95 protein-coding genes, 5 pseudogenes and 1 riboswitch are annotated in these 111,818 nt (G+C 56.2%); of the genes and pseudogenes, 40 read left to right on the top strand and 60 right to left on the bottom strand.

Annotated features, from left to right (window positions below):
* Together AAIL67_RS21715 and AAIL67_RS21710 are read left to right on the top strand one after the other, a co-directional pair.
* The coding region (locus tag AAIL67_RS21715; protein WP_003067088.1) for an efflux RND transporter permease subunit at positions 1-223 on the top strand (223 nt) is incomplete at its 5' end.
* Between the two features lie 23 nt (positions 224-246).
* Positions 247-585, top strand: a complete 339-nt coding sequence (locus tag AAIL67_RS21710; protein WP_003067087.1) for a copper-binding protein — start codon at positions 247-249, stop codon at positions 583-585.
* Between the two features lie 309 nt (positions 586-894).
* Here the strand turns inward: AAIL67_RS21710 and AAIL67_RS21705 are convergent.
* Positions 895-1,955: pseudogene (locus AAIL67_RS21705) on the bottom strand (IS110 family transposase).
* Between the two features lie 130 nt (positions 1,956-2,085).
* Between AAIL67_RS21705 and AAIL67_RS21700 the strand changes: the two are divergent.
* Positions 2,086-2,525, top strand: a pseudogene (locus AAIL67_RS21700) (transposase); the annotation flags it as partial.
* Between the two features lie 22 nt (positions 2,526-2,547).
* On the opposite strand, the gene AAIL67_RS21695 reads toward AAIL67_RS21700, so the two are convergent.
* Complete coding sequence (locus AAIL67_RS21695; RefSeq protein WP_224648099.1) at positions 2,548-4,308, bottom strand: phosphoethanolamine transferase; 1,761 nt, start codon at positions 4,306-4,308, stop codon at positions 2,548-2,550.
* Between the two features lie 251 nt (positions 4,309-4,559).
* Here AAIL67_RS21695 and AAIL67_RS21690 point away from each other — a divergent pair, with 251 nt between their 5' ends.
* Positions 4,560-4,961: a CzcE family metal-binding protein gene (locus tag AAIL67_RS21690; RefSeq protein ID WP_003075109.1), complete on the top strand. Its 402-nt coding sequence runs from the start codon at positions 4,560-4,562 to the stop codon at positions 4,959-4,961.
* Between the two features lie 66 nt (positions 4,962-5,027).
* On the opposite strand, the gene AAIL67_RS21685 is transcribed toward AAIL67_RS21690, so the two are convergent.
* Positions 5,028-5,474: a Cd(II)/Pb(II)-responsive transcriptional regulator gene (locus tag AAIL67_RS21685; protein ID WP_003075108.1), complete on the bottom strand. Its 447-nt coding sequence runs from the start codon at positions 5,472-5,474 to the stop codon at positions 5,028-5,030.
* 77 nt (positions 5,475-5,551) lie between these two features.
* Between AAIL67_RS21685 and AAIL67_RS21680 the strand changes: the two genes are divergently transcribed.
* The 5 genes from AAIL67_RS21680 (at position 5,552) to AAIL67_RS21660 (ending at position 9,924) form a co-directional block, all read left to right on the top strand.
* On the top strand, positions 5,552-7,783 hold the full coding sequence (locus AAIL67_RS21680; protein WP_054075883.1) for a heavy metal translocating P-type ATPase: 2,232 nt from the start codon (positions 5,552-5,554) through the stop codon (positions 7,781-7,783).
* 58 nt (positions 7,784-7,841) lie between these two features.
* Complete coding sequence (locus tag AAIL67_RS21675) at positions 7,842-8,024, top strand: hypothetical protein (protein ID WP_054075879.1); 183 nt, start codon at positions 7,842-7,844, stop codon at positions 8,022-8,024.
* A gap of 263 nt (positions 8,025-8,287) precedes the next feature.
* Complete coding sequence (gene flgB, locus AAIL67_RS21670; RefSeq protein WP_003069800.1) at positions 8,288-8,671, top strand: flagellar basal body rod protein FlgB; 384 nt, start codon at positions 8,288-8,290, stop codon at positions 8,669-8,671.
* Positions 8,672-8,819: 148 nt separating this feature from the next.
* A complete protein-coding gene (locus AAIL67_RS21665; protein ID WP_054075880.1) occupies positions 8,820-9,554 on the top strand; it encodes a phosphatase PAP2 family protein in 735 nt (244 codons plus the stop codon).
* Positions 9,523-9,924 carry a diacylglycerol kinase gene (locus AAIL67_RS21660; protein ID WP_081007843.1) on the top strand — a complete coding sequence of 134 codons (402 nt, stop codon included), beginning with the start codon at positions 9,523-9,525 and terminating at the stop codon, positions 9,922-9,924. Before AAIL67_RS21665 ends, AAIL67_RS21660 begins: the two co-directional genes overlap by 32 nt.
* 696 nt (positions 9,925-10,620) lie before the next feature.
* On the opposite strand, the pseudogene mntP reads toward AAIL67_RS21660, so the two are convergent.
* Positions 10,621-11,189: pseudogene (gene mntP, locus AAIL67_RS21655) on the bottom strand (manganese efflux pump MntP).
* A 20-nt stretch (positions 11,190-11,209) separates the two neighbouring features.
* Positions 11,210-11,372: riboswitch (yybP-ykoY riboswitch) on the bottom strand.
* A gap of 216 nt (positions 11,373-11,588) precedes the next feature.
* Here mntP and AAIL67_RS21650 point away from each other — a divergent pair.
* Positions 11,589-13,109, top strand: coding sequence for an IS3 family transposase (locus tag AAIL67_RS21650; protein WP_343484871.1), 1,521 nt, complete (start codon positions 11,589-11,591; stop codon positions 13,107-13,109).
* Between the two features lie 200 nt (positions 13,110-13,309).
* Here AAIL67_RS21650 and AAIL67_RS21645 read toward each other — a convergent pair whose 3' ends face one another.
* Together AAIL67_RS21645 and AAIL67_RS21640 are read right to left on the bottom strand one after the other, a co-directional pair.
* Positions 13,310-14,704, bottom strand: coding sequence for a heavy metal sensor histidine kinase (locus AAIL67_RS21645; protein ID WP_343484870.1), 1,395 nt, complete (start codon positions 14,702-14,704; stop codon positions 13,310-13,312).
* Positions 14,701-15,393, bottom strand: coding sequence for a heavy metal response regulator transcription factor (locus AAIL67_RS21640; protein ID WP_003055031.1), 693 nt, complete (start codon positions 15,391-15,393; stop codon positions 14,701-14,703). Before AAIL67_RS21640 ends, AAIL67_RS21645 begins: the two co-directional genes overlap by 4 nt.
* A gap of 175 nt (positions 15,394-15,568) precedes the next feature.
* On the opposite strand from AAIL67_RS21640, the gene AAIL67_RS21635 reads away from it, so the two are divergent.
* The 7 genes and pseudogenes from AAIL67_RS21635 (at position 15,569) to AAIL67_RS21605 (ending at position 24,321) form a co-directional block, all read left to right on the top strand.
* Positions 15,569-16,846 carry a TolC family protein gene (locus AAIL67_RS21635; RefSeq protein ID WP_343484869.1) on the top strand — a complete coding sequence of 426 codons (1,278 nt, stop codon included), beginning with the start codon at positions 15,569-15,571 and terminating at the stop codon, positions 16,844-16,846.
* Positions 16,847-16,868: 22 nt separating this feature from the next.
* Complete coding sequence (locus AAIL67_RS21630; protein WP_343484868.1) at positions 16,869-18,218, top strand: efflux RND transporter periplasmic adaptor subunit; 1,350 nt, start codon at positions 16,869-16,871, stop codon at positions 18,216-18,218.
* Positions 18,219-18,231: 13 nt separating this feature from the next.
* Positions 18,232-21,405, top strand: coding sequence for a CusA/CzcA family heavy metal efflux RND transporter (locus tag AAIL67_RS21625; RefSeq protein ID WP_343484867.1), 3,174 nt, complete (start codon positions 18,232-18,234; stop codon positions 21,403-21,405).
* 200 nt (positions 21,406-21,605) lie between these two features.
* Positions 21,606-21,953, top strand: coding sequence for a DUF4148 domain-containing protein (locus tag AAIL67_RS21620; RefSeq protein WP_003079124.1), 348 nt, complete (start codon positions 21,606-21,608; stop codon positions 21,951-21,953).
* 190 nt (positions 21,954-22,143) lie between these two features.
* A complete protein-coding gene (locus AAIL67_RS21615) occupies positions 22,144-23,787 on the top strand; it encodes a phosphoethanolamine--lipid A transferase (RefSeq protein WP_003062506.1) in 1,644 nt (547 codons plus the stop codon).
* Positions 23,788-23,929: 142 nt separating this feature from the next.
* A pseudogene (locus AAIL67_RS21610) lies at positions 23,930-24,223 on the top strand (transposase); the annotation flags it as partial.
* 32 nt (positions 24,224-24,255) lie between these two features.
* Positions 24,256-24,321, top strand: a complete 66-nt coding sequence (locus AAIL67_RS21605) for a hypothetical protein (protein WP_224651146.1) — start codon at positions 24,256-24,258, stop codon at positions 24,319-24,321.
* Positions 24,322-24,670: 349 nt separating this feature from the next.
* On the opposite strand, the gene AAIL67_RS21600 is transcribed toward AAIL67_RS21605, so the two are convergent.
* The 4 genes from AAIL67_RS21600 to AAIL67_RS21585 form a co-directional block, all read right to left on the bottom strand.
* Positions 24,671-26,620: a cytochrome c/FTR1 family iron permease gene (locus AAIL67_RS21600; protein WP_003062510.1), complete on the bottom strand. Its 1,950-nt coding sequence runs from the start codon at positions 26,618-26,620 to the stop codon at positions 24,671-24,673.
* 230 nt (positions 26,621-26,850) lie between these two features.
* Positions 26,851-27,654, bottom strand: coding sequence for an undecaprenyl-diphosphate phosphatase (locus AAIL67_RS21595; RefSeq protein WP_003055168.1), 804 nt, complete (start codon positions 27,652-27,654; stop codon positions 26,851-26,853).
* A gap of 87 nt (positions 27,655-27,741) precedes the next feature.
* Positions 27,742-28,248: a signal peptidase II gene (gene lspA, locus AAIL67_RS21590; RefSeq protein ID WP_003062512.1), complete on the bottom strand. Its 507-nt coding sequence runs from the start codon at positions 28,246-28,248 to the stop codon at positions 27,742-27,744.
* Positions 28,238-31,165, bottom strand: a complete 2,928-nt coding sequence (locus AAIL67_RS21585) for a heavy metal translocating P-type ATPase (RefSeq protein ID WP_343484875.1) — start codon at positions 31,163-31,165, stop codon at positions 28,238-28,240. The genes lspA and AAIL67_RS21585 overlap by 11 nt, the downstream gene beginning before the upstream one ends.
* A gap of 186 nt (positions 31,166-31,351) precedes the next feature.
* Between AAIL67_RS21585 and cadR the strand changes: the two genes are divergently transcribed.
* Both cadR and AAIL67_RS21575 read left to right on the top strand, forming a co-directional pair.
* Complete coding sequence (cadR, locus tag AAIL67_RS21580; protein ID WP_003079129.1) at positions 31,352-31,771, top strand: Cd(II)/Pb(II)-responsive transcriptional regulator; 420 nt, start codon at positions 31,352-31,354, stop codon at positions 31,769-31,771.
* A gap of 253 nt (positions 31,772-32,024) precedes the next feature.
* A complete protein-coding gene (locus AAIL67_RS21575) occupies positions 32,025-32,294 on the top strand; it encodes a hypothetical protein (protein ID WP_224648078.1) in 270 nt (89 codons plus the stop codon).
* Between the two features lie 7 nt (positions 32,295-32,301).
* Here AAIL67_RS21575 and AAIL67_RS21570 read toward each other — a convergent pair whose 3' ends face one another.
* The 22 genes from AAIL67_RS21570 to AAIL67_RS21465 all read right to left on the bottom strand — a co-directional run bounded on the left by AAIL67_RS21570 (position 32,302) and on the right by AAIL67_RS21465 (position 55,832).
* Entirely contained in the window at positions 32,302-33,918 is a 1,617-nt protein-coding gene (locus AAIL67_RS21570; protein WP_003055179.1) for a conjugal transfer protein TraG N-terminal domain-containing protein, read from the bottom strand.
* A 5-nt stretch (positions 33,919-33,923) separates the two neighbouring features.
* Positions 33,924-34,337: a hypothetical protein gene (locus tag AAIL67_RS21565; RefSeq protein WP_003055181.1), complete on the bottom strand. Its 414-nt coding sequence runs from the start codon at positions 34,335-34,337 to the stop codon at positions 33,924-33,926.
* Positions 34,334-35,716: an integrating conjugative element protein gene (locus tag AAIL67_RS21560; RefSeq protein ID WP_003055183.1), complete on the bottom strand. Its 1,383-nt coding sequence runs from the start codon at positions 35,714-35,716 to the stop codon at positions 34,334-34,336. The genes AAIL67_RS21565 and AAIL67_RS21560 overlap by 4 nt, the downstream gene beginning before the upstream one ends.
* Positions 35,717-35,736: 20 nt before the next feature.
* Positions 35,737-36,966 (bottom strand): TraU family protein, encoded by a 1,230-nt coding sequence (locus tag AAIL67_RS21555; protein ID WP_003062520.1) that lies wholly within the window; start codon positions 36,964-36,966, stop codon positions 35,737-35,739.
* 62 nt (positions 36,967-37,028) lie between these two features.
* Positions 37,029-37,475 carry a TIGR03757 family integrating conjugative element protein gene (locus AAIL67_RS21550; RefSeq protein ID WP_003055187.1) on the bottom strand — a complete coding sequence of 149 codons (447 nt, stop codon included), beginning with the start codon at positions 37,473-37,475 and terminating at the stop codon, positions 37,029-37,031.
* A complete protein-coding gene (locus AAIL67_RS21545) occupies positions 37,472-40,321 on the bottom strand; it encodes a conjugative transfer ATPase (RefSeq protein ID WP_003055189.1) in 2,850 nt (949 codons plus the stop codon). Before AAIL67_RS21545 ends, AAIL67_RS21550 begins: the two co-directional genes overlap by 4 nt.
* Positions 40,318-40,803 carry a TIGR03751 family conjugal transfer lipoprotein gene (locus AAIL67_RS21540; protein WP_003055191.1) on the bottom strand — a complete coding sequence of 162 codons (486 nt, stop codon included), beginning with the start codon at positions 40,801-40,803 and terminating at the stop codon, positions 40,318-40,320. The genes AAIL67_RS21545 and AAIL67_RS21540 overlap by 4 nt, the downstream gene beginning before the upstream one ends.
* Positions 40,790-42,208 carry a TIGR03752 family integrating conjugative element protein gene (locus tag AAIL67_RS21535; protein ID WP_343484866.1) on the bottom strand — a complete coding sequence of 473 codons (1,419 nt, stop codon included), beginning with the start codon at positions 42,206-42,208 and terminating at the stop codon, positions 40,790-40,792. The genes AAIL67_RS21540 and AAIL67_RS21535 overlap by 14 nt, the downstream gene beginning before the upstream one ends.
* Before the next feature lie 7 nt (positions 42,209-42,215).
* Positions 42,216-43,304 (bottom strand): TIGR03749 family integrating conjugative element protein, encoded by a 1,089-nt coding sequence (locus tag AAIL67_RS21530; RefSeq protein WP_059441474.1) that lies wholly within the window; start codon positions 43,302-43,304, stop codon positions 42,216-42,218.
* Between the two features lie 5 nt (positions 43,305-43,309).
* Positions 43,310-44,050, bottom strand: a complete 741-nt coding sequence (locus AAIL67_RS21525) for a PFL_4703 family integrating conjugative element protein (protein ID WP_019042349.1) — start codon at positions 44,048-44,050, stop codon at positions 43,310-43,312.
* The gene (locus AAIL67_RS21520) at positions 44,050-44,436 is read right to left on the bottom strand and encodes a TIGR03750 family conjugal transfer protein (RefSeq protein ID WP_343484865.1); all 387 of its coding nucleotides are present in this window, start codon (positions 44,434-44,436) and stop codon (positions 44,050-44,052) included. The genes AAIL67_RS21525 and AAIL67_RS21520 overlap by 1 nt, the downstream gene beginning before the upstream one ends.
* A 43-nt stretch (positions 44,437-44,479) precedes the next feature.
* The gene (locus AAIL67_RS21515) at positions 44,480-44,863 is read right to left on the bottom strand and encodes a TIGR03745 family integrating conjugative element membrane protein (RefSeq protein ID WP_302090723.1); all 384 of its coding nucleotides are present in this window, start codon (positions 44,861-44,863) and stop codon (positions 44,480-44,482) included.
* 29 nt (positions 44,864-44,892) lie between these two features.
* Entirely contained in the window at positions 44,893-45,135 is a 243-nt protein-coding gene (locus tag AAIL67_RS21510; RefSeq protein WP_029158356.1) for a DUF3262 family protein, read from the bottom strand.
* A gap of 18 nt (positions 45,136-45,153) precedes the next feature.
* The gene (locus tag AAIL67_RS21505; protein ID WP_231879656.1) at positions 45,154-45,495 is read right to left on the bottom strand and encodes an RAQPRD family integrative conjugative element protein; all 342 of its coding nucleotides are present in this window, start codon (positions 45,493-45,495) and stop codon (positions 45,154-45,156) included.
* Positions 45,492-46,268: a TIGR03747 family integrating conjugative element membrane protein gene (locus AAIL67_RS21500; protein ID WP_034396550.1), complete on the bottom strand. Its 777-nt coding sequence runs from the start codon at positions 46,266-46,268 to the stop codon at positions 45,492-45,494. The genes AAIL67_RS21505 and AAIL67_RS21500 overlap by 4 nt, the downstream gene beginning before the upstream one ends.
* Entirely contained in the window at positions 46,265-48,496 is a 2,232-nt protein-coding gene (gene traD / locus AAIL67_RS21495; protein WP_019042355.1) for a type IV conjugative transfer system coupling protein TraD, read from the bottom strand. The genes AAIL67_RS21500 and traD overlap by 4 nt, the downstream gene beginning before the upstream one ends.
* Positions 48,497-48,507: 11 nt before the next feature.
* A complete protein-coding gene (locus AAIL67_RS21490; RefSeq protein WP_019042356.1) occupies positions 48,508-48,678 on the bottom strand; it encodes a hypothetical protein in 171 nt (56 codons plus the stop codon).
* Positions 48,675-49,214 (bottom strand): PFL_4695 family integrating conjugative element protein, encoded by a 540-nt coding sequence (locus tag AAIL67_RS21485; protein ID WP_302090726.1) that lies wholly within the window; start codon positions 49,212-49,214, stop codon positions 48,675-48,677. Before AAIL67_RS21485 ends, AAIL67_RS21490 begins: the two co-directional genes overlap by 4 nt.
* Before the next feature lies 1 nt (position 49,215).
* On the bottom strand, positions 49,216-49,746 hold the full coding sequence (locus tag AAIL67_RS21480) for an integrating conjugative element protein (RefSeq protein ID WP_343484864.1): 531 nt from the start codon (positions 49,744-49,746) through the stop codon (positions 49,216-49,218).
* A 3-nt stretch (positions 49,747-49,749) separates the two neighbouring features.
* Entirely contained in the window at positions 49,750-50,451 is a 702-nt protein-coding gene (locus AAIL67_RS21475; RefSeq protein ID WP_343484862.1) for a hypothetical protein, read from the bottom strand.
* Positions 50,452-51,134: 683 nt separating this feature from the next.
* Positions 51,135-51,638 carry a hypothetical protein gene (locus AAIL67_RS21470; protein WP_343484860.1) on the bottom strand — a complete coding sequence of 168 codons (504 nt, stop codon included), beginning with the start codon at positions 51,636-51,638 and terminating at the stop codon, positions 51,135-51,137.
* 582 nt (positions 51,639-52,220) lie between these two features.
* Positions 52,221-55,832: an SIR2 family protein gene (locus AAIL67_RS21465; RefSeq protein ID WP_343484859.1), complete on the bottom strand. Its 3,612-nt coding sequence runs from the start codon at positions 55,830-55,832 to the stop codon at positions 52,221-52,223.
* Positions 55,833-56,092: 260 nt separating this feature from the next.
* Here AAIL67_RS21465 and AAIL67_RS21460 point away from each other — a divergent pair, with 260 nt between their 5' ends.
* From AAIL67_RS21460 to AAIL67_RS21450, 3 genes are read left to right on the top strand one after another with little or no spacing between them, the layout of a single operon-like run.
* The gene (locus AAIL67_RS21460; protein ID WP_059441482.1) at positions 56,093-56,641 is read left to right on the top strand and encodes a hypothetical protein; all 549 of its coding nucleotides are present in this window, start codon (positions 56,093-56,095) and stop codon (positions 56,639-56,641) included.
* Positions 56,638-59,328, top strand: coding sequence for a MobH family relaxase (gene mobH / locus AAIL67_RS21455; RefSeq protein ID WP_343484858.1), 2,691 nt, complete (start codon positions 56,638-56,640; stop codon positions 59,326-59,328). The genes AAIL67_RS21460 and mobH overlap by 4 nt, the downstream gene beginning before the upstream one ends.
* A gap of 1 nt (position 59,329) precedes the next feature.
* Positions 59,330-60,460, top strand: a complete 1,131-nt coding sequence (locus tag AAIL67_RS21450; protein WP_343484857.1) for a hypothetical protein — start codon at positions 59,330-59,332, stop codon at positions 60,458-60,460.
* Positions 60,461-60,965: 505 nt separating this feature from the next.
* Here AAIL67_RS21450 and AAIL67_RS21445 read toward each other — a convergent pair.
* Positions 60,966-61,250 (bottom strand): helix-turn-helix transcriptional regulator, encoded by a 285-nt coding sequence (locus AAIL67_RS21445; protein WP_302093282.1) that lies wholly within the window; start codon positions 61,248-61,250, stop codon positions 60,966-60,968.
* A gap of 99 nt (positions 61,251-61,349) precedes the next feature.
* On the opposite strand from AAIL67_RS21445, the gene AAIL67_RS21440 reads away from it, so the two are divergent.
* The 3 genes from AAIL67_RS21440 (at position 61,350) to AAIL67_RS21430 (ending at position 64,283) form a co-directional block, all read left to right on the top strand.
* Positions 61,350-61,829 carry a hypothetical protein gene (locus AAIL67_RS21440; RefSeq protein ID WP_343484856.1) on the top strand — a complete coding sequence of 160 codons (480 nt, stop codon included), beginning with the start codon at positions 61,350-61,352 and terminating at the stop codon, positions 61,827-61,829.
* 162 nt (positions 61,830-61,991) lie between these two features.
* Positions 61,992-62,894: a hypothetical protein gene (locus AAIL67_RS21435; protein WP_343484855.1), complete on the top strand. Its 903-nt coding sequence runs from the start codon at positions 61,992-61,994 to the stop codon at positions 62,892-62,894.
* 399 nt (positions 62,895-63,293) lie between these two features.
* On the top strand, positions 63,294-64,283 hold the full coding sequence (locus tag AAIL67_RS21430; RefSeq protein WP_343484874.1) for a site-specific integrase: 990 nt from the start codon (positions 63,294-63,296) through the stop codon (positions 64,281-64,283).
* A 183-nt stretch (positions 64,284-64,466) separates the two neighbouring features.
* On the opposite strand, the gene AAIL67_RS21425 is transcribed toward AAIL67_RS21430, so the two are convergent.
* The 3 genes from AAIL67_RS21425 to AAIL67_RS21415 form a co-directional block, all read right to left on the bottom strand.
* Complete coding sequence (locus tag AAIL67_RS21425) at positions 64,467-64,814, bottom strand: H-NS histone family protein (RefSeq protein ID WP_343484854.1); 348 nt, start codon at positions 64,812-64,814, stop codon at positions 64,467-64,469.
* A 751-nt stretch (positions 64,815-65,565) separates the two neighbouring features.
* Entirely contained in the window at positions 65,566-67,272 is a 1,707-nt protein-coding gene (locus AAIL67_RS21420; protein WP_343484853.1) for a hypothetical protein, read from the bottom strand.
* 33 nt (positions 67,273-67,305) lie between these two features.
* On the bottom strand, positions 67,306-68,490 hold the full coding sequence (locus AAIL67_RS21415; RefSeq protein ID WP_343484852.1) for a dsDNA nuclease domain-containing protein: 1,185 nt from the start codon (positions 68,488-68,490) through the stop codon (positions 67,306-67,308).
* A gap of 711 nt (positions 68,491-69,201) precedes the next feature.
* On the opposite strand from AAIL67_RS21415, the gene AAIL67_RS21410 reads away from it, so the two are divergent.
* The gene (locus AAIL67_RS21410; RefSeq protein ID WP_343484851.1) at positions 69,202-71,607 is read left to right on the top strand and encodes an AAA family ATPase; all 2,406 of its coding nucleotides are present in this window, start codon (positions 69,202-69,204) and stop codon (positions 71,605-71,607) included.
* An 861-nt stretch (positions 71,608-72,468) separates the two neighbouring features.
* On the opposite strand, the gene AAIL67_RS21405 is transcribed toward AAIL67_RS21410, so the two are convergent.
* From AAIL67_RS21405 to AAIL67_RS21365, 9 genes are all read right to left on the bottom strand, one after another.
* Positions 72,469-74,415, bottom strand: a complete 1,947-nt coding sequence (locus tag AAIL67_RS21405) for a methyl-accepting chemotaxis protein (protein WP_343484850.1) — start codon at positions 74,413-74,415, stop codon at positions 72,469-72,471.
* A 305-nt stretch (positions 74,416-74,720) separates the two neighbouring features.
* Positions 74,721-75,752 carry an Ldh family oxidoreductase gene (locus AAIL67_RS21400; protein ID WP_343484849.1) on the bottom strand — a complete coding sequence of 344 codons (1,032 nt, stop codon included), beginning with the start codon at positions 75,750-75,752 and terminating at the stop codon, positions 74,721-74,723.
* Positions 75,749-77,047 carry a fumarylacetoacetase gene (fahA, locus tag AAIL67_RS21395; protein WP_343484848.1) on the bottom strand — a complete coding sequence of 433 codons (1,299 nt, stop codon included), beginning with the start codon at positions 77,045-77,047 and terminating at the stop codon, positions 75,749-75,751. The genes AAIL67_RS21400 and fahA overlap by 4 nt, the downstream gene beginning before the upstream one ends.
* Positions 77,044-77,583 (bottom strand): VOC family protein, encoded by a 540-nt coding sequence (locus AAIL67_RS21390; protein ID WP_343484846.1) that lies wholly within the window; start codon positions 77,581-77,583, stop codon positions 77,044-77,046. The genes fahA and AAIL67_RS21390 overlap by 4 nt, the downstream gene beginning before the upstream one ends.
* Positions 77,580-78,686 carry a 4-hydroxyphenylpyruvate dioxygenase gene (hppD, locus tag AAIL67_RS21385; RefSeq protein WP_343484845.1) on the bottom strand — a complete coding sequence of 369 codons (1,107 nt, stop codon included), beginning with the start codon at positions 78,684-78,686 and terminating at the stop codon, positions 77,580-77,582. Before hppD ends, AAIL67_RS21390 begins: the two co-directional genes overlap by 4 nt.
* Before the next feature lie 24 nt (positions 78,687-78,710).
* Positions 78,711-79,235, bottom strand: a complete 525-nt coding sequence (locus AAIL67_RS21380; RefSeq protein WP_343484844.1) for a gamma carbonic anhydrase family protein — start codon at positions 79,233-79,235, stop codon at positions 78,711-78,713.
* A gap of 36 nt (positions 79,236-79,271) precedes the next feature.
* Positions 79,272-80,273 carry a tripartite tricarboxylate transporter substrate-binding protein gene (locus AAIL67_RS21375; protein ID WP_343484843.1) on the bottom strand — a complete coding sequence of 334 codons (1,002 nt, stop codon included), beginning with the start codon at positions 80,271-80,273 and terminating at the stop codon, positions 79,272-79,274.
* Positions 80,274-80,314: 41 nt separating this feature from the next.
* A complete protein-coding gene (locus AAIL67_RS21370) occupies positions 80,315-81,460 on the bottom strand; it encodes a CaiB/BaiF CoA-transferase family protein (RefSeq protein ID WP_343484842.1) in 1,146 nt (381 codons plus the stop codon).
* 62 nt (positions 81,461-81,522) lie between these two features.
* Positions 81,523-82,470: a hydroxymethylglutaryl-CoA lyase gene (locus AAIL67_RS21365; RefSeq protein ID WP_343484841.1), complete on the bottom strand. Its 948-nt coding sequence runs from the start codon at positions 82,468-82,470 to the stop codon at positions 81,523-81,525.
* A 94-nt stretch (positions 82,471-82,564) separates the two neighbouring features.
* Between AAIL67_RS21365 and AAIL67_RS21360 the strand changes: the two genes are divergently transcribed.
* The gene (locus AAIL67_RS21360; protein ID WP_343484840.1) at positions 82,565-83,461 is read left to right on the top strand and encodes a LysR family transcriptional regulator; all 897 of its coding nucleotides are present in this window, start codon (positions 82,565-82,567) and stop codon (positions 83,459-83,461) included.
* Between the two features lie 22 nt (positions 83,462-83,483).
* Here the strand turns inward: AAIL67_RS21360 and AAIL67_RS21355 are convergent, their stop codons facing one another.
* Positions 83,484-84,086, bottom strand: coding sequence for an alpha-hydroxy acid oxidase (locus tag AAIL67_RS21355; protein WP_343484839.1), 603 nt, complete (start codon positions 84,084-84,086; stop codon positions 83,484-83,486).
* Here AAIL67_RS21355 and AAIL67_RS21350 point away from each other — a divergent pair.
* Entirely contained in the window at positions 83,968-84,597 is a 630-nt protein-coding gene (locus AAIL67_RS21350) for a LysR substrate-binding domain-containing protein (RefSeq protein ID WP_343484837.1), read from the top strand. The two genes, AAIL67_RS21355 and AAIL67_RS21350, sit on opposite strands and share 119 nt — an antisense overlap.
* Positions 84,598-85,029: 432 nt before the next feature.
* Here AAIL67_RS21350 and AAIL67_RS21345 read toward each other — a convergent pair whose 3' ends face one another.
* From AAIL67_RS21345 to AAIL67_RS21335, 3 genes are all read right to left on the bottom strand, one after another.
* Positions 85,030-86,229: a site-specific integrase gene (locus tag AAIL67_RS21345; protein ID WP_343484836.1), complete on the bottom strand. Its 1,200-nt coding sequence runs from the start codon at positions 86,227-86,229 to the stop codon at positions 85,030-85,032.
* A gap of 905 nt (positions 86,230-87,134) precedes the next feature.
* Positions 87,135-87,521, bottom strand: coding sequence for a PIN domain-containing protein (locus AAIL67_RS21340; RefSeq protein WP_343484835.1), 387 nt, complete (start codon positions 87,519-87,521; stop codon positions 87,135-87,137).
* The gene (locus tag AAIL67_RS21335) at positions 87,521-87,736 is read right to left on the bottom strand and encodes a type II toxin-antitoxin system VapB family antitoxin (RefSeq protein WP_343484834.1); all 216 of its coding nucleotides are present in this window, start codon (positions 87,734-87,736) and stop codon (positions 87,521-87,523) included. Before AAIL67_RS21335 ends, AAIL67_RS21340 begins: the two co-directional genes overlap by 1 nt.
* Positions 87,737-87,822: 86 nt before the next feature.
* Between AAIL67_RS21335 and AAIL67_RS21330 the strand changes: the two genes are divergently transcribed.
* On the top strand, positions 87,823-88,650 hold the full coding sequence (locus tag AAIL67_RS21330) for a SprT-like domain-containing protein (protein ID WP_343484872.1): 828 nt from the start codon (positions 87,823-87,825) through the stop codon (positions 88,648-88,650).
* A gap of 42 nt (positions 88,651-88,692) precedes the next feature.
* Here the strand turns inward: AAIL67_RS21330 and AAIL67_RS21325 are convergent.
* The 10 genes and pseudogenes from AAIL67_RS21325 to AAIL67_RS21280 form a co-directional block, all read right to left on the bottom strand.
* Positions 88,693-88,938 (bottom strand): annotated as a pseudogene (locus AAIL67_RS21325) (DDE-type integrase/transposase/recombinase); the annotation flags it as partial.
* 235 nt (positions 88,939-89,173) lie between these two features.
* On the bottom strand, positions 89,174-90,517 hold the full coding sequence (locus AAIL67_RS21320) for an MmgE/PrpD family protein (RefSeq protein ID WP_343484833.1): 1,344 nt from the start codon (positions 90,515-90,517) through the stop codon (positions 89,174-89,176).
* A 14-nt stretch (positions 90,518-90,531) separates the two neighbouring features.
* Positions 90,532-91,323 carry an alpha/beta hydrolase gene (locus AAIL67_RS21315; protein WP_343484831.1) on the bottom strand — a complete coding sequence of 264 codons (792 nt, stop codon included), beginning with the start codon at positions 91,321-91,323 and terminating at the stop codon, positions 90,532-90,534.
* A gap of 32 nt (positions 91,324-91,355) precedes the next feature.
* Positions 91,356-92,357, bottom strand: coding sequence for a tripartite tricarboxylate transporter substrate binding protein (locus AAIL67_RS21310; RefSeq protein WP_343484830.1), 1,002 nt, complete (start codon positions 92,355-92,357; stop codon positions 91,356-91,358).
* Between the two features lie 212 nt (positions 92,358-92,569).
* Positions 92,570-93,385, bottom strand: coding sequence for a 3-oxoadipate enol-lactonase (gene pcaD / locus AAIL67_RS21305; protein ID WP_343484829.1), 816 nt, complete (start codon positions 93,383-93,385; stop codon positions 92,570-92,572).
* An 11-nt stretch (positions 93,386-93,396) separates the two neighbouring features.
* Positions 93,397-94,413: a tripartite tricarboxylate transporter substrate binding protein gene (locus AAIL67_RS21300; protein ID WP_343484828.1), complete on the bottom strand. Its 1,017-nt coding sequence runs from the start codon at positions 94,411-94,413 to the stop codon at positions 93,397-93,399.
* A 72-nt stretch (positions 94,414-94,485) separates the two neighbouring features.
* Positions 94,486-96,540, bottom strand: a complete 2,055-nt coding sequence (locus AAIL67_RS21295) for a 3-hydroxyacyl-CoA dehydrogenase NAD-binding domain-containing protein (protein ID WP_343484827.1) — start codon at positions 96,538-96,540, stop codon at positions 94,486-94,488.
* The gene (locus tag AAIL67_RS21290; RefSeq protein WP_343484826.1) at positions 96,540-98,633 is read right to left on the bottom strand and encodes an acetate--CoA ligase family protein; all 2,094 of its coding nucleotides are present in this window, start codon (positions 98,631-98,633) and stop codon (positions 96,540-96,542) included. The genes AAIL67_RS21295 and AAIL67_RS21290 overlap by 1 nt, the downstream gene beginning before the upstream one ends.
* Before the next feature lie 4 nt (positions 98,634-98,637).
* Positions 98,638-99,429, bottom strand: coding sequence for an enoyl-CoA hydratase/isomerase family protein (locus tag AAIL67_RS21285; RefSeq protein WP_343484825.1), 792 nt, complete (start codon positions 99,427-99,429; stop codon positions 98,638-98,640).
* Positions 99,430-99,463: 34 nt separating this feature from the next.
* A complete protein-coding gene (locus AAIL67_RS21280) occupies positions 99,464-100,441 on the bottom strand; it encodes a tripartite tricarboxylate transporter substrate binding protein (protein WP_343484824.1) in 978 nt (325 codons plus the stop codon).
* Between the two features lie 286 nt (positions 100,442-100,727).
* On the opposite strand from AAIL67_RS21280, the gene AAIL67_RS21275 reads away from it, so the two are divergent.
* The 6 genes from AAIL67_RS21275 to AAIL67_RS21250 all read left to right on the top strand — a co-directional run bounded on the left by AAIL67_RS21275 (position 100,728) and on the right by AAIL67_RS21250 (position 106,501).
* A complete protein-coding gene (locus tag AAIL67_RS21275; protein WP_343484823.1) occupies positions 100,728-101,525 on the top strand; it encodes a helix-turn-helix domain-containing protein in 798 nt (265 codons plus the stop codon).
* Between the two features lie 235 nt (positions 101,526-101,760).
* Complete coding sequence (locus AAIL67_RS21270; protein WP_343484822.1) at positions 101,761-102,594, top strand: alpha/beta fold hydrolase; 834 nt, start codon at positions 101,761-101,763, stop codon at positions 102,592-102,594.
* Positions 102,595-102,893: 299 nt separating this feature from the next.
* A complete protein-coding gene (locus AAIL67_RS21265; protein WP_343484821.1) occupies positions 102,894-103,832 on the top strand; it encodes a tripartite tricarboxylate transporter substrate binding protein in 939 nt (312 codons plus the stop codon).
* 22 nt (positions 103,833-103,854) lie between these two features.
* On the top strand, positions 103,855-104,838 hold the full coding sequence (locus AAIL67_RS21260; protein WP_343484820.1) for a tripartite tricarboxylate transporter substrate binding protein: 984 nt from the start codon (positions 103,855-103,857) through the stop codon (positions 104,836-104,838).
* A gap of 21 nt (positions 104,839-104,859) precedes the next feature.
* On the top strand, positions 104,860-105,852 hold the full coding sequence (locus AAIL67_RS21255) for a tripartite tricarboxylate transporter substrate binding protein (RefSeq protein ID WP_343484819.1): 993 nt from the start codon (positions 104,860-104,862) through the stop codon (positions 105,850-105,852).
* A 70-nt stretch (positions 105,853-105,922) separates the two neighbouring features.
* Positions 105,923-106,501: a hypothetical protein gene (locus AAIL67_RS21250; RefSeq protein ID WP_343484818.1), complete on the top strand. Its 579-nt coding sequence runs from the start codon at positions 105,923-105,925 to the stop codon at positions 106,499-106,501.
* Positions 106,502-106,522: 21 nt separating this feature from the next.
* On the opposite strand, the gene AAIL67_RS21245 is transcribed toward AAIL67_RS21250, so the two are convergent.
* Positions 106,523-107,422, bottom strand: coding sequence for a LysR family transcriptional regulator (locus AAIL67_RS21245; RefSeq protein WP_343484817.1), 900 nt, complete (start codon positions 107,420-107,422; stop codon positions 106,523-106,525).
* A gap of 123 nt (positions 107,423-107,545) precedes the next feature.
* On the opposite strand from AAIL67_RS21245, the gene AAIL67_RS21240 reads away from it, so the two are divergent.
* The 5 genes from AAIL67_RS21240 to AAIL67_RS21220 all read left to right on the top strand — a co-directional run.
* On the top strand, positions 107,546-108,343 hold the full coding sequence (locus tag AAIL67_RS21240) for an SDR family NAD(P)-dependent oxidoreductase (protein WP_343484816.1): 798 nt from the start codon (positions 107,546-107,548) through the stop codon (positions 108,341-108,343).
* A 27-nt stretch (positions 108,344-108,370) separates the two neighbouring features.
* Positions 108,371-109,336, top strand: coding sequence for a tripartite tricarboxylate transporter substrate binding protein (locus AAIL67_RS21235; protein ID WP_343484815.1), 966 nt, complete (start codon positions 108,371-108,373; stop codon positions 109,334-109,336).
* A complete protein-coding gene (locus tag AAIL67_RS21230) occupies positions 109,333-109,860 on the top strand; it encodes a carboxymuconolactone decarboxylase family protein (RefSeq protein ID WP_343484814.1) in 528 nt (175 codons plus the stop codon). Before AAIL67_RS21235 ends, AAIL67_RS21230 begins: the two co-directional genes overlap by 4 nt.
* A 198-nt stretch (positions 109,861-110,058) precedes the next feature.
* Positions 110,059-110,961 (top strand): amidohydrolase family protein, encoded by a 903-nt coding sequence (locus AAIL67_RS21225; protein WP_343484813.1) that lies wholly within the window; start codon positions 110,059-110,061, stop codon positions 110,959-110,961.
* 569 nt (positions 110,962-111,530) lie between these two features.
* Positions 111,531-111,818, top strand: a 288-nt coding sequence (locus AAIL67_RS21220; protein ID WP_343484811.1) for a phosphoethanolamine transferase domain-containing protein, incomplete at its 3' end; no start/stop codon positions are given.

The following is a 111,818-nucleotide window of genomic DNA, read 5'->3' as shown; positions in this document are numbered from 1 at the left end:
TGTTGCCGTGGTTATGGCGGGCTTATTGCCCATCCTGATCGGACATGGCACCGGCTCTGAAGTCATGACCCGCATCGCTGCTCCCATGGTCGGCGGGATGGTCACGGCCCCGCTATTGAGCATGCTTGTCATCCCCGCTGCCTGGTACTTGATCCATCGGAAGCGCCCCATCACTAAACACCACTCTCCGAACCTTAAAGCGTCCTCAGTCGAGGCTTCATAACCATTTTTTTGAAAGAAAGACCCATGAAAACAACTCACTTACTTGCCGCAGCCCTCACATGTGCAGCGTTCACAACAGTCCATGCTCAGGACGTGAAAATGCCAAAGAAGCCAGCTGCAAGTGCATCAGCTTCCACCATGCCCTTAGTTGATGGTGAAGTCCGCAAGGTTGACATCCAAAAGAACCTTGTCGTCCTGCGTCACGGAGATATTCCGAACCTGGCGATGCCGGCCATGACCATGGGCTTCGAGGTATCCGATAAGAAGATGCTCGACGGCTTAAAGGTTGGCGATAAGGTGAAGTTCCAAGCAGAGTCGATCAATGGCAAAGCTATGGTCACGGAATTGAAACCGAACCATTGATAGAAGAAGGGACTGTCATTGGCGTTGTTGCACTACAGGGACTTCCCGTCAACGCAAGCGCTGATCAGTAACTTTTGACTAACCTGACTGCCAAGACGATCAAGGTGCTTGAAACGAGAAACAGACTGCACATCTACAGACGGTGTTAGGCACGAGGTGTGCGCCCCCTGAAACAAACCGCGCAGCAGGGTGCTATTCAAATCTCGTGACGTATTGCGACTCACAATGCAACAACCGAGCTTGCCTGCTGCTGATCTAACCTGTTCATTGCATCTTTGATTTCACGTCTGGCATGTTGAAGTGCTTGCCTCAGGCAACGGCAGAAATGGGTGGTCTAGGGCGTTCGCTGGCATGGCCTGCGTTACAGGTGCGCTCCTGTGTCATGAGCGCCCACAGGATGCGTGCATTTTTGTTGGCTAAAGCCACGGCGGCCTTTTGCCAGCCACTGCGCGGCCTCAAGGCCATTACCGATTGGGAGATAGGGTCGAGGTTGTGTTTGCCGGTCAGCACTACGGCCTTGGCTCCTTACACCAGCAAAGTGCGCAGGTAACTATCGCCTCGCTTGGTGATGGCTCCGAGGTTGGATTTGCCTCCGCTGGAATTCTGTCTGGGCGTCAACCCAAGCCAGGCGGCAAACTGTGCACCCTTCCTAAACTGCTTGAAGTCGCCGACCATCGCTAATGCAGTGAGTGATCCCAAGCCCTTGATGGCGGCAGCTCGCTGCACCTGGGCATCTTCTTCACAGTGAGCTGTAATACGCTGCTCACACCAGTGAAGATGTTCATCGAGCTCTTGTCAATGCATGAGTGCACGCTGTAGCGCAATGCGGGCTGCGCCTGCGAGGTCATTGCTCGCATCTTCCAAGATATCGTGCAAATAGGTGCGCAAGCCTCTGGGGCTTTGCGGCAGGACGATGCCAAACTCGGCGAGCATTTCTCGAATACGTTTGATGCATGCTGTGCGTTCCTCATTGACCCTTCGCGCGGCTGATGCACACATAGTATGCCCTGCTGCTCTGAAGTCTTAACGGGAACAAGGCGCATCTGAGGACGGCTGGCTGCCTCGCAAATGGCAGCGGCATAATTGGCATTTTGTTTCCGCTCTTGCCCTGCAAGCGATAGGGTGCAACCAATGCTGCTGCCATCATGCGTGCATCCAAGTCCATGCGCAGCAACTGCCGAACACCAGTGGTGCGCACCACCGCAAGCCTCCATGACCATCAGGCACCCTGCAGGTAATTGCGCACACCATGCCAAGAACTTGCTGCGCTGGATGGCCCGGTTAGTGACCATCCTCCCTTGAGCATTGACTGCATGGGCCTGCAGCACATTCTTTGCGAGATCTACCCCAACACGGACGATGTTTTGCATGGCACGACTCCTGATGAATGACGAAGAAATTGGCTTGCCGATCCAACGTGACACTGCGTATCCAGCAGACCAAGATGGCGGGAAGTCCTTCGTATTCAAATTGCCGGCTAAGGTTAGGTAGCCTCGTGCGATGTGTCAGTCCCCGTCGTCCAAACCCCGCTATCGCACCACCAACTGGAAGCAATACAACGCAGCGCTCAAAGCGCGGGGCTCACCGACCATCTGGCTGGACAAGGGCATGGCTGGTTTGCAGCTGCCAGCGGCAAACGCGGGCACAGCCCGAAGTTCTCCGATGCGGCCATCCAGTACGGCCTGACCATCAAACCTCTTTGGATTGACCTTGCGGCAGACCACATGCTTTGTTCTGACACTACTGGCGTTGTCTGGACTGCTGTGACCAGTTCCCGACTTCAGCACGTTGTGCAACCGCCAACGCAGTCTTACCGGTCCAGCTCCGCCGGCCTGCGCCTACTGGTCGACTCCACGGACATCAAGTTCCTGGACGAAGCCGAGTGGAAGTGCAAAAAGCATGGGCCAGAGTGTCGCCGCCAAGTTGCCGAACTGCACATTCGAGCCGTCATCCCCAATCGGTTTACTGAACTGGGCTGCCCGCAGACGGTGGCTGTGGCCTAGCCACGCCTGGGGTTGGGGAAATCTGGCCTGGGGCTGATATGTGCAACAACGCCCCAGTTATTGGGTCTTTTATAGGTAAGCTTGGGCTAACCCAGCTATAGCTTGGGTTGATAATACTTCGAGATGGCTCGTAACTATTCCATCTTAATGCCATTAGATCCGACATGGTCCAAGCGAGCCAGTCAGCTCTAAATGGTCTATCAGATATAATTTTAGAAGCAACATCAGTTCCAGTCGATGTCCAAATTATTGTGGGTATTTTATAACCGGATGCTGTACTTGGACTGTGACCAACTTTATTTGTTTGATGTCCAACTTCTTGTCCGTGATCTGATACGTAAATAATGGACTTATAGTCATCTGCACTGGATGGGGAACCTCTTAATTTTTCAAAGACAGATGCAACTACCCTGTCTTGATAAACAACAGCTGAATCGTAGTCATTTCTAAATTTCTGAACCCACATTGAACGTTCAGCCGCAGACATTATTTTTGATACTTCATCATCGGAAAATATAGGCTGCTTTTCCGGGTATCGCAGACGATAATGAGGATGAGCCCCCAGCATATGTAAAACAATCAATTTCCGAGGGTGTGAATCTTTAAGGGAATTCTCATATGATGGCAATAAAATCTCATCAAGTGAATTACTAGATCTACCTGGTTTATTATTTTCCATGGAAACCACATCGGCCATTGCTGCATGCTTTTGCGTAATTGCAATATCATCATGATTGCTTATCCACCAAGTTTTATATCCTGCTTCTTTTGCGAGAGCAATTATGTTTAGCCTCTTATCTGTTTCAGCAGTTGTGAAGTTCATCATGCTATCAATGGCAGGAATAGTAGTTGCTTCCGTGGACCATGAGTTACGGATAACGAGAAATCTATCGCCCATATCTTTTTGAAGCTTTTCGAGCATCGGCGTCGTATTTCTTTCGTAGCCATAAATGCGCATGTTATCTCGATTTATGCTTTCAGAAATAATAAGAACCACGGTGGATTTATCTTTCCTGGAAATTGTAGGAGTCTCATTTTTCGCCAACCTTTGAGCTAAGGTACGCTCCTTCCCATATGCTGCCCAGCTTTCTTTCGTAATCTCTACGGATTCAGCTAAACTAGACCAAAAAATCAGAGGGTTTATTCTTCTCCATGGTTTGCTGATGTATGAAACGGTAGATATTAGAATGATGATGGATAAAGCAATCAGCTCAATCTTCGAGACCTTCGTTCTTTTTCTTGCCCCTTTTAAAGATAACCAGAAAGCAACACCCGCTGAAATAAATAAAATAATGCTAGATCCACTGAAATCACGGATGTGTGTGGAGATATAGCCTCCAATTTCCGATGTATTTGTGTTAGCAAGTGCACTTACCACCATCGTACTATCTGGCGCAGCAGCATACATTGAGATGAGATGCGCTCGGACGGCTGAGTCTAATAAAAATACAAGAACAAAACTCCAAACAAGAAATGCTCTAATTAGATTTAATCTAGAGTTATTGATTGGAATCAGTAATAATAATAGAGTCGGTAGAAGTAGGACGCTTATCTGTAATATTTTTCTGCCTTCATATCCTAGAGATGCAAAAACAACTTGCATCGCAAGCAGAGCAATAATAGTTACCCATAGCTTATGGCGATCGGTAGATTTTTGAAAAAATAATGCTATTCTTGACCGGTGAGATTTAAGATTATCTTCGGATGCTGGTGCGCTCATAGAAATCCTATTAACCCTAATGGAAATATCGAAATTCGATTTGGAATAGGGGCACAGAACTCTATGTGTGCAATACCGACAGAAATCTGACATTCAGATTACATTTTAGTAATCAGGTTAATTTTAGCTGTGGATTACAAAAATATAATTTTGCAGACAATATTGCGTAAAGTGCCTATCTATATATTTGATGTGTCTGGGTAGAAAAGCACTCAGACGTTCTTCAAGTAATTGATCAAGGAATCTTTATCATGAAAACTAATCTCGTATTTCTGGCTTCAATCGTGCTGTCCTGCGCCACCGTTTCAATGTCTGCATCTGCAAATGAAAGTGGCGTCTTGGGTCCATCGGAAAGCGCGACTACAAAGTCCTTCGAAAGTACCAGCTCGACCACACGTACTGCAGACAGAACTTTTGGACGAGCAGGTGCTGAGTCTCAGGTCTCACGCGTTGTAGACACAACACGAAGCACTCAATATCTCAATCTTGTATGTGGAGAGACGGTCGAGTTCACCAACGGCAAGGAACAGTTCATCTGGAAATTTGATGTGATGGGTCATAGGCCCGTCGACCTGTCGAAGATCGCACCTGCAGCGTTTGCAGGTAGCACGCTAAAGATCTACGTTGCGAAAAATGAGCTCGAGCGCCATTGATTGCTACCCGTGTGCACAACAATAGAAAGCCATGAGCGTCTGGTCAATTTGTCAGCGCATGGCTTCCTAGTGCGCGCCGTAGATATGGCGCTGGGGACGAGGAGACCCGCAGCTTGTCGTGGAACCTGACATCAGCCTAGAAAGAACTCCGCATTCAGAAAGTGCCTGTGAAGCTCTGTAGCTTGCACGAATCGTCTGAAGTTCAGCAACGAGAACACTCAGATCCTGGATGCGATGATTGACATGTTCTATGTGTGTGTGCAAGAGCGCATTGACCTCTGCACAGTCCTTCGCAGATGACTCCCGTAGCGAGAGCAAAGAACGTACTTCATCAAGTGTCATATTCAGCGATCGGCAGCATCGAATGAAGGCAAGTTGGTCTATGTGGTCCGTCGAGTAAACACGGTAGTTGTTTTCAGCTGTAGCAGCCGAAGGCAGCAGTTTCTCGCGTTCATAAAAGTGAATGGTCTCAACCGCCGTACCAGCGACCTCAGCCAGTTCACCAATCTTCATAGACCCAGTTCGAAATGAGTTGACTCTATACCAACTAAAAGGTTTTTAATTGCCACATGGTCAACAGGAGATCGAGTATGAAGCCCCCAAACATTGATGACAACATGCTTAGTACCGCCACCACGGATTGCTGTAGCTCACACACCATCCCGAGCGTGGAGGCAACTCCGTTGGATCGAGGGCTAACGTACCGCATTCCAACGATGGATTGCGCTGGCGAGGAAGCTGAGATACGTCGTGCACTTGAACCAATTGCAGGTATCCGGGGACTCAGATTCCAGCTCTCGCAGAGAACTCTCAAAATTGATGCGGACACTGATGCCCTTGCTGCCGCATTGTTGGCAATCACTGAAGCTGGCTTTGAGCCAAAGCTGATCTCATCGAACACTGCGGACTCAAGCCATGCGGCCGGCGACAGCCACGACAATGAGCTTGTGCGTGGCACAACTCCAAAGTTGGTCGCGGCGCTTGCTCTTGCTATCGCTGCGGAAGGTGTCGGCTACTTCGCGCCAGAAACCATGGCTTGGAAAGTCGCCGGCTTTGCAGTCGCCGCGATTGCGATTTGGCTTGCGGGCTTTGACGTCTATAAAAAAGGGTTTGGAGCACTGCGTCGTGGCAAGCTGAACATCAATGCATTGATGACTGTTGCTGTGACTGGTGCGTTTGTCATCGGTCAATGGCCTGAAGCGGCGATGGTGATGGCGTTGTATGCCATCGCCGAGGCAATCGAGGCGAGGGCAGTCGATCGGGCCCGCAATGCCATTCAGGGGTTGCTTGCGATGGCTCCGGACCAAGCATCGGTTCGCCAAAGTGACGGTAGTTGGCTAACCGTCGCAGTTGCACAAATCGCAGTGGGCTCGACGCTGCGAGTCAAGCCAGGTGAGCGCGTTCCTATGGATGGAGTCGTTCAGGCAGGACAAACGAGCATCAACCAGGCCCCCGTAACTGGTGAAAGTATCCCCGTTGACAAGGCGGTGGGTGACCCGGTGTTTGCGGGCACCATCAACGAGTCTGGAACTTTTGAGTTTGAAGTTACTGCATTGGCCTCCAACTCGACGTTGGCGAGGATTATTCATGCCGTTGAGCAAGCACAAGCGACTCGAGCACCTACTCAGGGGTTCGTTGATCGATTTGCTGCAATTTACACACCTGCAATTTTCGTTATCGCCGTCGTCGTAGCATTGGTAGGCCCCTGGCTACTTGGCTGGACGTGGATGCAGGCCGTCTATAAGGCACTGGTTCTGCTAGTTATTGCTTGCCCCTGCGCACTCGTCATTTCCACACCAGTGACGATTGTGAGCGGCTTAGCGGCAGCAGCCCGCCGTGGTATTTTGATCAAAGGCGGTATCTATCTGGAAGAGGCGCGCAAGCTTAAGGCAATCGCGCTGGACAAGACCGGAACAATTACTGAGGGCAAGCCGCGCCTTGTGGACTGGTCGTTGGTTGATGCCGCGAGCAGCCTTGATACCGCGGAGTCGGTGGCAGCAGCTCTCGCTGGTCACTCAGATCATCCTGTGTCTCGCGCCATCGCAGCGGGCCTGAAGCCTAACAGCGCAGACATTCAGAACTTCACGGCACTTGCTGGACGAGGTGTGCAGGCCGAACTGAGTGGAACAGTCTATGTACTAGGGAATCATCGCTTGATTGAGGAACGTGGCCAATGCTCCTCAGAGCTTGAAGCCACGCTCAAGCGGCATGAAGAATCCGGCCGTACTGTCACATTGCTTGCCGACCCAGAACGAGTCATCGCGCTGTTTGCAGTTGCCGACACGATTAAGGACTCCTCTCGTGAAGCAATAACTGAATTGAAAGCGCTTGGTATCACCCCAGTCATGTTGACTGGAGACAACCAAGCCACGGCCTCGTCAGTTGCCGGTGAAGCTGGTATCGACCAAGCGCGCGGAAACCTGTTACCGGAGGACAAGCTAGCTGCCATCAAAACGCTCCAGAGCCAATACGGGCTCACCGCTATGACGGGCGATGGCATCAATGATGCCCCAGCGCTGGCTCAAGCCGACGTCGGGGTCGCCATGGGTGCTGCCGGTACAGATACAGCGATGGAGGCAGCTGACGTCGTCGTGATGAATGATGACTTGCGAAGGATTGCAGAGACAGTGAAGCTGTCTCGGTCCACCCATGCGATCCTTTGGCAAAACATCACTCTCGCTCTTGGTATCAAGGCCGTATTTCTAGTTTTGGCAGTGTTCGGGAATGCGTCCATGTGGATGGCGGTATTCGCAGACATGGGGGCAAGTCTCTTGGTTGTCGTCAATGGACTAAGGCTGCTTGGAAAAGTGCCAAAGTCCTGAATTCAATAGAGATTTTCGTGTGCACCAACTTGGAATGTGAGGATAGTCATGAGCTTTTTTGAACGCCTACTCGGAGGCCATCACCGATCTGGTGGCGATCATCATGGGAATGGTCATCATCAAAAACGGACACCTGCCGCCTGCAATGACCCAGCAGTGCCCGGTGCCACCATTTGTCCCAACTGCCGAGCTCAAAGCTCTCCCCAAGCACGGTTCTGTCAACAGTGCGGAAGCGGGCTAGCCCCCCAGGCCTGCAATGCATGCGGCGTGCAGATGGCGCTTGGATCGCGTTTTTGCGCAAACTGCGGAAAGTCTGCTTAGAACTTAGGGGGGAGCAGATGATTGGCTGGGTGATCTCTGTTCTCCTAAAAGTTCAGATTACAAAAAGGTGTCAAAAATGTAATCTTCAGACCATGTAAATGGCTGAATAGTGTCAAAAATGTAATCTTGCTCAGGAGGCAAATTCGCTACCATTGAATCTTCGAAATTTACTAGAAAAATCCTATGGATTCTCTTAGATTCGAGGATGCCGCTCTATATCTTAGAGTTAAGAGGATGGAAGTATTAGCAAGCAATATTGCGAATGCTGACACTCCTGGATATCAAGCGAAAGATATAGACTTCAAGGCTGCGCTTGAAGAGACGCAAAGGCAAATGCTGACAGTGCAGTCTACGAATAAGTCCCACCTCGGGAACATAGCTCCAACATCAATTGATCCCCAAATTGCATTTCGCCCAGTTTCTCAGAATGCCATGGATAGAAATACGGTTGATCTCGATCAAGAGAGGGCATCATTTACAGCTAATGCTATTCGTACGCAATTCGCTATGAATCAAGCTGTCGATGAATATGTAGAGATGGGGCAAATGCTGTCGAAATTAGTTTAATTTTATTAAGTTGGTCATTCACAGAGCGCATTTATTTGCGCTCTTTTTTTAATTCAGGTAGTAGAAAAATAAAATTCGCGACAAAGTAGTTACAAACTATTTCTTTGTTTGAAAAAATGAATATTTTCAAAAAGTGACAAGATGGAAGATGTCAAATAATATAAATAGAGAATTCTTTGTAAATCACTTACTGATTCCGATTACCTTCCTGGCGCTAATTTTTTATTATTTCATGTATCTTGGAGGGGACTTCTTCTTTGCCGAGAAAATATATGCCCTGCAGGGTTATGAATGGTCTTTGAATGATCACTGGGTTACAAACAAATTGCTTCATAAGGGGGGGAAGCATCTGAGCACCCTAGCAATCGTTGTGATCATTGCACTATATATATTTGTACTTGTCTCCAAATCTGAGCAGCGGAAAAAATGGCGGTCCCCGCTGCTTTACCTGATTTTATCCAGTTTGGTCAGTGTAATTTTGGTGAGCCTTCTTAAGGTATTGACAAATATGGATTGCCCGTGGAACTTAAATCAATTTGGTGGCGATCGCCCTTTTATTGGTCTTTTTGAGCACAGGCCTCAAGAGATGGGGTGCGGAAAATGCTTTCCGGCAGGTCATGCGAGCGCTGGCTATGCCTGGGTTAGTTTATATTTCTTCTTTAAGATGATCATTCCTAAGTATCGATGGTTAGGATTGCTGTGCGGCATTATGGTTGGGTTGACATTTGGTATCTCTCAACAATTGAGAGGAGCCCATTTCATTTCTCATGACATTGCCACGATTCTCATTTGTTGGTTGATCGCCACTCTTTTGTTTATATTCTTTGGTATCAAGAAATATACTGTTAAAAATGGAACACAACTCGAAATCCAACATCTTTAATAATATTCAAAAGAATCGAAAAGGATTTTCTAGAGTCTGGCATGCATCAAAATACTCATGGTCAGGCATAAAATATGCGTGGCTAGAGCCTGCATTCCGCCTTGAGGTAATATTATTTGTGATTTCGCTTCCATTGGCTCAATTGATTGGGAGATCCATGATGGAAAAATTGCTCCTGATCTCTTGTATCTGGTTTTTGATGATAGTTGAGGTAATTAATTCTGCGATAGAGTCCGCAATAGATAGAGTAGGACTTCAACATCACGAACTTTCCAGGAAAGCCAAAGATTTGGGAAGTGCCTCCGTATTAATGACAATTATTTTTTGTCTGATAATCTGGTCTTCTTTAATTTATAAAAACTTTATTTAATTTTCTGCCTAACAGCTGGAATGCATTACAGGGATGCAGCTCATGCATCGCTTAACATGCGTCTTCACGCTTACAGGGTGATGCCAACTCTTGTTCGTCGGGCAAAGCATCCAATATGTCCGCTCATGCCTCGCGAAGATTTCACGGATTTCTGCGCGCGGTGAGGCCGGCTGCTTTTTGCAGTGGCATCGTGTTGCCCGTGACGGAAAGACCGATGAAGGTGATCCTGCACTGAGCAGCAGAGCTTTAACTCGATGCAAAGTTTGCAATGCCTGCGATGAGCTTCGCCATATGTATCGCTCCTCCCGGTGGTTTTGAACTGACTGACCAGAGGCACCCTTGAGTGTTTAAAGCATGTGCCGCGCCTGAGAAACTTGGGCTTGGCGTGATCGCACCTGTGGGCGCAGTGGATGATCGCCGGTGTAGGCTCGGTGCCGGTCACGCTGGCCGAAGCGGCTTTACTGAACCTTTCTACTTGTGGCTGTACTCCTCAGTGCCACAAAGGGTCCGAGCCTTCATATCTGTGCTGAATTTGCTCTGCTCCAAACAGAAGCGGAGCCAGTTGTAGGCAAGGAAGATACTACTGGCTAGGGCAAAAGTGGACCGCTCCTGCCCTAGCTCACTGCCTACTCTGACTGTACTGAGTGGCCGACCCCACTCGAACTGAAGCTGGCATCTAAATCTCAATCAATTGAATTAGATAGCGACTAAATGTTCGTACAAAATGATCGAGCCAATACCGATCAGCAGGACACCGCCGATGGCTTCGGCCCAGCGCCCAGCAATATTCCCCAGTACACGCCCGACCATCACGCCCAACGTCACCATTGCGAATGTTGCGAAGCCGATAGCGAGAGCAACGGTGGCGATGCTTACGTCCAGAAAAGCAAGTCCTACGCCCACGGCCATGGCATCAATGCTTGTTGCAAATCCAGTTGCAACTAATAGCCGAAGCCATGTCGTGCAGGTTTGCTGGGCTCTTCACCATCAGGCACTTTGATTGCCCCGATCAGCATTCTTCCACCTAGCACCAGAAGCAGCACAAAGGCGATCCAGTTGTCCCAGGCCTTGACGTAATCTGAAGCCGCATAGCCGAGCGCCCAGCCTACCAAGGGCGTGATGGCTTCGATGACACCGAAGATGGCACCAGTCCTCAATGCTTCAGACCAGCGCGGTTTGAGTAGCGCAGAACCTTTGCCGACGGCTGCGGCAAAGGCATCGGTGGACATGGCAAAGGCCAGGAGCAAGATAGAAGCGGCATTCATGGGGAATTCATTCTTAACGGTCGGGCATGAGCACAACGGCATCTCACCGCGGCCCGAGCTCGTCGCGATGAAATGCCGATGATCTCGCCGACCGAAGAACGGATGCATACGCCACAGCAAATTGAATGCCGAGTATGTTGACGCATGCGCTTCCAGGGTGGAAGCAGGCTACTCCCCAAGGGGTACTAAAGTTTACAAGCGATCAAAATGCTTGAGGAATATGGCCTTTTTTGAGTTCTGGGCTTTAGAAATGGCTCGCATTTTCAAAGCGCTGGCCTCTAGCAAGAAAGCTGCGTCGATACCGCCATTAGGGCTGTCCATGCACTCCCCTGTTGATTTCCACTCAAAACTGACCCGCCGGGGATGCGGATGAAATTTTGGACTACTGAGAGGTAGTTCATGTATTCATACGAAGATCGAATCCGCGCGGTGACGCTCTACATCCAGCTAGGCAAACGAGTCGCGGCAACCATTCAGCAGTTGGGTTATCCCACCAAGAATTCGCTCAAGGGGTGGTGCCGCGAGTACGAGCAGGACCGGGACTTGAAGACCGCGGTTGTTCGCCCGCCGAAGTTCACCACTGAGCAAAAGGCTCGGGCCGTCGAACACTATCTGACGCACGGGCGCTGCGTGGCTTTCACAATCAAGGCTCTTGGCTATCCCGGGAGGGCCTCACTTCACGCTTGGGTTCAAGAGCTCAATCCCCGGGCTCGGCCACGCCTGCTTGGAGCATCGTCGAACGAGCAGAAGCACGCTGCGGTGCTTGCACTGTGCACACGTCAAGGACGCGTCCAAGCCATTGCTGACGACATTGGCGTGTGTCGAGAGACGCTGTACAACTGGCGCAATCAACTATTGGGGCCAGAGGCTCTCGCATCGATGAAGCGCTTCAATGATTCTTCAACGGGTTCGGAGCTGTCCCAGTTGGAGCAGCAACTCCAGACGCTACGTCGTCAAGTGAGGCGGTTGCAGTTGGAACAGGAGTTATTGAAGAAGGCGAACGAGCTCCTAAAAAAGGAACAGGGCATCATCCTTCATCTCCTGAGCAATCGGGAGAAGACACTCCTGGTTGATGCCCTGCGCCATGCGTACTCGCTTGCCGAGTTGCTTGCCTCGCTAGTCCTGGCTCGCAGCTCGTACTTTTACCATCGAGCTCGGCTCAACGTTGGCGAGAAGTATGTCTCGGTGCGCCGAACGATCACCGACATCTTCGAGCGCAACCATAGCTGCTATGGCTACCGTCGCATCCAGGCCTCACTGGTCAGGCAATGTGTGTGGATCTCGGAGAAGGTGGTCCGGCGCCTGATGAAGCAGGAAGGGCTAGTAGCTGCTGTACCCAAACGACGCCGCTACGGTTCCTACTTGGGAGAGATCAGCCCGGCCCCTGAGAACTTGCTGAACCGTAACTTCAATGCCACTGCGCCTAACCAGAAGTGGCTGACCGACATCTCGGAGTTCCAACTGCCCGCCGGCAAAGTCTACCTCTCGCCCATGATCGATTGCTTCGATGGAATGGTGGTGAGCTGGTCTATCGGAACACGCCCCGACGCTGAACTGGTCAACACGATGCTGGATGCCGCGATCGCCAAGCTCAATGACAGCGAAGTGCAACCTATGGTTCACTCCGACCGTGGTGCTCACTATCGCTGGCCAGGATGGTTGTCACGCATCGCTGATGCCAAGTTAGTGCGTTCGATGTCACGCAAGGGCTACTCACCGGACAATGCGGCCTGTGAAGGTTTCTTCGGGCGGCTCAAAAACGAACTGTTCTATGCCCGCGACTGGCAAAACACGAGCATTGAGCAGTTCACACAAGTTCTGGACGCATACATCCGTTGGTACAACGAGCAACGGATCAAGATCTCGTTGGGGGCACGAAGCCCTGTCGAGTACCGCAGGGCCCTCGGGATCGCTGCATAACCCGTCCAAGATTTATGCCGCATCCCCGCCGGGGGCTAGTGGGTCACTGCTGGGTGGAAATCAACAGTCGTGCTCCAGGATTTGCCTGGCTGCTTCATTCCCGAGTTCTTCGAGGTAACGTTGACAGCTCATAAGGACTCCTGATGGAACGAGGAGGCTCTGAACTAGCTTTGAAACTCAGGTCGATCCAAATTGGAATCTCACGACTGAGATTCAAAGATGTGTGGCGTTGCCTTAGGTGAGGCAGGTAATGAAATCCCAATTTTTGTGATCCCACTTGAGGATGTTGCAAAGGTGGTACCGCCGTGCATCCGTGCAATAGCTGCAACGATGGCTAATCCTAAGCCGTGATTGAGATTCGCATGTGCGCGGGACGCATCGGCACGATAGAACCGATCAAACAGGCGTGGCAAATGGATAGGATCAATCTCCGCTCCTCGGTTGATCACCGCGATACCGACGTTCTCACGATTGCCATCTGAAGTCTCCACTACGCTTTGGGAAATCTCGATAGTGATCGTCGATCCGGGTTCTGCATAGCGTGAAGCGTTGCCTAAAAGATTGGATAGTGCACGACGAACCAAACGTGCATCCACAGCAACACTTGCATCTCCATCGATTTGAACTTGAAGGTGCGCTTCTTGAAGCACTGCCTCATGGAATTCGGCTACTTCTGAGGCAAGTTCTGCAAGACTCACTTTGGCGGATCGCCGCGCTTCAGTACCGCGATCTGCTTGTGACAGAAACAGCATGTCTGCCACGATTCCCGCCATGCGCTGAAGATCTTCTAGGTTTGAGGCCAAGATATCCTGTAGTTCAACGGCACTACGCGGTTTACGAAGCGCTAACTCACAACTACTGATCAAGGTGGTCAACGGTGTGTTTAGCTCGTGCGCCACATCAGCATTGAACGCCTCCATTTGTTGATAGGCGATGGCCAGTCGGTCAAGCAATGCATTGAACTGTGCGATCAATGGTCTTAATTCTTGAGGTTGATGGCTATCATCTAAACGGCGATGTAAGTCTTGCGCAGAGAGGCTTCGCGTTTGATCCACCAGTAGGCGTAAAGGCTTGAGCCCTATACGAACAAGCCATGTGCTCGCGAATGAGACCAGCAATGCACCCGCCACGGCGGCAATGCCCAGGGTCCAGGCCAGACGATTAAGCAGTCGGTCATCTGGTCTACGGTCTAGCAACAGGACCGCTTGCATTGGCTGCAGGCCGTCGTTAACTGTCGGAACTTCCACTGAAAATTTGCGAACTGCAACCCGGTCGTCATCTTCAGGTTGGCGCAAAAGTTCAAATGCACTTTTGCCAGTAGTTGGAACTAAGCGTAGGGAGAGTTCGTCATGCCCCGTGAGAAAGTCATTGAGCATGTGATTCAAGGCTTCCGGGGAGTGCACACCTCGGCTCTCACTCAGCAGGTGTTCGATGGCTGTTTTTTTGTGATCTAGCGTGTCTTGTTGGCGTTCCGACAGCGTGACAGAGATCACAAAATAGACTGCGACGCACACCAAGCCGAGTCCAACGATGGTTTGCAATGCTAAGGCGCGAGCTAGACGTCGAGCTAAATGTGGTGCAGGAGTCTTGCTCATGTTGTGCGAGATTCAAGCACATAACCCATGCCACGAACGGTGTGGAGGAGGGGTTTCTCAAAAGGCTGATCAAGCTTTAGCCTCAGGCGTCGGACAGCGACCTCTACCACGTTGGTTTCACTGTCGAAATTCATGTCCCAGACCTGAGATGCCAATTCTGTTCGTGATAGCACTTCCCCTTGACGGCGTAGTAGAAGGCTTAGCAAATTGAACTCTTTGGCCGTGAGCTCGATTCTTTGGCCCGCCCGCGTAGCCCTACGACGAATGAGGTCTAACTCTAAGTCAGATAAGCGCAGAGTTGTCGCTTCTGGGGCGGTTTGGGCCACGCTGGGGCCGCTGCGCCGCAATAGAACATGAAGGCGCGCGACCAGTTCAGAAAACGCAAATGGCTTCACGAGATAGTCATCGGCTCCACACTGGAGTCCCTTGACGCGATCCTCCACCTGGCCACGGGCCGTAAGCATCAGTACCGGTGTTTGCTTCGTTTGCCTCAGCGCAGCTAGCACGGCTAGGCCATCGATGCCTGGAAGCATGCCGTCAAGCACGATCAAGTCATAGTCCATTTCACTGGCCAGGTGCAGGCCGTCAATGCCGTTATGGGCTACATCCACAGTGAAGCCTTCCTCCGCCAGACCCTTGTTTAGGTAATCGGCGAGCTTGATCTCATCTTCTACAACCAGGATTTTCATGCTGAGTATTCTGAGATAGGCGCACGCATTTTGAAAATGACAAATTTGTCATCCAGCTGTCAGGATGGTGAGGGGTGCACTTCATTAGAGTGGCAGCGCCCATCCGCTCTCTATTCCTCACTTGGGCAATGTAACGCCCGGCAGACTTTTGATTGCTCGGGTAGGAGTTTTAACAATGATTTCTTCGTCGTCTCATCGCGCTGGTCGAACAGCTAGTGCGTTGCGTCATGCGTTGTTGTTCACCAGTTTGGCTTTAACTGGCGTAGCAGGCATAGCGCAGGACAATCCTGCCAATAAGGCGTCTCTGGCACCACTGACTCTGGACACTGCAGTAGCTCGAGCTATCGACCAACACCCGCGTTTACGAGCTGCCCAGCGCGGTCTTGAGGCCAGCGACGGAGCTGTTCTGCAGAGTAAGGCAAGGCCCAATCCAGCGCTCTCGTATTCACAGGAAGATACGAGCAGAGATAAACGCACCACGACGGTTCAATGGACCCAAATGCTGGAAATCGGTGGCAAGCGCGATGCGCGCATGCGTGCTGCAGCACGTGGCCGAGATGTGGCTGAGGCGGAGCTGGATGCCGCCAAAGCTAATCTTGTCGCAGATGTCCGACTCGCATTCTTCGGGTTGTTAGTCGCACAGCAGCGTGAAGTCCTCGCAGGACAAACTCTTGACATCGCTCGAAGCGCGCGTGAGGCTGCATCGAAGCGTGTAGCAGCGGGCAAGGCAGCGCCCCTAGAGGCCAACCGGGCCAGTGTCGCTGAGTCCAGTGCAGAGCTGGAGCAAGCCCAAGTTCAGGCCGCAAAACGAGTGGCTCGTCAACAATTACAGGCCCTTATAGGAGAGGGAGGCCCTGTATTTGGTGATGCGCAAGGCAAACTTGACGCGTTGCCTACTGTTCCGGAAATTGGGGTTCTTCAAAGCCGCTTGGAGCAGTCGCCTTCCATTCAGCAAGCTCGCTTCACTGTTGAACAGAGCCGGGCGACCGCAGATCTGGAGCGCGCAAAGCGAATTCCTGACCCAACGGTGAGTCTAGGTATGAAGCGCGCTCAAGAGACCGGCAATCAACTCGTAGTCGGCGTCTCCATTCCTTTGCCTGTGCTCGATACCAATCGAGGAAATCAGTTGCAAGCCCTCCGCCTGGCTGACCAAGCTGAAGAGCGCTTGCTAGCTACCCGGTTGGAACTTCAGTCTCAACTTTATGCGGCGCGAGAGACGCTAGAGGCAAGTCGTAAACAAGCTATCCAACTGTCTGAACGCGTGCTGCCGACTGCACAAGTCGCCTATGAGGCGGCAAGCAAAGGATTTGCGCTAGGGAAATTCGGCTATCTGGACGTACTTGACGCGCAACGCTCTTTGTTTGATGTACGTAGTCAATACCTGGACCAGTTAATGGCCACACATCGTGCTTCGGCCGATATCGAACGCTTGTTGGGCACAACAGACGAGTAAGTTTTTTGCACAGATCATCAACATGAACGATACAAAACCATCTCCATTTGGGACTCGGCGTACTCAGATTGCAATTGCTGCAATCCTAGTAGTTGGCGCTCTTTCTGCTGCACTAATTCTTCGCAGTGGTCCAGACAGCAGCAGTGCTAAAGGTGCCGGAGGTCAGGGGCACTCAGAAGCCGCTAGCCACGCAGACACAGAACATCACGGCGAGAAGCAAAGCGGTGATCACAAAGATGAAAAAGGACACGCAGATGGTGAGCACCATGATGAAAAAGAGCAAAAGGACGGAGCCAAGTCTGCAGAGAAGAAAAGCGCCGAAGGTGCTCATGATGACGATGAGGGCCTAATCCCAATGGATTCGCAGCGTATGCAGGCTGCAGGCATCCGCATCGCAGAGGTCGGCTCTGCAACTGTTCGCTCAGTACTGCAGCTTCCGGGGGAAATTCGCTTTAACGAAGACAAAACGGCTCACGTTGTCCCTCGAGTCCCTGGCGTCGTCGACTCGGTACCCGCCAACCTCGGCCAGGTCGTTAAGAAGGGGCAGTTGCTAGCTGTGTTGAGCAGCGCGGCTATTTCTGAGCAGCGAAGCGAACTTCATGCTGCTAGCCAACGCTTAGCACTAGCGCGCACCAGCTATGCCAGAGAGCAAAAACTGTGGGAGGAGAAGGTATCTGCTGAACAGGACTATTTGCAGGCTAGGCAGGCCCTGCGCGAGGCTGAAATTGCAGTTTCGAATGCTCAACAGAAATTGGCTGCTAACGGCGCAGGAGGTGGCAGTGGTGCGCTAAACCGATTTGAGTTACGAGCACCCTTTGATGGAGTGATCGTCGAGAAACATATTGCTGCCGGCGAAGCCGTTCAGGACACTACTCAAGTTTTCACAATCTCAGACTTGCGCTCCGTTTGGGCGGAAATGAGGGTTGCAGCTTCTGACTTGCCCGCCGTGAAGGTTGGGGAAAAAGCAACTGTCAAGGCGACAGCATTCTCGTCGTCTGCGACTGGGGTGGTTGCTTATGTGGGTGCTCTGATTGGCCAGGAAACACGTACAGCTCCTGCTCGAATTACGCTGGATAACCCTGAAGGTACGTGGCGTCCCGGTTTATTTGTCAAAGTGGAGTTGACTGCATCAACGCACCAAGTACCTGTAGCGGTAGCATCCAGTGCTATCCAGCGTCTGGACGGCCAAAACAGTGTTGTGTTTGTGCCTGTCAAGGGGGGCTTTCGGGCTCAGCCCGTACGCGTTGGTCGCTCGGACCCCCAGACAACAGAAATTCTTGAAGGGCTGAAGTCCGGCCAGTCCTATGTGACTGAAGGCAGCTTCATGCTTAAGGCCGAACTGGGCAAGGCTACAGCCGAGCACGCACACTAAGCAAGGGCTGCAAATGTTCGAACGAATTATCCGATTTGCCATTGAGCAGCGCTGGCTGGTCATGGTTGCCGTTCTGGCCCTAGCGGCTCTTGGCGTATACAACTATCAACGCCTCGCTATTGATGCTGTACCTGACATCACCAATGTTCAGGTACAGATCAATACGCAGGCCAGCGGCTACTCGCCGCTTGAGACTGAGCAGCGAGTCACTTACCCAATAGAAACGGTGATGGCCGGCCTGCCCAATCTGGAACAGACTCGCTCGCTTTCGCGGTACGGCCTGTCGCAAGTGACAGTAGTGTTTAAAGATGGCACTGACATCTACTTTGCGCGCCAGCTAGTCAACGAACGCATCCAGCAGGCCCGCGACAATCTTCCCGCTGGTGTCACTCCCACGCTTGGACCTATCTCTACAGGTTTGGGTGAGATCTATCTTTGGACCGTTGAGGCCGAGGATGGTGCAAAGAAGGCAGATGGCACGCCTTACACACCTATGGATCTGCGCGAGATACAGGACTGGGTGATCAAACCGCAACTGCGAAACGTTCCTGGTGTCACTGAAATCAACTCTATTGGCGGCTTCGCGAAAGAGTATCTGGTTTCGCCGCGCCCAGAACAGCTGTCTTCCTATGGTTTCACTCTTGCAGACCTGGTTGCTGCGTTGGAACGCAACAATACCAATGTGGGAGCCGGATACATTGAGCGTCAAGGTGAACAATATTTGATCCGTGCCCCGGGTCAAGTCTCTGGTATTGCTGACATTCGAGAAGTGATCGTGGGTTCGGCTCAAGGCCAGCCCATACGTATTCGTGATTTGGCAGAGGTTGGCTTGGGTCGTGAGCTTCGCACCGGCGCTGCCACGGATAACGGCCGAGAGGTCGTGCTTGGCACGGTCTTCATGCTGATCGGGGAGAACAGCCGCGTGGTCTCGCAGGCTGTGGCTGCACGTATGGAGCAGATTAACCGCAGTCTTCCTGAAGGCGTGAAAGCGATCACGGTCTACGATCGCACAAACCTCGTCGACAAAGCCATCGCAACGGTCAAGAAGAATTTGGTGGAAGGTGCGGCTTTAGTAGTTGTCATCCTCTTCCTTTTCCTGGGCAACCTCCGCGCGGCCCTGATTACAGCGCTGATCATTCCGTTGTCCATGCTGTTCACCTTCACTGGCATGGTGCAATACAAAGTCAGTGCCAACCTGATGAGTTTGGGCGCTCTTGACTTCGGCATCATCATTGATGGCGCGGTGGTCATTGTAGAGAACTGCGTGCGTCGTCTTGCCCACGCGCAAGAAGCACGCGGACGCTCTTTGACGCGCAGTGAACGCTTCCACGAAGTATTTGCTGCAGCCAAGGAAGCGCGTCGGCCTTTGTTGTTTGGACAATTGATCATCATGGTTGTCTATTTGCCAATCTTTGCGCTCACGGGTGTAGAGGGCAAGATGTTCCATCCCATGGCGCTGACTGTGGTGATCGCGCTTGCTGGCGCAATGTTGCTGTCCATTACCTTCATTCCTGCGGCGATTGCTCTTTTCATGGGTAACAAGGTTGCGGAGAAGGAAAATCGCCTCATGGTTTGGGCACGTCGCGTTTATGCACCAGCCCTTCATCGCGTCATGAGAGCTCCTGCAGTTGTTCTGACTGCAGCTGGTGTGGCGGTGGTGCTAAGCCTGCTGCTGGCAACGCGTCTTGGTAGTGAATTTGCACCAAACCTCAACGAGGGCGATTTCGCCATTCAGGCTCTGCGGATTCCAGGAACCAGCCTGACCCAGTCCCTTGAGATGCAAATGCAGATCGAGAAAACCTTGAAGAAAGAGTTTCCTGAGATCGACAGGGTATTTGCTCGTACAGGTACCGCGGAGATTGCCTCTGACCCGATGCCTCCGAACATTTCGGACGGCTACATCATGCTTAAGCCGCAGTCCGAATGGCCGGATCCGGCACGTACACGAGACGATTTGCTGGCAGCAATTCAGGCCGCCGCAGATCGAGTTCCAGGCAACAATTTCGAGTTCTCTCAACCCATTCAGCTGCGCTTCAATGAGTTGATATCGGGTGTGCGTAGTGATGTCGCTGTAAAGATTTTTGGCGACGACATGACCGTGCTGGAGAAGAACGCACAAGCTGTCGCAGGCATGTTGCAGCAAATTTCTGGAGCCTCTGAAGTCAAGGTCGAACAGACCACAGGCTTGCCAATGCTCACCGTGAAAATCGACCGTGAGAAGGCCTCGCGCTATGGTTTGAACATGGGTGACGTGCAAGACACCATCAGTACGGCACTGGGCGGTCGTGAAGCCGGCACAGTTTTCGAAGGCGACAAGCGATTCGACATTCAGGTTCGCTTGCCGGACGAAGTGCGCAATGACATGGAAGCGATAGGACGCCTACCTATCGCGCTTCCACGCGGTACGGATGGCCGACTTGGTTTTGTTCCGCTTTCGGCCGTGGCTAGTTTTGATATCGCACCAGGCCCTAACCAGGTGAGCCGAGAGGATGGTAAGCGCCGCATCGTGGTGAGTGCCAACGTGCGCGGACGTGATATTGGATCTTTCGTCACAGAAGCACAACAACGCCTCGAATCGCTGCAACTGCCTGCCGGCTACTGGACCCGATGGGGCGGAACCTTCGAGAACCTCGAGTCGGCTAGAAAACGCTTGACGATTGTTGTGCCGGCAGCATTGCTGATGGTCTTTGTCTTGCTGTTTGCAATGTTCGGCAATGTTCGTGATGGTCTCATCGTGTTCACGGGCATTCCGTTTGCGCTGACAGGTGGCATCTTGGCGCTCTGGATGCGCGGTATTCCTTTATCCATCTCGGCAGCGATCGGGTTTATCGCGCTGTCAGGCGTGGCAGTGCTCAATGGCTTGGTGATGATTGCCTACATCCGATCGCTGCGCGAAGAAGGAAAGCGCCTATATGAAGCAGTCACTGAAGGTGCTTTGACCCGACTGCGGCCAGTTCTGATGACCGCGTTGGTTGCATCGCTAGGCTTTGTTCCGATGGCCATCGCAACGGGCACAGGCGCGGAAGTTCAGCGCCCCTTGGCCACAGTGGTGATCGGCGGGATCTTGTCGTCGACTTTGCTGACCCTTCTCGTGTTGCCATTGCTTTATAGCTTGATACACCGCAAGGATCTCTCCGAGACGGAGGATGAGCAGGTGTTGGCGTCTACTGAGGAAAAGCCAGCCTGATACAAGTAGTTCAATTCACCTCATAAAAGCCATGGCCTCTAAGGCCATGGCTTTTTTCTTGTAACAATACTTAATATGACAACATTGTCACATTCCTGTTGGCAATCTGTCGGTGGGTATTTTCTACACTTAAGCCATCTTCTCTGAATAGACGACTTTCTTAGATGGAGAAGAAAATCAATTCACTTAAGGAGTATTAAATGGCTCACCGTAAAATTTTTGCATCTCTCACCGCCGCAGCCGCAATGGCAACCGTTATGGCAATGCCTGGCGTCGCAGTCGCAGATACGTACTGGCACCCCACAAATAATGAGGCTGGTGTAAAAGTATACCCCGAGCATTTCAAGAGCTCTCGAACCCGTGACCAAGTTCGTGAAGAAGCAGCGAATGCCGTACGAGAGGGCGGGGACAATCGACTGCGCAGCGGAAACTACCCAGCTGAGGCGAAAGGTACGGAGCCCGAAAAGACACGTCAGCAAGTTATCGACGAACTGATTAAAGAAACCCCTTCGCAGCGAGATGCTCGTAACCAAGCTATAGCTGGGTAATCAGTAATATTTTCTTGGCGTGGATTCGTGGTAACACGATCCACGTTTTTTTCGCTCAAAAAATGACAAAAATGTAATCGGAATGTCATCGTGCAGATCAGATTTTATCTCTAGGATTGTGGGTTTATATAAATTCAAAAATAGTTTCATTGAGAAGCTGAATAGTTCTTGATTAAATTCTTTTCGTAAAATGAAGACTTTAAATAAAATAAGTGAATTCCTGCGCTCTAGTGGCATGCAATCAACACGCATGATCATTGGAGTTAGTATATGGATTGCTATTTTTTCTAATTATTATCTTTGGCTGAAGATATCTAAACTAGGTGAAGAATCGAATATAAGTTTAATAATATCTTTTGTTTTTATATTGATTGGTGTGAATATTTTTTCGATTTCTGTTTTGGGATGGGGGTGGCTTTTAAGGCCAATTGCCAGCATCTTTGTAGTCGGTGCGGCTTCAGGTGCCTATTTCATGCAAGCATACGGGATTGTTATTGATTCCAATATGATAACTAATGTGCTTCAAACAGACTTCAATGAAGCCTCGGATCTGATTAACTTGCAGATGATTTTCGTGATCTTGCTGCTGTCGTTGCCTCCATTGTGGTTTATATGGCGCAGAAATTTCTCAAAATCTACTTTTGGCAAACTGATATTGCAACGTTTGATGCTTGCTCTCCTGGGGATTTCAATAGCAGTGGTAAGCCTAATTGTTTCTTTTCAGGCGTTCTCCTCAACCATGAGGAACCATAAGGAGATTCGCTATTTGATTAATCCATACAACGGACTATATGCGGTTTTCAAGAAAATTGACGATTCCCAGAAGAGGAAATCTAAAGATTTGGTAAAAATAGGAGAAGGAGCATACATTGAAGGGACTATAGACCCTATAGTATTTCTTGTAGTCGGAGAAACCGCTCGTTCAGATCATTTGGGGTTGAATGGCTATTTAAGAGATACCACACCTTTGCTATCAAGTCGAAAAGACATTTTGTCATTTAAAAATGCCTGGGCTTGTGGAACGAGCACCGCAGAGTCATTGCCGTGCATGTTTTCTCATTTATCAAGAGAGGAATTTTTTGATCGAAGCGAAAATTACGAAAATTTATTAGATGTTCTAAAAAGGGCAGGATTGGATGTCCTTTGGGTTGACAATCAATCAGGGTGTAAGGGGGTATGTGCGAGAATACCTGCTAGTAATCAAGAGATTATCGAAGGTAATATCAATTGCAGAGATGATGGCTGTTTTGATGCAGCAGTGTTGAACAATCTCCAAAAGAAAATTGAAGACTTGCCAAAACCTGGCAAAGCTAAAGGAACCGTTATTCTAGTTCACCAAATGGGAAGCCATGGTCCAGCCTATTACAAGCGCTCTTCATCAGATAGAAAAGCCTACTTCCCAGAGTGTGACTCTTCAGCTCTGCAAACCTGCAGTCGAGACCAAGTAGTTAATGCATATGACAATAGCATAAGAGAGACTGATTATTTCATTTCGAATGCAATTGATTGGATTAAGGAAACATATCCAGATCGACCAACTGCAATGATGTATGTCTCAGATCATGGCGAGTCTTTAGGAGAAAATAATATATACCTCCATGGCCTACCTTATAGTTTGGCACCCGATGCTCAGAAACGGATTCCTTGGATCGCTTGGTTCTCTGAATCATTTAAGCGCGAGAAATTCGACGAAAATGGATGTGCTGCTCTATTAGACGTTGATGCCAAGATAAGTCATGATAATTATTTCCATTCGGTTTTGGGAATGATGAATGTAAAGTCTGAGATCTACAATCCTGATCTTGATATTTTTAAAAAATGCAGGAAGTATTGATTTTTGAAGCGATGTTGAGCAAATGGGTTTCTGACTATCTGGTTGGATAAAGGCATAGCATGGTTTGTCGCTATCAGTGGCAAACAGGGGCGTAGCCCGAAGGGGGATGCGAACAAATGCTAGGACTACCAGGATTTAGTTCATATTCTCATACGAAGACAGGATTCGTGCAGTTGAACGTTACTTCAAGCTTGGCTTGCGTATCAGGGCCACAATTCGCCAGTTGGGATACCCAATCAAGAACGCATTGAAAGGCTGGTATCAGCACTTCCTGAAGTATCAGGATTTGTCAGTAAGCCAAGCGCCAAGAGCACCGAAATATTCGCTGCAGCAAAGACAGGCAGCGGTTGCTCATTACCTCGTCCACTATCACTGTATTGCTGCCACGATAAGGGTTTTAGGTTACACGGGTCGAGGAACCTTGTCGTCTTGCGTCACGGCGATATTCCGAACCAGGCTAAGCCGACCATGACCATGGGCTTCGCGGCATCCGAAAAGAAGATGCTAAAGGTTGGAGATAAGGTGAAGTCCTAAGCAGAGGTGATCAATGGCAAGGCATGGTGACGGAGCTGAAACCAAGTCGCTGATAGAAAAGAGCCTGCCGTCCACGGCAGGCTCTTTGTTCAAGACATTCGTTTAGGCAGCAGACCGTACTAGCAGAGCTCCAAACTCGCAAGTCATCGTGGGCTTTCGTTTACTTTCTGCCAACAGCCGAAGATTGGCCTAAAGCAGGCATCCATTAGTGGCAGCACAGGTGTGTGCTTCAGGCTATTGCTGTTTGAAACTCCCCTATGGATCATGTTTTTGCCGGTGCCTGAAGATCTTTGAGAGTCAGGGTGCTCGGAGCATAGTCGGAGCACCCTACCAAGGGGGCCTATTAATCTCAAACGATTCGGGGGTTCCGAGCCTTCACGGCGTTCATGGCAAAGCCCGCTAAGGCAATGGCAAGCACCAAAGCTTGCGCAATCGCGGTTTCCGCTGACGGATAGATGCCAAGCACTTCAATGCGCGGCCAATGGATCGGGCTCGCGCTCAACCAGCCAGCCTCCTGGAGGCCAGCAACCCCCTTGCCAGCGAGCACTACCGCGAGCACCGCAACCAGGATCGAACTGAGGCTGAAGAACTTACCAATCGGCATGCGCGCACTGCTCCGCAGCATAAGCCATGCAATGACGGCCAGGATGGCCACTCCGCATACCAATCCGCCTAGCAAGGCACTGTTGTTGCCGTCACTGGTCAGTGCAGAGTAAAACAACACGGTCTCAAACACCTCGCGGTAGACGGCGATGAACGACAAGGCGAACAATGCCCACGCTGAACGCCGCGTCATGGCTGCCGAAAGTTTGTCCTTTAGGTAGGCCTGCCACTTGCCCGCTGCGCTTTTCTGGTGCATCCAGAGCCCTACGCTCAGCAGCACAACGGCCGCGAACAGTGATGAAACCCCCTCGGTTACCTCACGGCTTGCGCCGCTGATGCTCATGAAGTAGGTGGCCACCGCCCAGGTCAGACCACCGCAAGCCAGTGCGGCCACCCAACCACCATGCACATAGCCCAGCACATCGCGTCGCTCTGCCTTCTTCAGGAAAGCCAGCATTCCCACGACGATCAACAGCGCTTCAACACCTTCACGTAGCAGGATCGTGAGGGAGGCAACGAAGGTGGTTAATGGATCTGCCTTATTAGCGCCGAGTTCGGCGTCCACCTGGGCAAACAGATCGTCCAGCTTCTGTGCTGTGGCATCGGCTTGTTCCAACCGCCCACCGGCGAGCGCACCGCGATAGGCCAGCATGGCGTTTTCGACTTCTGTGAGAAGTGCCTGGTTGCGTGCGCGCAATGCAGGCTCAAGCGGCTCAAAACCATCCAAGTAAGCCGACAGGCCCAGTCGTGTTGCGCTGGCCCGGTCGCCCGCGCGCGCCGCGGCAAGGCTCTTCTGAAGGAGTGAGCGGGCCAGGGTTAGTCCGCCAGAGCCGCTCGCAACAGCGGTGACTTCTGGGTGGCTACGAACATATGCGGTGAGGTCGCGAGCTGCGTCTGGTGCTATCAGTTCGGATAAAGCGGCTTCGGTCAAGGTCGCTGCAGCAGCTAGATCGGGAAAGACAGTCTTGGCGGCGGTGTCTCGAACCCAGGATTGTTCGCCGCGAGCACGCATGGCATCGTCATGCGACAGTGTTCCTGTGAAGAAGGCCAGCGCCCAACGATCCTCGTCAGCGAGCGTGCCGAAGCCCTGCATCGATGTGCCGGTCACGCCTTGAGAAATGACCTGGTACAGCGCGAGCACACTTCGCGAACGGGCACGATCATGATCGGTGAAGGCGATCGGGGGCGGGTCTAGCTTGGTGCTGAGTGGGCCGTCGCCAGCACCAGTTGCCCCGTGGCATGACGCGCACTTGGCTTCAAACAGCACCTTAGCGCGTGCGAGATCCGGTGGCTGAGTCGGAGATAGCGGAAACGGATAGGCTTTGACCAACGCCGCTGCCAGCGAATTGGCGCTGTCGGCCACTGCTTTGGCATCCGCCTTTGCGGCAATGAGGTCTACTAGCACTTTGGCCTGCCGCTGCAACTCGGGCAGCACCGCAGTGCTCGGCAATGCGGCTAGCTGCAGCACAGCGGTTGCCGCGAATTCCTTCATTTCTTCGTATTCACTCGCACTTTGAATCTGGCCGTTGCTTACTGCGCCACCGTAGTCAACCGCCAGGTAGTCCAGCAACTGCCAGGTCTGCTTAGCCTGATCGCTGGCAGCAGGGTCGGCAGCCCAGGCGGGAGAAGCAGACCAGAGCACAAACAATGCGGCTATTGCCAGGAATCTTCTGGCGTAAAGAGAAAGCATTTTCATGATATGGAAGTGTTATTGATTCTCATTTTATTCAGGATATGGCCCACTGGGCGTTGCTCAAGGCCGTTCGGCATAAGTTTCTAAAAAGGAGGTTTGCTTGTTGTAGGCAAAAAATGACTCAACCAAAAACGCCGCATAACTTAGGTTGCATTTATCGATCGAGTCACAGCCAACTGTGCTGAATGCCTATAAGAGGCAACATATTCATCTTCGTCATGGTTGCTGAACGATTACGTGACGAGCACTGCCAAGATTAGTGTTCCCAGTGCAATGCGATACCACGCGAAAACTCCAAATCCATGTCCGGTCAGATAGCGCATCAGAAGGCGTATGGCAAGCAGCGCAAATACGAAAGAGGCAAGGAGACCCATTACAAAAACGCCGATGTCGTCGCTCGACAATGCGTTCCAGTGCTTAAAGAGGTTGTATCCGGAGGCGGCCCCCAAGACTGGAATGCCAAGGAAAAACGAAAACTCCGTCGCCGCCTGGCGTGAAGCCCCGAACCATAGCCCGCCGATAATCGTCGCGCCTGAGCGAGAAGTACCCGGCCAAAGTGCAAGGCACTGCACGAAACCAATCTTCAATGCGTCGATTCGGCTGATCTCTTCGGCACGCTCGGCCTTTACATGCACGGGCCGCCGCTCGGCCCACAGAATCGCGATACCACCGATTACGAGTGCGACGGCCACTGGCCCTGGGCTAAATAGCAGCCTCTGCACATGAGATCCAATCAGCAATCCGAGCACTGCCGCAGGCATGAATGCAATGGCGAGGTTCACTAAGAACCGGCGAGCGCCCTGATCGGCACGCGCTGAGACAACAACGTTTGCCAGACGAGCCCTATATTCCCAGATGACCGCGAGCATCGCGCCGAACTGGATGAACACTTCAAAGACGTCGCGTTTCTCTTTCGCAAGGAATGAGAGCGCATTGCCCGCCAGGATCAAGTGCCCTGTCGAGGAGACTGGCAAGAATTCCGTGATGCCTTCGACGACGCCCATCATTAGCGTCTTGAGAACAAGTTCAGCGTGCATTTGCAGGCGGCATTGGTAGAGTCGAGTGGGACATCAGTTTCTCCGAAGCGATGTTCACGGCTCCGCATGTGTCAATGAAAAGATGGATCATCTTGCTGGCGTATGGGAATCTGCGCCGTTTCGTTCATGGCCGCGAAAAGCAGCGATCAGCAGAAACCCCGCTCCCAGGGTGATGCCAATGTCGGCTGCATTGAACGCCGGCCAGTGCCAATCACCCCAATGGAAATCGAGCCAGTCCACCACGGCCCCGTGCCGCACGCGATCAATAACATTGCCGAGCGCGCCTCCGAGAATTGCCGCATAGCCCACAGCCTCAGGTGTTGCAGTCTTCTCGCGGGCAATAAGCCAGGTGAGAAAGGCAGAAGCAGCGATGCCAAGAGCAACTAAAAAGCTGCGTTGCCATCCACCCGCCTGCGCCAAGAAGCTGAAGGCCGCACCTGGATTCAGCCAATGCCCGATGTTGAACCATGGTGTGATTTCATGGGAGCCATACAAAGGAATCCACGCGACGATGGCCGCCTTGGTCGCTATGTCGGCGGTAAGCACAGTCACGGCCAGCAGGTATACCCACAAATTAGTCCTCTTAATGGCCATGGGGCTTGATTTCCTCAGACGACCGCAGCAAGCGCATCCCATTGAAAACGACGGCCAGGCTAGCCCCCATGTCGGCCAGAATCGCCAGCCACAGACTTGCATGTCCAGTAAAAGCCAAGGCCATGAACACCGCCTTTGTCCCAAGCGCAAACACGATATTGGCCGTCAAGATGCCTGCAACGCGTTGCGATAGCCGGATGAACTCAGGAAGCTTGCGGAGGTTGTCTTGCATCAAGGCGACGTCAGCCGTTTCGATCGCTGTATCGGTACCAGCAGCGCCCATCGCAAAGCCTATGCTCGACTTGGCCAACGCTGGCGCATCGTTAACGCCATCCCCAACCATACCAACTGGCCCGCGTGCGAGTAGCCCTTCGATTGCCAACAGTTTGTCCTGCGGAAGTAGTTCGCCCTTGGCGTCGGTGATGCCCACCTGCGCAGCCACAGCTTGCGCGGTTTTCGAATTATCGCCAGTCAACATGACTGGCTCGATCCCCAGCGACTTGAGTTCGGCGATTGCTTGCCGGCTGGTGTCGCGCACCGTGTCGGCCACGGCCAGCAGGGCGAGTACTTGCTGGTCAGTTGCGAGGAGCACAACGGTCTTGGCCTCGTTCTCCAACGCATCGAGCTGAGTCTCGATCTCGAGTGTTGAAAGTCCCAGCTCTTTGATCAGCCGGTGGTTGCCGACGTAATAGACATCTCCATCGACGTTGCCTTTGACGCCTCGTCCAGGGATCGCTTCGAACTTGCCCACCTGAGCATGCGGTTGGTTGTAGCTGGCCACGATGGCAGAGGCCACAGGATGCTCCGACAGCGCATCGATGCTCGCAGCAATCCGCAGAACTTCTTCCCTCGGCTGGCCACGCAACGGTACGACATCGGTCAGAGAAGGGCGACCATGGGTCAGGGTCCCCGTCTTGTCCAAAGCCACCGATTTCAGGTGTCGCCCTTGTTCGAGGTAAAGACCGCCCTTGACAAGAATGCCCCGGCGTGCGGCCGCTGCCAGGCCGCTGACCACGGTAACCGGCGTGGAGATCACCAATGCGCAGGGGCAGGCAATGACCAGCATCACCAGCGCTTTGTAGACCCATTCGAACCAGGGCTGCCCGAAAGCGAACGGAGGAATGACCGCAACGGCGAGAGCAACCGCGAAGACCGCCGGTGTATAGATGCTGGCGAACTTGTCCACGAAGCGCTGCGTGGGTGCGCGTTGCCCCTGCGCTTCCTGCACCGATCGTGCAATACGGTCGAGAGTGGTTTCACCCTTTCGAGAGGTAACGCGGAACTCCAGCGTGCCGCGCTCGTTGATGGTACCGGCGAATACCGTGGCACCGGCGGTTTTCTCCACGGGCATGCTCTCACCGGTGATCGGCGCCTGGTTTACCGATGATTGGCCCGCGACGACTTCACCATCCAATGCGATGCGTTCGCCCGGACGCACCCGTACAATGCTGCCGAGTGGCACGGAATCCGCCTTGACTTCATGCCATTGCCCGTCCGGCTGGCGTACCAATGCGTTCTCCGGCGCCAGATCCATCAGCTTGCGGATGGCATTGCGGGCCCGATCCAGGCTCAAGGCCTCAATCATCTCAGCGATACCGAAGAGCCAGATCACCACCGCTGCCTCAGGCCACTGCCCAATCAGGGCCGCACCGATGACGGCGACCGTCATCAACAGGTTCATGTTCAGCGAGCGCGTCTTCAGCGCAATCCAGCCCTTTTTGAGGGTCTCGACCCCACCCAAGCTGATGGCCACGAGGCACGCAAGAATGATGGGCCAGGAGGCCTCGGATGCCCCCGCAAAGACCATGGCCTCTGCGCCGAGCGCTAGTACGCCGGAGACCGCCATCCGAATCCATTGCCCGCGCGAGATGCTGGTGCCGAAATCACGGGGCGCAGATGGCTCTGGGTCAGAGGTGCTTTGGAGCACTGGAGCCATGCCGAGTCGCTCAATCGCGGTCGTCACCGGAGCCAGATCGGCAAGATCGTGGCTCACGGTAAGCGTACGACCCATAAGATTGAAATTCAGTGCTTTCACCCCTGGCATACCTTCGAGCGCCTTGCGCAACAGCCCCTCCTCGGTTGGACAGTCCATTTTTTCGATGAGGTAGATGGCTTGGCCCTGCGGCGCGGTGTCGCCGCTGCGCTCGATGCTGGCCTTCATGCCGACATCGTTCAGCGCCTTGAGGATCGGCGCAGGGTCCGGCAAATGATGCAGCACATCCAGCCGTCGCCCCATCAGGTTGAAATCCAGTCGCTCAATACCGTTGATTGCACCCAGGCGCTTACGGATTGTTGCCTCTTCGGTGGGGCAATCCATATTCGGAATAAGGAAGCGTGTACCGTTGCCTGGCACTGGTGTCCGGATTGAAGACGCCACCATGCGAGGGGGGAGGGCTTCGACAGCGATTGGCATGCTACCCGCCGTCTTTTCTACCGGCTGCATACCCAGATTCACGATGGCCTGGGCAATCGGAGTGGTATCGGTGAGCGTATGGGATACCGTCAACGTGTGGGCCTTCAGGTCGAAGTCCAACTTCTGTACCCCTTCCAAAGGCTCCAGCGTTGCGCGCAACTGGCGTTCTTCGCTGGGGCAATCCATTTGCTGGATGAGATAGACAAGCTGCGAAGACCTGGGCTGCACGACCGCCTGCATGCCAATGTCGTGAAGTGCACGCAGGATTGCATTTTGGCCGGCAGGCTCATGCACTACTTCCACGTAATGAGCGGGCAAGTCAAAAACTACAGCTTGGATGCCATCAATTTGCGCTAGCCGCTTGCGGATCTGGGCTTCCTCACTAGGGCAGTCCATATTGCCTATGAAAAAACCCGTCACGAGCGGCGCAACTGTCGCTTTCGTGATTCCTGTAGCGCACCCACATGTTGAGCCGCAAGTTGCTTGCGTCATTGCATTGTTCATAGTCAGTTGTCCTTGAATTCCTGATCGCTGGTTCGCTGCACGTAGTAACGGCATCAGATGCGACAGCGCACTCTGATTGATCATCACGCCGTCACTTGACTTCGGAGCCTATCTAGCGCATCATTAAAAACCCTAAAGCAGATTGAGAGTCAAGGGAAACCCGCAACTAGTGCCAGGGAATACAGAGTGAAGATCGGTGAATTGGCCAGCGCGACAGGGGTGCAGATCCCAACAATTCGTTTCTACGAGCAGGAGGGATTGCTGCCACCTGCAGCGCGCACGGCAGGCAACTACAGGCGATATGACGAATCGCACGTCCAGCGACTAGCGTTTGTGCGAAATTGCCGCTCGTTGGATATTGGGCTGGACGATATCCGGTCTTTACTTCAATTGAAAGATAGGCAGCGTGAACCTTGCGGCGAGGTCAATGAGCTTCTGGACAAACATATCCTGCAGTTAGTCAAACGCATTGAGGAGCTGAAGGCTCTCGAGGGACAGTTGATCGCTCTTAGAGCGCAATGCTGTTCCGGGCAGGTCGTCGAGCTGTGTGGAATACTTGATGGCCTGTCGTCGGCGTTGCAAAGTCCGGTGCCAACGATGTTATGAAAAATATCGGCCGTCTACTCAGCGAACCCAAGAGTTTGACTCGAAAGAGATTTGATTTACACGCGGCGTCTGCATCGATGATGGACTTTCAGTGTATTGCGCATACTTGCACTGGTACTTCTGATTTGATCGCGCAACTTTGACAATCTGAACCTCAGTCGGTTCGATACATAGAAGCTTCACGCCCAGCCTTCGAGGGATGTGGAAGTCACTCAATTTGGATCGTGTGGAATGCACGATCGCCCAGGGAAACATGAAGATCCATTTCACATCGTTGGGGCTTCTTATGCTCAAGTTCTTTATCGCACTCATCGGCCTGTTTTGGCGAGTCCTCCTCATCGTTGGAGGCCTAGTGCTTGGCTCGCTCTGGAATGCTGCTTGGGCCTTCTTCACTTCGCCCATGACGGATGATGAGGAAAGCACCTCGATCTCCTGCGCTTACGATGCCCATACTGCATTCCAAAATGGAGAAATTGGTATGGGTGAACTTCAGTATTGGTGCGAACAAGAAGAAGACCTTTAACTAGCTGTCAACGTTTTAATCGAACGCTAGACCCCTTACCAGCTTTGTTAGAGAGGTTGTCTGCTTTGTTAATGCTGGAGTTTTCAAGCCCAAGTCGATAGCCCGCCCACGCCATCATGGAACTCCAGATGAGTGGAAGTGCAATGAACATCATTGCCAATAAAGTGTTAAGAATCATGCGCTTGTATAGTTGCGGCTGACCGGAGCTCACGCTTTGCGTAATCTCTTGCATCAATGCAGATCCGGTCAAACCTGGGTACATCGCATCGATTAAATGGGCGTCAACCCATCGGGCCACATACCACATGACGGCCCAAAACTTAACTGTGAATATTGCTAATCCACCAACCACCATCACTTTCAAATCGTAGCAACTAATCACTACGATCAATGGCAGGAACATATACAACGCCATCAGTACAAGTGCTTGGAGCATGGGAAGCATATTCAACAATGGGACCATGCCGAGTGAGGATTCAAATGCCTGTTTACCTACTCCGATGGTACTAATCCCCCCTGTGACAGTACGCCACGCGTTCGTGCCCTTGCCATAGTCGTCGCCCAGCATCTTGTCAGGACTAACAAATGTCGGGTTGGCCTTCTCAAAGGCTAGCTTTGCCATGGCATCCTTGGCCTCATCTGTCGAACTAAACGTGATAGTGTTTTGGGCGACTTGCAAGAGACTCCGCCATGTCGAGGTGTTGCTGGTGAGGCGCTCTCGCACTCCTCCTGTAGCAGCGTCAGCTTCCCACCATTGCTTGCAAGTTGGGCGCCCCCAGTCCGGGTTCATAAAGCCCTGATCCGAACCGCCACCTTGCATGTATTCGCTGTCGCGATTGAAGTCGATGCTCCAGCCAGGCACCGGGTTATATGAGCGCATCACGTCATAGAAACCGGGCTCTGTTCGGAAAAACTGGCTGCCCACCCAGTCCACATCCGTGGGGCCATAGATGCTCCCCTCTGCGAGAATGCCTCGGCCGTTTGCTGAGATCTGATTCTTGTCCATCGAGAAATACTGGCTGCGCGCAGGCACAAAGCACTCGCTGTAGAAGCGCTGCACATCGTGCAACAGAGCCGGATCTTCAATCGTGGCCATCCTGGCCAGATCTGCTACGACGCGCAGATCGCGTTCAGAGCTGGTCATGCCCGCCCGAAAAGCGCCATTGATGCCAGAGGACAGCCCCATGACGCTGTACCACCACAAGGGGACATAGGACAGGTTTCCAGATCGGGCAAAAGACCCATTCACCGCGTCGGCCATCGCTCGGTCGTAGCCCGAGTTCGTCCCACCCTGTGTCGACACGACCTGAGGCTCAGAACCATCTGCAGCTCGCTCTGGCTTGTAGCTGAGATTGATGTTGTGCAGCGAGGTGAGAGGCGTGGTGGCGAAGCACAGGGCCATAACCAGCAATGCTGTAATCAGCTTGGTCTGTATGGACTCGATGAGAGCCAGCACGCCGTTAAACCCTGCGCCTTCTTCTTTAGCGCTATGCCACGCGCTAAACGCGATGAGCGCGAAGGGCAGGGCGGCCAGGCCGGTTCCGGTCAAAATTTCGCCGAGAAGGTTGGCGAATGCCCAGCCGTAGAGCGTCGTAAAAAGTTCAAGATAGCTATCGAGCTGCATATCGATCAGGAGATAAGGCCCATGATGAATCGGGCAATATTGCCCGCGCCTATTGGCACGAGTGCCAGGTACATCGTCAGCATGCCGGCAACGCGCCAGCGCATCGCCAGCACCGCCCGCAGCTCATGCTTGGCCACGTAGCCGCGTCTGAATCCCCAGGCCACGATCGGACGCCAACTGACAATCACCCAGCAGCACAGGGCGGTCTGAGTAAGCGTCCCGAGTTGCGCGCCCTTGCGAAACCACGCTGAGACAGAGACGACCTGTGAGGGCTCCAGCTTGAGCAGCCAGGTCAATAAGGTGCCGCCAATCAAAACGATCAAGGCACCGTAGATGAGCCAGGGCAGCCAACGACGAAGCCGCCCCTTACGCTTTGGAACCGACTCAGACGCTTCCACGACTTTTTCGGTGTCGGTCATCTTGTGCTCACACGTCCGTCGACCAACGGCGCAGGATCTGCACGCGTGCCGCCTTGCACATCCATCGACGCGGCCCCGGCTTGCTGCTGGTTGCCCATAATCGACAAAGCTGTCTCGCCGGTCATTTCTTTCCGAATGCGGAACTCAAACATCATGTCGTTGATGTACTGAGTCAGGCGGTCAATCTTCGTCTGCACCTCGGATCTAACGGGAGCAGCGCCCGTGGCCTCGGGCAGGCTCATACCGGAGATCAGCGCGTTACGCGCGATCAGTGCCTTGTCGATGGTCTTGTAGACCGCAACCTCCTGGGCCAGGCGGTTAATGGCCACGGACCGCACATCGGTCGGCAGCTTGCGCACGGCGTCCATCAGCTGTGGGCTCACGGCCATGCCGGGAGCGCTGACCTTGGCCAGGTCGGCATGGCTGCTTGAAGTGCTGAAGCCCATATTGCGCATCGTGGGCAGTACCTCGTCCAGCTCGCGCTCAAACTTCGGTGCAAGGCCAGTCGCCGTCGAGGTGATGGTGGGGCTCGGGCAATCGGAGCCTTGGGTGCACATATAGATTTTCTGATCACCAAGGACCTCAGAACTCCAACGGGCTAAGTCTTCAGGTGTCTTGAAAGCCTGGACCAGTCGTGTCGATGCCAGAGAGGAGCTACCGTAGTTCGCCGTTGCCAGCGAATTGGCAGCCTTGTTGATCGTGACGTTGTAGCCAGCCACCGCCAGGTCACGGATCGGCTGAATCGGTGGCGTGCCAGCACCCCCAGCGCGGGTACCGAACACCCATGGCAGCCCCGCACGCTGGCCAGACTCGTTCTTGTTGATATCGAGCTTGGCATTCACCACGCTGCCGCCCGCGTTGGCCTTTACCTTCCAGGCATCGCCCTTTGCCAAAGCAATGTACTCCTCATACGGGTCTTGACCATTCTTAATCATCGACTCCATCTCTTCGCAGGTCTTGAGCGACGCGGACACCAATAGATCCGCCTTTTGGCTGAAGTTCTGAAAGAGTTGGTAAAGGCCAGGCTGTGCGCGCTGGAGGAAGTACAGCGGCAAGGCCGAGATGCCCGCCTGGACGGCTCCAGTGATGGTTGCACCCAGGTTCTGAATGCTGTTCATGAGATCCGACCAGGAGAGGCCAATGTCAAATTTTCCGCAGGAATAGTTTGCGCGGACGCCAGCGCCCAGCTGCATCGACAAGGCACTGCGATGGGGCGCAGCGCTGATTGGAGAGCCGCCTCCCATCCGGTAATAAAGACCTGAAGACGTAATCGTCTGTGCGGCAGCCGGTGCCACGACCGAGGGAGCCAGCACGCAGGCCAGGCTCACGGCCACGCAGATCCGCTTGAGGCGCAGAGAAGGGGAATGTGTGATTGTCATAGTGATACTGGAGTGGGAGGTCAAGGCACGGAATAGAGATAGACACCACGGCGCCGGCAACAGGTGTACTTTTGCCAAAGATTCCAGGCGTAGCCGTCATCGGAACTGGTTGCACCGTCCCCAAAGGAGGTCAGTGAGAGCGAGTCGTTTTGGCCGAACTGCTGGCACCCGGACCAAGCCTGCGGATACAACATCTGCCATTTGCGTTTCTCCCCATAGTTGAAGTAGCGATAGCCACCGGAGGGCTGGACACGCGAATAGATGTGCGGCTGAGCCTCCTTGTAGATGATCGAGGCGACCCTCTCAGCCAGCACGGCTGAGGCCTTCACGGGGTGCGACTGGATGATTTCTCCGGTGCGTGGGTAAACGTTGCCCCAGGTCTGCGTGTAGCCAGACCCGATCTCGCCTAATCCGGGCACCCAGGCCTGCGGGTAGATCATTTCCACGGGCACGATGCCGCGCCAGAAAGGCGCATCGAGCTCGCTTTGGAAGTGCAGGTTGAAATAGCTGGCTCCGCCAGGACAGAAGAGGGCACCTCCGGTGCTGCCCGAGAGTATTTCTGAGAGCTGCTGCAGACCGGCGATGCCTGCCTGAATCTGCTGCACTGTCTCGGCAATCTCCATCACCTGCTTCACGCCCTCAATGGTCTTGAGGATCGTTCCAAGGCTGGCCAGCAATGATTCCGAGCTCAACAGACCCTTGGCATCAGATGCCACAGTTTCTGCAATGCTGGCAGGCACTTGGGTCCACTGGCGCCCAATATTGGGTAGCTCCTTCGAGGGGAACTTGGCCAACTCGCTAACCGTGGGAAATGCGATGGACTTCGGCATTGTGAACATGCCGCCAGACGCGAGCATGCTGGCAAACATGCCGGCAGGATTGCCTATGGCATCCGCCCCTTTGAAGTTCGCCATGGCCGAGTTGCTGTCCAGGCCGCCGGCGGACGAGTCCAGCAGCCGTCCTGTCAGTGCAGATCCAGCCGTTGTCAACGTGGTGGCCACGACCGTGCCGATGTCGGTCCAAGGGTGGCGCAGCGGTTCGTTGTAGGTGCTGACCACCACGTCTGGCACATAGTGGGAGATCTTGATCGAGGTCCGAATCCAGCATCCGGTCCAGCCGCAGCTCAAGAAAAAGCACACGCCCTCGACGGAGTACGACACACAAGACAAGGCTGCCTTGGCCGTATTCGCGATGATGGCCGGGGTGGTGGTTCCTGCCATGGTGGTGGCCGGTGTGAGCACGGCGCACATCGAGGCCGTACTGACGGCCGCGACGAGACGGCGCAGCCTGAGATTTAGGGAAGCTCGTTTTTTCATCGGGAAGGCCTCTGCTGAGCCGCGGCGAATAGTTCGATGGCGCGGTCCACATCCGCAACTCCATAAATGACCTTGGCGCGATTGATGACGATGGCCGGGAGCCGGTCCAATCGGTACTGGACGGCCAGCGTCATGCCGGAGGCCGCATTGGTGATCTGGTCCTTGTAGCGGCGGCGGATCTCGCCCTCGTGCTGACGCATGTAGGCCATGGCGTCGGCCTCGTTCTTGGGCAGCCCTGCATTGAGCTGCTGCTCAAGCTGAGCCATGGCGTCCACGCGATAGACCTTGAGCACGTAGCCAGGCTGGCGAAATGGCGGCCGCACCACCGTGGCCGAATTGGCGAAAACTTCCACCGTCGTCACCGAAGGGCCGATGGAGCCTTGGGCCAGGACGCCATGAGAGCAAAGGCCCAGCACCAGGGCAGTGAGGGATGACCGCATCATGCGCGTGCCTCCTGCAGGCGTGCCGCCACGCGGTAGGCCGCTTCAACCTCGGTGCATCCTTGCTCTTTCATGAGGCGGTGGCGCTCGGCTTTCTCGTGGCCTTCGGTCATTGCGAGGGCAATGGGCAATGCCGGTGGCACGTTTCGGAACAGCCACTGATTGTTCGCGCTGATGAGCACACCTTCGGTGTACTTAGCCGGCTCCTTCACGGCAGACTCCATCATGTGGCGTTGCTCTGGTGTGAGCGAACGAAAGCGCGCGATCTCCTCGATCTCGTTCTTGTCCATGGTCAGCAGCATCCAGAACTCGCACATGGACAGCACGCGGGACATACTGCCTGGGAAGTCCTTCAAGTTTTGCGTGGCCAACCAGAACCAGGCATTGAGCTTTCGCCACATCTTGGTGCCCTTGGCCACCTTCGGGCCAAGCAGCTCGTTGGTGGTAATCAAGTGCCCTTCATCAGTCAGCATGATGAGGGGGCGATCCTCATGCTGAGCGGCCTCTGCGCGCGACTGCACCGAGTCCAGCAGGCTGGTGTAGGCCACAGCAAGCGCATCCTCATAGCCGTCTTTGGTCAGTGTGCCCATTTCCACGAGGGTCACATCGGCATCGGGCCAGTCCTGGCCCAAGCGGTTGAAGAGCTTGCCGCGCAGGCCTGTGGTGAAGCTCATCATCGAATGGCCCATCTCTTCGGCACGCGAGCGGCGGTGCTCCGACAGAGATGCGTCCTTGACCATGGCCGTCAGCTCCAGGGCAACGTCTTGTGTCAGAGGATGGGGCTTGCCTTCCTTGGACACGCGCACTGCGGCTCGAATAATGGCTCTGGTGACCAGATAGCGGTCGGCCCGCGTCATGCGTTTGAGCTCGGCGTCTTCACCGCCCGTAATCATCATGATGGCCGAGATGAGCATCTCGCCCAGGTAGTCGCGCTTTTCTTCGTCCGAGTCGTCGTCGGCGTCAGCAGGCTCCATCACTTCATTGACCGACTCCATCAGTCGCTCGGCACCGACGAGCTCAGCATCCTCTTCGGAGGGGATACCCGCTCCAGCGCCGAAGTATTCCTCCGCTGCCTTGAAGGACTCCATGATCTCCTTGTCCTGCAGCAGCTGGCTGCCGTACACGAATGGAGGCAGTGATACGTCTGTATCGCCGCTCAAGTTGACGCGATGCACGCTCAAGCCTTTAGTGGCCATGTCCTTGACCATCAGATCGAAGGACTTGCCTGCATCAGCAATCACCAGGCGTGGACGGTGGATGGCCATCACCAGCATGGACAGGTAATTCAACGTCGCCGACTTGCCCGCACCTGTGGGGCCGAACACCACCATATGGGCGTTCTTCTTACGGTCAATCTTGTTGAGTGGGTCGATCCACAACGGCTCGCCGCCGCGATTCCAGAACCAAAAGCCTGGGTTGGCCGTGCCGCGTGAGCGCCCATAGACCGGCAAAATGGCGGCGATCAGGCTCGCAAAAGTCAGGCGCGACCGTCGCATGCTGCGAAGGTCGAACGAGGGATCGAATGCAAATGGCAGTGCACGCAGGAAGGCGTCATGCGGCACCAAGTCCTCTCGGGATTCGATGAAGCGCATCCCGGTCGGCGTCAGCTGGGCATTGACCTCGGAAACAGCCGCATCCAGATCCGCATGGGTCTTACCGCTCAGGTACAGCCCCATGAACATCGGATACAGCTTGTCCCCGGTGGCCATGTGCTGGAGCACTTGCTCCGACTCTCTATGGGTCTCCTGCGCCACGGCGTTTTGAGCACGGGAAGCCCTTTTGATGTCTTCGACGTGGCGCTCGACCTGGTACTGCGCTGCAATCGTCACCGTCACAGACAGCATCGATCCAGGCGGCAGTCGGTCAAACCGCGCATAGGCTTCGTTCCCGATCCGGCTTTCTGCGGAGAAGTGCCCGATGCTAGGGTGAGCACGAAGGTTTTGCAGCGTGAGGAACTTCACCGGCTGGCCATCGAACTCGAAGCAGCCTTGTTCCTGGTTGCACGAGGGCTCCGAAAGGTTCAGCGACTCGGAAAAATCCCAGTCATAAATACCCTCTGGAGCCTCATCACCCGGATAGGGCGCGCCGCGGAACAGCTCGGCGCCCGTGCTGGCCCAGGGCACGCTACGGTTGAAGAATGGAAGCATCCACTCGTAGAAGTCCTTGCCGTTGGCACGCCGCGCCGTCACGCCGGCTTCGTTCAGCGTGGCAAGCAAGGTTGTGGCCACCGCCTCCATCTGCTGCTCGGCCAGGCGGCGCTCATTGACCAAGTCATCAAACTGGCGATAGATGCAGCAGCGAACACGGCGCTGCTGGCCGCGCCAGGTCTGGCCCGTCACCAAGGTGTCGGTGAACAGCCCTTGCTCTCGGGAAACCTGCGACAGGTGACTGCGGAACTCTTTCAGCACGGACTGCGTGTATTCCGAGTCGATGATGGCCTGCGCGCGATTGGCGTCCTTGTGCTGGGACAGGATGTAGTCGTGAAGGTATTGGTTCAGCCCGTCGATGTTTCGGTCATCGCTCAGGAAGAACTGGACCACCCAAGGAGAAGAGTCGACCTCGGGAATCGCCTGGATAGCCTCTTGAATCTTGCGGCAGTGCTCTTGCAGGTACTCCAGCGGCTGCGCCTCCGTAGCGACAGCCCCCAGCTCGAACAGCGCGCCCAAGGTCTTGCCGTCGCGCATCACAAAGTTGCGGTCTTTGGGTGAAAACTTGACCCAAGGCAGCAGCTCAGTGAAGGAGGGCGGACGGGCGGCCATCTGCTTGCGGTCGGCGGCTGTCATGAGCCGGCGCTTGTGCCTGCCTTTGGTGCCCCCAGACAGGCCCAGCATTTCCAGCAATCCGCTCATTGGCCAGCCTCCCGCGCAGTGCGGCCGCGTGAGAATGCGGCGCGGCCTTGTTGCAGCTCTTCGGCCACCTCACCGGGCATGGCGTACTCCGTTGACTCATACATTGGGAAAACCGTGACATAGCCAGGCACGGGGTAACGGCCCTTGGCCAGGTGGGGATAGACCACCATGACTAGATCCGGGTTGGGTACGCGTGCAAAGCGCTGTTGCATAGGCTCCAGGGCTGACCAGTAGCGCTGCGTCATTTCGTCGCCGCGCGCGATCGGGCGCGCACTCGACGCACGCTCCAGGCGGTCCCGCGCCGTCTCACGAGAGGAAGCTGCTGACTGCGGGGGCTGAAACTTGCCCCGATACACATCCACCAGGGTCGGACTGCCAGCCGTAGCCTCCTTCAGCGGAGACTCGCGCGACCCAATAGCCGTGCAACCAGCCAGTAGCGCGGGAAGCACGATGGCAAGAAGAAGGGGATTATTCGAGGCCATAGCGGGCTCCAGACAGGACATTGGGGGACTGCGTGCGGTGCACGATCTTTCTTGGGTCGGCGGGCTTGTCGATTTCGATCTGGCGGTCCAAATGCACGACCAGCTGCTGGCCAGCGGGCGTGACCACCGCGTCAAACGAGCTCTTGAGGCGCTCAGTCAGCCAGCGCACCAGCTCATCGGTGGCTCCAGAACCCATGCGGCCCAGTGCAAAACTGCCGGCATTTCCGGTGATCGAGGAGGTGGTGCCATTGCTGCTGGCCATGGTGGTGGTCTGGGCCTGCGCCAAGGCCTCGGCGGCCACGCCCAAGCCCTTGGCACCAATGATGTCGGTCAGGTAAGCCGGCGCATTGGTCACGAACTTGCCTTGAATACAGGGGTTGCCGTACAGATCACTGATGAATCCAAGGTCTGTGGAACCATTGGTAGCGATGGCTGTGACGCCGGCACCTGCCTGGGTCTGCGGCGCACGACGCGCCGAAACCGTATGGATCGCACCATCGTTGAACACGAAAGTCATGCTGCGGATCTTTCCCTCGGTGCACGACAGCGCCATATCGCCTACGGCCACGCCGGTAACGATCATCCCGGCGAGGTCTTCGGGCAACTCCCAGCCGTTGGCGGCCAAGTTGTCGCGCCCGACCATGGCTTTGAATTGCATGGGGTCCGTCACACGGCCATTGACCGGCACACGGCCGATCAAACTGGTCATCGCGGTGACGCCCGCCAGCGTGGAGTTCTCCGGCAGCGTGAAATAAGCCACGGGTTGCGGCTTCGTGGCCGCCTGAGAGGCCTGAGCAGCTTGTGCGGCCTGGGCTGCGCTGACCGCACTGGGCATGGATTGCGTGCCGTCCGGGGCTACCCGCACGTAGCGCGTAACCATCTTCCCTTGATGCTGAGTTGTCTCGGTCGTGTAGCCCATGGGCGGAACCACTTTGTAGGCAGTGCTGCCACCGGACAAGCCTAGATCCTGGGAGCCACCAACGGGACGATGACCTCCGCCGGCGCCATTCGAGCCAAGCCCCGTAACAGAGTCGATGGCGTCGCCAATGGGCTTAAAGACATCGACTGGGGCTGGATCTGTGTCATTGCTGGTACCACCGACCGCACCAGCCGGCGAGGCACCTGCAGGTGCACCTTTCTCCAAGCGTTCCAGGCGCTTGCTGAAATCCTGGTTAGCACGGAGCACTTCCTGAATATCTGCTCGCAGATCCTTGTTGGCCGCGACCACCGTGGCCAGCGTCTCGCTGGGGGTGTCCTCATCTGCGCCTGCCGTTTTGGGCAGGGGCGCAGCTGCCATGGGCGCTGCGGTCGGTGCATTGTTCTGGCGCATGACGATGACCGAGCCGACGATGACGAAGGCCACGATGACCAGAACCGGGGTGAGTTTGTTGCTTTTCACTGCCATGGGTGCCTCACAGACAAGACTCGAAAGTGCGATCGCACACCAGGTAGACCGCCGTGGTGTCGGTGTCTGTACCGGCAGCACCGATCCGGCCATGCTGGGCCGTGGCCGAGAGCCAGCGCCCGCGCAAGCTCTCCAAGGGCAGCTCCAGGGCAAAGCGCGAGCGGTTGGTGACGCGCACCGCAGTCACATACAGGTTTCCCGACTTCCACTGGCCTACGGGCGCAGCGTCCACGGCAGCGCCACGGAACAGTGTCGGCACGGGCTCGGTTCCTACGCCAACCTGGCTCACACCTGGCGTGCCACCAGCCAAGCGTCGAGGTGCGTAGAGCTGGCGGGCAGCATGTCGAGTGAGCTGCACCATGTCCGCAGCAACGCTCTCTTGCTGTTGAGACTGGCCACCAGACAATGCAGCTCCACCAATGGGGTTCGGCACGGTCGCGGGCTCGATCACAGAAACCTGCAGCTCGCCTTTAGCGGACTGCGTGGACACGACCTTGCCCTTGGAGTCTTTGGCGTCTGGAGCGGCTACCGCAATCAGATCCATCGGAATCTGCTGGCCGCTATCCACCAGCTCGGCAATGATTCGGATCGCCGTGAATGGCACGAGCGCAGTCACATAGATCGTGCCGGCGATCGTCTCGATACGCGCCACGCTATCCATGTCACTGGGCATGCGCAGCAACGCATCGGCTGGCAGGGTCACAAGGCGCTCCTGGCCGACCGTCAGATTCACCCGGACTGGCTCACGCGCAAACACAGCACGCTCGGCGGGGCCAGAAGTCAAAGGAGCCGGGCCAACGCGGCGAAGAGACGCTTCGGCAGCTGCGCGCCTGGCGGAACCTACGGCTGTATTCGCCAGCGGTGCGGGCACGCTAACGCCTGCCACCATGCGCCCGCCAGCTGGGGCGCGTCCGGCATTGGCTCCTGCAGCTGGTGTTGCAGCTGCTGCACCCGTTTGGCCCAGGTCAATAGGCTCATTGAACTCGGGCGTCTCGGTACTGCCCGCCAGCGATTCGACCTGCTGAGCAGCGACGCTGCCATGCAGAAGCTGCAGGGCGACCAGGAGGCAGATCGAAAGAGAACGACGTTGGATCATGTGGATCAATCGACAGAGGTGTCACGAGGCAGGCTCGAAGGGGCAATAGTTCCGGGCAGACGCGGTGCTTTCAGGTCCGCTTGAACCGGCGCCCCAGGCTTGAGCTCCGCAGGATTGAGGCGCGCGGGCTGGCTACTGCCGAAGCAATCCAAGCCCAGACGCCATGGGTTGCGCTCACGGTCCACATCGAAGCGCACCACGCGCAGCGGGTACCGAATGAATACGTCCTTGACCGGCTGGCCTGCGAAGGTCTCCTGAACCTGCATGTCCAGCAGCACCGTCCAGGCATCCGAGCCTTCACGGATCACGCGGTTTTCGCTGTACGGGAATCCGGGGATCTCGCTGATCTGGCGAGTACGGCGGCGCAACTCGCCTTTGGCATGACGCTGCTGCATATCGGTTTGCAGTTGCGCCTGGCAACGAGGCGTCAAATAGAACTGCATCGCATAAATCTGCTTGCCATAGTCTTGAGAACCATCGCTTTGCCAGCGATTAATCTGCTGCCAGATGTAGTACGCAAAACCGTAGGCATTTGTAGACGGCACTGGCGACTGCCCATCAATCACCCGTATCGTGTCACCCGCCTTAATATCGGGTGCGACGTGCAAGTCGATATTTTTAGGAACGCGCGACGCGAACCACATCCCAGCCACACCGAAAAACACGACTGCAAAAATAATGTTTGTCAGTTTTTTGGTATGGCTGCGCTCCGACGCCAAAGCGTCCAGATAATCACCGCTGCTCATTATTTATCTTCCGATGATTTAGATTTGGCCTGGATGGAATTCATGCGATAGCTGCAACCCAACTGCATCCGGCCGTCATGGACCAGGAATTTAGGCTTTGCCAATTTATGTGACACAAGATAAAAATGCATCGAATGGAGATAGAAGCCTTCAGGCCGATTTCTCTTGACTTCTTGCAGATAGAGTGATGTATACCAGAGGACTGCGAAAGGTACGATAACGCACAAAATTGGAAGAGCGACCCAAAACCCGGTAATAAGAGCTATCGTCCCACCAATAAAAGCGCTCACAGCGAACGACACGCCCCCAATATACCCAGCTTCGCTCGTCGCCATACCATTGATAATCGGCGGCTCAGAATTCACGCGATCTGTCAAGGGCGCCATGACAGGCACCTTCCCTTGGAGGCGAGAGTCATTCGCTGCCATGTTAGGACAGCGCTTGGGCCGCGTAGTTGACCATCAAGATCACAAAACTAATAATAATCACGCTCACGATTACAAACTCCTTAAGGTCGCCCAATTGAATCTTGCCAGCGGTGTAGTCACGGTAGCGCTGCAAAGAGGCAGTTACAACGAATAGAAACGCGATAGCGGCCAGAACCAATCCCAGAATGGTCATTCCGAGCTTAAAATACGCTCCCATTTGCCCGAGAACATCACCCTCTTGTGTAGTCCCACCGCCGATACTTCCACCTGCAGGAGGTTGAATTGTTGGAAGAGCGCTAAAAGCAGGGCAGGTTGCGAGCAGCACAACCGGAGCCAGTGCAATAGAGGCGATTCCAGAATTAATTTTCTTCAAATGTTTTTTCATGATTTCTCCGGTTGATTAATTTCTTTGATTTACAAAATTATTGATCCGAGCACACCGACCACTAATAGAACGGTGATGGCAATTCCAATACATGCACGCATGGCTTCCGGTGCATTCAGCTCTCCGTCTCCATAAGCCTTCAATACCAGCGTGCCGAGCCATGCGCCAATAGAAAAAACCATCGCAAAAACCACGACAAAAAGCAGGTACTTCAAGCTTTGAGGATTGAATCCGGCACCTTGCATAAATGCAGTCGCCATTTCTGATTGCATGGTTTGCTTTTCTTTTGGTTATTGCCGATAGTCCCCACGCAATGGCGCGACTGGGCGAGGTTGGCGAGGTGCATCCACATGGTTCGTTACGCCGAGGCGCAGCAGCTCCAGGTCGCGCTGCAGCCAGTCGTAGCGGAACTTCACGCGCTGACCGGTCGGCGCGGCTTTTTCCGCGTCAGCAACCATCAGCTGCACCTGTTCGATCTCGCCAGCGATGCGCGCCAGGCGCTCGCGTTCCAGCTCGTCGTCGGCAACATCTGCCCAGGCCATCGCAGTGGTGGAGAGCACTCCAATCACCAAGAGGGCAAAGAACGAATGTCGTGAGCGTTTCATCAATATCTCCTTCAAAATCAATGTCATGCGTATTTCTTGAACGCGCCTACTGTTGTCGATAGGGTGAATGCCACAAGCACGGTGAACACCAGAACCATGTAGGCCGGGTTGAAGCCGCCGAATGGCCAGGACAGGTACAAGCCAAAGCCACCTGTAAGCGCCCAGCCCACATAGCGCTTGGCGTGGTGGTAGACGAACGAGGACTCGCGGCCGCCTTGCCAACGGCGCCGATCCCTGCGCACCAAGCCGTCGATCACTCCCATCAGGCAGGCGAGCGCAAATGCGGGGAGCGCGAAAACAGCAGTGCAGAGGCGCAGCAGAACGTCCTGCAGGACAAACATGCTGATGACCACCCATTCACTGAGCATGTGGATGAACGACGAGCCGGCCTTGGCCAGCCCTTTGAGTTGGGGCTGCACGCTTTGACCCAGAAAGCTGGGCAGAGCCGCATCTGTACCCGCCTGCTGGGCGGCCAAGTTGCGCTGATACCAGCGCAGCGCACCAAGACGCTCGTAGGGCATACGAACCCACTTCACAATGCGCAGCGAAAAGTCCACGGTGTCTGGCACTAGCAGACTGCGTGGCGCGGCTGCGATATAGCGCAGATCCTGCTGCACCATCTCCTGTGCATGGCGGATGCCCTGGCCACGCCAGAAGAAATAGCCACCGCCGATTTCAATTACCAGACCGATGAGCCACGAGGACACTGTCACGCTGAATAGCCCAAAGCCAACCAACACGGCCACGCCCACAGGGCCGTGTGTGCTTGGCTTTTTGGGGGGCGAGTTCGGAGCCGTCATGAGTGCTGTCCCATCACGTTGCCGGCCACGGCTGACGAAGTTGCGCCTGCCATGGCGTAGCCAGGCACATCGTCATCAAAGGCAGAGGCGAGATCCGTGTCGATCAACCCACCTGCACCAGCGCCCAAGGGCTGCGTACTGAGCCAGTCGGTTTCTGCGGCCCATGTCTCACTCGTGCGATAGCGGCGCTTCATGTCCTCTGCAACCGCCTTGAGCGAAGCGGGAATGAACGGGTCGTCCTTGGTATCAGCCAGAGGAATACGAATCTTGTGGCAGCGATTGCCTTCCAGCAGCGCAAACGCTTGACCCTGTGGCAATGAGAGGACGTCAGAAGGCTCGATCAGCGGTGCCTTCGACTTGTTCGCTATGTCGTTGTTCTGGCTGGTGAAATCGACGCCATTGCCCTGGGCAGCCGTGTCCGACACTCCCGATACTGGCGTGAGCACCGTCACGTTGACCTGTGGCACCTGGTCCGTCAGCAGGCTCGCGGTCGCCTTGCTGCGCACCCGCAGCATGCAAAGGTGGTTGAAGTTGTCGAGGATCTGGCCAGCCTTGGCCTTGTCACCAACCTTCGCCTCGATGTCGAACATCGACTGGGTGTATGCAGTGATGCGAAAGCCAGATCCGCCCAGTTTGTTGACCATGGGCACGAACTCGGGACCTGCAATCTCATTGACCTCATCGAAATGGCAACACACAGTCGGCAGCTGCAGCTTGCCGTCGCCGTGTGGGTCGAGGCCTGTCTTGTAGAGCTTGCCGCCGGTCGAGACCAGATCGGACAGCATGGAGTTGCCCACGGCAGACGAAACCACGGAGTCAGACAAGGCATCCAGGCCGGCATACACGATGCCGCCCTGGCGGAACACCGTCATCCAGTCGAAGATCGGCCGCTTGTCGTTCGGGTCAAAGTAGTCAGGGCTGATGAGCTTGCCCACCGCGCCGGAGGTGAGCTTTTCGAGGAATGGCCCCAGGCTGGCAATGATCTTTTCATAGAACGAACGCTCGTAGCTGAATGCGGCCGCCAGACCGACCAGTACCTTGTCGTCCAGTCGAGCTTCCTTGATGAGCAGATACATCGCCACCTGATCGGGCGAACGATCCTGCAGGCTTCTTGGAACCGGAGCCTTCTTTGCCACAATAGCGCGCTCCAGCTCCACCAGGCGGTCCTGATAGCTGCCAAAGCGCTGGGGATGGTCAATCGCGAGCTTGCGAAACGTCATGCCCGCGTAGTCCATGAACAGCGGGTCAATGCCCGTCACGTCCTTGAGCAGCGTCTCGTAGGTCGGAATGCGGCCGAGTGCCACCTGGGCCTGAGCCACGATGTTGGTGAACCGCCAGCTGAACTCCTTAAAGGCTGCCGAGTTGCCCGAGGAGGGCAGGGCATTCGTGGCACGGCCAGCGACTTCGGTGATACGCGCGAAATTGCCAATGCCGTTGTAGCGTGCAGAAATCTCCGGGTAGCCCAGATGGAACATATAGAACTGATCCAGGCGACCAGCGCGTCGTGCCTCAGCATGCATGCGAAGCATCAGCTCCGCGTCGCCCTTGGGGTCGATGACGATCACCACATGACCGGCATGAATGTCCTGAGAGCACAGAAGTTCCAATAGGCGCGTCTTGCCCACGCGAGTCGTGCCCATCACCAGCAAGTGGCCAGAGCGCGAGCCTTGGCGCAACACCACCGGCTTTTCGTTCTGCACTCCCACGCCATGAAGCACAGGGTTGCCGCCCAGGTCCACGCCCGTCGCGAAGGGGTTGGCGGTACCGCCGACATCAAGCGCACGCTCCAGTACCCTGGCCAGCAGGCTGTCGGTCTTGGCCTGCGCCCACTTGCGCATCTTTTCGCCGGTCGCTGCGAGCTTGAGCTCGGTTGGCGAGGCCTTCACGAAGCGCTGAACATCTGTCTCACGCGCGTCCAGCAAGCGCTGGGTGTGCAACTGCGTCCACTCAAAGCCTTCGCCCAGGTAGAGATGCTCCTTGAGATTGACAGGAAGCTTGTGAGGGGCCAAGCGCGTCATCTTGGTGAACTTCAGCCCGCGTTGATAGCTATAGACCTGGAAGGCCTGGCGCGCACGCACGCAACCGAAGCCGGCAGCGATTGCGCCCGAGACTGCGCCCAGCGAGTGGGGCATCATCAGCGCCCATGGCGCGGCTGCAGCTACGCCAGCAATCCCAAAAGCTGTGGCTGCGCTCAATGCTTCGACTGGCGGCCTCAGCACGCCTTCCATGGTCCCGTCACTCACTGCATGCCCTCCAGCTGGAACATGCCGTGATGGCTTGGAACATTTTGGGACTGCGCAGCCGCAAAAGGCGTTCCAAGCTGAACCAGCCTAACGCGCAACAGCCGAGCATTGGCACATGCTTTCACCGTGCCTTCCAATCCGATATGCACCAGGCCGAGTTCGCTCATGGAGCCACTCCAAACGTGCGCTGGGGCAGGATCTGGTAGGCGCGGCCATTGCTGTGCACCAGCACGGGAAAAACTGGCGCACCCTTGGCGATCAATGTTTCTGCAAGGAATGCCCCTGTATCAGGAGCCAATTGCAAGGGGTTGGCCACTTGCTGCAGCAGCTTGAATGCGGCTGGCGTTGCTGCCTGCACCACAATGCCGACAGCATTGAGCTGTATCAGCTTCTTGTGATTGAAGGCTACCCAGCGCAAAGACGCGTCGTCCGCGCCGATCACGAACATGGGCTGAGTCAGCCATTGGCCATTGAAGACCTGCACGCCGTCTTGCTTGAGCACACCTCCGCGCAATTGGCTGCGAAATGGGAAACGCAGCCCGTCGAGCACATTCGCCTCATCTGTGCCGCCCACGATCTGGGCCACATAGGGCGCCAACGGCACCGACTTGCCGCTGTCGTGGATCATCTCCAGCTCCACGCCGGCCAGGGCCGGCGCGCTGCAAGCGAATCCAAGGGCGAGGATGGCGAACCTGCAGTGCATATCAGCGTTTTCCGCGGTTGGCAGGAGCTGGCGATGCGCGCTCGATGATCTGCGTGCGTGGCACGTTCAGCATGTCGGCTGCACCTACAGAGGACTGCACGCGCGGCAGGCCGTCATAGTTCACCATCGGCTCATTGGGATACAGGCGGGCCATGGCCGCCTGCATCTCACGGTCCCACAAGATGCTTCGCTCCACATCCTGGTGAAAGATCCGCGCCATGCGCTCGGCATACTGGCGGCGCTCTGCATCGTTACGAGCATGAATGCCCAGGACCTCAAGGGGCGATAGCTCCTTGACTGAGAAATTGGCACGAGGTCCCAGCGACAGCACCTTGGCACGCTGCATCTCATCGGCAGTCAGACCCCACATCTGTTGCACAGCACGCGCTGTCTCGTCCAGTTGCGAGCGGACCTGTTGAGTCGTGCTGGGCAACGAGCTAGCTTCTGCAGTGCGGCCAGTGCGCAGCTGCGCAACGGCGCCCGTGCTCAGCTGCAATGCGACCACGGTGGCAATAAAGGCAGTTTTTTTCATGAATCAGCCTCCATTGCTCACGGAGAGCGTCAGGCCCTGGCTGCCGGGAGCCACGAAGGTGGCTGTCCGCGACACAGGGTCCGCCGACTTGAGGGACAAGCCGTTGACCACATCCCCTGGGCGCAAGACACGCACGCGGCGATCTCCGGGCACGCCCGACGCGACCACGACCGACGGCTCGCCGTTCCACATATCGACGGACACGAGCTGGGCACCCGTAGGGGCTGTCGCAGGCTTTGCAGCGACGACCTTTGCAGCCTGGCGTTGAGTCGCCGGCTTCGCCTTCACCATGACGCGCTTGGGCGCTGGGCGCGGCGACGGCTGCTCGACGGGGGCGGCCTGTGCGGCTGCCGGAGCCACTGCAGGCGCTACCGCAGGAGCGGGAGCCGATGCCGCAGAGGGCTTGCCAGCCATCGCGTTGGCCTGCTGCATAGCGGCCAGCTGCTGCGACATCAGCAACATCATGTCTTCCATGCGCTTCATGCGATCGAGCATCTGGGGATCGACGCCGACTGGTGCTGCAGTCGCCACTGCCGTGGGGGCCACCGCCATAGTCGGCGCGGGTGCGGCAGTAATAGGGGCACTACCAGCCGGTGCTACAGCAGCGGCCTCATTTCGCTGGGGGGCCAAGTTGGCCACGGCTTGCGGCACAGCGCCCGCGTCCCCCAGGCTGGCAACGCCTGCATCAGCTGCAGACTGCCGCATAACCGCCTCTGGATCGAATTCTGGTTGCATGCCCACGGGGATTGGGTCCGCATCGCCAGCTGGTGCTACACCAATAGGTGCCGCAGCCGCAGCCGCATCAGCCAAAGGCGCAAGGGGCAGCGGGGAGGTGTCAGCCAGGCGCGGATCGAACTCGGAAGCGTCGAAAGCAGGCTGCGGCGTCACCAGGCCGGCCTCTGGAAGCGATGAGCCAAGCAGATCCAGTGCTGGTAGACGTTTTGGCCCATATTGAAGGTACGCCACAGCCAATATCCCCACGACACCCGCAATGCCGACTGTGCGCAGCACCCATGGGTTCGTCGCCTTGCGTCGAGAGGGGATTTCGCTGGATTCAACAGTCACAGGCACCTCAGCCTTGCGCGGCTTTGCTGCAGCTGGTGCACGACCAAAAGCGCGGGCGAAGAATCCGGGTCGTTTCTCGGCCTCAACTGGCGCAGCAGCTGCCGCCGCAGTTGCGGTGGCAGCATTGAGTGGAGCGGCAGCCTCAAGCTCGTTCAACCAAGAATGATCGACAGCTGAATCATCGACGCCTGTGACCTCAGGGGCCACAGGAGCTGCCGGTGTCGCCACTGGCGGCAATTCGGCCACATTGGGAGGCGGCGGCGGTGGCACGCTTGGCTCAGTCACTTGTACGTCTGCATCGACAGTGCTTTGTTCCGACATGCTCACTCCTTGGCGGACGCCTTCGGCAGAGGCGTAGTGCTAGGGCTGACGATGGGCTCCAGGCGGCGAGGCTTGGGTGCGTTGGCCAGGGTGAACCACACCCGGCGAGTGATGTGGTCGGTGTGCCAGCGCCATGCTGTGCCCACCAGCACATTCAGAACGTCTTGAACAGAAAACGGGCCAAGCGTGCGCTGAGCCTCGGGCAGCGGCAGACCGAGGAAGCGGCGCGCATCGGAAGTCAGTGATTGGGAATCCACCAGGGCATAGCCCGTGCGAAGCAGCGTGTACTCGATGGCTTCGCCAACGGTCGTCACCTGTTCGCGCGGGAATGTGAGCTGGGCCACCAGGGCCAGCGGCTCATTCAGATGCGGCTGCGGCAGGGCTTCGGCAGTGGTGTAGCGGCCCAACTGCAGGCGTTTGTTGCCATCAACAAGCTGAGGGGTGGCCTGGGCTGAGGCCATGGCCAGCAAAGCCATGCTGGCAAAGAATCTGGGCATGCGGGTCATGGACCGTAGGAACTCCGTAAAAAGAACCCGGACCACAACCAAGAGGAGGTGTGCGAAGAAGATCAGTGGCCCGGGGGTGTCGACGCAATGCGTCAGTCGCCGAGCCGAATGTTCTTAGAGCTGCCGCTTTGTCACCAGCGGAAACCGTGCGTTACATACCTAACGGTTAACGCTTGACACGAATGGCAATAAATGGTTGGTAATTTAAGGGCATAAAGGATGGCGAGCGTCAGGGGGCGCTCGCATACAGGGCAAACGGCATTACTGGATACAGGGCCTATCCAAAGGGCGCGCATGCTCCTCAAAAATCGGAGCATGCGCAAAGGATTTACAGGTACTGGGAAAGGGCTATACGGGCCTACAGGCGAAAGCTCCTGGCCTCGGAGAGACCAGGAGCTTTCGAAATGGAAAGGCAGCGCTTAAGGCATTCGCAGTAAGCAAGGCTATGGTCAGGATGCGATGAAGTTGAGTGTCTGAGTGCTGGTGCCGATATAGCAGCCGAACATGAGCGGCCATTCAGGTAAACGTCTCAAAGCTGTCATTCCCCTTGAGGCCGCTGCTCCGTAAACAACCAAGTAGTTCTCATAACCGTAACGTCCTCCTGTCGAGCCATTGAAACCTTCGGTCCACCTCCAACTCTGGTGCTGCCCGAAGGAGGCGATCAAGGATATCGGCAATGTCGAAGCCCTCGGCAGAGCTCCCTTTGAGGAGAAGCCAAAGCAGATTAAGCACGCATTGAGGAAAGTCTTCAGGATGCTTGCTATTCATAAATAAGAAATATGAATCCAGCCTATCCAGCGGCACGAGATAGGGTCTAACATAATCAAGTGCCTCTGGGAAAGCGTCGCCTGAGAAGATTGCCAAGCGTGCAAGATGAAGAGAAGTTTGCTGCGTTCTGAACACCTTCTCTCGTGGCCAAACTTGCTCCAGCAGTGGTCGAAGTAGCGTACGCCACGTGACCTCGGGAGGCCCTTCAAATGCTGAACTCCACTTCACAAGTACACCGGCCGCAGCAACATGAATTTCGGGCTTTGAATTCCGCAATGCCAAAGCAGCGTCAGCAATGGAAATACCCCATGCTTCTGCTGTCGACTTCTCGCGCAGAATGGATAGTGCCGGTGCCAAAATCTTTGCTGCAGCATTTTGTGCTTCGCTTCCTGTGCCCTCACACTCAATGACCCCCCGGAGAATTTGTTTAGAAAATGCGTTGGAAACAAGTTCTGAAGCCGCTGTCTTACACACCAATAATTTGCGTAGAGCCCTTCCTTCTTGGCTTTCGGATGACAGTGCCAAGGACAGTCGTTTTGTTACTCTAGGCAAGTTTAGAGACACTACAAATTGCGAATCTCTTATAAGCACGGAGCGAGCAAAACTACCCTGAATGCCCAATCCATTGGCACAGTCGTAAAGCGCTGTGACTAATCCAGGTACTAGTGCTACACCATCTGCGCGCGCTTTTTCTATGTCCTGAAGTACAGCGGTTGCAAGCCGTCCAGCTGAACTGTTGATAGCAGAGAAGTAGAAATCGTCTGGAATTTCAACATGCTCGCGCTCGCTCGAAATGGCTAACAAAAAGAGCCTCTTCCACCATTTCCGAAGCGAGGGCGTTTGGTAACGAGGCGAGAGTTCGTAAAGACTGCATAGAGCGCGGACAAATGTAGTCAGGAACTCATCCGTTGCAGGCTTAAGAACTTTGAAGACCTCTACGACCAAATCCGTGCGGATCTTCTTGCTGCCTACATCTGGGACGCTGAGGGCAGATACAAAGCTGTCCCAAAGTCCTGCGTTGGCAACATCAAGCGGGGCGTCCCGAAGCGTCTGGAACGCGCCCTCGGGGTCAAGATTGCAGTATGCCCTCCAGCCTTGGCGCTGCTCTATGTCGTGACTTAGCTGTGAAGCCTTTGCGACCTCAAGACGACTTGATTTCGGTGCATCGATGAGGGGCTGTGCATCTCCAAGGACCATTTGCACTCCCGAGGAATAGGAGCTGAAAAAGTCACTCTCGTCGACTGGCCTATTGAGGTAAGGCCTTCTCTGCTTTATGAGCTCAAGCTCCTGAGCTCCATGCTCAGAAATTCTATGTGCAGCATCAAGCATGTTAAGCCTTAGCCAAACCGCCGCATCTCGTGCGTGGGCTCTCCAGTCGACTTGCCCTGTTTCAATGTCGAATCGTTGGAAGTAGTTCTCAGCGTCATCGAGAATTCGCCGCTCAAGCGCTAAAACAGCGGAATCTTTTGCCTGGGGAGCCCTTTCTTTAATCAACAGCGGCACCTCGCGGTCTGTATTCCAAAAGACTTTGTCTGAGGTGTCGAGTAAACAAGCCAAAGCCTCATCGGCGGTGAAAAGCTCGGCATTTCTCTGAGCATTCAGCCAGAGTCGAGTCCCTAAGAGACCTGGCGCAGTCTTCCATGTGCTTGCTGCACTCAACGCGGCATTTCGGTTTCGCTGCGCAGCTTTTGGAAGGACGCTTGTCAGCAATTGAGCGAGGAAGACAAAGCCTTCGTGAAAATCGTTCTGAGCGTGGGGCTCGACTGATGGAACATCGTAGTTGGTACGGTCGTACTCGTCTTCGATGGCCCCTATGTCAATAGCAAGACGGACGCTCTCATGGAACTTCTCTGTTGCAATGTTCAGGATGGAGTCTGCATTCCCGTGGTTTGAGAGCACATCTGAGAGTTCCGAAAGCTCTCCCTCATGGGAAATTGCAAGGCTAGCCCACACAATTTCATCAAGGCTCTTTGGGTCCCCCAACGACGATTGAGCATATGTAGACAAGAAGCTGGCTTTTAGCTTCAGCTTAGGGGACAGCATTTCGACAGCTAGCTGCAAGTCGCTATTGAGCACAACTTCAGTATTTAGTCGTCGAGTTACGGCGTAAGGTTGGTTTACCCAGTCTGATCTGGAAGACAGCTTCAAATGGGACATCAGGCGCCACGCTCGCTTCCAAATGCTAGGAAGCTCTTCCTTACGAACTACCCGGCTAAAAATACGATCAACAAATGGTTTACCTAGTTTCTCTAGCCAATCTATTGCGACGTGATACCTGTCGATAGACTGAAGGTCAACTGCAATCCATCCCTCGATGACGCCTGTAGCGTCCTCATCGGACCATATGCCTTCATCATGGAAAAACTTGAACCAAGCCTTATCAGTAATGGCCTCGATGGCGACTACGTTTAGGTCACGTTGCCCTTTGAAAAGCCAGCGAATATTCTGCCGTTCAAATTTGTCAATGCTCTCTAATGGCTTGGCTAGGACAGCCCTTGCCAGCTCCCTTCTGCATATCTTTGGGCGCTCAACAATATCGGCCAGACTGGCTAGGTCACGCCAAAGTGACGAATGGCCTTTCGTTCCCGTAGAAGGGTCCACCTCCTTTTGATAGAAGATAGGGACGACGCCTAGCGCCTCCCATCCTGGAGATTGTTTATCTGGCTCTGGCTCAGAGTCGAGTGCATAAACCTTATGCAGGTCGGAGAAGCGCTCACGGTCAGCCTCCAGAACGTTCAGGAAGTACCGAACTGGGGCGTCACTCGCGCTATAGCCGACTAGAACAATCGTCTTGCAGCGGCTAAGGTCAAACAGAAACCGTGAAGCCCAGCCAGAACGCATGTAGGCATCGCCATACTCGGAGCTCGTGACAATCAATGGCGTCTGCGACAGACCAAGCTGAGCATCTGAAAGTCGTCCATGCAAATGGATGATTCCGCCGAACTCAGCGGTCCCCGGTCGCGGAATTTCCTGTCCGGCCAAGCTTTGGGCTTGGGTTTCAGCCTTGCTCTTGGTTTTTTTAAAATATGCCTTCTCTAAAAGAATGTCAAAGTTGGTTGTGACAACGCAAGGCCTGTTGTTCAAGTCCCTCGAAAGTCTCAGAATTGTGGCGTGATTGGAGAGGTTGGGTTTGGCGGGCGCAGTCAATTGCTCAGCAATTGTCCGAGTGAAGAGTGCAGGCTCCGCTAAGCGTCGCTCCAAAGAGCCGAGCACCTCTTCATATCGACCAGCGCCCAGTGACGCCTTTTCCGCCAAGGTGTACTCAACACTCAGTTGCTCAAAGCACTTAGTGACCAACGCCCAGAACCCTGGAAGCATCGGTGCACTGATACCAGCGCCGCATAGAAATACGACTTTCCCGTCTAGCATGGCATCGACGAGTGCAAAGGGAAAAGCAGGTCCTGATTCGGAGAGTCGAAGTTCCATAGAGAAGATTTGCCTTTTAGCGGTCCTGGACTACCACACTGATGAAGTCAGTCGTTTAGTCGGATGCTGAGAGTGTCTTAGAGAAATTGGCGCCGGGCTCAGCTTGGCAAGTGCGACTATGGGTAGAAACGCATCTAAAAACTGTTGCCAATTGTAATTTATTAGCACAGTTTTCCGAGCATTTCAAGCGAAAAGCCTCTGGTCATCACCGCAGGGTTTCGCGCTGACAGGTGAGGGCGCACTAGGTACGGTTGCGCCCCATGGACGACCTCGCCCGCGCACCGCACCTACATAGTCAGCACATACAGCAGAGAGCCAACAGTGATCCACCATTTCTAGGCCGAGATCCGCTCGATCGTGGCTGCTCGATATTCGCTATCGCAGACAGCTTGCAACTGCTGGGCCTTGCCAGCAAAACCAATCCGCTCATGCGTTGGTTAGGTCGCTTCGAGGGGCTGGAGCAGTATCTGGAAGAGGAACTTGATCCAATCTTCTGCGTGCGCTCAATCCTGCTGCAGCTCGTTGCTGACCATCCCAAGATGCCGCATGTGCCCAAACCTCAGCAAGAGAAGAACTGGCACGGCTTCGTCATGCGAGTAGTGGCGCAGTCGTTCGTGCACACATGCGGCGATTGGGGCCGCGACGGCATCGCCTCACGCATCAAATGGAACCCGCTGCAGCAGAGTTTCATGGACTTCCTCGCGCTGGGCCAGCCTGGGGAGGAGCTTTCTATCTGGACTCCCACCGATGGCAAGTCAGCGCGTGCCCAGCACTTCGCTCGAATCCTGCTTCAAGAGGAGTGCGCGTGAAGAGTATTGCTTCAAAGTTGCTTGCCATGGTGCCCTGGAGCAAGGCCACGCCCGTGCAGTCTGCGCCTGCAGGCCCGCTGCCGCTGCCCGACGCGCCAGTATCAACGCGGCCTCAAGACCAGCCACTCAAGCCAGACGAGATCCACATCGCAGGCAGTGAGCCCGGCTGGTTGCGCGTGCTCAATGCCCAGCAGCTGCTGGCCACCGTCCGCGCAGAGCGGGCTATCACCCAAATCTGGAGCCAGTCGCACCAGTCCCAGGCCATTTGGGAACGGGACCTGCTGCCAGCGATTCGGCGGTACGCCGAGTTCGTGCAGCTCATGCCAGCCTCGGAAGCGCACCACCACGCCCACGCAGGCGGCCTGCTGTCGCACACCATCGAAATGCTGCTCGCGGCCATGACCTGGCGCAATGCCCATCTGCTGCCAGGCGGAAGCCAGATCGAGATCGTGGACGCCCAGCGCGACCAGTGGACCTATGTGGTGTTCTTCTGCGCTTTGCTGCATGACATCGCCAAGCCCATGACCGACCTACGCATCGCGTGGCGTCAGGTGGGCGAGACCGATCCTATCCGTTGGGCACCCGCAGGCGGAAGCCTGTCTCAGATCGCTGGCCAACGCACTGCCGAGTACCTGGTGGACTTTGCGCCCAAGGGGCAGCGCGATTACAGCGCCCATGCCAAGCTGGCTCAGCTGCTGCTACCCCGCATTGCGCCAGAAAGTGCGCTGCGATTCCTGGCGCACACGCCCACCGCCTTGGATGCCCTGGAGCAATACCTCACCGGCCAGGACAAGGACAGTCTAGTCGCCAAGATCGTCAAGCGGGCCGACCAGCTTTCAACGCAACGTGCCTTGCAAAAAGGCTCCAAGGCCCGCTTCGCCACGGCCAAAGCCGTACCTCTCATCGAGCTGCTGATGCAATCCATGAGGACCATGCTCCAAGCTGGCACACAACTCCCGCTGAACCGCAATGGTGCGGCAGGGTGGGTGTTCGAGGGAGCGATCTGGTTCGTGGCCAAGCGCCTCGCCGATACCGTGCGAGAGCACATCCAAACAAACGAGCCAGATGAAAGCGTGCCTGGCAACGCAAAGAACGACCGGCTGTTCGACACCTGGCAGGACTACGGCGCGATCGAGCTCAACCCTGCCAGCGGCCAGGCCGTCTGGCATGTCACAGTGCACGGTTACGCCGAGGATGGGTCAGAGCAGGGGGCCTACATGCATGACTTTGCCATGCTCAAGTTCCCTCTGGCCAAGCTGTTCAACCACGAGAGCAAGTACCCGGCCGCCATGCGCGGGCGGCTGGAGATCCGCGACCGTCGCAAGGATGGAGCAGGGCAGGACGAACATCAAGCTGCTGCAACTCTCAGTGCATCGGAATCTGCGGCAGCAATTGATGCCAATGCACCAGCAGCTGCGGCATCCTCAACACAACCATCCCAGGTTGCGGCAAAGCCTGCGAAGCAACGGCCCCAGGATGCGGCAGAAGCTAAAAAGCATGCCGCCATCATGCGGGAGCCCACTTTCACCAAGCCGCCGAATGCTGCGGCAAAGCCCAGGCCTGCGGCAACCACTGCGGCAGCAGCCAAGCCCACTGCACCAGAAACTCCATCCCAAACTGCGGCAGTCATGGCAGTTAGGGCGCCTACGGCGCCAGTGCAGCAGACCCAAGCTGATACAGCCTACGACGAGTTTGAAGTTGGGGCAGCATCGAGATCCGGCGTGCCCACCCCATTGAAGCTGGACTACGACAGCCTCGACAACGGCGAAGCCGCCTATTTGCTGGGCGACAGCGAGGGCAGCTACTTCCTCGATCCATCCGAATCTGCAACAGCATCGGACAGGCCTGGCAGAAAGAACAAGCCGGCCAAGAACCCACAGCCGGCAGAGAAGGGCGCAGCGCCCTTGGAGCAACCATTCCAAGATGCCGCAGCGGTCCCACCACCAGCTGCGCCTCCTCAGCCCGCCACCTTGTACCAGCCGCCCCAAGCTGCCGCAACTACGGCCGCAAGGCCGCCTTCTGTCAAACCTGCAGCAGCTGCGCCGCCGCACGCGCCAAGCGCACCAAAGAATCCCGCCCCCGAGCCACGCCATGACCAAGTGCCGCGCTCTCAAAGCGTGAGTGCCGAGTTCAAGCGCATGGCCGCTGAGCTGGACGAGCTCGATGACCTACCCGTACTCAAGGGACGCACCGTCACTGCAAGTCCGCCGCCGGCGACCGCAGCAACACCAGGGCCGGTTCTCCTACTGCAGCCGCTGCCCGATATCGACGCAAACCCCGACAAGCCGCCACCCGAGCCAAGCCCCTTGGCATTGGCTTTCATGCAGTGGGTGCAGATGGGCCTGGTCAATCGCGAGCTCAAGTTCAATGAGACCGGCGCGGCAATTCACTTCGTGGAGGAGGGCATGGCCCTGGTATCGCCCAAGATCTTCAAGGAGTACGCACGCCATGGCGACCGTGAGGACGGCCACGAGGATCTGACCGTCGACGAACTGAGCACCAAGACCCAGCGGGAGGTCATCAAGTGTGGCTGGCACCTGCCAGCCGCGAACCGAACAAACATCGTTCGCTATGAGATCCACAGCCGCGGCACGGTCGTGGCCCACCTGTCCTGTGTTGTCCTCACCAGCCCAGGCCGGTGGGTGCAGCCCATCCCCCCCAGCAATCCCGCATTGAAGATGGTTTGATATGAAATCCACCTGCTCAACTGATTACGAGATTGGCGACAACACCGCGCCAGACAAGCGCCTAGAGCTATGGAAATCGCGTAGCTTCTGGTTTCGGCTGCGGCACCGATGGAACGTGCTCAGTGCTTTTGCCGAAGGCAGTCTGACCTGGCACCACGCGAAGCTCGGCCTCAAATACCCGGATCAGGTCATGTGGCTGCAGCGCTGGCCACCAGGCAACGGATTGATGCCGGTCTGCCCAGCCGTCATTGCCGAGCTCGATCACATCGATCGCACCATGATGGACTCCGACCAGCCCGCGCCACGGGCCTCTGTTTTTTCACTCCACAGCATCGGCCACGATCGTACCCAGTGCAGGAACTGTGGCGGATCTGGCGGGGCCTTGCCCACGCAATGCCCAGGTCGCCCCATGACCCATGACGAGAGGCAGGCCGTCCTGGAGGGGCTACTCGATTACGTCGATGGCCAATGGCTTGGCCAAGTCATCAAGCAAGCCCCAAAGCCGCTTGCCGAAACCTGCAAACTGGAGCCCGAATTGGCTGCCGAAACCTGCAAACTTGAGCCAAAAACGTCTGCCGAAACCTGCAAACTGGATTTGCCGTTTCCTGCACTCTATATACAAGGGTCTTCTATACAAAGAACTACTACTACGTCTCCAAGTGTCGTCGCGCTCGAAGTGGCACCAGCGAGCGAGGCGCAAGTCTTCTCGGAAAACGACTGGGCAGCGAAGTGCGCAGCCTTGTCGGATGCTGCCAATCGAGGCTGTGGCCTGGTGTACGAGACCTACGAGCTGCGCGTCGGAGCCAGCATTGACCTGGCGCTGCAGCAGGTCCCCGAGCTCCTGCGGCCTCGTGCCATCGAGATCGCCACTGAGCACGGATACACCACGGCAGAGCAACGTGCACAGACAGAGCGGATGCTGCAGGATGACGGATGCTGCAGCCACGGTCTGGACCCGCATTGCTGTCCGATGGGCTGTGGCGACATTGACTCCGGGGGCGACGAGCTGGACGAGATCGACTTGAGTCCGTGCAAGAAGTGCGGCGACCCATTGGCCGCTCATGGAGGGCCTGGTGCTTGCGAGTTTGTAGCAATCGACTCAATGCCTGAGCCGCCAAAACATGACAGGTGAAACAAAAATGTTTGACAGTTGGCAGCGAAGTCCTTAGAGTCCGTACCGTGCGTCAACGGGAGCTATTTGTAACTCTCGCGGAATTGGTTAAGAGGAAGAGGTAAAAACGTAGTCCCATGGGTCTACTGAAAGCGTTGAAAACTGGAGCTCTAGCGCTCCTATTTTTAGAGCTTTTCTACTAGACACGATGTATATTATGTTTAATCGCATATCTCAAGAAAAAGCTCTTTAGCTCACAATCCGTTGATGTAAGCAACTTTGTTCCTATCATTTGACTAATTCTGTTCCTTGTTCACGCCCACCCTCTTGAGGATGTAAGTAATTTTGTTTTTTATCCGATTTCAGTGGGCGGTGAGTGAAGTTAATTGTTGTACGAATGAGTTGAACGTGCAACCTTCAGGCGAGTGTGTTTATCTTCGCAGGCTACTAGCTAAGAGGTGGGTGAAGTAAATTCTTGTATGAGTGTGAAGTAAGTTCTTGTACTGTCATTGATGGTGAAGCCGAACTATCCTTCACGAGTTGAACGTGCAATCCTCAGACGAACAGCCTTCACTAATTCTTCGGGAGCGACTAGCAAGGCCTCAGCCAACTGGAACGTAACGCTCAGCGATGGCTGGGTACTGGCCACCTCTAGCCTTGCAATGAAAGTTCGATGAAGTCCCGCACGAAACGCGAGCTCTTCCTGGCTGATCCCGATCAAGCCACGACGAGCTTTGACCTCAGCCGCAACTGCTTGACGAAAGTTGAGTTCAGAGACACTTGGCACCCGCCGACTGTCGCGGGGTTGCATCATTTGAGCACCAGCATTAATGATACATAATCATTGTTCTCTAACCTAGCAAGCTTCACACCCCTTGCTGTTGGGTGTGTCAGCCAATCCCACGATTTCATGTTTCAGACCAACGACGCCAACAAGCATCCTGTTTCCCACCTGTACAACAAAGGCACTCATGTTTGGACAGGTGTCGAGCTCCAACTGAGACGAATTTGGTTCATGATCGACTATCAATGGGTCTATCGAGAGGGTAGTGATGAGCTCTCTTTCACAGACACTGTGTTGTTGTCTACAGCAGAAGATGTTTTGAGCTTTGCTTCCCAGCATGAGTCAATACTCTCTGCGTATCTCATGACTCCTATTCCTATCTCCAAGGGCGGCGGTTGGCAAAAGGACCTGCTGACGGGGATCTGGGAAGCTGTAGATCCGGCGGACCCTCGTCTCATGACCAAGATCTATACAAAAGTGGATGGCAGTCATCATGTAGATTCTCTGCTTGAAGCCACGGCAGATCAGCTCAAAGACTGGGAGCAGCTTCTAGAGTTCCCCGTCTATCTGGCGAAGTCCGTTAATGAAACGAACGAACTTCACTGACAACAAGGACATTCATCACAGTCATGCGCCAACCCTAACTTGCACATGTTATATAACATGCGCAAGTTAGGATGCGGGTGAATTTTTTTGAGAAAACTCTGCAAATTATTGAAAAATAAAGGTTTTCCTAAATTTTTCTAAAAATAAGTTTTTGAATACAACATGGAGTTTAAGCAGCAGCCAAACGTCACTGCCAAGCAAGTGATCGATGCGACTCGTGCATATAAAGAGTTGATTCGCACTCGGCGTTATTTGCAAAAGCTAGGCGGTCGTATGTTTTGGAAGCTGTCTGGGGACTATGTTTACTTGGCCCAGCGCTCTTTTTTTGACAGTCGCAAGGTTCATCACCTGGGTATCAAGTCAAGTCAAACAGAGCAGAGTCTAAAAGAATACGAAACTGAGCGCGCGAGATTGCAGCAGCGCGAGGTAGCGCTGCAAGAGCGCATCTCAGTGTACGAACGAATGAACAAAGCAGTTCGTGCTGGAGCCGTGTCAGATGATGTAATTGACACTATCCGATTGCTTGAAAGAGTCGGAATCTCAGAAGATTGTTTGTGGATGGGAACGCCAGCGCAACATGCATACTGGCAGTCTTCTGGTCTTGAGGCACCTAAGGTTCTTGGCGACGGCGAGGACTTAGGTAGACACATAGTGTTCGTGCAACGCAGACTAGATGCAATGTCTCTTAACAAGCTCCACCGATGCAAGGCCTTTAAGCTGGATGCAGTTCGGGGCGGCCAGAGTACTTTACTGATCATCGAACCTCAAGCAACGCCTCGTTCAAGCAAAGACCAAGAATCATCTGAGGCACACAGATTTCGGCGCTATTCAATGTTCATTCACGATACAGTTTGTGAATACATTGATCTGATCTTTGGTGAAAGCGACACGCTCGCTTCTTTTGAGCAGGTACTTATTAGCAAGACCGGACGGATGGGCGTGATGAGAACCGTTGCTCCCCATTTGTTTGTGGCTTGGAATATGCTGTTTGGACTTGCGACAAGGGAAAAGGATTCGTTTGAACAGTTACTCGCGTCTGATCGCCTTGTCCGGAAAGGCAACTAGGCCTTCGTATGTACTGAGCTGCAGCAGGATTACGATTCCTTCAACGAAAGTTTGTTTGCTGGAATTTTGCTGAGGTGTCAGATCCCCTGCTCAGGCCCGGTGAAAACGCTGGTGGTTGTGCCAGCCGATCCAGTCTTAAGTCATCGGCAGAAACTGCGGTCTAATAAAATCTACCTAGCGCAGGGTGAGATGCTGAATTTTCTACCAAGAATAGAGAGGGTGTATTTCACGCATTCGACCTGCACTTTAGGGTCAATTAATTACTTTCGATAAATGAAGATTATCGAAATCTAAGTTTGCAAGCCATTGAAAACAAATAATTTATCTGGCGTTGAGTTGGCCACTTTGGATGCCGCAGATGTGCAGCGCTTAGACCCTGAACTGCTGGCGGCGGTCACCATGCAGGCCGCCGACGATCTGATTCGCGAAGGCGAATCATCGAACACGCTGGCCAGCTATCGAGCGGCTTTGAGGTACTGGGCGGCCTGGTACCAATTGCGCTTTGGTCATCCTCTGTCGCTGCCGCTGCCAGTCAACGTCGTGGTGCAGTTTGTGGTGGACCACGCTGCGCGTACTACCGCGGCCGGTTTACGGCATGAGTTGCCGGCCGAAATTGACCAGGTCCTGGTGCAGCACAAGATCAAAGGCAAGCCAGGCCCTATGAAGTTGACGACCCTGCTGCACCGCCTTGCGGTGATTTCGAAAGCGCATCAACTGCAAGAACTGGACAACCCTTGCCAAGATGGCAAGGTCAAGGAGTTGGTGGCCCGGACGCGGCGAGCGTACGGGAAAAGAGGTGACGTTGCCGAGAAAAAAGACGCGCTGACCAAGGAGCCCCTCCTGGCCATGCTCGAGACCTGCGATGACAGCCTGATCGGCCTGCGCGACCGTGCCCTCCTCCTTTTTGCCTGGTCAACCGGCGGACGCCGGCGCTCGGAGGTGGCCTCTGCATCCATGAAGTTTCTGAAGCGCGTCACGGGCGGCGCCTTTGTGTATACGCTGACGCACTCCAAATCGAACCAGGCAGCGAACGACCGTCCCGAGAATCGCAAGCCCATTCAAGGACCGGCCAGTGAGGCCCTGCAAAACTGGCTTGAAAAATCGGGGATCCGGGAGGGAGCCATTTTTCGGCGCGTCCTCAAAAACGGCCGTCTCGGAGAGTCGCTCTCCCCTACTTCGGTTCGGAACATCGTGCGCCAGCGGGCACAGCTCGCCGGACTTTCGGACGATTTCTCTGCCCATTCACTGCGTTCAGGGTTTGTGACGGAGGCTGCGAATCAGAATATTCCGCTGCCAGATACCATGGCTCTGACGGGACACCGTAGCGTCTCCAGTGTGCTGGGCTACTTTCGGGCGACAACCAACAGCAAGGCGGCAAATCTACTGTGAAGTGAGCGAGTTCGGCTGCAGGACTCGCTCTAAGAGGAAACTGAGCTTCAAAGTGACCTCTTACGGCTTTCTCACACATCTACACACGCTCGCCTTCAACTGAAAAAGCGAGAGACATCACGAATACATGCTCCGCCCTCAGCCAAGCGCAGACGTGCAAGTGGTTGTGGAGGTAAGCCCCATTTAGCGGCGGTTACGCCCTGCCGCTGCGGCCATTTCAGCCAGGAATGGACCTTGGGACTGAGGGAATTTGACAATCAAGAAATCATCGCGGTTCTTGCCTGCAATCCATGCAGGAGGCTTGCCAATACCGGTCCATGTGGCACCGGACGCATCGTCCCGGTACTTGGCGTCCCTCTTCTTCTTTTCTGAAGACCCGATGGGGAACAGCTGCTGCAGTGAGAAGCCAAACTCGCTGACGAGCTCGTGCACTTTCTCCAGTGCCGCGGCTGATTCGGTCTGGCGAGCGGCCACGATTTTCACATCGAGGGCAGCCAGAGAGGTCTCGAGTTCTTTAAGTGTTTGGGGCATATACGTTGAGTGGGACGAATTTCTCCGTGTACGGATTATCTTATTAGGATCATCTACTCAGACAAACCTTACGCCAACTTTACATTTGATGCGGCGATTGATAACAGCTAGCGACTCTGCAGGCTAAGCGGGAGGCTGAAAGGCTTTTCATTCCTGTCTAGCAGAGTTTCGTCCAGCAAACATGAGCGGTTGAAAGCAGCCCACCGCTTCACCTTCGAAACCGGTCGTTCGATTGCGCGGTTTGCCACGCACTGGCTCGAAGGATTGCTTCTGCGTGCCCCACAGGTTCATGTCGACCCATTGCGGTCGCTCGCCAGATCACTCGCCAGCGCCTGCTCTCGGCGGGAGCGGTCACTCGACACTGGGAAATCTAGACGAAGTGTGGCCGCAAGTTTGCATGCCGGTTAGCTGTCATTGGCGAGGGCCAGCAATCGACCCACTCCTGCCGTTCGAGCCTCTGGGGTCTATGTCGGCTATGCAGCGATTGCTGCCTGATGCTCCCACATCTTGAACGGCTGCTAACCGCTGCATTGGGATCATATGCAGCTATCGAAAGATGTGAGGTTTGGAGCGCTCTATGAAAGACTGGCTTTGCAGCGTCTGCCGCGGCTCCACCGACTTAACGGGCTCACGCTGATGGCCGTCTATCTGTCACTGGCGCCCTTGGCCCATGAATTGACGTGCTGCCGATCTGAAGGGTGAAGCTGCGACCGCTTAGCATCCGGCGTGCAAAGTACTTGTCAATCAAGCGCTAGCTTTGACTCTGCGCCAGCGTCGCGTCGTACATCTTTTTAAGAAGAGGCTCCATCAGTACCTGCGTAGGTTCCCAGTCCCTTTTAGTTAGCATCCCGTACTTCTCTGTGAGGATTTCTTCGCGGTCGAAGGAGAAGTCGGTTGGCGTCTCCAGGCCAACGATAAGCTGCATGCCGGCGGGCAGCTCCTTAGCGATGAAGCTCAGAACGGCAGGAAGGTTGAAGTCATCTTGCGCCTGCTGGTTAGGAGAGTCGATGACCACCGGGACGTCGTACGTGCCAGACTTGCCCTGCACGGTGCGCCAGATAGCAGCGTAATAGGCTAGGATGGATCGCGGGCCACCACTACCCGAAAGGGAAGGGCGGGAGGCCAGCTGCATTGTCTTGGTGGGCACGGAGTGCAACTGCAGTGCAATACGGCTGGCTGCATAGTGTTCGCGAAAATCCGTCAGGATTGCCTTTGTGCGCTTGAGCGAGCGGAGCTCTTTCATTTTGCTCTCAAGTGCATCAACAGTGAGAACCACTGCGTCGATGGCAGCCTGGATTTGTTTGCGCTCCTCTTCGAACGCCGCGAATGCGGATTCAGCGCCAAGGCTTCCGACAACATCCTTGAACTTCAACTCACCTTTGCGCGAGTCCAGCAGGCGAGAGATGCGCAAATAGTTTTCGTTGAGTGAATTCAACTCGGAGAATGCCTTGTACGTTCGTATGCGGACCTCCGCTGCATCCTCTCGGAGTCGTGCGGCGAGCTCCCGAAGGACCCGAGCATCCTCGGCGAATTCCAACAAATCAAGGAAAGGCTTCTCGTGCTCGGCGTTGCACGTTGGGCAGATGAGCGGCGTTGCGCCTTCTTTGACAAGGTACTTCGCATCGCTGTCGTATGCAGCTAAGGCTCCTTCGGCAAGATGAATTTGATGGTCCAGACTCTTCAGGAGCTCTTGCTCACGGACGGCAACGCTCCGAATACCCTCCTGCCGGGTGTTGAGCTCATTCACCTCTTTGGTGAGCTGCTCAATTTCAGCGACAAAATTGTCAGCGTTGACTTTAGGGCCTGTTAGCGGAATAGACTTGCTGAACCGCTCAATGGTGCGCTGCAGCAGTTTGTATTCCCGACGATGCTCCTCTAGCGTCTTGGCATGTTGGGACTTCTCTGCGCTAGCTGCGTAATACTCGGGCGGACAGACTCCAGTGAAGTATTCGAGGATGGGCTTGAACGGTGCGCTAAAGCGTTTCATTCCTCCGAACGTGTTCCATTCAGCCTGCCAACTTCCGTCCTGGTTCACGTAGAACGGTACGAAGAAGCATGTAGGGTCGGCTGCGACAACCTCGGCCTGCTTCTTGTCAGAAAAGACCAAGTTGAAGTCAGTTATCTCGCAGAAGCGCTTAGACCACTCGCCGAACTTGGCCGTGGAAATGAGAAGGTTGAGAGTTGCGTCAAAGAGCGCGCGTCGACCATCTTGATGAAGTGCGAAGTAGCGTTTTTCATCGACAGAGAACTCGAGCAGCGAGACAGCGTTCTCGTCCCATTGTTCGAGCTTCCCTTGAGGTGTAGCGCCAAGCGTCTCAAACAGACTCCGAATCAACGTCGTCTTGCCGGTGTGGTTCCTCCCCACCAGCAGGTTCTTGCTCGGATGGAACTCGACGTGGCGAGCCTTTTGCTCCCGATGTGAGAGCAGCCAGATGTTTTTGAATCGGAAGCGATGCATAGTCTTTAGTTCTCAGGCTTCGTACGAGGAGTCTCAGTTCGGGTCCACGCATTTTGTTATGGCTCTCATGACAAACCGGGCGATCAGGTCGTTGTCGCGATGTGCGCTGAACTGGACCTTGAGCTCGGCTAGCGCGGCCTCGACGAATGGCCGCAACTTTGATGTGGGCGGGTTGGCCGCAATCCAGGCATCACTGAAGTCGTCGATTTCTCTGGAGGCGTCAGATCCTCCGGTGAGTCGATCCTGCTGAGCGCGTGTGGCTGCGATGCGCACAGACGAAATGGTCATGAAGTCCAGCCCTTCCGCTTGAAGCTGACCCATCCAATCATTGAACAACGCGTGACGGTCAGGCACAGTCTCCAATGCCGCTAGGGCCGCGATAAATGAGCCCCGAGAAAACCCACGCTCCTTGATGAGCTCGTCAAACGACAGGCAGGTGTCTGTTCGGCGAGTCAGAGGCGAAATTTTCATCACAAGCGATTCAACGAAGGCCTTGGCTTGGCCCGCGTGTTCTGGGCTGCGTTCGTTCAGCAAGTCCAGCGCCGCTTCAATTGCGGGCGCGTTGAGGTTATCCGGGTGTATGGCAGCCTTTTGCAGCCTCACACGGGTCAGATCTGGAAGCGGCCCACCGGGTGACAGTGAAGCGAAAGCGTCGGTTAAAAGCTGCACATGTTCAGCTGCAAGGTCAGCGAGCGAGCAGGGCATCGTCGTGGCCGTTGAACCACCGGTTTTGAGCGGGAAGTCGCAGCCCTGATTCGATAGGAATATGCCCTCCACTGGAAGTGCTGTGAAAGCATTCAAGCTGAGGTGCAGCTTTCCGAGAACGGATTCAGGGACCTTTTTGAAGTCGGAGACCTTCGGAAGCTTGGGTGGCGAAGCTTTTGTCTTAGTCGCCTTCGTTGAGATAACAGGTCGAGCCTTGGGTTCAACGGTGCCAGTAAGCACGGACCACGTCCAAGTACCGGAGTCCTTCTTCTTGACTTGGTAGACCTTCACCCGTGTCGGAGCTGTTGCGGAATCAAGTTCTGCGACATCCTGCACGGACTCGAAGAGGAGTAAGAAGTCCGGCTCATTGGCCTTTTCCAACTCTATCATTCGGAAGACAGCCCAGATGCGCGAAAAGTCGACGCCTTTGGCTCCGTGCCCACCACCGGACTCTGAATACTTAGGATTGTTTGCAACGGACAAAAGATCCGCCGCACCGCTGGTAATGCTCAAGCTGCCCTCCCCATTCGCCTCCGTTCATGCGGAGGAATTCTTGTGTTTAGCGCGCGTCATTATTGATGATCAACAGGCCTGTGTAACGCATTGAAACATTTATTATATGAATGAAGGCAATTTTTCACCCTTCTGATTAGGGACGAGGTGGCATGAAACACAGATTCAGTTCTATCTCACTCCGAGAACGCGCTTCTATGAAGTCTCGGGTCTATCGGAAGGAAGTGAGACTTAATGTCATGCTGCACAGCGTCTTTTCGTTCTTGAGCTATTCAACGAGTGTTTTGCGACGACTGGTTGAATCCACCTTTGATTTGAGTCAATCACAGCGATGAATAGCGGCTGCTTTGGCCGATCAGCTCAGTTGAATTCTTCCGAATGATGCGTTTCGGGCACACAGTTTCCACATGCTGAGGCTATGGTCGAATAGCCGGATTGTCGAAAAGCTTCTTCAAGGCGATTTTCCATCTAGGCTCCAGTGATTGGGCAATCAACTGTGCGGCTCAGCCATCATAGTGGTGCCTTGACACGCCTCTTACCGTCCAATAGGCGAGTGAGTGCGGAGACGGCTGTTGCAGCTACTTCCATTTAAATGCCCGAACCGACGAAGGCCAGTCAAGCGCCGCGGTCAACACCTCTACAGTGACCCGAGTTGGATTCCGCGGGCTATTGAGCCAGAATGTTGCTAATTGTGACATCTGAGGCGCTGCGATGATTGAAAAGCTGGATATTTCGAACTTTGGATCGTTTGACGGTTTTCGATGGGACACCGATGTCCGTGAGCCGCACGGGGCTGTTGGGAGGTTCAAGAAGCTCAATATTCTTTTCGGACGCAACTATTCGGGAAAGACCACGCTCTCACGCATCTTCCGTTCGTTCGAAGTCGGCCAGACACCCTCCCGGTACGATAACCCTTCGTTCCAAATCAAGACGGCCAACGGGCAATGGACGCAAGCGCAGTTGAATGTGCAAGGAGCGCCTATTCGCGTCTACAACAAGGATTTCGTCGAGGCAAATCTCACCTTCCTTCGCGACGACCAAGGCCACATCCAGCCGTTCGCAGTACTTGGTGCCCAGAATAATGAGGTCGAGCAAGAGATTGAAAAGGTGAAGACCCAACTGGGAAGCAAGGAGTCGGACACCGGCCTGCGTGCGGCTTTCTTCAAAAAGCAGACCGAAGAGAGCAATGCCCAAACCATCGTTACCCGAAAGACGGAGGCCTTGAACAAGAAATTGTTCGACAAGGCTAACGGTAAACCTGGGGGCATCAAGCACAACACGCTGTACAGCAATCCCTACTACGACGTCCGTAACCTGAATGCAGATATCGCGCACGTCCAGTCTCACCAGATCGCGGCGCTGGATGAGGCGGTGCGGATCGAGAAAATCAGTCTGCTCACGGAGAAGCCACTCAATGACATTAGCCCGCTTGCTGCATTCGCATCAAGCATCGCGGCATTGAACAAGCGCGTCGTGGCAATTGCAGGCGAGAAGATTCAGCCCAGCGCGCCGCTTCAAGACCTCCTGAACTCTGCCGTCCTAGCGAACTGGGTCCGAGACGGCCGGCCCCTGCACGTGAACCGTGACTGCTGTGCATTCTGTCGGCAGCCTTTGCCCGCCGACCTTACAGAGACATTGAACAACCACTTTAACGAGGAATCAGAAAAACTGCAGGCCAAAATCCAACGTTTCCTGCAGGATTGCGAGTCTGAGCGCACTCGGATCCACGCCTTGGGTCTGCCTGAACGAGATCGGTTCTATTCATCCTTTCACGCAAAGCGTGACCAGATCGAGGAAATGCTCAGCGCTGCAAAGGCAGGGTACGAGCGAGCACTTGACGAGTTATCCAAGGTCGCACGAGAGCGCTCGGATAACATTTTTTCTGCTCACGAACTCACGGAAGTCGTTCCTGATTCCGATTCGGGAATCGGCGCTGCTTTAGATAAGGGAAACGAGCTCATTCGTCAGAGCAATGAGCACACAGCTCGAATCGGCGCATCCCAGAAGCAATTGAGAGATGAATTGCGTCTGAGCGAGGTGGCCGCGTTTGTGGCTGACAGCGGACTGGATGAGGTCAAGGCGGACATCGAACAAGACCGGCAGAATCTCGAAGCGCTTACCAAGGAGCGCGAGGAATTGGAAGCCGAGGGCAAGAAACTGCGCGCAGCATTGGAATCACTGCAAGCGCAGCTTCGAGACGAGAAGCGCGGCGCCGAGCGCGTCAACCGTTACCTAGGCCACTCACTGGGCGGGACAAGCCTGCGGCTTAAGGCTGAAGAGGAAGAAGGTAAGGCAACCTATCGGTTTCGCATCATGCGGGGCGAACAGGAGGCGTTCAATCTGAGCGAGGGTGAGTGCAGCCTCGTCGCCTTTTGCTATTACTTGGCGCGGTTGGACGATGTTCAGACTCATGGGACCAAGCCCATCATCTACATTGACGACCCTATTTCGAGCCTTGACAGCAATCACATCTTCTTCATTTTCACCCTGATTGAGTCCTTCATCGCTAAGCGGCTTGTCGGCAGCGATGGGACTGAACTGAAGGATGCCGCGGGAAAACCCGTCTACCGCTACGAGCAGCTCTTCATTTCCACACACAACCTTGACTTCCTGAAGTACCTCAAACGGCTGACGACGCCCGAGCAGGTGGAACGGTTCCTTGTCAGCCGCAAAGCAGAATCGAGCTCCATCTCGCTCATGCCCAAGTACCTCAAGTCCTACATCACCGAGCTCAACTATCTCTTCGCTGAGATTCATACTTGCACAGACGATGCCAACTCTGCCGCGAGTTATCACAGCTTTTATAACTTTGGAAACAACCTCAGAAAATTCTTGGAAGCATTCCTGTTCTTCAAATACCCCAGCGGAACCGTGAACAACGATAAACGGTTGCAGCTCTTCTTTGGAGATGACGTCGGCGCGGTTGCCTTCCTGAGCCGATTGACTAACGAGCACTCCCACCTAGAAGAGTATGTAGACCGCGGAATGGTGCCCATCGACTGTGCTGAAATTGCTCGAACCGCGAAGTTCGTGCTAGGAGCGATGAAGGCAAAGGACCCCGAGCAATACCAGCACTTCCTGAGCAGCATCAATGCAGGGGACCCCCTTGCCGCATGATGCACGCTGTGTTGCAGGGACTACCACCGCAAGTATGTGAGCAAAGTAAATATACCTTGCCCACTCAAGCTCATGCTACAGCGCGGCAAGCTATGTCGACAGGGCCTGCCTAACGGACTTCTGGATGCTGCTTTCTCTTATCGTTACGGGACGATTTTGATGTCAAGTGAGTTTCAATGGTCCGACTAGCTGGAAGCTCGATTTGGGCAGGTGCGTGCTGCGTTGGCTTGATTTGCCACGAATCTATTGGTCACCGATCAAATTCCATGAGTGACCCTCGTCACGCTATCAGGTTGGGGAACCTGTGGTTTGCTATCAACTGTTCATGTCGCTTCGACTGACTGTTATCGATGACAGTAGTCGTTCAGCGATGAGCACATGGGCGGCGGCTCTCAGCCTAAAGCCGACGCTGGCGTCGGCCGGTCGGAATTCCGCTTCTGGCCGAAGCCGGGCCTAGCTACTGGTGAGTACCGCACCGCAAAGCTGACCTTCGGGGTTGCGCCTTGAGCGTCCGGCTCAGGACAGGCAGTCAACGGGTGCAGGGCCGTCGCCAGTCGGCCATTTGCCGTCATCTAAGCTTCGACGACTGATGCCTGGTATGGAGCGATTGCTGCGGCTCATGGCTGCATCGAGCCATCAGCAGTCAAGGTCACGCCTGTCATAGGCTAGGCCATAAAAAACGATGCCCCGCTGGGGAGCATCGCTTCCTTGTTGCTAATCTTGGCAGGGATAGCTTTGAGGTCGAGGCTGCTGATTGTGCCGTACCGACGACTCACGGCGCTAGCCGATCAAGCGTTCTCCAGGACGCTCCCTGACGTCCATGAAATGCACGAGTGGGCCGGATGACGGCCGTATCAGCAATCAAATTTGAGAGAGGATCTCCTCATCCTTCTCGAGGCCTTGGGAAGCGACCGTGTTTTTAGTCTGTGCCTGTAGGGAGGTTTCGGGGGACATCAAGCGATGCGAGCCAACCGCGGAACCGGCCAACAGACCACTGCCTTCGCTCGCATCGTGGGCCTGTAGCTTGAAGGCTGCCACCACTTCGGCCAACTGGTGCGCCTGCTGCTGCAACGACTGCGCCGCTGCTGTGGCCTGTTCCACCAGCGCGGCGTTCTGCTGCGTGCTCTGGTCCATCTGGGTAACGGCGCTGCCGACCTCGGCAATGCCCCGGCTTTGCTCCTGGCTGGCATTGCTGATCTCGGCCACGATGGCCGTGACGCGGTTGACACTGTCCACCACCTCCCGCATGGTAGTGCCCGCCGCATTCACCAGGCGACTGCCCGTGCTGACTTGGCTCACGGAATCATCGATCAACGCCTTGATTTCCTTAGCGGCCTCGGCCGAACGCTGCGCCAATTGGCGCACCTCGGACGCCACCACGGCAAAGCCGCGGCCCTGCTCGCCGGCGCGCGCGGCCTCCACAGCCGCATTCAGCGCCAGGATGTTGGTCTGGAAGGCGATGGAGTCGATGACCTGGATGATGTCCACGATACGGCGCGCCGAGGCCTCGATGCCGCCCATAGTCTGCACCACCTGGCCCACCACAGCGCCGCCTTGTGTGGCCACTTCGGAGGCATTGCTCGCCAGCTCGCTGGCTTGGCGCGCGCTGGCCGCGTTCTGCTGAACAGTGGCAGTGAGCTGCTCCATAGCCGCAGCGGTCTCTTCGAGCGAGCTGGCCTGCTGCTCGGTGCGCGAGGACAGGTCTTGGTTGCCGCTGGCGATCTCGCTGGTGGCAATCCGCACTGACTCCGAGGATTGGCGGATGCGCAGCAACACGGCAGCGATCTTGTCAGTGAAATGATTGAATGCCGTGGCGATCTGGGTCAGTTCGTCCTTGCCCGCGGTATCCAGGCGCCGCGTTAGATCGCCTTCACCCGAGGCAATATCCTCCAATGCATCGCGCACGACTAAGAGACGGCGCAGTAGACGGTTCACGCTGGCCGACAGCAGCGCCACGGCCACCACCACACAAAGCGCCGCGATCAGCATCTCCATCTGCAGCAACTGGCGTGCGGCGGCAGTAGCCTCGGTCTTGTCCACGGCCACGCCCAGCAACCAGGGCGTGCCCTCCACCCGGGACGCATAGACCAGCTGCGGTGCGCCATTCACGTCCACTTCGGCACTGCCGCCATCCTGGGCCAGTTTCTGCAGCAGCCCGCCATCAAGCTGCGGCGCGATGCCGGTGGAGGGCTTCATGACCAGTTCCGCCTTGGCATAGGCCAGGATGTTGGACTGCCCGTCCAGCAGGAAGGCAAAGCTCTTGCCCGTGGCGTGGATGGAGTTCACCTTGCGCGTCACAGTATCCAGATGCATGTCCGTGCCAACCACGGCGGCGTACTGGCCGGCCGGCCCTACGGGCTCGACGAAGCTGATCGTCAGCTTGCCGGTGCTGGCATCAATGTAGGGAGGTGTCACACTGGGCTTGCCTGCCTGCACGGCCTGCTTGTACCAGGGGCGCTCCGTACCGACATAGTTCTCTGGCATGGGGTGGGAGAACACATGGGCACCGCTGGCGTAGACGAAATAGGTATCGTCGAAATTGCCAGCCTGCTTGGCCGCCAATAGAAAGGGCACGGGCTCCTGCTTACCCACTGCCTGCTGCAGCGAGCTGGTGATGCGCTGCTTGTCTCGCACCCACTCGGCCAGATCATTGGCATGCAGCTTCGTGAGCTGGTTTATGCGCTCGTCGAGCGAGCGCTCGGTACTGCTGCGCACCGAGAAAAAGGTGGAGAGCGCCAAGGCAAGCAGTGAGAGTGTGGTGATGGCTACACAGATACCGATCAGACGTGCACGCAGGCTATTTAACATGAAAACATTCCACAAAGCGTAATAATTTGTGGGAAGTCAATGTACCTTGATTCAGGTAATGAGAATTTCTTCGCGAGGGAGGAAATTTCCCTAAGACCTTTCAATTGATCTATTGGCTGCTGCGTTATCAGTCACTTCACTCATAGACATGCACTGACGACAAGAGGCGGACCGCCAGGATTGAGTGGTAGCAAGTCGAACTGGCTGCTGCCCACAAGAAGACTCTTGTGAGGCAGCCGTTCAGGACATGGGTAGCACCGGCCAGGCATTGCACGCCGCCCTCAAGGCTTTGAGCGAAAGCAACTTCAAAAGGGTGAGGTGACTCCAAGTTGAGTTGAGACACCGCGCAGTTGATGGACTAGCCCATCGGGAATCGGGATGCCTTCACGTTGTCGCTCCAACTCGCAGCGATGCTGTCGTTCTCCCGGATAACGGGCGGCAGGCGACGATGACGCAACGCCCTGCAGCCACGCGTCGGTATGCATGGCAAACATATCTGCGCTGCTGGCCAAGCGCGGATTGATCAGAAGCAGAAACGCGTTCAGATGTCCTGCTGATCCACTGGAGGCAACGGCACTCGCCTGAGGAGGGGTGGAGCACAGGGATCCGGCCAAACACTGAACCAACATGGCAAGTCCTAGACCTTTGTATCCTGCCATGGGTTGCAACATTCCCGCGAGCGCTGCCTGTGGATCGGTCGTCGGCTGCCCATGGACATCCAGCGCCCACTCGGCAGGAATCGCACTGCCGCTCTCGCGCGCTGCATCAACAATGTGCCCGCGTGCTGCGGCACTGAGAGCGGTATCGAAGACCAGGGGCGGCTTGCCATTCACGGGAACGGAAAATGCCAGAGGATTGTTGCCTATGGCTGCAGTGTGCGCGCCGGGTAGTGCCATGATCGGGGGAGTCTGTTGGCAGAGAAATGCGAAAAATCCCGCTTCGACGGCCGGCAGTAGTAGCACGCCCAAAGCACCGAGGTGTCCGCATGCCTCTATGCTGCAGGCGACTACCGCCGAGCACTGGGCTTGCAGCATAGAAGCTTTGAGCGCCTGATCGACCACGACTTGCCCCAAACCGTCATCGCCATGGCATCTGAGCAGACCATTCTGGCTTGCCACTGCAGGCTGAGCCTTGGCATTGAAATCCCCTGCTCTCAATCTCTCGATGTAAGACGGCAACCTGGCAATCCCATGTGTGTCGATGCCGCGCAGGCTGGTGCGCACCAATGCATGTGCAGTCACTTCAGCCTGCGCTTGTTGAACGCCGCATTTTTGCAGCAACTGACTGGCCCAATCCTTTAGCACGGGCGCCCTAGCGGAAGTTAGAGTAGGACTCATGAGCTAGAGATCACTCCGAGTTTCGAGGGACGAATGGTGCCGCCGCATTCTCCAAAACCGATCCGCCGATATCCTTCGCGCTCGCAATAGGCCCGCAGGATTACTGTATCGCCATCTTCCAGCCAGAGACGTGACTCCCCGCTGCTGAGATGGATGGGCTTCTTACCTCCCTGGCCCAGCTCCAGCAGCGATCCGGCTTCTGCCGGTCGCGGTCCTGACAGCGTACCCGTGCCCAGAAGATCTCCCGCTCTGAGGTTGCACCCGCCCACCGTATGGTGGGCAATCATCTGGGCCATCGTCCAATAGGCGTCCTTGTAGTTCCCCACACTGATGCAATCGCCTGTCTCGCCTTGCTTGCGCATCCGCTCTGTCTGCAGCCAGACCTCAAGCACAATGTCGCCCTGCCCCAATGCCGTATTCGATTCGCTGGCCAGATACGGCAAGGGTTGCGGGTCTTCGGAATCGCGCCTGAACGGTGCACGAAAAGGAGCCAGGGCCTCCAGGGTAACCACCCACGGAGCCAAAGTGCTGGCAAAGTTTTTCGACAGAAAGGGCCCCAGTGGCTGATATTCCCAGGCCTGGATATCCCTGGCGCTCCAGTCGTTGAAGAGAGCGAGGCCAAATACATGGTCTTCGGCCATAGCGACGGGAATCGGCAGGCCGCGAACATTGGGTCGCGAGATCAGTACCCCCAACTCCAGCTCATAGTCCAGCCTCTGACTTGGAGCGAGAGTTGGAGCCTGATCGCCTGCAGCGTGCACCTGGCCCAAAGGCCTGCAAATATCTTCGCCGCTCACCACAATCGACGATGCACGGCCGTGATAGGCGATAGGAACCCATTTGTAGTTGGGCAGCAGGGGTTGATCAGGGCGAAACTGCCTTCCTACCGTGCTTGCATGGTGAATGCTGGTGTAGAAGTCGGTGTAATCGCCAATATCGCACGGCAATCCCATTTGAACTTCGGACATTGGAATCAAGGCAGACTCGAAGCGCTTGCGATGAGGACTTCCCTCACGCAAGCCCTCGGACAAGGCGTTCCGAAATGCCACACGCGCGTCTCTAGGCAGGCGCATGAACTGGTTCATGCTGCGGTTTTGCAGCAGCTCGGTGCGCCGGACATCAAGCACCTGATCTCCTATCGCCACTCCGATGCGCCAGTCCATTTCGTCCTCTACCCTAAAGCGACCAAACGGCAGATTCTGGATCGGAAAATCGCAGCCATCCTCGTTCGCAGACGCAACGAAGCTAGTCAGTCCAGCATCATGCGTAGCGTCGGTTTCTGAACCCGGGATCATTGGAGAAACTCGCGTTGATGCACAAACTCCGCATGCTTGGGTGCCCGCTTGGTCTTGCTCCAGTCCTCAAGCATGTCCCACTTCACTACATCCAGCCTCCGGATCAGGGCTTCCTCCTCGGGATCGGGACACGCCAGCTCTACTCGATGACCATTCGGATCGAAGAAGTAGATGGAATGGAATGCGCCATGATCGGTGACCCCCAGTACGGACACGCCCTTGGACTCCAGATGGGCGCGGAACTCTAGCAGTTCGGCACGGTCCTTCACGCGAAAGGCGATGTGCTGGACCCACTCGGGTGTGTTGGGGTCACGGCCCATGGGCGGTTGCGTCGGCAGTTCGAAGAAGGCAAGAACATTGCCATTACCTGCGTCCAGGAATACGTGCATGTAAGGATCGGGAGCCTTGGTCGATGGCACCTGGTCTTCTGCGATGGCCAGAACAAATTCCATGTTGAGCATGTCACGGTACCAAAGCACGGTTTCCTTCGCGTCATTGCACCGATAGGCGACATGATGAATGCGCTCTATCTTCATGCCAGCTCCTTCGTTGCAGTCTTGTCCGACGTTTGGAGCACGCCGCGATTGATCTGGTCACGCTCCAGCGACTCGAACAAGGCCTTGAAGTTGCCTTCGCCGAAGCCCTCGCGGTAATTGCCTTTGCGTTCGATAAACTCGAAAAACACCGGCCCCAGCATGGGCTGCGAGAATATCTGCAGCAACAGGCGTGGCTGACCGCCCTCGGTCGTTCCATCCAGTAGGATGCCGCGGGCCTGCAACTCGCCTACGGCTTGGCCGTGACCAGGCAGGCGGTTTTCCAGGTTGTCGTAATAGATGTCGTTGGGGGCCGTCAGAAGCGGTATGCCGGCCATTTGCAGCTGATCGATGGACTCCAGCAGGTTGTCGGTCAACAAGGCGATGTGCTGGATACCTTCTCCATTGAACTTCATCAGAAATTCTTCGATCTGCCCGCCGCCCTGATGCGATTCCTCATTCAATGGAATGCGGATCAGTCCATCAGGGGCAGTCATCGCTTTGGAGGTCAGGCCGGTGTACTCGCCGGAGATGTCGAAATAGCGGATTTCTTGGAAGTTGAAAAGCTTGCTGTAGAAATCGGCCCAGTAGCTCATGCGGCCGCGATAGACGTTGTGCGTGAGGTGGTCCACGACCTGGAAGCCATGTCCTTTGGGGTGACGCTCCACTCCCTCAAGAAACTCGAAGTCGATGTCATAGATTGATTTACCGTCCTCAAAGCGATCAATGAGGTAGAGCGGTGCGCCGCCAATTCCCTTGATGGCCGGCAACCTCAGTTCCATCGGGCCAGTCGGAATCTCGATTGGCTGGGCGCCGAGCTCCAGTGCACGTTTGTAGGCCAGGTGTGCATCGCGTACCCGAAATGCCAAACCGCATGCCGCTGCACCATGTTCTGCAGCGAAATACGCAGCGTGTCCGGGCTCATTGTTGAGAATGAAGTTGATGCCTCCTTGGCGATACAGCACCACATCTTTTGAGCGATGCTTGGCGACCAGGGTGAACCCCATCTTCTCGAACAAGGGTTCCAGAACGCCCGGTGCTGGTGATGCGAACTCGACGAACTCGAAACCGCACAGACCCATTGGGTTGTCAAACAAATCAGACATATTGAATTCCTCGTTTGTTGGTGATCAGTCGATCCGCTCCAGGTCGACTTTGAACATGGCTGAGCGCTCCACGTAATTGGCGGCACTGCTCAGCAGGCCTTGAACCTCTTCGTCGGTGAGGGTGCGAACGACTTTGGCGGGGGCGCCGAGAATGAGGGAGCGAGGCGGGAAGGTCTTGCGTTCGGTGATAATCGCGCCTGCGCCCACGAGGCTGTGCGCCCCAATGACGGCACCATTGAGCACGACGGCCTGAATGCCGATCAGGGAACCCTCACCGACGGTGCAGCCGTGAAGCATTGCTTGATGACCGATCGTCACGCGAGGACCGATCGACAGGGGATATCCAGGATCCGCATGCAAGATGGCCCCTTCCTGCACATTGCTCTCTGCGCCGATATCGATGGGTTCGTTGTCCCCTCGCGCGACTGCTCCGGCCCAAAGGCTGGAGCGCTCCCTGAGTGCGACCTTGCCGATCGCGGTGGCCTCTTGTGCAACGTAAGCCGAAGGATCAATCAGGGGTGCAGAGGCACCAAAACGATATAAAGCCATGGTGTGATTTCTAGATAGTGGGGGGGCGGTGCCGGATCACTCGAGCGTGACGTTCGCCTTCTTGACCAGGCCTGCATAACGCTCCTGCTCGGCCTTTAGAAATTTCGCGCTGTCTGCCGGGGAGCTGAGGATCAGAAAATCGTCGCGCTTGGCGAAGCCGGCCTTGACCTCTGGGTCGTTGAATGCAGCCACAAAGGCGGCTTGCAGCTTCTTGACTTGGGCGGCGGGAAGACCTTTTGGAGCCACCGCAGCAAACCACCCTGCTACATCGACTCCTGGAAAGCCCTGCTCTGCGATCGTGGGTATCTCAGGAAACGAGCTGATCCGCTCCTTGCCCATGATGCCGATGGGACGCAAGGATCCTGCCTTGATTTGACCAATGACGGAGGCCACACCTGCAGCACCTATCTCGACCTGACCCGCCATCAGCGCCGTGATCATGGGGCCCATGCCCTTGTAGGGAATGTGGCGAGTGTCTCCGCCCACCTCGTGCACAAACATTTCGCCAGCCAGCTGGATGATGGTTCCATTGCCTGATGAAGCCAGGTTCATTTCGCCAGGCTTGGCCTTGATCAGTGCCTGCAGCTCCTTGGCATTCTTGGCAGAGACCTTGGGACTGGCAACGAGGACAAAAGGCGAACCGCCAATCACGGTGATGGGGGTGATGTCTGCCAGACTATCGTATGGCAGCTTCTTGAACACGCTGGGATTCACAGCATGATTGTTGGAAACCACCCCGATGGTGTTGCCGTCGGCGACGGCTTTGACGATGGCATTGGTGCCAACGACCCCGCCGGCACTGGGCATGTTCTCGATCACCACCGGCTGCCCGCCCAGCGCTTTCGACAGTGCCGGCTGCGCCGAGCGCATGATGAGGTCGACGCTGGATCCCGTCCCGACCGGCAATATGATGCGCAGCGGCGTTGAAGTGGAACCCTGCGCTAGTGCCGGCATCCCGAGCGTGGCAGCCGCTGTTCCCAAGGCGAGCAAGATGGCGCGCCGGGTATGGCCATGACGGCCCATCGTGAAATTGGTCATGTTTGTCTCCTGATATTTTTTGATGTGGGCGGTCGCAGCGCTCAGGCCGACGACTTCAACGAGGCAAGGATTTCTTCGTTGTGCTCGCCAATCTTTGGCAGCGGCATGCGAACTCCGGGTCGCCGGCCTCCCATCAGCAGAGGAAGCAGCACGACGTCGGTGGTGCCGCCATCGTCCGTTTCCATGGGCACCAGCCCGCCGCTTTGCTTGAGGTGAGGGTCGCCGACCAGTTGCTCGGGACGTGATATGGGGGCGTAGGGAATGCCTGCGGCCTCCAGCTTTGAAGAAAGCTCCTCGATACGATGATGTGCCAGGATGGTGCCCAGTTCTGCGAGCAACTGAGGACGCACCGCGACCCGAGCAGCGTTGTCGGCGTACTCGGGGCGCTCCAGCAGATCGACGCGCTCAAGCACTCGGCACAGGGTATTGAACTGCTTGTCGCTGACGGCGCCGATGAAAAGCTGTTCGCAATCCGCCAAGGCAAATACGTCGTAGACGCTCCAGGCTGACACCCGCGACGGCATCGGCGGAGGTGCTTCGCCCGTCATCAGGTATTGCTGCATATGCTGGGACGAGAGAAACACGCAGTTCTCGAACAGCGCACTCTGGATTTCCTGACCTTTGCCTGTGCGGTCGCGCTCGCGCAAGGCTGCCAATACACCGATGGCGCCGAACATGCCCCCCATGATGTCGTTGACACTGGTGCCGGCGCGCAAAGGACGGCCCACGGGGCCGGTCATGTATGACAGCCCGCCCATCATCTGTACGACCTCGTCCAGAGCCAGGCGCTTCTCATACGGGCCGGGCAGAAAGCCTTTGTGGCTGACGTAGATAAGGCCGGGGCACTGCTTCACGAGAGTGTCGTAGTCCAGGCCCAGGTCCTTCATGAGACCTGGGCGGAAGTTCTCCAGCACCACGTCACAGGTGCCGATCAGCTCTGATGCTGTCTCTCGTCCAGCATCGCTGGTAATGTCCAGCACCACGCTTTTCTTGTTGCGGTTGAAGCTGCGGAAGAAGCCGATGCCCAGACCAGGAAGTTTGCGCGTCTTATCGCCCCCTGGAGGCTCGACCTTGATGACCTCTGCGCCCAGATCGGCCAGGATCATTCCACAGGTGGGTCCCATCACCATATGGGTAAATTCAAGGACACGGATGCCGGCCAGCGGCAAAGGAGATTCGGTGTTCATAACGTATGGCGGGTGAATATTGAATACGAGTGGGCGTTCTGAGGCTCTTCACAGGTCAGGAGTCAGACACGCAGCGAACTGGCAAACGTCTTGGGCAGACCTGCACGCCAGAGCGCACCATGCGTTGGTTCGCCCTCGATCCAGCCAGCGACCTTGGCGCGCAGTGCGAGCAAGGCATCGACGTCCAGCCCCGTGTCAATGCCCATCGCGGCGAGCATGAAAGACAGGTCCTCGGTGGAAGCGTTGCCACTGGCACCCGGTGCATGGGGGCAGCCGCCAATACCGGCCAGCGAGGTGTCGAAGCGACTCACGCCCAGCAGGAGAGCCGCATGGACATTCACCAGAGCCAGCCCGCGCGTGTCGTGGAAATGACCGCAGCAGAATCGATCACCAGCGATCTTCAATGCCTTCTCGAAGAGCCGGCTCACAGAGGCCGGGTCGGCATAGCCCACGGTGTCGGCCAAGCTGACCCTGTCTGCACCTGCATCCAGGAGCGCCTGCATCAGTCGCAACACTTCGGCTTCTTCTACATGGCCCTGAATCGTGCAACCGAATGCCGTTCCCACCCCGCCTTCGATCAAAGTCTTCTTGCCTGAAGCATCTCGGGCGGCACGAATGCGCCCCAGTTCGGCCACGACTTCGTCAGGGGTCTTGCGCAGATTGGCGAGGCTATGGGCATGGCTCGCTGACAGTGGCAAAAGCATGAGATCCGCCTCGCCGTCTAGCGCCAGTTCGGCGCCTCGCAAATTTGGCACCAGCACCGATGCCTGCAGCCCCGGCAGCGACTTAGCGTAGGCCAGCACCTGAGTGGTATCTGCCATTTGCGGCAGCAGTTTTGGCGGGACGAATGAGCCAACCTCGATTTCGGTTTGTCCCGCAGTAACGGCATCTCTGAGCCATTCGCACTTGTGCTCCGTCGAGACGATGGTGGCAATGCTCTGCAGACCGTCACGCATACCGACTTCGCGGATGGTGACTCGAGAGGGATAGGTGAATGTTGAAGAGTTCATGATCTAGCTGAGGTGTCTGACATGAAATATAGAATTTCCCAATACAGCGGTGAAGCGATAATTCATCGCAGTAGAACTTCCAAACGGGAATACCTTGCACGACCTCGACATCACTTCCTTGCGACTGTTTGTCGCGGTATGCACACATCGCAACATTGCCCGCGCAGGAGAGCAGGAGCACATCGGCGGCTCTGCCATCAGCAAACGGCTGGCCCAGCTCGAAGAGCAGGTCCAAGCTCCCCTGCTGCAGCGGCATCGCAGAGGCGTAGTTCCCACCGCAGCAGGCGAAATACTGCTGGAGCACGCCAGGGCCATACTCGCCACTGCAGATCGAGTGGCCAGAGACATGACCGCCTACAGACATGGCGTGAAGGGCCAAGTACGGGTTCTGGCTTCGGTGTCCTCCATCTCGGAGTCTTTGCCTGACGACATAGCGACCTTCCTGCAAATGCCTGCACACGCTCAGATCCGTGTGGACCTGGAGGAACGCACCAGCTCGGAACTTGTGCAAGCCCTGCGAGAAGGACTTGCCCCTCTTGGCGTATGCTGGGACGCGGCGGACCTGGAAGGCCTGCAGACCAGGCCTTACAGATCGGATCATCTGAGCGTGGCCGTGCATCCAGACCATCCTTTGGCCGGCTTGTCAGCCTGCAGCTTTGAGCAAACCTTGGAGCACGACCACGTGGGACTTCCTGCTAATACCGCTGTCTACACCATGCTTGCGCGAGCCGCTGCGATCATCGGCAAGCCGATGTACTACCGGGCGGTCGTATCCACCTTTGATGCATCGCTGCGATGCGTGCAGGCAGGCCTGGGGGTAGCCATCGTCCCGAGCGAGGTAGTCCAGCAAGCTGGCAACCTGTCACGCATGCAGCTAATCCCTCTTTTGGACACTTGGGCGAAGCGCCAGTTCGCGGTGTGCTTCAAGAAATACGAGCAGCTGTCACCAGCGGCAAAGCTTCTCGTTGATCACCTGAGTCCCATGCACTAGAGTGCTTCGCAGCTCCGCTTTCCTACAAACCCTCCACCTGGGCACACCCAAGCAAGTCGCGCACGTTCGTGGCACCACACAAGGCCATGGCACTGCTAAGTTCTGCTATCAGCAACTGCAGCACATGACCGACCCCGGCCTCCCCCGCTGCAGCCAGACCGAATAATGCGGGACGACCGATCTGTACCGCATTGGCACCCAGTGCGAGCGCCTTGGCAATATCGGCGCCACTGCGAAATCCGCTGTCAACCAGCACTTCGAGGCGACCCTGTGCGGCATTGGCCACGCCAGGAAGCTGCTCAATAGAAGAAGGGGCGCCATCAAGCTGGCGTCCTCCATGGTTGGAAACAACGACTCCATCCACGCCTGCAGAAACCGCAGTGCGCACCTGTGCCGCAGTGCTGACACCTTTCAGCACCAGTTGCCCAGGCCAAACCTCCCGCAGCCAATCCAGATCTTTCCAGGTGAATGCGTCGTTGATCTGGCGCTGCATGACCTCAGCGATCGTGGATCCAGCCGGTACGGGACCGACTATCTCGGTAAACAGCTTGAGCGTCGGAGAGCCGCCGCAAACCATCTGCCAGGCCCACGATGGGCACTGTGCCACCTCCACCAACTTGCGCATATTCCAGCGAAATGGAAGTGTGAAACCGTTGCGTGCATCGCGGCGTCTAGGTCTTTTGCTTGCCCAGGGGCGGCTCGATACAGCCGTGCTTTTCGACGGCCCTGGCGACAGTGGTTTGGCGATGGAAGCCGTTGTCCAGGAGCCGCTGCTGCTGGTCGGTTCGGCCGGCAGCCTCGATGACCGAGAAAGCTACACCATCGAGGACATCGCGCAGCTGAGCTTGCTCCTTCTGAGCCGCCCCAATGGCATCCGCGAGGTGCTGCACACAGTATGGAGCGAAAACCACATCGCGCCGAAGATCGTCGCCGAGGTCAACGCACCTTCGTTGCTCATCGATGCCGTGCACTCAGGCCTCGGCTATGCCATCTTGCCTGCCTGCGCCATGGAAGATCGACTTCGTGCAGGCGATCTGGAGGCACGCCCCATCGCCTCAGCGCGCTTTACTCGCACCGTGCACATCGCGACCTCTCGCGTCTTTGCGCCGACGCCAGCCGCTGAACATGTTCATTGACTGCTTGCCTTTTACCTGAGACAAGCGATTGAGCAAGGGCGCTGGAACGCGCGCTGCATAGCTACGCAGGGCACGCCAGACTAGCTGACTGAGTGCCAAGCGTCATTGTCGGCGTTTGTGGCCTGAGGCGTCAAAGTCTAGTTCGCGCGATTGGAAAGCACCGCTCCCAGTGTGCGCATGCTGTAGGTCGACACTCTCTGTTAATTTCCACGCAAAACTGACCCGCCCAGGATGCGGCATCAATCTTGGACGGGTTATGCAGTGATCCATGAGCCCTGCGGTACTCGACAGAGCTCGGCGCCCCCAACAAGAACTTGACCATTTGCCCCCATGGTGACAGAACTGCGATCGCAGCCCGTTAGTTTTAGTGAGTGTCATTCGCTCGGATAGCTTGTAGGCGGCTCATGTGCCCCGTCTAACAAGAATTGCGCGCTACTCTATTGACCAGCCTATCTTGTGCGCGCTGGAGGTCTGATCATGACGTGCATCGTCCTCGGTGTGCATATAGATGCTGGTGGTTGCAATGTTGGCATGTCCCAAGTTGTCCCGCACCATTTTGATATCCATGCCGTCACTTTGGTGGGTGCCGGCTGTATGGCGAAGCCAGTGGGCAGAAGCCTGCTCCAGATGGAGCGCAGCTGCTTCAAATTCCGGCCCTTTAGCGCGAACCGACTCCCCTGCCCTTCGGAAAACCTCCTTGACCAGCTCGTGCACGGCGCTTCGCGCCATGGGTTTGGTAGATCCAATCATGGGCAGCAGCAAAGGAAGGTCTTCGCCAGGCCTTGGGAGCACGGCGAGATCGTTGGCTTTGCGATAACGCATGAGTTCAGAGATCAATTCATCGGTCGCCGGGATTAGCCGCTGCTTCTCTCCTTTTCCTTGCACCTCCAGCCACCAGCGCTCGCGCCCATCGACGCCGCGGCGCCAGTAGAAGTCGCCCATGGAGCTGCTGCATACCTCAGAGATCCGCAGTCCTCCGATGTAAAGCAGTGAAAACAGCCAGCGGGAGCGTGCGGCCTGCTTAGCCAAACGTGGCGTGTCCGTCGGAAGCGATTCGATCGTGGCTTTCACTTCGGCCCAGTGCTCATGCGGTAGAAACCGGCTGGTCTGACTTGCACGTCGGACGGTTTTGCGCCTCCTGAGCGCTAAGGGGTTGCCGGCTAGGTATCCCGCTTGGACCAACCAGTTGAAAAGACTATTGAGGATCGAGAGCGCTTGGCGCTGGCTTTGTGGATCCAAGGCTTTGGCAAATGGCCGCCAGTGGACCGAGGAGCGTGGAGCCTTCTGTGCAACTTGCATCACCCATCGATCGGCGGGTTGCGGGTTGCCGAGGAAGTGCTCATAGACCAGGAAATCCTCATGCGTCAGATCAGACATCGCTTTGCCATGCTGGAGGACAGACCACAGTAGCAAGCGCTCGGCTTCCTTTCGGTAACTGGCCAGTGTTGCGGGTGAGTTTTGATAGCGCGCGAGCCAAGCCAGAACTGCAGATCGATCGTCGTTGGCCGCCACTTGGGCAAGGCCGGAGGCACGATTGCGCCCGAGCTCACCTGACAGCTCGACGGGCAATGCCAAGTCTTCCAAGGGGGCCAACTGCCCCCCTCCTACTTTTACAACGCTCAAATCATTCATTGGTCCAATTCTATGGACATTAGAGTAATTATGTCCATAGACCAAGATTTAATGTAAGATAAAATAATTTATATGTAATATATGTTATGTCATATTCGAAATCCACCTCGGTCGGCACTGGCCCCGTAGACCTCCAAAACTATTTCCCAAGCTGATGAGCAGTGGCATCAAGCAGTAGGCGCAAGACTTACTTAGAGCGGTAGGTTGCCCTTCCTCAAGCGGTGCGTGCGGCTCAGAAGGAGTCCGCATAATCAGGTCCACCGTTGTCGAATCCTGATTGCTGCGTCAACAAGTTGCTGAATCCAGGGTGACCTTTGCTTTAGCCATGACTTCCCGCCAGCTCTGAAATTAATCACAAGCAGCGCGGCCAGTTCGACTGGCGTTGATCCACGAGGCCCTGTGCCTTTTTCCCCCTCGCAGCAGGTTCCGCCTCTTGACCACTGGGCATCGGACAGGAAGTCGCAGCTCTAGCCTTGGTTGGGAGGGGCGCTGATTCCAAGGGCTGCTTGATGCGCTGCGGCAAACGCGTCTCGCCTCGTCTGGGTAGATTCAGTTTGAGCTGGTAATACACAAGCACAGAACGGTCCTGCCCCAGGGCCTAGTTGGATAGCGGGCACTGTCGTAAAGCAGCCTAAAATCGCCTGCGCAAGATGCAATGACTGATGCCTGCAGTCGAAGTCACCGCAATCGTGTGGGGGACAGTGTAGTAGCGGTCATGTTAACTAGCTGTATGAATATACAGCATCAAGGCCAGTCCGCTATTTTGCGCCTTGTTGTTAGCGGTATTTAGTACGCGCCGCGGATGGAGTAGTCGCAATGCCGGTCTTGGTGCAGTCGTCAAAATTGCAGAACTTGCCAGGGGATAGGACTGCTTCACCGAGAGCCTAGGAAGGGCTTTTAGACTCTCAATGGGTGGGTATGGCGTAAGCCACGCCTAGCTGTTTAGCCATCTCCGCTAGGCGTCGATCTGCAGTCCACAAACAGGCTCCTGGCGTGATCAGCGTTGAGGCCAGCAGCGAGAGGTCGACCAAGCCGCAGCCCTTGCCGAACAACTGGTTCTTCTCCAAAAATTCCAAAGTCTCTGGAATGGAAGCTTCCTGGCTCGGCCGCAGCATGGCCAGAGCCGCCAGCGTGTCGGCGCGCGGTGCTGGCGGCGTGCCACAGGCCAGCTCTGCATGCACCATGGAATGCATCAGCACACTGTCCTGCATAAGCAATTTCTGCAGATGGGAGTCCGCCTCCCGGAAATGTCTCACCCACACCGAGGTATCGACTAGCACGGATACGGGCATCAGCGAGAGCCCTCGGCATCAGTCGCACTGTCACGGCGCGGCACATCGGGCATATTTGGCGTGGTACCGCCGAGCGCAGCCAAACGTTTGCCAGCCTCGACACGCGTAAAGGTTTCCAGTGCCAGTCGAACCAGTTCAGGCACAGCAATACCGGGCGCAGCGACGGCACGTGCGCGGTTGACGACATCGTCATCGATCGTGAAAGTCGATCTCATGGCTACTCCTTAAACATCAATCATGATGCATTGTTGCATCAGATTTGATGTTTGTGAATGATGCTGTTGTATTGCACAATACAAATATGCAATCTCAGTCTACCGAGCGTGATCCTGCGCATTTACGCCGCCTGGCTCCCACCCAGGAAACCTACAACGAGTTGCAGAAGGCCTACGACCATTTCAACGAGCAACTGTTTGACGGGCAACTTCCAAACTGCTTGATCACCCTGCAGCGGGAAAAGCGGACTGTCGGCTATTTTTCGGCTGCACGCTTTGCCACGGTGGACGGCTCAACGACCGATGAGATTGCGATGAACCCGACCTACTTTGCCGTGGTCCCCATCATCGAAACGCTACAGACCCAAGTCCATGAGATGACGCACCTGTGGCAGCACCATTTTGGTAAGCCAGGCCGAGGTAGGTATCACAATGAGGAATGGGCAAGCAAGATGGAGAGCATTGGGCTCATGCCCTCTTCCACCGGACAACCTGGCGGCGCTCGAACCGGTGATTGCATGGCGGACTATGCCGTCGAGGGTGGCCGCTTTCTAGCTGCCTGCCAAGAGCTGCTGACGGCAAAGTTCAAGCTCAGCTGGTACGACCGTTTTCCTTCTGCAGATCATGTGCGCGCCGGCCAGGCCAGCATGGCCAACCATATTCAAGGAATTGAAGGTACCAAGCCGCCGATGGCCAGCATCCCTGCCCTAGCCGAGGTTGTGAAGCCCACTGGTCAAGCTTTCGCCGCCGTGGCTGGCGAAACGGCCGCACCGATCGCGCTAACGAACAAATCAAACCGGGTGAAATATTGCTGCAGCGGCTGCAAGGATACGATTTCCGTATGGGGAAAGCCTGGCCTGAAATTGGTCTGCGGTGAGTGTTTGCAAGGCTTTGCTGTTAATTTCCACGCATAACTGACCCGCCGGGGGCTAGTGGGTCACTTCTGGGTGGAAATCAACACCTTTACTCTGCGCCCATTGTTTCAAGGCCTGGGCGATGAGCTCCGGCCCGTTGTCCAGGCGAATGGACTGCGGCACTCCACGGACCTCTGTGAGCTCCTCCAAAGCTCGCACCACCCGAGCGGCAGGCAAGCTGGTATCAATTTCGATACGCAGGCATTCCCGGTTGAATTCGTCAATGACGTTGAAGGTTCTGAAGCGCCGACCTGACCACAAGGCATCGGACATGAAGTCGCAACTCCAGCTTGTTTTTCGCAGACTGGATGCGCCGCGTTAGCGCTGGCTGGGAAATGAAGGACAGGTCGGCCGCTTGGCGAAAGTTACGAGTCTCGGCCGCGTGGATGAACGCCTGTAACTTGGAAAGGGACAGCTTCGGCCTCATGACAGCAAGCCTTGACCGCCCCCTGCCCCGCAGCCTGCGGCGGGTGAGCAACGCGCGCAGGCCTGTGGGCATGCCAAGTTGCTCACGGGTGGTCGCTCAGCTGGCGCTTTGGGTATCGAACAGCGTGGCTGCACGTTCCAGCGTCCACAGATGAGCAAGCAGGTTCTTGGCTCCCTCAACGCCGATCACTGGCTCCGACAGTTCCAGGAACTTGCTTGTTAGTTCAGCATCAGACAGCGGCAACTCTGGGTCACCCTTGCGATTGGGCTGAAGGTGCACCAGCGTAGCACCGCTACACGTGGTGATCTCGATGCGCGCCGACCGCTGGCCTGGGAATGCTGCGTCGATCTTGGGATCCACGTGCGGCTCGATGCGAGTCATCAGTTCGCGCACACGCGCATCGTCCAGTTGCGCGGGCTCGTATGCCACCAAGCGCACGCTGCCACGCGTGAGCGCCGTAGCGACAACATATCGCAGGCTGAAACGGGCTTCGTTGGCGCTGGCCGGCTTCTCGTAACAGGCGATCTCCAGTGCAGGCCGGTAGGTGTCCACGCGCACACGGGCAATGTCCTCGGCCTGCAGGCCGTACTTATCACGTAGCGCCAACGCGCCATCAATAGCAGCAAAAGTGTGTCCGCAGCCGATATGGTTCTTGAAGGTCAGTCGCGTGATGTGAAAGTCGCTTCCAAGCGTGGCGCCGACCTGTGACCAGTCCGGACCGTTGCTCATGGCCTGACCCAGGCCTGACTTTCCGTCCAGTACGTCCAGGGACCCCGTCACGCCGCGCGCAGCCATCTGCGCAGCCAAAAGTCCCGCCTCGGCGGCACGGCCGGCATGCAACGGTTTGGACATGGAATCCATGCGAAAGGCCTGCTGTAGTCCCGCCGCGAATGTCGCAGCCGTGGCTAAGGCATGGGCGAAAGGCTGAGCACCCAATCGCAACGCGCCAGCGGCGGCTGCGGCCGCACCAAAGGTGCCGACCGTACCTGTGTTGTGCCAAAAGCGGTAGTGCGGACGTCCCATCACCACACCAATACGGGTAGAGACCTCGTAGCCCAGCACCAGCGCGCGCAGGAAGTCCAGGCCACTGACACTAGCGTCCTGGCTGGCTGCCAGGGCGGCGGCGATGGTCGCAGCGCCGGGGTGATACATGGCGTCACGGAAGCTATCGTCCACCTCAGCTGCATGGGCTGCTGTACCGTTGTACAGGGCTGCAGCGCGCGCCGTGGCGCTGCGTCCATTGCCCAGTCGAGCGCGGCCATGGTCCAGATCCTCGGCCAGCACCTGTTCGAGCTGAGCCAGAGGAGCGGCCGCCAGACCGGGGAACAAAGAGGCGTACCAGTCGATCACGGCACGTTTGGCATGGTGGACTACCTCGTCGGGCAAAGGGGTTCCGTGGAATTTCTCGGCGTACTGGCCGAAGACTTCTGTGGCGTGCATGGGATGTATCTCCTTCAATCGGGGTGAGGGGTTGCGAGCCATTGGCTAAGTAGCGTGTCGATGGCGGCAGCGGATTCGTACTGAACCCAATGGCCTGCGTCTGGCAGGATGGCGGTGCTGCAGCGTGGGTGGTGGGCGGCCAAGGCAGGCGCAAGCGATGCCGGATCGGCGGTTACGTCATGCTCTCCCCAGACAAGCAGCAGGCTGGGCGCCGTGCGGCGCAACAGAGCCTGCAAGCCACCAGATCGGGAGATGTGCTTGCTGTGAAAGCGCGTACGCAGGCAAGCATCTGTATGGATTTGCAGGGTCTGCGCGTCGATGCTGGCCTCTGCGTGCAGCATGTGGGCCAGCAGGTTGTGCCGCATAGCTTGCTGCAAAGCCTGCGTGTCGCCCGTCTGCGCGTGGGCACGCCACTCCAGCAACGGAGCCCTAGGACGACGAGTGCCGCCGTGACCAACGGCACCCAGAAGCGCCAGTCGGTCCACGTCGCCTCGGCTTGCAGCCAGGTGTGCCGCCATCAAGCCGCCGAAGGAAAATCCTCCCAGGTCGATGCGCGTACCAGCGCCTAGCAAAATGGTCAGAGAGCTTTCCAGACGTTCCAGCAGAGCCTTCACCGTGGACTCATCGGTCGGGTCAGAATCTCCGTAGCCAGGCATATCGGGCACACAGACCATACGCTGTTCGGCTAAAGCATGGATGTTTCGAATCCAGTGCCTCCATGTCCCATGGCCACCATGCAACAGCACCAAAGGACGGCCATGGCCGAACATTCGCCATGCCACACGGCCACCGTGGCTGTCCACCATTTGGAGCTCCTGCAGCCGTTCGAGCGCGTCCATCATACGGCCTTGATGGACTGTGCCTTGATCACCTGGCGCCACTTGGCTTCCTCTGCACGCACGATGCGAGCCGTTTCCTGTGGATCGTCCAGTGTCAATGCTAACCCCTCGGCGGCGGCTCGGCGCCGCAGTGCATCGGTCTGGGCGGCACGTCGGACGGCGGCGTGCAACTGCTCAACGATGGAGGTAGGCGTAGCGCCTGCCACGAACACGCCATACCAAACGTCGGCGTCGTAGCCTGTTACGCCGGCCTCGGCGAAAGTCGGCACGTTCGGAAGCAACGGCGAACGCTTATTGCTCGTCACCGCCAGCGCTCGCAATTTGCCGCCGGAGAGCAGCGGCGCTACGCTGGGTAGTGTGCCAAAGGCCAGGTCAATCTGGCCTGCCATTACATCGTTCATCGCAGGCGCCGCGCCGCGGTAGGGGACATGTGGCACGAGCAGGTTCGCTGTACTTTTGAGCAGCTCAGCGGCCAAGTGGGTAGAGGTTCCGTTGCCGGCGGACCCGTAGGAAAATTGACCAGGCTTGGCCCGGGCCTGCGTCAAGAAGTCCTCGGCCGACTTGAGAGGACTGTTGGTACGAACGACTGCTACGATGGGAGCACGCCCGAGCAAAATGACCGGCGCGAATGCCGACTCTGATGGGTAAGGAAGTTTTGGGTGCAGGCTGGGTACGATGGCGATGGCACTGGTGTTTAAGAGCAGCGTGTAGCCATCCGCTTGGCTCTTTGCGACTGAATCATTGCCTATTACGGTACCTGCGCCTGACTTGTTATCTACGATCACGGACTGTCCCAGATCGCGCGTCAGAGCGTCTCCCAGTGCTCGCGCCATCGCATCGGTACCGCCGCCAGCGGGAAAAGGAACAACCAGGCGCAGCGGCCTGTTGGGAAAGGACTGTGCGTTAGCAGGTGCGGTGAAGTACAACGCCATGCTGGCAGCGGTGCCCGTCAACAGGCTACGACGCAGTGTCGAGACGGTTTGTGTGGAGTTTCGTTTCATTCAAAGGTTTCCTGTACTTCTGGGACTGCACGCAGGGCGTCAAGGCCTGTTCAGGCATGATCCAGCTCCGCGGCGAGAATCCCGGTGCTGTCGTCGGTACACATGTACGCAATGCATCCTCTGCACGGCGATGTTCGAGGCAGGTGTCGTCCTCAGTTCTGCCCGTGCCTACTCGATGCCGGTACTGGAGTGACACTTGTGCACCTTCAGCGTCAGATGGCCTCTGACGTGGCACCGACCGTGCTGTCCAGGAACATGCGTAGCGCCCGGTTGAAGCGCTCGGGCTGCTCAATGCAGGTCATGTGTGCCGCGTCGGCGATCACGGTTAGCGTGGATTGGGGTAGGTTGCGGTGCATTTCCAGCGAGGCAGCCAGCGGCGTGCCGATGTCGTGCTCGCCAACGATCACCAGCGCCGGGCAGCCGATCCGGGGGAGATCGGCAGTGGTGTGCACCGAGGCAATGGCTGCGCAGGCGCCGGTCCAGCCCTCAATGCTGGTAGACGCGATGACGCGCGCCACATCCGCCACGGCAGCGGGTTCGGCCTCTCGGAAGCCGACCGTGAACCAGCGCCCGATGGCCGGATCCACAAGGGGCACAATACCCTGCGCGCGGGCGACACGGATGCGCTCGTCCCAGACCGATTGGGGTGTTGCGTCATGCTGACTGGTGGTATCAGCCAGTACAAGGGCCTGCACGCGTTGCGGATACTTGAGAGTAAAGGTCTGGCCAATCATGCCTCCCATGGAGAAGCCGATCCAAGTGACTGCCGCGATGCCGAGATGGTCCATCAGTTGAGCAGCGTCGTCGGCCAACTGGTCCAACGTGTACGGGGCCTGGCCAGCGCCACTGCGTCCGTGGCCGCGTGTGTCGTAGCGAAGCACGCGATAGCACCCGGCCAGTGCTGCAACCTGAGCGTCCCACATGGAGACGTCGCAGCCGAGCGAGTGGGACAGCAGCAGCCAGGGGCCGCGCGTGCCGTCGATGGTGTAGTGGATGGCCGGCGCGCCGGTCGGTTCGAACGTGCTCATGGTGTTTGCTTTCATTGCGCGGTGATGTTCGCGGCCTTGGCGATGCGCGCGTACTTGGCCACTTCGGCTTCAATTAGTTTTTGAAAGTCGACAGGAGTGCCGGCCGCCACCTTCACGCCCATGTCGGCCAGTTGTGCCTTCACCTGCGGCAGGCGCAGGACGCCGTTGATGTCCTTGTTCAGTTGGGCGAGTACCGGCGCGGGCGTCTTTGCCGAGGCCAGCAACCCATACCAGAAACTCCATTCGTAGCCCGGCACACCGGCCTGGGCTGTGGTGGGCACGTCCGGCATCTCGGCGATGCGCGAGGCGGAGGTCACAGCCAGAGCGCGTACCCGCCCGTCCTTGACCATACCGACTGCCGAGACGTAGGGCGCGATATGAAACTGCACACGCCCGGCGATGGTTTCGGTCATCGCCTCGCCCACGCTCTTGTACGGAATGTTCACGGCCTCGATGCCCGCCTGTTGGCAGAACAGAGCGGCCGCGAAGTGCGAGCTGCTTCCCACTCCCGCCGACGAGTAGCTGACCGAACCAGGACGCGCCTTGGCCTGCGCCACAAGCTCTGCCAGGTTTCTGGCGGGAAGGTCCTTGGGCACCACGATCAGCGCTGGGCCTTCGCCGATCAGCGTGACCGGGGCGAAATCGCGCAGCGTGTCGTAGCCCGGGTTGCGGAAAACGGCCGGAGCCGTCGCATGGGCGGGCGACACGCTGAGCAAGGTACTGCCGTCGGCCGGCGCGGCCAGTACGGCACGTGCCGCCAGCGTTCCGCCCACGCCTACCTTGTTCTCCACGATGGCTGGTAGCCTCCAGCGTTCGGACAGGGTCGCCGCGATCAAACGTGCGGCCGCATCGGGCACACCGCCCGCGCCGAAGCCCACGATGAAGCGGTAACTGGGTAGAGCCGGCGCCGGAAGTTCGCTGCCGGCAGGTGACTGCGCCCAAGCCGGAGCTGCGGCACAGGCGAGGCCCGCCGGTACGCACTTCAGCAGTGCGCGGCGCGACGGAGTATGAACAGAGGTGTAGGACATGTTGTCTCCTGGATTTGTGCTGCCTTAAGGCAGTCTGGTGGGGATAGCACGGGGCCTGCCCGCGTTAGTTGGTCACAGCAGTAGGCATCGCGGATCGCCGACCCTACTTGCGGGGCCACTGATCTCGGCCAGCCAAGCAAAATCTTCTCGTAGGCCGGCTTCGCTGCGTTCGCGGGCCCAAAACACCACGCCGCCTTCCCAACGCGGGAAACCGTAGCCATTGACCAGAGCTAGGTCCACATCGGTGGCATAGACCGCAACTCCTTCGGCCAGGAGCAGTGCGGCCTCGTTGGCGAGGGCCAGTAGCGCACGGCGCACGATTTCTTCGTCGGTAATGACACGCGGTGCGATACCCTTATCCGCCCGTGCCTGCTCGATTAGCGCGTGCACTGCCGGGTCCACCGCCGGCTTGCCACCCTCTGCATAAGCGTAGTAGCCAGCGCTAGTCTTTCGTCCCAGCCGGCCGGCCTCGCACAACCGGTCGGCTATGTCAACGTAGCGCGTTTGCGGATCGCGTGTTGCTGCCTGGGCCTGGCGCATGCGCCAGGCAATATCCAGTCCAGACAGGTCGGCCACCGCAAATGGGCCCATGGCGAAGCCAAAGCGCTGCAGTGCCGCGTCCACATGCTCAGGCCAAGCGCCCTCCTCGACTAGGAACTCGCACTGGCGCCGGTAAGCGGCATAAAGCCGGTTGCCGATGAAGCCGAAGGCATTGCCGGTCAGCAGCGGCAGCTTGCCGAGCCTCTTTGCCACAGTCAGCCCTGTGACTAGAACTTCAGGCACTGAAGCCTGGCCGCGCACCACTTCCATGAGCCGCATGACGTTGGCCGGACTGAAGAAATGCAGACCAACCACGTCCTGTGGGCGCGACGTAGCTGCAGCGATGGCGTCCAGGTCCAGGTATGACGTGTTGCTTGCAAGCACAGCACCGCGCCGGGCCACAGAATCGATGCGCTCGAACACCTGCCGCTTGACGTCCAGATCCTCGAACACGGCCTCGATCACAAGGTCTGCCGAGGCCAGGTCGTCCCATCGCAAGCTGCTGCGTAGACGCCCCTGGCGCGCCTGGGCTGTATCGGACGCCATCTTGGCTGCGCGCACGCGGCTAGCGTAGTGGTCTTGGATGCGGGCTGTTCCACGTTCCAGCGCCGCACCGTCCTGCTCCAGCAGCAGCACTTCGTAGCCAGCGTCCAGTGCCGCTATGGCAATGCCGGAGCCCATGGTTCCGGCACCGACGACGGCAATGACCCGCACTGAACGCGGTGCTACGCCGGCCAGCGAAGGATGTTTGGCACTCTCACGCTCGACGAAGAATTGATAGCGCAGAGCTGAGGCCTCGCGCGAACTGCGCAACTGCTGGAACACTGCGCGTTCGTCGGCTAGCGCAGTGTCGAAGTCGTGCACAGCCGAGGCCTTGATGGCTTCGATCGCCGCAACTACAGCCGGGCGGTACTTGCCAGCTTTCAGTGCGGCTGTGGCAGAGTCTTCCACGGCTTTGGGCTCGGCCGGAGGCACGGAACGATCGCGCAAGCGCTTCTTACGCCCTGCCAGGCTTCGTGCCAGGGCAAGCGCCTCAGAGCGGAGCTCGCCTGAGGCCTCGGCGTCGATAAGGCCGGCTGCCAAGGCGGAAGGGCTCTTAACCCGCTCGCCGCTGCAGATCATTTTTATGGCGTGGGGTACGCCGACCAGTCGCGGCAGGCGCTGGGTACCGCCCGCGCCCGGGATGATGCCCAGCGTGACCTCTGGCAGGCCGACGACGGTGTCGGGCGCTGCGATGCGCGCATCGCAACCCAGAGCCAGCTCGAAGCCGCCGCCGAGCGCCGCGCCGTGCAGCGCGGCCACGAAGGGCTTGCTGCAGGCATCGATGGCCGCGATCACGCTGGGCAACTGAGGCTCGGCAAGCGGTTGGCCAAACTCGCGGATATCCGAGCCGGCCATGAAAGTGGTGCCGACTCCGATAATTACGGCGGCCACCAGGCTGTCGTCGCGTGCCACTGTGTCAATGGCCTGTAGTAGTCCGGCACGGACAGTCGCAGAACCTGCGTTAATGGGTGGGTTGTCGATGCCGATGATGGCGACGTCGCCGTCGCGCTCCAGGCGTACCTGGCCCAAAGGTGCGGCATCCATCACGCTAGTACCACCACGCCGTCTGCGGCACACACACCTTGTCCCTGCGTCAACACGAACACTGGGTTGATTTCGGCCTCGACCAAGCGGTCGCCTAACTGCGCCGCCATCTGCGAGAAGGCGACGATGGCCGAGACCAGCGCTTCCACGTCAGCCTTGGGCCGACCGCGGAAGCCATCCAGCAGGGGCCAGGTCTTGAGGTCCTGTGCCATAGTCAGTGCGTCGGCGCGCGAAAGGCCGCCGCTTGGCGGCAACAGGCGCAGCGTGGTGTCCTTGAACAGCTCTGCCGTCACGCCGCCCATACCCAACATAATGGCGGTGCCCAGAGCGTCACGGTGCATGCCCAGGATCAGTTCAGTGCCGCCACCGACCATCTTCTGCACAAGGAAGCGCCGGGGCCGCACACCTGCCTTGGTTTCGACCTCCGCAGCCATCTGCGTCAGCCGTGCACCTATGGTCTCGGGTGACAGGCCTACAGCCACACCACCTACGTCACTTTTGTGCGTGATCTGAGCGGACAGAATCTTTAGTACAACGCGGCCACCCAGGGTGCGTGCTGCAGCCTGAGCCTCTTCGGCAGTGGAAACCACTTGCTCGGCTGCGCATGGCAAGCCGAAGCGGGTGAACAACTGTTTGGCCTGGGCCTCGTCCAGTGATCCACTCGGCAGAGAATCGAGTGCAACGGGTTTAGCCGCCTCGCAACCGTCGGCCGGAGCTGGTGCCTGGAAGTTAGCCACGCGCAACATACCAGCCAGAGCCGCAGTGCAGCTTTCCGCTGCGGCGAACGCCGGCACGCCGCGTTGTGTCAGCAGTGCGCCGATCTCGGGCGCGTGCGGGCTTACGTACGCTAAGACAGGCTTGTCAGAGTTCGGCAAGCACTCTTGAATGGCACCCACCAGTAGCTCAGGCATAGCTAGGCTGGACGATCCGACGATGATCACCAAAGCGTCGTAGCTAGGACTGGCCAGCAGCGCATTGATGGCCCCGCGCAGAAGGTCAGGCCGCAGCCCGGCAAGGGTCACGTCTATAGGGTTTCGGTCCAGCACTGCCTCGCTGCCGGTTTGCAGCGCCCGCAGCGCGTCGGCCGTGGCAAGGTCGGGCGCGGGCGTCTCGAACCCGGCCACGCCCAAATCATCGGAAACAAGCGTGCCTGCACCGCCGGTGGAGGTGAGGATTGCCACGCGCTTGCCGCGCAGATGGCGGCCGGTGGTCAGTGCGGCGGGGATGTCGAGCAAGTCCGAGAAAGTCTGTGCGCGGATCACACCGACCTGTTTGAACAGCGCGTCGTACATGCTGTCGGCACCAGCCATCGCTCCTGTGTGCGACACAGCGGCTTGGGCGCCAGCCTCGGAGCGACCAATCTTGAAGGCCACGACTGGCTTGCCCGCATGCGCTGCCTTCAGGCAGGCCGCGCGGAATTTCGACGGATTGCGCACCGTCTCCACGTATAGCGCAATCACTTTGGTGGCAGGGTCATCTGCCAGGTGGTCAATAAAGTCGGCAAGCTCCAGATCAACTTCGTTGCTGGTGGAGATCAATTTGGAAAGACCAATGCCACGAGCTGACGCGCGCGACAGCAGTGACCCAAGGATGCCGCCACTTTGCGAGACGACGCCGATCCCTCCGGCTTTAAAGTCGTCCATCTCCAACGCACCAGAAGGCGAAAGCACTATCTTGTCAGTCAGATTGACCAGTCCGATCGTATTGGGCCCCAGAATTCGCATCGTGCCCGCCGCTTCGACGAGTTGCTGCTGACGGCGAGCGCCTTCTTCACCGGTTTCGGTATAGCCGCTGGCCAACACGATGGCAGCAGCACAGCCGCGCTCCGACAATTCCTTTACCGTAAGATGCGCTCGCTCAGCGCCCAGCAACACCACTGCAACATCAGGAACCTCAGGAAGGGAGGCAACATCTGGGTAACACGGAAGATCGCCAATGGCTTCGACCTTGGGGTTCACGGGCATGATTCGACCGGAATACCCATGCTTTTGCAGGTATGCGACTGGTCGACCTGTAGTTTTCTTCGGGTCAGCCGAGGCTCCGATGACGGCAACACTGCGTGGAGAAAGCAGCTTTGAAATGGCGCTGTTCATACAATCACTCCTTCGCTGCAGCTTTAGCTAAAAAGGCTTCTACCGAGGCGCGGTGTTCGCTACTTGTGTAGCAGATACCTTGCGCCTGACTACCCTGCGCGAACACGTCGTGGGATGACAACTCAAAGCTCTGATTGAGGATGGTCTTGGTCAGTGCCAATGCGGTCGATGAGGCTTTGGAAAGCTCAGCAGCCCATGCCTGCGCATCAGCCAGCAAGGTGTCGGCACTGGCTTTTCGATCGACGATGCCCAAATCGAGGGCTTCGTCCACTTTGACCTGACGCCCAGTGAAAATCAGTTCCTTGGCCTTTGAAAGACCTACGCGTCGTGGCAGAAAATACATGCCACCGCCGTCAGGAATGATGCCGCGGTGAATATAAGACCAGGTGAAGCTTGCCCAGTCGCTGGCGATGATGAAGTCGCAGGCCAGCGCAGTGTCGGCCCCAAGCCCGGAAGCTGCTCCATTGACAGCGGCAACCACAGGTTTAGGCATTGTGTGCAGCAGCGCTTGAGTACGGTGCACACGTTGCTGACGATGCCAGCCGTTGAAGCCAACCTCGCCAGCCGGTGCATTCATTCGCTTCTGCATGCCACTGATGTCTCCACCTGCACAGAAGCCCTTTCCGGCTCCGGTGAGAACCAACGCCCTGATGCTTTTATCGGCTGCAACACGTTCCAGCGCGTCGATAAACTCCGTGCGCATGTCATCGCTCATCGCATTGCGCTTGTCCGGACGACTCAACGTAAGCGTTGCCACCGCGTCATTGACTTGAAGTTCTATTAGGGAATAGCTCATTGATTTCTCCAAAAATTACTCGACACAAAGCCGATCAGTCAGGCTTGATACCGCTTGCCTTGATTACGCGGGCCCAACGTTGCTCCTCGGCTTGTACATATGCATCCAGTTCGGCTGGCGCACCCGCGCTGACAATCAGACCTTCGTGTTCGACCTTGCGGACAAAATCAGGTGAGCGAGCCGCCTTGCGAGCTGCTGCATTCAGGCGCTCTATCACAGCAGGAGGGGTGGCTACGGGGACATACAGTCCGTACCAGCTATCGACGACATAACCAGGCACCGTGGTAGCGATAGGCGCAATGCCCTTGAACGCCGGCGAAGGCTCAGAAGTTGTGACACCCAGTGCTCTAAGCTTTCCACCGTCCACAAATGGCGAAACTGCAGCAGCTGTTGCAAACATCATGTCCACCTGACCTCCCATCAGATCGGTCAGTGCGGGCCCTGCGCCTCGATAAGGGATATGGTTGATCTTTATCTGGGCCAGATTGGCGAACAGCTCTCCGGCCAGATGGGCTGAGGTGCCAGCCCCTTGCGAAGCAAAAGTCAGTTTTCCCGGGTTAGCCTTGGCAGCTGCTACGACGTCGGCTACTGACTTGAATTGACTGTTGGGCCGCACAACCAGTATGTTGGGCCCTTTACCAATGAGCATCACCGGCGCAAATGCTTTGTTGCTTCCATATGGAAGCCTGGGTTGCAGTGCTGGATTCACCGCATGCGCGAAAGATGCAACGACGATGCTATATCCGTCAGGAGCGCTTTTGGCAACGTTGTCGGTTCCGATCATGGTTCCTCCGCCAGGCTTGTTCTCCACAATGACGGGCTGTCCCAGGTCCTTGGACATTTCTGCCCCCAATGTGCGAGCGATCAAGTCCGTGCCACCTCCCGGTGCAAACGGAACAACCAAGCGAATGGGTTTATCTGGAAACGCTGCCATAGCAGATCCTGCTGAAGCGACGACGGCCACGAAAAGTGCAATGGATCTCGCACCTCTGCGAATAAGGGAAGCAGTCATTGAGTTGTCTCCTTGTTATGCGGCATCTGCCGCCTGTCTCTCAAAGCCGGAACATCTAGGTTCTTGATGTCGGTCTTTTAAAGCTTAGGCAGAGTTAACAATCCTGGCACCCCCCTATTTCCAATAGATGGAATTTGCTGGCAAATTTGGCATGCCGCGAATTCCAATGGCTGGAAAAATCCTTGCCAGTTGTGTGGATGCAAGACCGATCAAAATTGCACTAATTCAGCGCCCTCCTTGGGAACCGACGCTATCCCGGTGTGAACTCCGAACCATCAAGAAGCTAATGATCAAAAGCCGCTCTGCTATCCTTAATGACAAGCCGGGTCAGTCGCCCGCCAATCGATCGCTTGAGCGAGGAATAGAAATACTTCGCGCTTTTCGACCTGGATCGGAGCTGCTTGGAAATGGCGATATTGCAGAGCGAACAGGGCTATCGAGGTCTACCGTCAGTCGACTAACTCAGACGCTGGTCGGAACTGGGATGCTGCAGGTGGACACATCTGTGCGCGCCTACCGCCTAGCGCCGGCTGTTCTAAGCCTGGCACATGCAATGCGTACAGGCTCGCAGGTCTTAGCCATTGCCGCACCGCTGATGCGGACGCTTGCAGAGACCCAACGCATCAACGTTGGCCTGGCCGCCCCCGACAGAGATGAAATGGTCTACCTGGAATCCATCCGCTACAGCCGGCGCGTGGTGCTTCGCCATGTGGTTTCGGGCCAGCGAGTCCCCATGGAGCTGACGTCCCTGGGGCGTGCCTATCTGGCGGTCGTGTCCGAACCCAAACGTGAGGCACTGCTAGCCACATTCCAACACCGCAGAGCCGGACAGTGGGAAGTCCTTGAGCATGCGATCGAAGACGCGCGTCAAAGCGTGAGAGCGCGAGGCTTCTGTGCCGCAGCATGGCAACCCGAGGTGGTTGCACTGGCAACGCCATTGGTCACGCCGGATGCAATCTATGTTCTAAACCTCAGCATCTCTACAGAGGAAGCTCTGGCAAAAGTCGTGGAGGACCTGTGGAACCCATTGATAGCACTACGAGACGAAATTCAGAAAAGACTGAATGCGCTGCAATCGATGTAAATGGGATTTCTCATCACGCTTATGCAGTGTATCGAAGCCATTGCGATCAAGACAGTGCCAACGCTAGAGTTATCCCAAAAATCCAGCGAAGAATAGCCGCTATTTCCAAGTAATGAAAGCCTGCGCCGTACTAACTCCCAAATTGCCGCCGATGCTCAGTCAAATAGCTAAAAGGCATAGCTGATATAGCCGCTAAAGGCTTATTGCAGAGCCAGTGGCGTAAGAGACTGGTTGCATGACTAACACAACTACAGAGACATCACGCCGACTTGTTCGGTACCTCCCACCAAATACCAATGCGGAAGTTCATATCGAATATGCCGATCAAGGGACGGGTCGAATCATTTGCATTCTTCCTTCGTTGGCTCGATCAGGTCGAGACTACGACGTCGTGGCCGACTACCTGCAGCAAGATGGCTTCCGCGTAATTCGCCCAGAGCCGCGCGGCATCGGGCATAGCCATGGTCCCATGCAGGGCCTAAGTTTGCATGACTTTGCTGCCGATGTGGCCGCTGTCCTGGATCAAGAACGCACCGGCCCCATCCTCATAGTGGGTCATGCCTGGGGCAGCCAACCCGCTCGCATGCTGGCTGCTGATCGACCCGACTTGGTATGCGGCGTCATCATGGCTGCTGCATCTGCGGGCAGGCTGCCGCCCGAGTCGAGCGAAATGCCATACAGCCGTCTGCGCGACGCCATAGATGGAGCAAGTGACTTTAGCCTGTCAGAGGAACAGCGGCTGGACTGCCTGCGCCGAGCCTTCTTTGCCCCTGGTCACGATCCGCGCGTCTGGCTAGACGGCTGGAACACAGAGGCTCACGAGGCTCAAAGCCATGCTCGACGCAGCACCCCTGTCGATGACTATTTCTCTGCTGGTACCCAAGTGCCCATCCTGGATCTACAGGCCGAGCACGATGCGGTAGTGATCCCGAAGGTAATGAAACTCTACCTTGGCGAGCGTGTCACTGAGCAAGTGATTAGTGACGCCGGTCACGCAATGGCACCAGAGCAGCCACGCGCCATGGCCGATGCCATCGCTGCTTTTGCTCATCGCGTCTATCAGAAATAAGCTATCCCTGCCACAGCACTCGCCCAGACGGACAGCAATCCGCTTCTTTGCGTTGCTTCCATTTCGATAACGCGCCTACCAAAAGTGTGCGTAAACACCACGTGCCCACTGAACTGCGCTTGGCATATGCGCATGGCCTGCCACGCCATGTAGGAATCAGCACAGTTCGATCTACCTGCAGCAAGACAAGACCACCCAAGAGTTAGCTGCAGGGGTTTTGACAGACATAAAAATTACCGGAGACATCAATGAAACATTCCTTCCAACGCACGATTAGAACGTCCCTCAAGGCGGCCACCATGTTCGCTGCCACCCTGGCCATTGGTCTCAACGCGGCTCAGGCTGCGTTCCCTGACAAACCAGTCAAGTTAGTGGTTCCATTCGCACCCGGAGGTGGTGCAGATCTGATCGCGCGAACGCTCGCAGTCGGAATGTCACAAGAACTCGGGCAATCAGTCATCGTTGAAAACAAACCTGGAGCTGGCACCATCATCGGCTCGGAAATGGTGGCCAAGAGTGCTCCGGACGGCTACACGCTACTCGTGTCCTCTATAGCGCACTCGGTCAACCCGAGTCTTATGGAAAAGCTTCCTTACGCCACAGAAAAAGCTTTCACGCCGGTGTCTATGGTGGTGCGCTCCCCAAATGTACTGGTCGTGCGCGCAAGTAGCCCGTACAAGACAGTCAAGGACATCATTGCGGCAGCCAAAGCAAAGCCCAACCAGTTGACATACGCATCGCCTGGCAACGGAACTTCGTCTCACCTCGCTGCAGCTCTTTTTGCGGATCTGGCTAAGCTACAGATTCAGCACATCACCTACAAAGGATCCTCCCCTGCCCTCACTGATTTGCTGGGCGGGCAGACCGACATCCTATTCGGCACATCGGGTTCTGTTGGTCCATTCATTGACAGCGGAAAACTAAGAGCGCTAGCGGTGACTTCGGCGACTCGCTCGAGCGCCTACCCGAATGTACCCACCATGGCTGAAGCCGGTGTCGCAGGATATGTATCGGAGGGTTGGTACGGCCTGCATGCTCCCGCCGGCACGCCTACCGCCATCATTGAGCAACTCAATGCAGCGACCCGTAAAGCGGCTCAGAGCGACTTCTTTAAATCGAAGTTGGTTCATGAAGGCATGGTTGCCCAAACGGGCACTCCAACCGAATACGAAGCATTTGTTCGAGCTGAGATTGCCCGTTGGTCCAAGCTAGTCAAGGCAGACGTGATCACGAAATAAAAAGCCATAACGGGAGACAAGCATGAACAAAGCAAATACCTCGCTCGTCCTGAGACTTGCTCTAACAAGCGCCTTGTTTGGAATTAGCGCGATAGCTAGCGCGCAAGACTATCCGAGCAAGACTATCCGTATGGTGATTCCCTACACTCCTGGAGGATCCATAGATACCGTTGGCAGACTGGTAGCTGACCAGTTGCAGCGCCAACTCGGTCAGCCGATCGTCATTGAAAACACACCAGGCGCTTCTGGCCTCCTTGGTTCCATGCATGTGAAGAACGCGAAGGCCGATGGCTACACTTTGCTGTTCAACGCCTCCAGCCAGGCGTACCTGCCGCTTGTAGTTGCCAAGAAAACCTACGACCCGCAGCGAGACTTCACTCCTGTGGCGCAGATAGGGTACGTGCCGCTAATCGTTGCAGTAAACAACGGGGTTCAAGCCAAAACGATCGAAGAATTCATCAAATTGGCCAAAGCCAACCCTGGGAAGTTTACTTGGGCAACTTCTGGCTTGGGTACGACTAGTCACTTGAGTGAAGAAATGCTCAACCGAGCACTTGGTCTGAAAATGGAGATCGTTCCTTACAAGGGAGCTGTGCCTCAATTGACTGATGTTGTTGGTGGACATGTCTCCGCGGCGATTTCGCCTATGCCCGGGGTCACACCCTTTGTTCAGGCCGGCCGCCTGCGGCCGCTGGCGGTGACTAGCAAGACGCGAGCTCCATCACTGCCAGACGTTCCTGCGCTAGCTGAAAGCACCGTCCCAGGATTCGAGTTGTTGTCTTGGTATGGCGTATGGGGCCCAGCCAACATGCCGGTCGAAGTTACCAACAGACTGAATGCAGAGATCGCCAAGGCCGTCGAAGCACCGTCCTTAAAGACCAAATTCGCCGAGCTGTCATTTGTGCCTACAAAGTCCAGCCCCTCGCAATTTCGGCAGCTGATCGCTGAAGACTTGCTGAAAATCGGCAAAGCGGTCAAGGAAGCTGAAATTCGAATTGACTTCTAACTAGCAGCCAGGAACTCATAAATGTCGCACTCTGTTTTCACACGTCGCCAGGTTCTGCGGTCCGGTACGGCACTTGCCTCGGCTTCGTCACTTATAAGCTTGGAAGCCTGGTCTGCTGACAACTTCCCGACACGCACCATACGTGTGGTCGTACCGTTCGCCCCGGGCGGCGGCACCGATGTAATTGGGCGGGCTTTGCTGGAAGGAATGCAGCGGGAACTTGGAAAAGCCTTGATCATTGACAACAAGCCCGGTGGCGGCACCATCATAGGCACAGACATCGTGGCCAAATCGCCTGCCGACGGCTACACGTTGCTTCTTACGACCTCAGCTATTGCGATCAACGACTCTCTGGTCAAGAAACTCCCCTATAAGACGCAAAAGGACTTCACTGAAGTGGCTCGGGTCTGCAGCGGGCCAAACGTCCTGGTCACTCCCCCGAACAGCCGCTTCAAAAGCGTCGCTGACGTGATTGCCGCCGCGAAAGCAGCCCCCGGAAGGCTGACGTATGCATCGTCGGGCAACGGATCTGCCGTCCACTTGGCTGGCGAACTGTTCAAGACCATGGCTAACGTGGATATCACGCATGTGCCCTACCGAGGAGCTGGCCCTGCTTACACCGATCTGATTGGCGGTCAAGTCGACCTTTTGTTCGGTACGGCGGGTGGAGTGGCAAAAATGGTTGCCAGCGGCACAATGCGACCGCTCGGCATAACCTCTCCAAAGCGCAGCGAAGCCTACAAAGGAGTTCCAGCAATTGCAGAGACCCTGCCAGGCTATGAAGCCGATGTCTGGTACGCAGCGTTTGCACCTGCGGGCACGCCAGCACCAGTCATTTCAAAGATTAATGCAGCTCTGCGCAAAGTTGCAGAAACAAACGCTTATCGCGAGCGCCTTGCTCGCGAAGGGTTGACGGTAGCGGTAAACACGCCGGAGCAGATGACCCAGTTCATGCGCGCCGAGGAGGCACGTTGGCGTAAGGTGGTGATCGCTGGCAAAGTCACTATCGACTGAAGCCTCAATCCCTCGTCGCACCGTAAATCCCCTCCGCGAACATATGTCCAATGGATTCCTCCCCACAGACATGATTTTGCTGCGCATGCAGGGCGCGCAGCAATCCATGATTTCCGGCCTCGAACTGCACGTGATGGCCAATCCCGTCAATGCAGAGTTGCGGGGCTCAATCGTGCGCAAGGTCTGGGCAGAGCATTCCCAAACTGCTTATGTTTATCTTGCTCTGCCCCACCGTTTGTCTCTCGCGAAGCAAACATTGGATGCTCTGACATGCCCATCCATGCCCGGCATAAGCCTATCTGCCAGTCGCATGACTTTGATGGATAGCCTGACCGGGGCTAGCTTGGTAAGACAGGCGTCGTTTCACTACGTTGTGGAAACGACGCCTGAAACGGGCTGGGAGTTGGAGCTTCAGAGATGGTATGCAATGGAACATCTCCCGGGTCTTTCTCGGACTCCTGGATGCGTGCAGGCACAGAGATTCTGGAACCATGACGAAGGACCCCGGTCTTTCGCATGCTACGACCTAGTCGACGAACAAGCTCTGGCTTCACCCGAATGGCTAGCGGTCCGCCAAACTTCCTGGAGTGATCGCGTGCGCCCTCATTTCACCAACACCATTCGGACCATGTTCACCATTCAGTTGTGAATGTGAGCAAGCTCGTATGGCTCAAAGCGAGCGTGCTCCGTTACGGAAATCCAACTCTCGCAGCAGTTTGGCAGTCTCTGCGACCAGACGTGTTGCGGGCCGAGCACGCGGCATTGCCAGCACTAAGAGATTGTGAATGGCTGGCGGCCCGATCGGAGTTGCTTGGATCTCCGACCTCCTACTGCTCAGGCACAGGGCACTGTCAGGAAGAATAGAACAAGCTAAGCCGTCCTCAACCACCGCCAATGCGGTATGTACTGCCCCAACCTCCGCGACGACGTTTAGCACGATGCGGTGAGGCAGAAGCACGGAATCCACCAGACTCCGGATCGGGTTGTGTGATCCTGGCAGCACCAATGGGAAGTCGGCCAACACCTCAAGGCCAACTTGCTTCGGTAATCGGTAGCCTTTCGGCGCAACTAGCACCATCCGCTCGCGCATCAACGGTTCATACGACAGAAGCGGCGTGGGTGCTGGATCAAATAGCAGACCCAGATCGATACGACCTGCTATTAAGCCTTCGCGCAGCGAAAGACTAAGCCCCTCTACTACGGACAACAATGCATTCGGCAAACGACGCCGAAATTCCCGAATCAGGGGGACCCCCAAGCCCATGGCCACTCGATTAGGCAAGCCAACGACGATTCGACCAACGGGTTCTGAATGCATCTCCTTAAGGTCCGACAGTGCTTGGCTGGCCGCGTTGAGCATGACGCGCGCATGAGCGAGCAGCGCATGACCAGCAGCTGTCGCAGTGACACCCCTCCCGGTGCGTTCCAACAAACGTTGTCCAAGCTCCTCTTCCAGCAAGGCAATCTGCCGACTGACGCTGGGTTGCGCAAGGTTGAGGGTCGCTGCGGCACGGCTGAAACTACCCTGCTCAGCAACAGCGACGAAGTATTCAAGCTGCCGCAGATCCATAGGAAATAGACATAGCTGATATAGGAGCTATCGAGTTTAACTTACCCACTCATAAGCGCAAACTGATTTCCATGCAGCAATCGCAACGACGGTTGCTCAGCTAATTCAATGACAGGAGCAAGCATGAGAAGGTTCGAATCCAAAATCGCCATCGTAACGGGCGCCGGTTGCGTCGGAGCCGGCTGGGGCAACGGTCGTGCAATGGCCGTTCGCCTCGCCGAAGAAGGCGCCAAAGTCCTGGCTGTCGATCGCGACCAGGATCGATTGAATGAAACGCTATCTCTAGCGGGCGATGCAGCCTCTTCCATCACGACCTGCATCTGCGATGTGACTAGTTCTGCAAGCGTACAAGCCATGGTCGAAGCATGTCTGTCGACTTATGGTGCCCCGGACATCTTGATCAACAACGTAGGTGGCTCCGCTGCAGGAGGACCAGTGCAGTTGAGCGAGGAAGCCTGGGACAGTCAGATTGACATCAACCTCAAAAGCGTCTTCCTGACCTGCAAATATGTGCTGCCACACATGGTGGAGCAAAAACTCGGCGCCATTGTCAATGTGGCGTCTACATCAGGCCTTCGCTGGACTGGCAGCGCGCAGGTTGCTTACGCCGCAAGCAAAGCCGGCGTGATCCATCTTTCTCGCGTAGTTGCCGTTCAGCATGCTCCGGATGGGATCCGCGTGAATACGGTAGTTCCAGGTCAGTTGCACACCCCTATGGTTGAGGTGCGCCTAGCCAAGCAGCGCACGGGAGGCGATGTGGAGTCTTTGCTGGCATCCCGTGTCAAGCGTATTCCTCTTGGCTTCATGGGTGACGGTCGGGATACGGCCAGTGCTGCACTCTATCTCGCTAGTGACGAAGCGCAGTTCATTACAGGAACGGAACTGGTCGTGGATGGTGGCATGACTGCTCGCTGCGACTGAGCAACGCCAGTGCAAGGAGACATATTCGTGAATAAAAGACACATCCTCATCGCGGCAGCAGCGCTCTCGCTGGCATCTATCAGTTATGCGCAGTCCAGTGGGAAACCCGTGCGCATCATCACCTCTTTCAGCGCAGGAGGTCCTGTCGATTTTGTTGCGCGTACGCTGGCTGATCAGCTAGGTCGCGAACTCAAACGCCCAGTGATCGTGGAGAACAAGCCTGGTGCAAATGGTGCGTTAGGCGCAATGGAGACCCTGCGAGGAGAAGCCGATGGGTCATCAATATGGATCACCAGTGTGGGGGCCGCAGCAATCAACCCCTCATTGCAGGAAAAGGCGCCCTACAACACTCAGCGCGACTTTGCACCAGTTTCCCTAGTGGCAAACAACGTAGAAGTGTTGGTGGTCAGCTCTAAGGACCCCGCAAAGGATGCAGCCGAGTTCGTAAAAAATGCGAAGAGCATTAAAGAGTCAACACCCATGGCTTCCTCCGGATCCGGCAGCATCCCTCACCTGGCTCTTATCCAGTTGGAAGAGTCAACCGGGGCGAAGTTCCTGCATGTCCCCTACAAAGGAATGGCGCCAGCGATGACCGACATCATGGGTGGACAAGTGAAGGGCGTTTTTGCGGACGTCGCGGCCATCATGCCCCACGTCCAAGGGGGACGCCTGAAAGCCATTGGGCTAGCGGCACAGAAGCGACATCCTTCGCTTCCAAACGTGAAGACGTTCGAAGAACAAGGTATCAAGGCTGTCGACACCAATAACTGGTATGCCTTGTTCGTGTCCGCAAAGACCTCTCCTGCCGTTGTCGAGCAACTGAACAAAGCGGTGCGTGCAGCGATCGCGAATCCAGATGTCAGTGCTAGGTTGTTGCAAGGGGGCGCAGAACCGAAATCTTCTACCTCCCAGGAGCTAGCCGCTCTGCTGAAGGCGGATACGGAAAAATGGGGCGCCATCATCAAGTCCCGCAACATCAAGGCAGATCAATGACAACCTCTCATATTCGCGTGCCCCTGGTGGTACCAGGCTCGAGACCTGAACTAGCTGAGGTAGAGGCACGCATACAGTCCGAACGCGGCCGCATATCACTGCTGTATCAGGCATTGCTCAACAGCGCACCGATTGCTGCGGGATGGGAGGCTATGTTGACCGCCGTGCGCAATCGAACAGGGGTTGCGGCAGACCTGCGCGAGATGATCATTCTTCGAGTTGCCGTTTTGAACGATGCAGCCTTCGAGTTCGACGCACATATCCCCCACGCGCTCAAAGCCGGCTTTCCGCAGCACAAGATTGACGCGCTCAAAAGTACGACTCCAGAAGGAGTCTTCACTGAGCAAGAGTTGTTGCTACTGGAACTCACCGACCGCATGACACGCGATGTCAAAGTGCCGGAAGAATTGATGGGGCGCATCAACGCACTCCACGATCCTCAGACGGTGGTTGAACTCGTGGCGACAGTAGCGGCCTACAACATGGTGTCTCGCTTCCTGGTGGCACTTAACATCTCGCATTGAAGCACGCAAGCACCCTCAACCAGAGCGAGCAAGCCGTCGCAAGCTCGATCGCTGCTGCTCCAATGAGGTAGTGCTTGGCGCCGCCTACATGCCTGCCCTATGAGCTCGCTAATGGCCTAACACTACCGAGGTTCAAAGCTTGATGGTGTACCAATTGACGCCTAAGCGCTCCCCCTGCTCAACTCACCATTGCCCTGTATGTCTGCCCTGACCTCCGACTCTGCTATCCCTGTTCGTACCTACCTGGAACACCCGACGGCACCAAAGTTGCGCCTGCCACCACAGGCATGCGATAGCCATGTCCATGTTTTAGGACCTGTTGCCCGCTTCCCCTATAACCCCCAGCGTCGGGCCACTCCAGTTGAGGCTCCTAAGGAGACGTTGTTTGCCTTGCATCGTCAAATGGGCATCGAACGTTGTGTCATCGTACAGTCGATAACGCACGGCACGGACAATCGGGTTGTCGAGGATGCAATTGCTGCTGGAGACGGACGCTACCTCGGCGTTGCACTGGTGGATCCAGACATCCCCGACACCGAGCTTCAACGCCTCGCACAGGTAGGCTTTCGCGGCGTGCGTTTTAACTTCATGAGACATATCGATGGCGGGGTTAGCGTCGACAAAGTCTTAGCGCTTACACCACGCCTTGCTGCTGCAGGGATGCATTTGCAGGTGCATTTTGAAAGCGAACTGATTCATGAACTTTCCGAGCCCCTGCAGCGCAGCCATGTACCGGTAGTGATTGATCATATGGGACGCGTAGACGCTACGCGTGGGGCTAGCCATGCTGATTTTCAAGCACTTCTCAAACTGCTAGATAATAGCCAGTTCTATGTGAAAGTAAGTGGAATTGACCGTATTGATGCCAATGCACCTCCGCAGCAACGCTACCGTAATGGAATAGCACTGGCACGCATACTTGTAGAGCGCTTTCCAGAGCGCTGTGTTTGGGGGACTGACTGGCCCCACCCCAATCACACGCACATTCCCGACGATGGAGTACTAGTCGATGCACTGTCTGAAATAGCTAACAACTCCAATCTTCTTGAACACCTACTTGTCAAGAATCCGCGGGCGCTTTATCGATTCGAGGCACATTGAGCATCTCTTCACATTCGCTAAGGTCTACCAACTGGTGCTGGTATGGCAACGCCATCACTCCGCATCTATCTACCGGTTCTTGGAGCGTGCCGACAAGTATCAAAGCTTCCGAGCGCAGTAGCCTCGCTGTTTTCCGAGAACACCTATATTGAGTTCTTCTGCCTATGGTGGCCAACTCTCCAATGAGTTAGCCAGCTATCGCTGCCAACGTTTGCTAGAAATGGCATGGGCTGCAGCCGGTCTCAAAGACGCCTTGTTAAGGTGAAATATGAGACCCGCAGCAGCCCAAGGAGTTCAATCACGCTCTAGCTGCAGCGTATAAAGCACAAGTCTCTGCGCAACTGCTCGCTCGCGGCTCTACAGTACGCAGGGCAAATACGTACTTGTAATCCTAACAAATTCCTAACAACTCATATACGACACTTCGCGCACCTTCATTCTTTGGGATTAGCGCGTGCTTCAGCGTTTGAGACATGTGCAGCTCAACCCAGTTCAACTAACTTGGGTGGCTGCGCTTTTTTTTTTCCACGATTGGCAACCTAGCGCTTTGGCAAACCTTGTGGGCCAAAGTGGAAATCGACAGCCTGCGTAGCGTTTGCTTTTTCATCAGCTTGCCGGTGTTCTTCTTTTGCCTGTTCAACCTATTGCTGTCGCCGGTGCTGGTACTACCTTACTTGCGCAAGCCTTTGCTGGCAATGCTGGTGGTGATCAGTGCCTGTTGCAGCTACTTTATGCTCCACTACAAGGTGCTAATCGACCGCAGCATGGTTCAAAATTTTTTTGAGACCAATCAGGCGGAGCTCAATGCCTACCTTTCGCTGCCGCTGCTGCTAACTATTTTGGTGCTGGCGACGTCA

It is taken from the genome of Comamonas sp. A7-5 (assembly GCF_039581385.1).
Taxonomy (GTDB): Bacteria; Pseudomonadota; Gammaproteobacteria; order Burkholderiales; family Burkholderiaceae_C; genus Comamonas; species Comamonas thiooxydans.
The sequence above is the reverse complement of the archived record's forward strand: the minus strand, read 5'-3'. Positions and strand labels throughout refer to the sequence as shown.

What these genes read in the sequence shown, in the direction of transcription:
- AAIL67_RS21710 (WP_003067087.1), top strand. Translation starts at nt 247, where the DNA reads ATGAAAACAACTCACTTACTTGCCGCAGCCCTCACATGTGCAGCGTTC.
- AAIL67_RS21695 (WP_224648099.1), bottom strand. Translation starts at nt 4,308, where the DNA reads ATGAGCGCACCAGCATCCGAAGATAATCTTAAATCTCACCGGTCAAGA.
- AAIL67_RS21690 (WP_003075109.1), top strand. Translation starts at nt 4,560, where the DNA reads ATGAAAACTAATCTCGTATTTCTGGCTTCAATCGTGCTGTCCTGCGCC.
- AAIL67_RS21685 (WP_003075108.1), bottom strand. Translation starts at nt 5,474, where the DNA reads ATGAAGATTGGTGAACTGGCTGAGGTCGCTGGTACGGCGGTTGAGACC.
- AAIL67_RS21680 (WP_054075883.1), top strand. Translation starts at nt 5,552, where the DNA reads ATGAAGCCCCCAAACATTGATGACAACATGCTTAGTACCGCCACCACG.
- flgB (WP_003069800.1), top strand. Translation starts at nt 8,288, where the DNA reads ATGGATTCTCTTAGATTCGAGGATGCCGCTCTATATCTTAGAGTTAAG.
- AAIL67_RS21665 (WP_054075880.1), top strand. Translation starts at nt 8,820, where the DNA reads ATGTCAAATAATATAAATAGAGAATTCTTTGTAAATCACTTACTGATT.
- AAIL67_RS21660 (WP_081007843.1), top strand. Translation starts at nt 9,523, where the DNA reads ATGGAACACAACTCGAAATCCAACATCTTTAATAATATTCAAAAGAAT.
- AAIL67_RS21650 (WP_343484871.1), top strand. Translation starts at nt 11,589, where the DNA reads ATGTATTCATACGAAGATCGAATCCGCGCGGTGACGCTCTACATCCAG.
- AAIL67_RS21645 (WP_343484870.1), bottom strand. Translation starts at nt 14,704, where the DNA reads ATGAGCAAGACTCCTGCACCACATTTAGCTCGACGTCTAGCTCGCGCC.
- AAIL67_RS21640 (WP_003055031.1), bottom strand. Translation starts at nt 15,393, where the DNA reads ATGAAAATCCTGGTTGTAGAAGATGAGATCAAGCTCGCCGATTACCTA.
- AAIL67_RS21635 (WP_343484869.1), top strand. Translation starts at nt 15,569, where the DNA reads ATGATTTCTTCGTCGTCTCATCGCGCTGGTCGAACAGCTAGTGCGTTG.
- AAIL67_RS21630 (WP_343484868.1), top strand. Translation starts at nt 16,869, where the DNA reads ATGAACGATACAAAACCATCTCCATTTGGGACTCGGCGTACTCAGATT.
- AAIL67_RS21625 (WP_343484867.1), top strand. Translation starts at nt 18,232, where the DNA reads ATGTTCGAACGAATTATCCGATTTGCCATTGAGCAGCGCTGGCTGGTC.
- AAIL67_RS21620 (WP_003079124.1), top strand. Translation starts at nt 21,606, where the DNA reads ATGGCTCACCGTAAAATTTTTGCATCTCTCACCGCCGCAGCCGCAATG.
- AAIL67_RS21615 (WP_003062506.1), top strand. Translation starts at nt 22,144, where the DNA reads ATGAAGACTTTAAATAAAATAAGTGAATTCCTGCGCTCTAGTGGCATG.
- AAIL67_RS21600 (WP_003062510.1), bottom strand. Translation starts at nt 26,620, where the DNA reads ATGAAAATGCTTTCTCTTTACGCCAGAAGATTCCTGGCAATAGCCGCA.
- AAIL67_RS21595 (WP_003055168.1), bottom strand. Translation starts at nt 27,654, where the DNA reads ATGCACGCTGAACTTGTTCTCAAGACGCTAATGATGGGCGTCGTCGAA.
- lspA (WP_003062512.1), bottom strand. Translation starts at nt 28,248, where the DNA reads ATGGCCATTAAGAGGACTAATTTGTGGGTATACCTGCTGGCCGTGACT.
- AAIL67_RS21585 (WP_343484875.1), bottom strand. Translation starts at nt 31,165, where the DNA reads ATGAACAATGCAATGACGCAAGCAACTTGCGGCTCAACATGTGGGTGC.
- AAIL67_RS21575 (WP_224648078.1), top strand. Translation starts at nt 32,025, where the DNA reads ATGAAGATCCATTTCACATCGTTGGGGCTTCTTATGCTCAAGTTCTTT.
- AAIL67_RS21570 (WP_003055179.1), bottom strand. Translation starts at nt 33,918, where the DNA reads ATGCAGCTCGATAGCTATCTTGAACTTTTTACGACGCTCTACGGCTGG.
- AAIL67_RS21565 (WP_003055181.1), bottom strand. Translation starts at nt 34,337, where the DNA reads ATGACCGACACCGAAAAAGTCGTGGAAGCGTCTGAGTCGGTTCCAAAG.
- AAIL67_RS21560 (WP_003055183.1), bottom strand. Translation starts at nt 35,716, where the DNA reads ATGACAATCACACATTCCCCTTCTCTGCGCCTCAAGCGGATCTGCGTG.
- AAIL67_RS21555 (WP_003062520.1), bottom strand. Translation starts at nt 36,966, where the DNA reads ATGTGCGCCGTGCTCACACCGGCCACCACCATGGCAGGAACCACCACC.
- AAIL67_RS21550 (WP_003055187.1), bottom strand. Translation starts at nt 37,475, where the DNA reads ATGATGCGGTCATCCCTCACTGCCCTGGTGCTGGGCCTTTGCTCTCAT.
- AAIL67_RS21545 (WP_003055189.1), bottom strand. Translation starts at nt 40,321, where the DNA reads ATGAGCGGATTGCTGGAAATGCTGGGCCTGTCTGGGGGCACCAAAGGC.
- AAIL67_RS21540 (WP_003055191.1), bottom strand. Translation starts at nt 40,803, where the DNA reads ATGGCCTCGAATAATCCCCTTCTTCTTGCCATCGTGCTTCCCGCGCTA.
- AAIL67_RS21535 (WP_343484866.1), bottom strand. Translation starts at nt 42,208, where the DNA reads ATGGCAGTGAAAAGCAACAAACTCACCCCGGTTCTGGTCATCGTGGCC.
- AAIL67_RS21530 (WP_059441474.1), bottom strand. Translation starts at nt 43,304, where the DNA reads ATGATCCAACGTCGTTCTCTTTCGATCTGCCTCCTGGTCGCCCTGCAG.
- AAIL67_RS21525 (WP_019042349.1), bottom strand. Translation starts at nt 44,050, where the DNA reads ATGAGCAGCGGTGATTATCTGGACGCTTTGGCGTCGGAGCGCAGCCAT.
- AAIL67_RS21520 (WP_343484865.1), bottom strand. Translation starts at nt 44,436, where the DNA reads ATGGCGCCCTTGACAGATCGCGTGAATTCTGAGCCGCCGATTATCAAT.
- AAIL67_RS21515 (WP_302090723.1), bottom strand. Translation starts at nt 44,863, where the DNA reads ATGAAAAAACATTTGAAGAAAATTAATTCTGGAATCGCCTCTATTGCA.
- AAIL67_RS21510 (WP_029158356.1), bottom strand. Translation starts at nt 45,135, where the DNA reads ATGCAATCAGAAATGGCGACTGCATTTATGCAAGGTGCCGGATTCAAT.
- AAIL67_RS21505 (WP_231879656.1), bottom strand. Translation starts at nt 45,495, where the DNA reads ATGACATTGATTTTGAAGGAGATATTGATGAAACGCTCACGACATTCG.
- AAIL67_RS21500 (WP_034396550.1), bottom strand. Translation starts at nt 46,268, where the DNA reads ATGACGGCTCCGAACTCGCCCCCCAAAAAGCCAAGCACACACGGCCCT.
- traD (WP_019042355.1), bottom strand. Translation starts at nt 48,496, where the DNA reads ATGGAAGGCGTGCTGAGGCCGCCAGTCGAAGCATTGAGCGCAGCCACA.
- AAIL67_RS21490 (WP_019042356.1), bottom strand. Translation starts at nt 48,678, where the DNA reads ATGAGCGAACTCGGCCTGGTGCATATCGGATTGGAAGGCACGGTGAAA.
- AAIL67_RS21485 (WP_302090726.1), bottom strand. Translation starts at nt 49,214, where the DNA reads ATGCACTGCAGGTTCGCCATCCTCGCCCTTGGATTCGCTTGCAGCGCG.
- AAIL67_RS21480 (WP_343484864.1), bottom strand. Translation starts at nt 49,746, where the DNA reads ATGAAAAAAACTGCCTTTATTGCCACCGTGGTCGCATTGCAGCTGAGC.
- AAIL67_RS21475 (WP_343484862.1), bottom strand. Translation starts at nt 50,451, where the DNA reads ATGCGGCAGTCTGCAGCTGATGCAGGCGTTGCCAGCCTGGGGGACGCG.
- AAIL67_RS21470 (WP_343484860.1), bottom strand. Translation starts at nt 51,638, where the DNA reads ATGACCCGCATGCCCAGATTCTTTGCCAGCATGGCTTTGCTGGCCATG.
- AAIL67_RS21465 (WP_343484859.1), bottom strand. Translation starts at nt 55,832, where the DNA reads ATGGAACTTCGACTCTCCGAATCAGGACCTGCTTTTCCCTTTGCACTC.
- AAIL67_RS21460 (WP_059441482.1), top strand. Translation starts at nt 56,093, where the DNA reads ATGGACGACCTCGCCCGCGCACCGCACCTACATAGTCAGCACATACAG.
- AAIL67_RS21450 (WP_343484857.1), top strand. Translation starts at nt 59,330, where the DNA reads ATGAAATCCACCTGCTCAACTGATTACGAGATTGGCGACAACACCGCG.
- AAIL67_RS21445 (WP_302093282.1), bottom strand. Translation starts at nt 61,250, where the DNA reads ATGCAACCCCGCGACAGTCGGCGGGTGCCAAGTGTCTCTGAACTCAAC.
- AAIL67_RS21440 (WP_343484856.1), top strand. Translation starts at nt 61,350, where the DNA reads ATGTTTCAGACCAACGACGCCAACAAGCATCCTGTTTCCCACCTGTAC.
- AAIL67_RS21435 (WP_343484855.1), top strand. Translation starts at nt 61,992, where the DNA reads ATGGAGTTTAAGCAGCAGCCAAACGTCACTGCCAAGCAAGTGATCGAT.
- AAIL67_RS21430 (WP_343484874.1), top strand. Translation starts at nt 63,294, where the DNA reads ATGCAGGCCGCCGACGATCTGATTCGCGAAGGCGAATCATCGAACACG.
- AAIL67_RS21425 (WP_343484854.1), bottom strand. Translation starts at nt 64,814, where the DNA reads ATGCCCCAAACACTTAAAGAACTCGAGACCTCTCTGGCTGCCCTCGAT.
- AAIL67_RS21420 (WP_343484853.1), bottom strand. Translation starts at nt 67,272, where the DNA reads ATGCATCGCTTCCGATTCAAAAACATCTGGCTGCTCTCACATCGGGAG.
- AAIL67_RS21410 (WP_343484851.1), top strand. Translation starts at nt 69,202, where the DNA reads ATGATTGAAAAGCTGGATATTTCGAACTTTGGATCGTTTGACGGTTTT.
- AAIL67_RS21405 (WP_343484850.1), bottom strand. Translation starts at nt 74,415, where the DNA reads ATGTTAAATAGCCTGCGTGCACGTCTGATCGGTATCTGTGTAGCCATC.
- AAIL67_RS21400 (WP_343484849.1), bottom strand. Translation starts at nt 75,752, where the DNA reads ATGAGTCCTACTCTAACTTCCGCTAGGGCGCCCGTGCTAAAGGATTGG.
- fahA (WP_343484848.1), bottom strand. Translation starts at nt 77,047, where the DNA reads ATGATCCCGGGTTCAGAAACCGACGCTACGCATGATGCTGGACTGACT.
- AAIL67_RS21390 (WP_343484846.1), bottom strand. Translation starts at nt 77,583, where the DNA reads ATGAAGATAGAGCGCATTCATCATGTCGCCTATCGGTGCAATGACGCG.
- hppD (WP_343484845.1), bottom strand. Translation starts at nt 78,686, where the DNA reads ATGTCTGATTTGTTTGACAACCCAATGGGTCTGTGCGGTTTCGAGTTC.
- AAIL67_RS21380 (WP_343484844.1), bottom strand. Translation starts at nt 79,235, where the DNA reads ATGGCTTTATATCGTTTTGGTGCCTCTGCACCCCTGATTGATCCTTCG.
- AAIL67_RS21375 (WP_343484843.1), bottom strand. Translation starts at nt 80,273, where the DNA reads ATGACCAATTTCACGATGGGCCGTCATGGCCATACCCGGCGCGCCATC.
- AAIL67_RS21370 (WP_343484842.1), bottom strand. Translation starts at nt 81,460, where the DNA reads ATGAACACCGAATCTCCTTTGCCGCTGGCCGGCATCCGTGTCCTTGAA.
- AAIL67_RS21365 (WP_343484841.1), bottom strand. Translation starts at nt 82,470, where the DNA reads ATGAACTCTTCAACATTCACCTATCCCTCTCGAGTCACCATCCGCGAA.
- AAIL67_RS21355 (WP_343484839.1), bottom strand. Translation starts at nt 84,086, where the DNA reads ATGCGCAAGTTGGTGGAGGTGGCACAGTGCCCATCGTGGGCCTGGCAG.
- AAIL67_RS21345 (WP_343484836.1), bottom strand. Translation starts at nt 86,229, where the DNA reads ATGAATGATTTGAGCGTTGTAAAAGTAGGAGGGGGGCAGTTGGCCCCC.
- AAIL67_RS21340 (WP_343484835.1), bottom strand. Translation starts at nt 87,521, where the DNA reads ATGCCCGTATCCGTGCTAGTCGATACCTCGGTGTGGGTGAGACATTTC.
- AAIL67_RS21335 (WP_343484834.1), bottom strand. Translation starts at nt 87,736, where the DNA reads ATGAGATCGACTTTCACGATCGATGACGATGTCGTCAACCGCGCACGT.
- AAIL67_RS21330 (WP_343484872.1), top strand. Translation starts at nt 87,823, where the DNA reads ATGCAATCTCAGTCTACCGAGCGTGATCCTGCGCATTTACGCCGCCTG.
- AAIL67_RS21320 (WP_343484833.1), bottom strand. Translation starts at nt 90,517, where the DNA reads ATGCACGCCACAGAAGTCTTCGGCCAGTACGCCGAGAAATTCCACGGA.
- AAIL67_RS21315 (WP_343484831.1), bottom strand. Translation starts at nt 91,323, where the DNA reads ATGGTGGACAGCCACGGTGGCCGTGTGGCATGGCGAATGTTCGGCCAT.
- AAIL67_RS21310 (WP_343484830.1), bottom strand. Translation starts at nt 92,357, where the DNA reads ATGAAACGAAACTCCACACAAACCGTCTCGACACTGCGTCGTAGCCTG.
- pcaD (WP_343484829.1), bottom strand. Translation starts at nt 93,385, where the DNA reads ATGAGCACGTTCGAACCGACCGGCGCGCCGGCCATCCACTACACCATC.
- AAIL67_RS21300 (WP_343484828.1), bottom strand. Translation starts at nt 94,413, where the DNA reads ATGTCCTACACCTCTGTTCATACTCCGTCGCGCCGCGCACTGCTGAAG.
- AAIL67_RS21295 (WP_343484827.1), bottom strand. Translation starts at nt 96,540, where the DNA reads ATGGATGCCGCACCTTTGGGCCAGGTACGCCTGGAGCGCGACGGCGAC.
- AAIL67_RS21290 (WP_343484826.1), bottom strand. Translation starts at nt 98,633, where the DNA reads ATGAACAGCGCCATTTCAAAGCTGCTTTCTCCACGCAGTGTTGCCGTC.
- AAIL67_RS21285 (WP_343484825.1), bottom strand. Translation starts at nt 99,429, where the DNA reads ATGAGCTATTCCCTAATAGAACTTCAAGTCAATGACGCGGTGGCAACG.
- AAIL67_RS21280 (WP_343484824.1), bottom strand. Translation starts at nt 100,441, where the DNA reads ATGACTGCTTCCCTTATTCGCAGAGGTGCGAGATCCATTGCACTTTTC.
- AAIL67_RS21275 (WP_343484823.1), top strand. Translation starts at nt 100,728, where the DNA reads ATGATCAAAAGCCGCTCTGCTATCCTTAATGACAAGCCGGGTCAGTCG.
- AAIL67_RS21270 (WP_343484822.1), top strand. Translation starts at nt 101,761, where the DNA reads ATGACTAACACAACTACAGAGACATCACGCCGACTTGTTCGGTACCTC.
- AAIL67_RS21265 (WP_343484821.1), top strand. Translation starts at nt 102,894, where the DNA reads ATGTTCGCTGCCACCCTGGCCATTGGTCTCAACGCGGCTCAGGCTGCG.
- AAIL67_RS21260 (WP_343484820.1), top strand. Translation starts at nt 103,855, where the DNA reads ATGAACAAAGCAAATACCTCGCTCGTCCTGAGACTTGCTCTAACAAGC.
- AAIL67_RS21255 (WP_343484819.1), top strand. Translation starts at nt 104,860, where the DNA reads ATGTCGCACTCTGTTTTCACACGTCGCCAGGTTCTGCGGTCCGGTACG.
- AAIL67_RS21250 (WP_343484818.1), top strand. Translation starts at nt 105,923, where the DNA reads ATGATTTTGCTGCGCATGCAGGGCGCGCAGCAATCCATGATTTCCGGC.
- AAIL67_RS21245 (WP_343484817.1), bottom strand. Translation starts at nt 107,422, where the DNA reads ATGGATCTGCGGCAGCTTGAATACTTCGTCGCTGTTGCTGAGCAGGGT.
- AAIL67_RS21240 (WP_343484816.1), top strand. Translation starts at nt 107,546, where the DNA reads ATGAGAAGGTTCGAATCCAAAATCGCCATCGTAACGGGCGCCGGTTGC.
- AAIL67_RS21230 (WP_343484814.1), top strand. Translation starts at nt 109,333, where the DNA reads ATGACAACCTCTCATATTCGCGTGCCCCTGGTGGTACCAGGCTCGAGA.
- AAIL67_RS21225 (WP_343484813.1), top strand. Translation starts at nt 110,059, where the DNA reads ATGTCTGCCCTGACCTCCGACTCTGCTATCCCTGTTCGTACCTACCTG.